This window comes from Microbulbifer mixtoriginis (SeqCode) (genome assembly GCF_052467945.1).
This window is the reverse complement of record NZ_CP174328.1, coordinates 2,782,501-2,897,843: the sequence shown is the minus strand read 5'-3', so window position 1 is coordinate 2,897,843 and position 115,343 is coordinate 2,782,501. Positions and strand designations below refer to the sequence as shown.

99 protein-coding genes and 1 pseudogene are annotated in these 115,343 nt (G+C 50.0%); 68 read left to right on the top strand and 32 right to left on the bottom strand.

Annotated features, from left to right (window positions below):
* Positions 1–48: 48 nt before the first annotated feature.
* The gene (locus ACJJIJ_RS12730) at positions 49–471 is read left to right on the top strand and encodes a pilin (RefSeq protein ID WP_286036973.1); all 423 of its coding nucleotides are present in this window, start codon (positions 49–51) and stop codon (positions 469–471) included.
* Positions 472–814: 343 nt separating this feature from the next.
* Here ACJJIJ_RS12730 and ACJJIJ_RS12725 read toward each other — a convergent pair whose 3' ends face one another.
* Positions 815–1,795: a Y-family DNA polymerase gene (locus ACJJIJ_RS12725; RefSeq protein WP_252082947.1), complete on the bottom strand. Its 981-nt coding sequence runs from the start codon at positions 1,793–1,795 to the stop codon at positions 815–817.
* Positions 1,796–1,816: 21 nt separating this feature from the next.
* Positions 1,817–2,524: a translesion DNA synthesis-associated protein ImuA gene (gene imuA / locus ACJJIJ_RS12720; protein WP_444937551.1), complete on the bottom strand. Its 708-nt coding sequence runs from the start codon at positions 2,522–2,524 to the stop codon at positions 1,817–1,819.
* 205 nt (positions 2,525–2,729) lie between these two features.
* On the opposite strand from imuA, the gene dcd reads away from it, so the two are divergent.
* The 3 genes from dcd to ACJJIJ_RS12705 are packed head-to-tail and all read left to right on the top strand — an operon-like array spanning position 2,730 to position 4,723.
* Positions 2,730–3,299: a dCTP deaminase gene (dcd, locus tag ACJJIJ_RS12715; RefSeq protein ID WP_252082945.1), complete on the top strand. Its 570-nt coding sequence runs from the start codon at positions 2,730–2,732 to the stop codon at positions 3,297–3,299.
* 28 nt (positions 3,300–3,327) lie between these two features.
* On the top strand, positions 3,328–4,536 hold the full coding sequence (locus ACJJIJ_RS12710; RefSeq protein WP_252082944.1) for a BaiN/RdsA family NAD(P)/FAD-dependent oxidoreductase: 1,209 nt from the start codon (positions 3,328–3,330) through the stop codon (positions 4,534–4,536).
* Between the two features lies 1 nt (position 4,537).
* Positions 4,538–4,723 carry a hypothetical protein gene (locus tag ACJJIJ_RS12705; protein WP_252082943.1) on the top strand — a complete coding sequence of 62 codons (186 nt, stop codon included), beginning with the start codon at positions 4,538–4,540 and terminating at the stop codon, positions 4,721–4,723.
* 143 nt (positions 4,724–4,866) lie between these two features.
* Here the strand turns inward: ACJJIJ_RS12705 and ACJJIJ_RS12700 are convergent, their stop codons facing one another.
* Positions 4,867–5,136, bottom strand: a complete 270-nt coding sequence (locus ACJJIJ_RS12700; protein WP_252082942.1) for a YMGG-like glycine zipper-containing protein — start codon at positions 5,134–5,136, stop codon at positions 4,867–4,869.
* 152 nt (positions 5,137–5,288) lie between these two features.
* Here ACJJIJ_RS12700 and ACJJIJ_RS12695 point away from each other — a divergent pair, with 152 nt between their 5' ends.
* Positions 5,289–5,498 (top strand): DUF3820 family protein, encoded by a 210-nt coding sequence (locus ACJJIJ_RS12695; protein ID WP_252082941.1) that lies wholly within the window; start codon positions 5,289–5,291, stop codon positions 5,496–5,498.
* Between the two features lie 589 nt (positions 5,499–6,087).
* Here ACJJIJ_RS12695 and ACJJIJ_RS12690 read toward each other — a convergent pair.
* From ACJJIJ_RS12690 to gltA, 5 genes are all read right to left on the bottom strand, one after another.
* Positions 6,088–6,636 carry a Tll0287-like domain-containing protein gene (locus ACJJIJ_RS12690; RefSeq protein WP_252082940.1) on the bottom strand — a complete coding sequence of 183 codons (549 nt, stop codon included), beginning with the start codon at positions 6,634–6,636 and terminating at the stop codon, positions 6,088–6,090.
* A 12-nt stretch (positions 6,637–6,648) separates the two neighbouring features.
* Positions 6,649–8,001, bottom strand: coding sequence for a cytochrome c3 family protein (locus ACJJIJ_RS12685; protein ID WP_252082939.1), 1,353 nt, complete (start codon positions 7,999–8,001; stop codon positions 6,649–6,651).
* Complete coding sequence (locus tag ACJJIJ_RS12680; protein WP_252082938.1) at positions 8,002–10,032, bottom strand: FAD-dependent oxidoreductase; 2,031 nt, start codon at positions 10,030–10,032, stop codon at positions 8,002–8,004. It lies immediately after the preceding gene.
* Between the two features lie 699 nt (positions 10,033–10,731).
* Positions 10,732–11,268: a hemerythrin domain-containing protein gene (locus ACJJIJ_RS12675; RefSeq protein WP_252082936.1), complete on the bottom strand. Its 537-nt coding sequence runs from the start codon at positions 11,266–11,268 to the stop codon at positions 10,732–10,734.
* Positions 11,269–11,586: 318 nt separating this feature from the next.
* Positions 11,587–12,876 carry a citrate synthase gene (gene gltA, locus ACJJIJ_RS12670; RefSeq protein WP_252082934.1) on the bottom strand — a complete coding sequence of 430 codons (1,290 nt, stop codon included), beginning with the start codon at positions 12,874–12,876 and terminating at the stop codon, positions 11,587–11,589.
* Positions 12,877–13,318: 442 nt separating this feature from the next.
* On the opposite strand from gltA, the gene sdhC reads away from it, so the two are divergent.
* The 10 genes from sdhC to ACJJIJ_RS12620 all read left to right on the top strand — a co-directional run bounded on the left by sdhC (position 13,319) and on the right by ACJJIJ_RS12620 (position 25,727).
* Positions 13,319–13,693: a succinate dehydrogenase, cytochrome b556 subunit gene (gene sdhC, locus ACJJIJ_RS12665; RefSeq protein WP_252082932.1), complete on the top strand. Its 375-nt coding sequence runs from the start codon at positions 13,319–13,321 to the stop codon at positions 13,691–13,693.
* Positions 13,687–14,055, top strand: coding sequence for a succinate dehydrogenase, hydrophobic membrane anchor protein (gene sdhD, locus ACJJIJ_RS12660; RefSeq protein ID WP_252082931.1), 369 nt, complete (start codon positions 13,687–13,689; stop codon positions 14,053–14,055). The genes sdhC and sdhD overlap by 7 nt, the downstream gene beginning before the upstream one ends.
* A gap of 3 nt (positions 14,056–14,058) precedes the next feature.
* Complete coding sequence (gene sdhA / locus ACJJIJ_RS12655; protein WP_252082930.1) at positions 14,059–15,831, top strand: succinate dehydrogenase flavoprotein subunit; 1,773 nt, start codon at positions 14,059–14,061, stop codon at positions 15,829–15,831.
* A 19-nt stretch (positions 15,832–15,850) separates the two neighbouring features.
* Entirely contained in the window at positions 15,851–16,555 is a 705-nt protein-coding gene (locus ACJJIJ_RS12650; protein WP_252082928.1) for a succinate dehydrogenase iron-sulfur subunit, read from the top strand.
* Between the two features lie 207 nt (positions 16,556–16,762).
* Positions 16,763–19,591 carry a 2-oxoglutarate dehydrogenase E1 component gene (locus ACJJIJ_RS12645; protein WP_252082927.1) on the top strand — a complete coding sequence of 943 codons (2,829 nt, stop codon included), beginning with the start codon at positions 16,763–16,765 and terminating at the stop codon, positions 19,589–19,591.
* Positions 19,592–19,637: 46 nt separating this feature from the next.
* On the top strand, positions 19,638–20,831 hold the full coding sequence (odhB, locus tag ACJJIJ_RS12640) for a 2-oxoglutarate dehydrogenase complex dihydrolipoyllysine-residue succinyltransferase (protein ID WP_444937550.1): 1,194 nt from the start codon (positions 19,638–19,640) through the stop codon (positions 20,829–20,831).
* Positions 20,832–20,895: 64 nt separating this feature from the next.
* Complete coding sequence (lpdA, locus tag ACJJIJ_RS12635; RefSeq protein WP_252082924.1) at positions 20,896–22,338, top strand: dihydrolipoyl dehydrogenase; 1,443 nt, start codon at positions 20,896–20,898, stop codon at positions 22,336–22,338.
* 162 nt (positions 22,339–22,500) lie between these two features.
* Positions 22,501–23,667, top strand: coding sequence for an ADP-forming succinate--CoA ligase subunit beta (sucC, locus tag ACJJIJ_RS12630; RefSeq protein WP_252082922.1), 1,167 nt, complete (start codon positions 22,501–22,503; stop codon positions 23,665–23,667).
* A gap of 2 nt (positions 23,668–23,669) precedes the next feature.
* On the top strand, positions 23,670–24,542 hold the full coding sequence (gene sucD, locus ACJJIJ_RS12625; RefSeq protein ID WP_020412684.1) for a succinate--CoA ligase subunit alpha: 873 nt from the start codon (positions 23,670–23,672) through the stop codon (positions 24,540–24,542).
* Positions 24,543–25,007: 465 nt separating this feature from the next.
* The gene (locus ACJJIJ_RS12620; RefSeq protein ID WP_444884077.1) at positions 25,008–25,727 is read left to right on the top strand and encodes a M12 family metallopeptidase; all 720 of its coding nucleotides are present in this window, start codon (positions 25,008–25,010) and stop codon (positions 25,725–25,727) included.
* 176 nt (positions 25,728–25,903) lie between these two features.
* Here the strand turns inward: ACJJIJ_RS12620 and ACJJIJ_RS12615 are convergent, their stop codons facing one another.
* Together ACJJIJ_RS12615 and ACJJIJ_RS12610 are read right to left on the bottom strand one after the other, a co-directional pair.
* On the bottom strand, positions 25,904–27,277 hold the full coding sequence (locus ACJJIJ_RS12615; RefSeq protein WP_444937549.1) for an MATE family efflux transporter: 1,374 nt from the start codon (positions 27,275–27,277) through the stop codon (positions 25,904–25,906).
* Positions 27,278–27,289: 12 nt separating this feature from the next.
* Complete coding sequence (locus tag ACJJIJ_RS12610) at positions 27,290–27,853, bottom strand: DUF2239 family protein (protein WP_444886924.1); 564 nt, start codon at positions 27,851–27,853, stop codon at positions 27,290–27,292.
* Between the two features lie 256 nt (positions 27,854–28,109).
* Here ACJJIJ_RS12610 and mtnP point away from each other — a divergent pair, with 256 nt between their 5' ends.
* The 6 genes from mtnP to ACJJIJ_RS12580 are packed head-to-tail and all read left to right on the top strand — an operon-like array spanning position 28,110 to position 33,516.
* Positions 28,110–29,009 (top strand): S-methyl-5'-thioadenosine phosphorylase, encoded by a 900-nt coding sequence (gene mtnP / locus ACJJIJ_RS12605; RefSeq protein WP_444937548.1) that lies wholly within the window; start codon positions 28,110–28,112, stop codon positions 29,007–29,009.
* A gap of 5 nt (positions 29,010–29,014) precedes the next feature.
* Positions 29,015–29,962, top strand: a complete 948-nt coding sequence (gene arsS, locus ACJJIJ_RS12600; protein ID WP_444937547.1) for an arsenosugar biosynthesis radical SAM (seleno)protein ArsS — start codon at positions 29,015–29,017, stop codon at positions 29,960–29,962.
* A 36-nt stretch (positions 29,963–29,998) separates the two neighbouring features.
* A complete protein-coding gene (locus ACJJIJ_RS12595; RefSeq protein WP_444937546.1) occupies positions 29,999–30,682 on the top strand; it encodes a TVP38/TMEM64 family protein in 684 nt (227 codons plus the stop codon).
* A gap of 7 nt (positions 30,683–30,689) precedes the next feature.
* Positions 30,690–32,165, top strand: coding sequence for a dihydrolipoyl dehydrogenase family protein (locus tag ACJJIJ_RS12590; RefSeq protein WP_444937545.1), 1,476 nt, complete (start codon positions 30,690–30,692; stop codon positions 32,163–32,165).
* Between the two features lie 42 nt (positions 32,166–32,207).
* Entirely contained in the window at positions 32,208–32,882 is a 675-nt protein-coding gene (locus ACJJIJ_RS12585; RefSeq protein ID WP_252082909.1) for a TIGR04283 family arsenosugar biosynthesis glycosyltransferase, read from the top strand.
* Positions 32,875–33,516, top strand: a complete 642-nt coding sequence (locus tag ACJJIJ_RS12580; RefSeq protein ID WP_444937544.1) for a TIGR04282 family arsenosugar biosynthesis glycosyltransferase — start codon at positions 32,875–32,877, stop codon at positions 33,514–33,516. Before ACJJIJ_RS12585 ends, ACJJIJ_RS12580 begins: the two co-directional genes overlap by 8 nt.
* Positions 33,517–33,609: 93 nt before the next feature.
* Here the strand turns inward: ACJJIJ_RS12580 and ACJJIJ_RS12575 are convergent, their stop codons facing one another.
* Positions 33,610–34,002: a hypothetical protein gene (locus ACJJIJ_RS12575; RefSeq protein WP_444937543.1), complete on the bottom strand. Its 393-nt coding sequence runs from the start codon at positions 34,000–34,002 to the stop codon at positions 33,610–33,612.
* Between the two features lie 18 nt (positions 34,003–34,020).
* Entirely contained in the window at positions 34,021–35,496 is a 1,476-nt protein-coding gene (mltF, locus tag ACJJIJ_RS12570) for a membrane-bound lytic murein transglycosylase MltF (protein ID WP_252082903.1), read from the bottom strand.
* Positions 35,497–35,909: 413 nt separating this feature from the next.
* Between mltF and purL the strand changes: the two genes are divergently transcribed.
* The 3 genes from purL to ACJJIJ_RS12555 all read left to right on the top strand — a co-directional run bounded on the left by purL (position 35,910) and on the right by ACJJIJ_RS12555 (position 41,746).
* The gene (purL, locus tag ACJJIJ_RS12565; RefSeq protein ID WP_444937542.1) at positions 35,910–39,776 is read left to right on the top strand and encodes a phosphoribosylformylglycinamidine synthase; all 3,867 of its coding nucleotides are present in this window, start codon (positions 35,910–35,912) and stop codon (positions 39,774–39,776) included.
* A gap of 464 nt (positions 39,777–40,240) precedes the next feature.
* Complete coding sequence (locus tag ACJJIJ_RS12560) at positions 40,241–40,564, top strand: TfoX/Sxy family protein (protein WP_252082900.1); 324 nt, start codon at positions 40,241–40,243, stop codon at positions 40,562–40,564.
* Between the two features lie 300 nt (positions 40,565–40,864).
* Positions 40,865–41,746 (top strand): aldo/keto reductase, encoded by an 882-nt coding sequence (locus tag ACJJIJ_RS12555; RefSeq protein ID WP_252082898.1) that lies wholly within the window; start codon positions 40,865–40,867, stop codon positions 41,744–41,746.
* A gap of 80 nt (positions 41,747–41,826) precedes the next feature.
* On the opposite strand, the gene ACJJIJ_RS12550 is transcribed toward ACJJIJ_RS12555, so the two are convergent.
* The 3 genes from ACJJIJ_RS12550 to ACJJIJ_RS12540 form a co-directional block, all read right to left on the bottom strand.
* The gene (locus ACJJIJ_RS12550; RefSeq protein WP_252082896.1) at positions 41,827–42,345 is read right to left on the bottom strand and encodes a TrmH family RNA methyltransferase; all 519 of its coding nucleotides are present in this window, start codon (positions 42,343–42,345) and stop codon (positions 41,827–41,829) included.
* Between the two features lie 24 nt (positions 42,346–42,369).
* Positions 42,370–42,969 carry an SLATT domain-containing protein gene (locus tag ACJJIJ_RS12545; RefSeq protein WP_252082895.1) on the bottom strand — a complete coding sequence of 200 codons (600 nt, stop codon included), beginning with the start codon at positions 42,967–42,969 and terminating at the stop codon, positions 42,370–42,372.
* Between the two features lie 209 nt (positions 42,970–43,178).
* A complete protein-coding gene (locus ACJJIJ_RS12540; protein WP_252082893.1) occupies positions 43,179–43,850 on the bottom strand; it encodes an outer membrane beta-barrel protein in 672 nt (223 codons plus the stop codon).
* 400 nt (positions 43,851–44,250) lie between these two features.
* Here ACJJIJ_RS12540 and ACJJIJ_RS12535 point away from each other — a divergent pair, with 400 nt between their 5' ends.
* The 3 genes from ACJJIJ_RS12535 (at position 44,251) to ACJJIJ_RS12525 (ending at position 46,953) form a co-directional block, all read left to right on the top strand.
* Positions 44,251–45,630: an SLC13 family permease gene (locus ACJJIJ_RS12535; protein WP_444902895.1), complete on the top strand. Its 1,380-nt coding sequence runs from the start codon at positions 44,251–44,253 to the stop codon at positions 45,628–45,630.
* A gap of 140 nt (positions 45,631–45,770) precedes the next feature.
* On the top strand, positions 45,771–46,046 hold the full coding sequence (locus ACJJIJ_RS12530) for a DUF1737 domain-containing protein (RefSeq protein WP_252082889.1): 276 nt from the start codon (positions 45,771–45,773) through the stop codon (positions 46,044–46,046).
* A 238-nt stretch (positions 46,047–46,284) separates the two neighbouring features.
* Entirely contained in the window at positions 46,285–46,953 is a 669-nt protein-coding gene (locus ACJJIJ_RS12525; RefSeq protein ID WP_252082888.1) for a DNA-3-methyladenine glycosylase I, read from the top strand.
* Positions 46,954–47,046: 93 nt separating this feature from the next.
* On the opposite strand, the gene ACJJIJ_RS12520 is transcribed toward ACJJIJ_RS12525, so the two are convergent.
* Positions 47,047–47,817, bottom strand: a complete 771-nt coding sequence (locus ACJJIJ_RS12520) for an SIMPL domain-containing protein (RefSeq protein ID WP_252082886.1) — start codon at positions 47,815–47,817, stop codon at positions 47,047–47,049.
* Positions 47,818–48,559: 742 nt separating this feature from the next.
* On the opposite strand from ACJJIJ_RS12520, the gene ACJJIJ_RS12515 reads away from it, so the two are divergent.
* The 4 genes from ACJJIJ_RS12515 to ACJJIJ_RS12500 all read left to right on the top strand — a co-directional run bounded on the left by ACJJIJ_RS12515 (position 48,560) and on the right by ACJJIJ_RS12500 (position 52,411).
* The gene (locus ACJJIJ_RS12515) at positions 48,560–48,817 is read left to right on the top strand and encodes a hypothetical protein (protein ID WP_252082884.1); all 258 of its coding nucleotides are present in this window, start codon (positions 48,560–48,562) and stop codon (positions 48,815–48,817) included.
* 5 nt (positions 48,818–48,822) lie between these two features.
* Positions 48,823–49,143, top strand: a complete 321-nt coding sequence (locus ACJJIJ_RS12510; RefSeq protein WP_252082882.1) for a hypothetical protein — start codon at positions 48,823–48,825, stop codon at positions 49,141–49,143.
* A 976-nt stretch (positions 49,144–50,119) separates the two neighbouring features.
* Complete coding sequence (locus tag ACJJIJ_RS12505; protein WP_252082881.1) at positions 50,120–51,337, top strand: hypothetical protein; 1,218 nt, start codon at positions 50,120–50,122, stop codon at positions 51,335–51,337.
* A gap of 543 nt (positions 51,338–51,880) precedes the next feature.
* Complete coding sequence (locus tag ACJJIJ_RS12500; protein ID WP_252082879.1) at positions 51,881–52,411, top strand: redoxin domain-containing protein; 531 nt, start codon at positions 51,881–51,883, stop codon at positions 52,409–52,411.
* Between the two features lie 159 nt (positions 52,412–52,570).
* On the opposite strand, the gene ACJJIJ_RS12495 is transcribed toward ACJJIJ_RS12500, so the two are convergent.
* Both ACJJIJ_RS12495 and ACJJIJ_RS12490 read right to left on the bottom strand, forming a co-directional pair.
* Positions 52,571–52,957, bottom strand: coding sequence for a DUF2750 domain-containing protein (locus ACJJIJ_RS12495; protein WP_252082877.1), 387 nt, complete (start codon positions 52,955–52,957; stop codon positions 52,571–52,573).
* Positions 52,958–53,829: 872 nt separating this feature from the next.
* The gene (locus ACJJIJ_RS12490) at positions 53,830–54,996 is read right to left on the bottom strand and encodes a hypothetical protein (RefSeq protein ID WP_252082875.1); all 1,167 of its coding nucleotides are present in this window, start codon (positions 54,994–54,996) and stop codon (positions 53,830–53,832) included.
* A gap of 3,546 nt (positions 54,997–58,542) precedes the next feature.
* Between ACJJIJ_RS12490 and ACJJIJ_RS12485 the strand changes: the two genes are divergently transcribed.
* The 3 genes from ACJJIJ_RS12485 (at position 58,543) to ACJJIJ_RS12475 (ending at position 69,903) form a co-directional block, all read left to right on the top strand.
* Positions 58,543–63,198: a fibronectin type III domain-containing protein gene (locus ACJJIJ_RS12485; RefSeq protein ID WP_444937541.1), complete on the top strand. Its 4,656-nt coding sequence runs from the start codon at positions 58,543–58,545 to the stop codon at positions 63,196–63,198.
* A gap of 185 nt (positions 63,199–63,383) precedes the next feature.
* Entirely contained in the window at positions 63,384–69,404 is a 6,021-nt protein-coding gene (locus tag ACJJIJ_RS12480) for a toxin TcdB middle/N-terminal domain-containing protein (RefSeq protein ID WP_444937540.1), read from the top strand.
* A 25-nt stretch (positions 69,405–69,429) separates the two neighbouring features.
* Positions 69,430–69,903, top strand: a complete 474-nt coding sequence (locus ACJJIJ_RS12475) for a hypothetical protein (RefSeq protein ID WP_252082870.1) — start codon at positions 69,430–69,432, stop codon at positions 69,901–69,903.
* A 1,151-nt stretch (positions 69,904–71,054) separates the two neighbouring features.
* Here ACJJIJ_RS12475 and ACJJIJ_RS12470 read toward each other — a convergent pair.
* The 3 genes from ACJJIJ_RS12470 to ACJJIJ_RS12460 form a co-directional block, all read right to left on the bottom strand.
* Positions 71,055–71,183, bottom strand: a complete 129-nt coding sequence (locus ACJJIJ_RS12470; RefSeq protein WP_286036972.1) for a hypothetical protein — start codon at positions 71,181–71,183, stop codon at positions 71,055–71,057.
* Between the two features lie 352 nt (positions 71,184–71,535).
* Positions 71,536–72,783, bottom strand: coding sequence for a ribonucleotide-diphosphate reductase subunit beta (locus tag ACJJIJ_RS12465; protein WP_252082869.1), 1,248 nt, complete (start codon positions 72,781–72,783; stop codon positions 71,536–71,538).
* A gap of 450 nt (positions 72,784–73,233) precedes the next feature.
* On the bottom strand, positions 73,234–76,173 hold the full coding sequence (locus ACJJIJ_RS12460) for a ribonucleoside-diphosphate reductase subunit alpha (protein ID WP_444937539.1): 2,940 nt from the start codon (positions 76,171–76,173) through the stop codon (positions 73,234–73,236).
* A 39-nt stretch (positions 76,174–76,212) separates the two neighbouring features.
* Between ACJJIJ_RS12460 and ACJJIJ_RS12455 the strand changes: the two genes are divergently transcribed.
* Entirely contained in the window at positions 76,213–76,467 is a 255-nt protein-coding gene (locus ACJJIJ_RS12455; protein WP_444884105.1) for a hypothetical protein, read from the top strand.
* Between the two features lie 527 nt (positions 76,468–76,994).
* Here the strand turns inward: ACJJIJ_RS12455 and argF are convergent.
* The gene (argF, locus tag ACJJIJ_RS12450) at positions 76,995–77,909 is read right to left on the bottom strand and encodes an ornithine carbamoyltransferase (protein WP_444937538.1); all 915 of its coding nucleotides are present in this window, start codon (positions 77,907–77,909) and stop codon (positions 76,995–76,997) included.
* Between the two features lie 22 nt (positions 77,910–77,931).
* Positions 77,932–79,116, bottom strand: coding sequence for an acetylornithine transaminase (locus tag ACJJIJ_RS12445; RefSeq protein ID WP_444937537.1), 1,185 nt, complete (start codon positions 79,114–79,116; stop codon positions 77,932–77,934).
* Positions 79,117–79,438: 322 nt separating this feature from the next.
* Here ACJJIJ_RS12445 and grxD point away from each other — a divergent pair, with 322 nt between their 5' ends.
* Complete coding sequence (gene grxD, locus ACJJIJ_RS12440) at positions 79,439–79,771, top strand: Grx4 family monothiol glutaredoxin (RefSeq protein ID WP_444937536.1); 333 nt, start codon at positions 79,439–79,441, stop codon at positions 79,769–79,771.
* A gap of 112 nt (positions 79,772–79,883) precedes the next feature.
* Here grxD and bfr read toward each other — a convergent pair whose 3' ends face one another.
* The 4 genes from bfr to ACJJIJ_RS12420 all read right to left on the bottom strand — a co-directional run bounded on the left by bfr (position 79,884) and on the right by ACJJIJ_RS12420 (position 82,395).
* A complete protein-coding gene (gene bfr / locus ACJJIJ_RS12435; protein ID WP_252082861.1) occupies positions 79,884–80,375 on the bottom strand; it encodes a bacterioferritin in 492 nt (163 codons plus the stop codon).
* Between the two features lie 299 nt (positions 80,376–80,674).
* Complete coding sequence (locus ACJJIJ_RS12430; protein ID WP_444937535.1) at positions 80,675–80,860, bottom strand: hypothetical protein; 186 nt, start codon at positions 80,858–80,860, stop codon at positions 80,675–80,677.
* Between the two features lie 24 nt (positions 80,861–80,884).
* Complete coding sequence (locus ACJJIJ_RS12425) at positions 80,885–82,003, bottom strand: DUF2254 domain-containing protein (RefSeq protein WP_444937534.1); 1,119 nt, start codon at positions 82,001–82,003, stop codon at positions 80,885–80,887.
* A 149-nt stretch (positions 82,004–82,152) separates the two neighbouring features.
* The gene (locus ACJJIJ_RS12420; protein ID WP_435583619.1) at positions 82,153–82,395 is read right to left on the bottom strand and encodes a bacterioferritin-associated ferredoxin; all 243 of its coding nucleotides are present in this window, start codon (positions 82,393–82,395) and stop codon (positions 82,153–82,155) included.
* 305 nt (positions 82,396–82,700) lie between these two features.
* On the opposite strand from ACJJIJ_RS12420, the gene ACJJIJ_RS12415 reads away from it, so the two are divergent.
* The 7 genes from ACJJIJ_RS12415 to ACJJIJ_RS12385 all read left to right on the top strand — a co-directional run bounded on the left by ACJJIJ_RS12415 (position 82,701) and on the right by ACJJIJ_RS12385 (position 90,232).
* Complete coding sequence (locus ACJJIJ_RS12415) at positions 82,701–83,303, top strand: peroxiredoxin (RefSeq protein WP_252082857.1); 603 nt, start codon at positions 82,701–82,703, stop codon at positions 83,301–83,303.
* Positions 83,304–83,549: 246 nt separating this feature from the next.
* Entirely contained in the window at positions 83,550–84,761 is a 1,212-nt protein-coding gene (locus tag ACJJIJ_RS12410) for a serine hydrolase domain-containing protein (protein WP_252082855.1), read from the top strand.
* Positions 84,762–85,022: 261 nt separating this feature from the next.
* Complete coding sequence (gene htpG / locus ACJJIJ_RS12405) at positions 85,023–86,939, top strand: molecular chaperone HtpG (RefSeq protein WP_252082854.1); 1,917 nt, start codon at positions 85,023–85,025, stop codon at positions 86,937–86,939.
* 252 nt (positions 86,940–87,191) lie between these two features.
* Entirely contained in the window at positions 87,192–88,223 is a 1,032-nt protein-coding gene (locus ACJJIJ_RS12400; RefSeq protein WP_444937533.1) for an NAD(P)H-dependent glycerol-3-phosphate dehydrogenase, read from the top strand.
* Between the two features lie 12 nt (positions 88,224–88,235).
* Positions 88,236–88,754 (top strand): DUF4389 domain-containing protein, encoded by a 519-nt coding sequence (locus tag ACJJIJ_RS12395; RefSeq protein WP_444937532.1) that lies wholly within the window; start codon positions 88,236–88,238, stop codon positions 88,752–88,754.
* A 19-nt stretch (positions 88,755–88,773) separates the two neighbouring features.
* On the top strand, positions 88,774–89,232 hold the full coding sequence (sixA, locus tag ACJJIJ_RS12390; protein ID WP_252082850.1) for a phosphohistidine phosphatase SixA: 459 nt from the start codon (positions 88,774–88,776) through the stop codon (positions 89,230–89,232).
* Positions 89,233–89,365: 133 nt separating this feature from the next.
* On the top strand, positions 89,366–90,232 hold the full coding sequence (locus ACJJIJ_RS12385; protein ID WP_252082848.1) for an alpha/beta fold hydrolase: 867 nt from the start codon (positions 89,366–89,368) through the stop codon (positions 90,230–90,232).
* Here the strand turns inward: ACJJIJ_RS12385 and ACJJIJ_RS12380 are convergent.
* The gene (locus ACJJIJ_RS12380) at positions 90,229–90,573 is read right to left on the bottom strand and encodes a 5-carboxymethyl-2-hydroxymuconate Delta-isomerase (protein ID WP_252082845.1); all 345 of its coding nucleotides are present in this window, start codon (positions 90,571–90,573) and stop codon (positions 90,229–90,231) included. The two genes, ACJJIJ_RS12385 and ACJJIJ_RS12380, sit on opposite strands and share 4 nt — an antisense overlap.
* Before the next feature lie 59 nt (positions 90,574–90,632).
* Positions 90,633–91,178: a GTP cyclohydrolase I FolE gene (gene folE, locus ACJJIJ_RS12375; RefSeq protein WP_252082843.1), complete on the bottom strand. Its 546-nt coding sequence runs from the start codon at positions 91,176–91,178 to the stop codon at positions 90,633–90,635.
* Positions 91,179–91,552: 374 nt separating this feature from the next.
* Between folE and prmB the strand changes: the two genes are divergently transcribed.
* Both prmB and aroC read left to right on the top strand, forming a co-directional pair.
* Positions 91,553–92,476: a 50S ribosomal protein L3 N(5)-glutamine methyltransferase gene (prmB, locus tag ACJJIJ_RS12370; RefSeq protein ID WP_444884114.1), complete on the top strand. Its 924-nt coding sequence runs from the start codon at positions 91,553–91,555 to the stop codon at positions 92,474–92,476.
* A 177-nt stretch (positions 92,477–92,653) separates the two neighbouring features.
* Positions 92,654–93,730: a chorismate synthase gene (aroC, locus tag ACJJIJ_RS12365; protein ID WP_444937531.1), complete on the top strand. Its 1,077-nt coding sequence runs from the start codon at positions 92,654–92,656 to the stop codon at positions 93,728–93,730.
* A 167-nt stretch (positions 93,731–93,897) separates the two neighbouring features.
* Here aroC and ACJJIJ_RS12360 read toward each other — a convergent pair.
* Positions 93,898–94,824, bottom strand: a pseudogene (locus ACJJIJ_RS12360) (integron integrase); the annotation flags it as partial.
* Positions 94,825–95,645: 821 nt separating this feature from the next.
* On the opposite strand from ACJJIJ_RS12360, the gene ACJJIJ_RS12355 reads away from it, so the two are divergent.
* The 13 genes from ACJJIJ_RS12355 to ACJJIJ_RS12295 all read left to right on the top strand — a co-directional run bounded on the left by ACJJIJ_RS12355 (position 95,646) and on the right by ACJJIJ_RS12295 (position 102,022).
* Positions 95,646–95,999 carry a hypothetical protein gene (locus ACJJIJ_RS12355; protein WP_252082818.1) on the top strand — a complete coding sequence of 118 codons (354 nt, stop codon included), beginning with the start codon at positions 95,646–95,648 and terminating at the stop codon, positions 95,997–95,999.
* Positions 96,000–96,202: 203 nt separating this feature from the next.
* On the top strand, positions 96,203–96,382 hold the full coding sequence (locus tag ACJJIJ_RS12350; protein WP_252082802.1) for a hypothetical protein: 180 nt from the start codon (positions 96,203–96,205) through the stop codon (positions 96,380–96,382).
* 4 nt (positions 96,383–96,386) lie between these two features.
* Positions 96,387–96,677 (top strand): hypothetical protein, encoded by a 291-nt coding sequence (locus ACJJIJ_RS12345; RefSeq protein ID WP_252082800.1) that lies wholly within the window; start codon positions 96,387–96,389, stop codon positions 96,675–96,677.
* Positions 96,678–96,830: 153 nt separating this feature from the next.
* A complete protein-coding gene (locus ACJJIJ_RS12340) occupies positions 96,831–97,004 on the top strand; it encodes a hypothetical protein (RefSeq protein ID WP_252082798.1) in 174 nt (57 codons plus the stop codon).
* A gap of 249 nt (positions 97,005–97,253) precedes the next feature.
* Positions 97,254–97,964, top strand: coding sequence for an FRG domain-containing protein (locus ACJJIJ_RS12335; RefSeq protein ID WP_444937530.1), 711 nt, complete (start codon positions 97,254–97,256; stop codon positions 97,962–97,964).
* 85 nt (positions 97,965–98,049) lie between these two features.
* Complete coding sequence (locus ACJJIJ_RS12330; RefSeq protein WP_252082790.1) at positions 98,050–98,400, top strand: hypothetical protein; 351 nt, start codon at positions 98,050–98,052, stop codon at positions 98,398–98,400.
* Between the two features lie 142 nt (positions 98,401–98,542).
* Complete coding sequence (locus tag ACJJIJ_RS12325) at positions 98,543–98,947, top strand: hypothetical protein (RefSeq protein ID WP_444886469.1); 405 nt, start codon at positions 98,543–98,545, stop codon at positions 98,945–98,947.
* A 133-nt stretch (positions 98,948–99,080) separates the two neighbouring features.
* Positions 99,081–99,380 (top strand): hypothetical protein, encoded by a 300-nt coding sequence (locus ACJJIJ_RS12320; protein WP_252082788.1) that lies wholly within the window; start codon positions 99,081–99,083, stop codon positions 99,378–99,380.
* Positions 99,381–99,563: 183 nt separating this feature from the next.
* Positions 99,564–99,971 carry a VOC family protein gene (locus ACJJIJ_RS12315; RefSeq protein ID WP_444937529.1) on the top strand — a complete coding sequence of 136 codons (408 nt, stop codon included), beginning with the start codon at positions 99,564–99,566 and terminating at the stop codon, positions 99,969–99,971.
* Between the two features lie 68 nt (positions 99,972–100,039).
* Positions 100,040–100,276 (top strand): hypothetical protein, encoded by a 237-nt coding sequence (locus ACJJIJ_RS12310; RefSeq protein ID WP_444937528.1) that lies wholly within the window; start codon positions 100,040–100,042, stop codon positions 100,274–100,276.
* A 193-nt stretch (positions 100,277–100,469) separates the two neighbouring features.
* Positions 100,470–100,769, top strand: coding sequence for a hypothetical protein (locus ACJJIJ_RS12305; protein ID WP_444937527.1), 300 nt, complete (start codon positions 100,470–100,472; stop codon positions 100,767–100,769).
* Between the two features lie 132 nt (positions 100,770–100,901).
* Positions 100,902–101,078: a hypothetical protein gene (locus tag ACJJIJ_RS12300; RefSeq protein WP_444937526.1), complete on the top strand. Its 177-nt coding sequence runs from the start codon at positions 100,902–100,904 to the stop codon at positions 101,076–101,078.
* Between the two features lie 137 nt (positions 101,079–101,215).
* Positions 101,216–102,022, top strand: coding sequence for an amidohydrolase family protein (locus tag ACJJIJ_RS12295; protein WP_444937525.1), 807 nt, complete (start codon positions 101,216–101,218; stop codon positions 102,020–102,022).
* Positions 102,023–102,183: 161 nt separating this feature from the next.
* Here ACJJIJ_RS12295 and ACJJIJ_RS12290 read toward each other — a convergent pair whose 3' ends face one another.
* Positions 102,184–102,792 (bottom strand): tRNA-uridine aminocarboxypropyltransferase, encoded by a 609-nt coding sequence (locus ACJJIJ_RS12290; protein ID WP_444937524.1) that lies wholly within the window; start codon positions 102,790–102,792, stop codon positions 102,184–102,186.
* Positions 102,793–102,820: 28 nt separating this feature from the next.
* Between ACJJIJ_RS12290 and ACJJIJ_RS12285 the strand changes: the two genes are divergently transcribed.
* Positions 102,821–103,255 (top strand): GNAT family N-acetyltransferase, encoded by a 435-nt coding sequence (locus ACJJIJ_RS12285; RefSeq protein WP_444937523.1) that lies wholly within the window; start codon positions 102,821–102,823, stop codon positions 103,253–103,255.
* A gap of 302 nt (positions 103,256–103,557) precedes the next feature.
* On the opposite strand, the gene ACJJIJ_RS12280 is transcribed toward ACJJIJ_RS12285, so the two are convergent.
* The gene (locus ACJJIJ_RS12280) at positions 103,558–105,624 is read right to left on the bottom strand and encodes a glycoside hydrolase family 16 protein (RefSeq protein ID WP_444937522.1); all 2,067 of its coding nucleotides are present in this window, start codon (positions 105,622–105,624) and stop codon (positions 103,558–103,560) included.
* 511 nt (positions 105,625–106,135) lie between these two features.
* Between ACJJIJ_RS12280 and ACJJIJ_RS12275 the strand changes: the two genes are divergently transcribed.
* The 9 genes from ACJJIJ_RS12275 to alaS all read left to right on the top strand — a co-directional run bounded on the left by ACJJIJ_RS12275 (position 106,136) and on the right by alaS (position 115,232).
* Positions 106,136–106,651, top strand: coding sequence for a CinA family protein (locus ACJJIJ_RS12275; RefSeq protein WP_444923127.1), 516 nt, complete (start codon positions 106,136–106,138; stop codon positions 106,649–106,651).
* 174 nt (positions 106,652–106,825) lie between these two features.
* Positions 106,826–107,860 (top strand): recombinase RecA, encoded by a 1,035-nt coding sequence (gene recA / locus ACJJIJ_RS12270; RefSeq protein ID WP_252082775.1) that lies wholly within the window; start codon positions 106,826–106,828, stop codon positions 107,858–107,860.
* Entirely contained in the window at positions 107,861–108,349 is a 489-nt protein-coding gene (locus ACJJIJ_RS12265; protein ID WP_252082773.1) for a regulatory protein RecX, read from the top strand.
* 97 nt (positions 108,350–108,446) lie between these two features.
* Positions 108,447–109,925, top strand: a complete 1,479-nt coding sequence (glpK, locus tag ACJJIJ_RS12260) for a glycerol kinase GlpK (protein ID WP_444889700.1) — start codon at positions 108,447–108,449, stop codon at positions 109,923–109,925.
* Positions 109,926–109,972: 47 nt separating this feature from the next.
* Positions 109,973–110,992 carry a class I fructose-bisphosphate aldolase gene (locus ACJJIJ_RS12255; RefSeq protein WP_444937521.1) on the top strand — a complete coding sequence of 340 codons (1,020 nt, stop codon included), beginning with the start codon at positions 109,973–109,975 and terminating at the stop codon, positions 110,990–110,992.
* Positions 110,993–111,038: 46 nt separating this feature from the next.
* The gene (locus ACJJIJ_RS12250) at positions 111,039–111,875 is read left to right on the top strand and encodes an alpha/beta hydrolase (protein ID WP_252082767.1); all 837 of its coding nucleotides are present in this window, start codon (positions 111,039–111,041) and stop codon (positions 111,873–111,875) included.
* 135 nt (positions 111,876–112,010) lie between these two features.
* Complete coding sequence (locus tag ACJJIJ_RS12245; protein ID WP_152452364.1) at positions 112,011–112,196, top strand: Trm112 family protein; 186 nt, start codon at positions 112,011–112,013, stop codon at positions 112,194–112,196.
* 4 nt (positions 112,197–112,200) lie between these two features.
* Entirely contained in the window at positions 112,201–112,548 is a 348-nt protein-coding gene (locus ACJJIJ_RS12240; protein WP_252082765.1) for a histidine triad nucleotide-binding protein, read from the top strand.
* 71 nt (positions 112,549–112,619) lie between these two features.
* Positions 112,620–115,232, top strand: a complete 2,613-nt coding sequence (gene alaS / locus ACJJIJ_RS12235) for an alanine--tRNA ligase (RefSeq protein ID WP_444937520.1) — start codon at positions 112,620–112,622, stop codon at positions 115,230–115,232.
* Positions 115,233–115,343: the final 111 nt, after the last annotated feature.

Genomic DNA, 115,343 nt, shown 5'->3' with positions numbered 1-115,343 from the left:
TTCCTCACGGGATTCACTTTTTTAAAAGTCTGTATGGAGACGGTTACAATGAAAAAGCAACAGGGTTTTACTCTTATCGAACTGATGATCGTAGTTGCGATTATCGGCATTCTGGCTGCGGTAGCAATTCCCGCTTATCGTGAATATCTGACCAGTGCACACGGCAGTGCTGCGATGAAATCTGTTCAGGGTCATATCACCAACGGTGTTTTGTGTGTTCAAACCGGAGGTGATGTTTGTGCTCGCTTAAAAACCGAAGCAACATCCGCTAAGCTGGTTTTGGACCCTGCAGATCCGGCAATTGGCACAGCGCTGAAGATCACCGGTGCGGGCGACACTTGTAAAGTGCATGCTAATATCGACGCTAACGGACTCTTGACTTATACCGCGGAGAAGGTAGCAACCGCAAATAGTAGTGTAACTAATGCGAAATGTGCCTCAGCAGCAGGTCCAAATGTAACTGCTTTGTAAGTTAGGCTACGGTCTGAAGATTGCTAAAAGAATCTCTGCGTTAGCAGAGATTCTTTTAATTAGGATTGGATTCTTGTCTACACACTTCCAAAAGTGTTTTTAGTTGGCTTCAAATGGTAGTAGTGATAATTTGATCTGGGGATTGTTCCCTTTTTTAGAGTATTCTGGAAAATTTCACTTTTGCTGCTCTCCTCTCAATCCGTAATTTTAACGGACGCCATTTTTTAACAGATTTGCGCACGCAGCTTTCATTGGGTGGATGCCATATATAGGGTTCCTGCTTTGGAATAGATTTGTTGTCCTGAAGAGAGCTGTGCCACAAAATTTGATTTTATTGTGTGATTTATTTCATGGTAATGCCTGAGAGGGCTTGCTGACCAAGTCGTGTATTTAATTTATTTATAAGTTTCTGGCTTTTTGTGTCATTTCTTTTTCGGTTGAGAGCTATTTTTTTTTGCGCTTGCTCTTCCAGTTGTGACAAAAAGATATCCACGCTAAAAGATGCTGTTTTTTTCTCCGCACCCCCTGTCTGCCAATATGATTTTTTAGCATTTAGTTTGCGGCACTGAATTTGCTTACCGTGCTCCTGAAATAGATTGCAGGTGGTGGTTTTCTGTTGGCTGCTATTGAGCCGAGCTAGGTAATCGATAAAAGAGCGGCCAAAGTGGCTTTCAATCTCCGATAAGGGGGCGGATAGTAATTGGCTTATCCGCTTAAACCCATGGGAATTTAGTTTTTCTAAGGTTTTATTATCGCACTCTAGTAGTTTGCTGGGAGCGTGACTGATCCATTGTTTCCACTGCTGTGTTGTCGGTGGGGTGTGGGTTTGCTGTAACCAACGGCGATGCTCCGGTAATTGGCTAAGCAGCAGCGCTGCACTGGGGCTATGGCTAAGCCCCATACGGTGGCTAATACCTATTTGTGTAAGTTCTTGCTGTATTTTATGCAGTAATGCTCGAAATCCGCCATCTGTTTTAAAGCGGTTGCCCAACTCAAGGTAAAGCTGTGGATGACGATAGCTTTCTTCATGTTTTGCAGTTTTTATACAAATCATCGCTGACAAGCTCAATCCCCAATGTGCAAGCTCCTCCAGCTGCAGCTCTCTTTCTCTATTGCGGCGTAATATCTGCAAGCCTGGGCATAGTTGACGGGCACGGGCAATACTCAAGCCCGCGATGACTCCATACTCGAAGGCGGTTTTATTTACCTCCACTATGATTTGCTTTTCCACTATCGCCAATGGTTGGCTTCTCTCCTCTGGCGTCTGGGCGCGGGTGAGCGCCTCCAGGGGAAGTTTGGGAAATTGGATGCAAAGCCAGAGCATGGAGAGTTCCTTAGATGCCGCTTAGTGCAGGGCTAGATGATGCCGTTTTGATGTGCTGTGTTGCAGGAGGTTTAGCTGAAGGTGTTGACCACTAAGGCCACCCACTTGTTTTAGCAGTCTGAGGGTAAGTTGCTCTGGCTTGCTATGCAGCTGTAGTCGTAATGTGGCAGGCGAGGGCCGGGGGTCTTCTGACTGGGGGCGGAAGTGGAAGTGCAGGCAGCCGCTTGCTTCGGCGGATTGCTGCAGGCGCTGCAGCTCTCGATAACTTATCGCCTGCTCGCCCTGCCAGCTCAAAACTGCGGAACAGCCTCCGGATTGTAGGGACTGCTCTATGGCCCAGAGGCAGTCTCGTTTGTCGCGGGGGTAGACTAATAATAGCTGTTCCAGTTGGATACCATGCTGGGCAAGTTCTGATGCACAGGGAGTAAATGGGGGTTTGATGAGAATCACCATCTCTCCTTTTTGGGTCAGTTCAGCGAGCATAGGGAGTAGGAGGCTCAATGTGTTGGAGCTTGCCTGGGGTACAAGCAGCTCAGTAGTGCTACCGTGCGGCCAGCCGTGGTCTTTGAGAAGGACATCCAGGCTGGTGAAACCGGTAGTGGCCCCTGCGTTTTGGGGTTCATTGGCTGCTTGGCAGGCCTTCTTGCCTCTAAAGTGTCGCAGTCTGATTGAGGGGTCGGCTTGGTTTTCCAAGTGATTGTTTTGTATGAAGTTTTTGGCTTTGTTCACATTGCCACCCTGCATTCTTGTCTCGGTCTTCAATCGGATCTAACCAGGTGACTGTATATATATACAGTTTATTGTGGATTTATACAGTAGTTAGTGGTTGGCGACAAGGACGAAAGGCGTCGATTGGCACTTTTTTGCACAGTCTAAACCGGCTATGATTCCGCCTCTTTTGTTGAGCACTGATTATTCTTTTTAGGGGGACGGAGTGAGTATCAAGTCCGATAAGTGGATTCGCCGCATGGCTGAGCAGCACGGCATGATTGAGCCATTTGAGCCGGGCCAGGTGCGCCATGGCAATGATGGCGAGCGACTCATCTCCTACGGTACGTCTAGTTACGGTTACGATGTGCGCTGTGCCGGTGAGTTTAAGATCTTTACCAACGTGCATTCGGCTACCGTGGACCCCAAGACCTTCGATGAGAACAGCTTTGTCGATGTGGAAGGGGAGTACTGTATCATCCCGCCGAACTCCTTTGCCCTGGCGCGCACAGTGGAGTATTTCCGCATTCCGCGCTCAGTGCTGACCATCTGTCTGGGCAAATCCACCTATGCGCGTTGCGGTATTATCGTCAATGTAACGCCGCTGGAGCCGGAGTGGGAAGGGCATGTGACCCTTGAGTTTTCAAATACCACCAATCTGCCGGCGAAGATCTACGCCAATGAAGGTATCGCGCAGATGCTGTTCTTCGAGTCTGATGAGATCTGCGATGTGTCCTATGCGGATCGCGGTGGTAAGTACCAGGGGCAGCGCGGCGTGACCCTGCCTCGTACCTGATACTTGGGTGATTGCGCAGCCCTAATTCATGAGTGATGTATCCCATAGCCAGCTGCCCAAAAGTGTCGATGTACTGATTATCGGCGCTGGGGCAGCGGGTTTAATGTGCGCCGCCTCTGCCGGCCAGCGCGGCCGCAGTGTGCTGGTATTGGATCATGCCAATAAAGTTGGTAAGAAGATCCTGATGTCCGGCGGCGGCCGCTGTAATTTCACCAATCTCTACACCAGTGCGGAAAATTTCTACAGCCGCAATCCCCATTTTTGTAAGTCTGCCCTGGCGCGCTATAGCCAGTGGGACTTTATTGCATTGGTGGAAAAGCATGGGGTTTCCTACCATGAGAAAACACTGGGCCAGTTGTTTTGCGACAACAAGTCCAAGGATATTCTCGACCTGTTATTGGCGGAGTGCCGTGCAGCCAAAGCTCAGGTTCGCACCCGTTGTGCCATATCCTCAATAGAGTCGGGGCAGGGTGGTTATCGTGTTGAAAGCAGTCTGGGGACAGTTCACTGTGAGTCCCTAGTCGTGGCTACTGGTGGATTGTCGATACCCACCATGGGGGCTACGGGCTTTGGCTATGATATCGCTCGGCAGTTTGGGCTCAATATCATCCCCACTCGTGCGGCCTTGGTACCCTTTACCCAGCACAAGCGCCAGTTGGAGCGGCAGGATAGCCTACCGGGCAGCTCGCTTAGTGTGACGGCTTCCTGTGGTGAGGGCAGCTTTCACGAGCAGATGCTATTTACTCACCGAGGTTTGAGTGGACCGGCGGTATTACAAATATCCAGTCATTGGCGCGAAGGTGAAAAGGTGACTTTCGATCTGGCCCCCGATCGCGATCTGGCCGATTGGCTGCAACAGCGCCGCCGGGAGAGCCCGGAGATTCACTTGCACAGTGTTTTGTCTGAGCTTTGGACTAAGAAGCTTGTACAGTTTTTCCTACAACGGCAGCATATCGACAGCCGCCCCCTCAAGCAGTTTACTGAAATTGAGTTGCGGGAACTCGGAGCCAAGTTGCAAGTCTGGACGCTGGTTCCCGATGGCACCGAAGGCTATCGCACTGCAGAAGTTACCCTCGGCGGCGTGGATACAGATCAGATTTCTTCGCGTACTATGGAGTGCAAAACCCAGCCAGGGCTTTATTTTGTGGGTGAAGTACTCGATGTGACTGGCTGGCTGGGGGGCTTTAATTTTCAGTGGGCCTGGGCTTCTGGGCACGCGGCGGGGGAGGTCGCCTAATATGGGAGATGTGATTCCTTTTAAAAGAAAAACCACCTGGCAGAAACACAAAGGCAGCACTCTTTGCCGGGAAGGTTTTCACAAGTGGAAAGTGGTTACCGAGCGCAAGTTTGATGTTAAGCAGGGCAAGCTCGTCACAGAGTATTGCTGTGAGCGCTGTGGAAAAACCAAGACCAAGTTGCTTTAAAGTGGCTCGCTAGAGAAAACACAGCTTCCTGAATGTTGCTCATTGTCCCGGGTGGCTCTTATCCCAGATAACCCCTGGTGCGTTAGGCGCACCAGGGGGTGCGCCATGCATTAACTCTGAGCCTGACGATTCTCCATTAAACACTAATAACGATAGTAGCCTCCGCGATAGCGATAGTAGTCTCTGCGTTTTCTTTCTCTGTCGTAGAGATAGCCTGCCCCTGCGCCAATCACGGCGCCTGCTGCGGTGCCACCGGGCCGACCACCACTGATTAGGGCACCGGTTACGGCACCGACGCCGATGCCGGTTCCGATGCGACGATCGGTATCGCTCATATTGGCACAGCCTTGCCCGCCGAGGCCTAGGGCCAATACTGCGGTTAAGCTGAGGTATTTAATCGCTTTGATACGCATAGTCACCCCTTTCAGTGATGCTTGAGGGATAGAGATTCGGTAAGACAGACCGAATAATTTCGCAGCCAGTGTAGGGTGGAGATAAGTCAGCAACAAATATCTAAGCTGTGGGCTGCGTATAGCACAAAATAAGAGATTTGAAGGATTTTGCGATGTTTGAAAAGCAGCAGTTGATTGATATTGCCCAAACTCCAATGCCATTCGGTAAGTATGCGGGTAGGGTACTTATCGATCTTCCTGAGGAGTACCTGCTTTGGTTTGCCAAAGAGGGTTTTCCTACTGGGAAGTTGGGGCAGTTGATGGCTCTGACGTTGGAGATCAAAATTGAAGGGCTGGAAGGGCTGATTGCGCCGTTAAAATAATCTGAAGGTTTTCATCTTTGTTCTCTTGGTAAAAATCAAAAAAATCTAAGCAAGAGGCCACTCTATAAACTTCTAGGCTGCTCTTTGCTTTATTTGGTTTTTCATGATTTCTTGTGGAAAAAATGCCTACTAGCTCGGTTTAGAGCATGTTATACCAGTACCTTGATTTTGATTTTCTAGGTTGCGAGTCTAGTATTTAAGTGCCTAGGTGAGCTTTGCGGAGCGAAGCGTTAACAACAAGCGGTCCGTAATGGAGACTGGACTAACCCGGAAATAGGCCCACAGCGGGTGACCACTGGTCTGAATGATTTCAGCGAGGTTAAAGCGGGAGTAGAGCCAGTCATATTAAAGAGGGAGCGGTCGAAATGAATTCGGCCGCTAATTATTTTATCCACAAAATATATTTTTTAATCTTCTTCTTATTTTTTGCTGATTTATATCGGCAAATGATGGAATTATGAGGAATTTTACAATTAGCTCTTTGGGATAAAAGAAAATCGCTGATTGCTAAATGTAGAGAGCGTCGGGGAAAGCCCCCGGCAGTGGATTTGCCGGGGGCTGGATCAGCTAAGGAAGTTCAAGCGATAGATTAGAGTGGTATACGAACAACTACACCACCCATAGTTTCGCCAAGCTCAAAATTATCGCGTGGACTATCCGCGTGATCATTGTGGCAGCTGACACAGGCTGGGGATACACCCACATCGGCATAAACCGCGGTAAAGTATTCGGTATCACCGAGTGTCTCACGGCCATAGAAATTTTTACCTGGGTTGTCGATGACAAACTGCAAGCCTTGCTTTTCCATTTCGGTGCGCGGCTTGTTCTGTTTGTTTACCGGCCATAGGGACAGCAGGGCGTAGCTGAAGCCAGATTCTTTTTCCGCGACTCGCTCAGCACCCATTCGCATCATTTGTGCGGGCAACGGCAGTAATTTTTTATCCTGCCAGTGCTCGTCGGCATCCAGAACTTTTTCCTCATTTTGCAAACGGTTAACTACCTTGTTGGTGTAATTGGCTCTGTCTGCCTCAATCACGGCAAAGATAGCATCCGCCATTCGCTCCGGTGCCACGCCCTGGTTTTTTTCACAGCCAGTGAGTAGGGCCAGTCCGGCGATAAAACAAGCGGCAATACGCATAGTGTTCCCCTCCTATTGGGATTGTGTTTGCTTATTTTTGCTTTTGGAAATTCTTGCAATGCGGTCGCGGATTAAGTCAAACGTTTCATGCTTATCCGCAGGCTTATGCTTGAAATTCTGAGAGATCAGTTTTTCGTCCGCCATGGCTGCCAGGGAAAACTCCGCTCCATGGCAGTTCAGGCAGACAGGCAACATTTTTTCATTGGGGCGGAGATTGTGGTTCTGGTTATGATTGACCACAACCTGTTCTCCGTGGGTTTCCCGCGGCAAGTGACAGCTGGCACAGCTAACGCCGTTTTCTGGATCTGCTTGCCAGGTATTGAAGTGCGGCGATTCCTTGTAGGCCAAGCTGTGCTCATCGCTGTGGCAGCTGAGGCAGGATTCCACAGCAGCGAACTGCAAGTCGACATCGTGGGGGCCGTGACAACTGGTGCAACTGAGTTCCCCGGAAGCGTCAGACTGCATGGGAATCCAGGCCTGGTGTGGCGTCATGGCACCAACCTGTTGAACAAATTCCTGTGGCAACTTGGATGAGAGGCGCATTCCGTGTTTACCTTGGGTAAAAGATTCCCGTTGCTCGCTGTGGCAGCTTGCACACTGTTCCACAACCTCAGCACTAGTAAATTGCATTTGTCCATTGGCGTGGCAACTGCTGCAGTTCACGTCCACTTGAGCATGGGGGCTTTGCGCCCAAGCCGCAGCGATTTCTGCAGCTGCAGTTTCTTCCTGTATATCCGCCTGCTGCACCTGTAGGGGGTGGGTATCGGGATGTTCCTGTAACCAGGATTGCATGGCGGTACGGGTCGGAAGCTTTGCCTCCTCGAGCAGATCGGGTTGTCCGACATGAGCGATTAAGAAATCTTCATAAAGGGTGCCGTTATCGTGGTAGTTGTGGCAGCCGGCGCTGGCACAGGTCTCGAAGCCCATACCTTCATGGCTACTGCGCTCTTCGGCAATTTCGCTGTGGCAATGAAAGCAGAAATCCCCGGCCAGGCTGACACCCATTTCTCGAGTAATTTGCTGTTTGTGTTCTGTGTGGCAGCTGATGCATTGACGCGCATCCAGGGTTTCCAGTAATTGGGCGTTACGGGGGTCGAGAAATTTTTTACGCGGATGGGAGTCATCGGCCAGCTCTAATTCTTCTGCGTGACAGCTTAGGCAAGATTGCTGAATAGATTCCTCCCCTGAAAACCCATCGGTATGACAAGAAGTGCAAGCGAGTTCTATCTGATGATGGCCATGTGTGGGCTCGCCAGTTATAAATAAAGACTTGTCATCTGCCGTTAGGTTATAGGAAGCGTAGGCACCTACAACCAGGGTCAATAGCAGTCCGTAATGCCAAAATTTAAATTGATAAGATTTCATTTAGAAGTAATAAACCGCAAGAATGTGATAGGCGAGGAGTACCGGCAGTGCCCAAAGTAAGGCGTAGTGAACGCGTGACCACCACTTGCGATGTTCGCGTAGTCTGAGATCGGTCCAGTGATGGTTGCGGGCCATAAAAACACCAACAAGGGAGCCTGTAGCAGTAACCCCAAGGAAGACCAGCATGAGTGCGAGGTTGAGGTTTTGCCCCATACGGAAGCCTGTGTGCACAGCAAGTGCGACCACGGCAACTACCCCAGTAAGGCTGTGGGCATAGCGCCAGTGATCCACATGGCCGAAAGATAGTTTTTTCCAGCGCTTTCGCACACTGAGCGCAGCGGTAAAAAAACACAGCGCGAGAATCGTGTAGCCGGTTACCTGTTTCCAGAAGTTGTCATACCAGAGTTTTTCCCAGAATTGGCCGGCCTGTACCGAGTCGGATATTGGCGGGGGCGGCATCAGGAATGACAGAGTAATTAAAAGTAACGATATGATCGAAGTGATTAATATACCCTTGGCGTGGCGCATAACCAGATTAGGCGCAGGGGTATCGAGTAGCTCGGCCATTAAGGGGCGGCAGCTGCCGCAGACAGATCCGGCGGTGGTTGCCTGCTGTAGTTCGTTTAAAGTGCGCTTGCCTTCGGAAATAGCCTTGCATAATTCCCCTTTGCTGACGGAATTACACTGGCACACCAGGTAGCTGTCGGGAAAACTCTTGATACTGTTTGAGGTCTGTAGGTCAAATAGACGGCCCTCGTCTGCAAACTGCTTAAGCGCTTGTGCGCTGACTTTTTCCTCCTGAGCTACCGCTTGGCGCAAGCTGTTGGCCTCATCCCAGCTGCCAATATAAATAGCACCGAGAATGCGCCCATTTTGAACAAATAGCCGGCGATAAATACCCTTGAACCGATTACGGAAAACGTGGCTCTGTAAATTTTCCTGCTGGTGAAGGTTATCGGAGGCAACATCTCCCATAATAGCGCAAGGAATATGGGCGATTTTGAGTTGGATATCTGTGTAACTGCCGGAGTAGGAGCGCTCTAAAATCTCCCCTCCATGTTCGCGGCGAATATGTGAACAACAGCTTTCCGCCTGTTCATAGCCGGGGCGAACCAGCTGATAAACCTTTTGATCAAACTCGGCACATTCACCAATTGCGTAAACATCTGGGTCGGAAGTTTGCATCCATTCGTTGACTACAACCCCTCTATCGATTTTTAGTCCGGCTTTTTTGGCAAGGGAGACTTCTGGCTGAATGCCAGTGCAAAGAACAATGGCATCGACGCAGAGATTTTCGCCATCCTCAAAGTGTAAATGGGATTTTTCCCCCTGCTGCTCAATAGACTTAAGAATTGAGCCTGTTTTCAACTGCACACCAAGGGCGGCAAGAGAGGATTTTAAAAACTCCTCGCCTTCCTCGCCTAAGAGGCCACTTAGTAATTTTCCGCGGGATTGAAGTGTGACAGTATTTTTCGGTGTTTTTAGAGCCGTTGCCGCTTCCAGCCCCAAGGCGCCGGCACCGATCACACAAATATCGGCGTGCCGCTCCCGCAGGGCGATTAGATCATTGGTATTGCGCAGGCTGCGAAAGGGGTAAACGCTGGGTAAGCCTGCACCGGGGATTGTGGGAATTTTGGGGTTGGAGCCGGTGGCTAGAATCAGCTTGGTGTAGGGCTGAATATTACCGGCAGCATCTGTTACCGTTTTTTTGACACGGTCTATAGAGACGATTTTACGGTCGATATATTCTGCGAGTCGGTGGTCAGTTTTACCTAGGATGGGATTATCCAGTTCCTCCCGTTCCACATGGCGAGAGAGGTACTGAGATAATTTTACACGATTGTAAGGTGATTCTGTTTCCGCTCCATAGATAACAATTTGCGCTTCGTCACAGAATTCAAGCAGTTTTTGTGCACAGCGAACCCCGACCGGTCCAGTGCCTACAATTACATAAATCGGATAGCTGCTGTCGCTGGTGCGGGCGCCATCTGGTAAATATTGACGAGCAGCTGAACTTTCTAGTTCAGTCATATTTCCCCCGAATCCCCCGGCTTTTACTACTGGCCTTTTGTCCTTTTTGTTTTAAGCCACAAAGCTCTCAGAACTTCCTAGACCAATATTCCACCGTTATGAGTTTTTTTAAATTCTAATTTCTATATGTTTAAACAAAATTAAATAAACGTCTAGTGTTGAATAGAAATCGCGAGAGAGAATAGGAAGGTATGGGAGGTCAGGCTGGAAAGTTTTTTTAAGTTGTTGTTATTGTTCGCTTTTTTTGATGCTAGCTTCAGCAAAAAAAGTGGCTGGCCTGATTGTGGTTGCCACTTTTTATTTGTTGAGGAAAAATTTTTAATCAGGCCTTCGCTGTCAATACCTATTAGGTGGGTAAGTTTGATTAGCCTTGGGGTGTAGCTTTAAATAAGCTAAAAAATATGTACTCCACTCTTATGGGCTAGATGCGCTTATCCGAAATAATTCCAAAATAATTTTCACTTACCTGTCGGGTATGCGTCTAACGCTTTTGGGTTGGTAAGCGGTTTTTAGAAAAATGTTTTGAGTCAGCGAGGGTCTGGAGCCAGGCTTCTAAAGGGAAAAGGTTTGCGCCCCGTCCTTGTGGGTCGCAGACATCCATTCAAAATATTTTTTAATAAGTTGTTACTCACTCATTGGCTCACGCCTAATTCCTGTAGATGTTGAGTAACGAACTGGACCTCTCTAGTCCGAAAATACTTAGGAGGGCTGATAGAGAACGTAAAGTTCTTTTTCTTCCAGTGCGGTGCGGCGAGTGAGTGCTTCACCTATCTTTTGGTAATCCATTTTAAAGTCGCGAACCATTTCCGGGGTGAAGGCTTCATGATTGTAGCGTTTGCAGAATTGCACCACGGCATTGGCGATTTCATTCATATCAGTGCGGAAATCTTTTACAACCTGCAGTGTGTGCGCATCGCCGGCGAGGGCCTGCTCTAGATAGACGTAGAAGCGAACATTTTCCTTTATCAGATGTGCCTGGAAGCCGGACTTAAATTGAGTGAGTAGTTGTGACAGTTGGCGATAGTTTTGCTTTTCAAAGCCTTCGGACCACATACGCTGGAAAATGCCAATTAAGTGGCGGTGATCGTCCTCCAGGGCTTTGATCAGAGTTGGGTCGTAAGAAATTGTGCGGCTGCCTTTAGCGCTGGCATAGTTGCTGCGGGTATATTTTTCTTCCAGGTCGACGCTGTCGGAGGACTTGCTACCTCTGAACATGCCGGAGATAAAGCTAAGCATATGCTGTGCCCTTAATAGGTTTAATTTTGGGTGTTGTATGGGTAAGGGAAACCGCGGGCGGGTAGTTGCTGAGGTGCGGTAACTACGCAGCAAATTCACCCGGTCCGAGAGGCGCGGATTTTACATTGCATGACAGGTGTTTTTCTGTGTGGCGGGAGTTACATCAGGATGAGAATTTTAATATTGAGAACCTTGTCACAATTAATAGAGGTCTGGGTTGTTGTATTATTTGAATTTTGTTGAATATTTTTAAATTCCAGGTGGTTATTTCAGGAAATAAAAAACCCGGCATTGCCGGGTTTTTTATTTTGAACTTTATTAGCGTTGTTCCAGTGGAACATAATCGCGCTGGGCATAGCCGGTATAAAGCTGGCGAGGGCGACCAATTTTGTACGGGTTGGAAATCATTTCATTCCAGTGTGCGATCCAGCCTGAAGTGCGGCCGGTGGCAAAAATTACGGTGAACATATCGGTGGGGATGCCGATAGCCTTCATAATAATACCGGAGTAGAAGTCGACATTCGGGTAGAGTTTTTTCTCGACGAAGTAATCGTCCTCAAGGGCGATTTTTTCCAGCTTCTTAGCGATCTTCAGCAGAGGATCGTTTTCTGCGCCCATGGCTCCCAGAACTTCATCGCAGATGCCCTGCATTACGCGGGAGCGTGGGTCGAAGTTCTTGTAAACGCGGTGACCGAAGCCCATCAGGCGGAAGGGGTCATTCTTGTCTTTGGCACGCTTCACGAACTCGTCGATACGGCTCTCATCGCCAATTTCCTGCAGCATGTTCAGTACTGCCTCGTTGGCGCCGCCGTGAGCGGGTCCCCATAAGGTGGCGATACCGGAGGAGATGCAGGCGAAGGGATTGGCGCCAGAGGAGCCAGCCAGGCGCACGGTCGAGGTGGAGGCGTTTTGCTCGTGGTCAGCGTGTAACAGGAAGATGATGTCCATTGCCTTGGCGACAACCGGATCGATCTTGCTGGGCTCGCAGGGATTGCCAAACATCATGTGCAGGAAGTTCTCGGAATAGCTGCGGCTATTGTCCGGGTACATGAAGGGCATGCCTTGGGAGTGCTTGTAGCACATGGCTGCCAAGGTTGGCATCTTGGCAATCAGGCGGTGCGCGGAAATCTCGCGGTGCTCCGGATTGGTGATATCCAGGGAGTCGTGATAGAAGGAGGCGAGGGCACCCACTACGCCACACATCATTGCCATCGGGTGGGCATCGTAACGGAAGCCTTTAAAGAAACTCACCAGGGATTCGTGAACCATGGTGTGAGACATAATAGTGTCTACATACTTCTTCTTTTCTTCTGCATTGGGCAGCTCGCCATTCATCAGCAGGTAGCAGGTTTCCAGATAGTCGGATTTTTCTGCTAATTGCTCGATGGGGTAGCCCCGGTGCAATAATTGGCCTTTGCCACCATCAATAAAAGTGATCTTGGAATCACATGAGGCGGTGGATACGAAGCCCGGGTCGTAGGTGAAAAAGCCTTTGCTGGTCAGGCCGCCGACATCGATCACATCGGGGCCGAGGGTGCCGGAGCGAACGGGCATCTCAAGAGCGCCGTCGATACCATCGACTGTGAGGTGCGCTTTTTTATCGGACATTGCGGACTCCTAAAAACTGTTCTTATGGCGGCCTTTTCCTAGTGTTTTCGGGTGCTGGCGGCCTTTTGAGCGGGGCCAAACTTAAGTGCCGCGCCGCAAATTGTCAAACCCAAAGGGGTGGACGGCCAGTCGGCCGGCAACAGGATATTCGGCGACAGCGTGGGCTGGTAGAGCTTTTGCCTGGTCGTGGGCGCAAAAATCTGCGGAAATCCCGTTGAGCTAAATCCTGTGCCTGCGGGGTGTGCTGAGGTGGCGTATTCCTAGGCGTTCGTTGTGTTTTGACTATCGAATGCCTATAATCCGCGCGGCTTGCGCCATGGTACGGCTACTTTGTACAAGGCTTCATCAGGTCGAGTGCAAAGTGATCAGCAAGCAGCTCGTCCCTCCCAATTTGAAAAGCTAACGGGCGCCCGGTCGTTCAGGGCAACAAGGTGTTTTTCCTGTGAACAAAAACAGACCTGTCAATTTAGACATTTCCACTATAAAGCTTCCCGCTGCCGCTTTGGTTTCCATTTTGCACCGTGTATCCGGTGTGGTGCTCTTCGCCGTTGTGGCGTTGCTGCTCTGCATGCTCGATGCCAGCCTGGAATCCGAACAGGGCTTCGCCGATATGGCGGCAGCATTTAACAGTATTCCAGCCAAGCTCATCCTGTGGGCCTCCCTGGCAGCTCTTATTTACCATTTGCTGGCCGGTGTGCGTCACCTGTTTATGGATATGGGTATGGGTGAGAGCCTCGAAGGTGGTCGCCGCAGCGCAATTGCCGTGCTGGTGGTGAGTGTAATCCTTATTCTTTTAGTGGGAGTATGGTTGTGGTAAGAACAGTAACTAGCTTCGGCCGTAGCGGCACATTCGACTGGCTCTACCAGCGCGTTACCGCAGTAATACTGCTCGCTTATGTCCTCTTTATAGTGGGCTTTATCTTTTTCACCAAAGACTTCGGATACCAGGCCTGGTCTGAATTGTTCGCCCAGCGCTGGATGCGTGTATTCAGCTTGGTTGCCTTGCTGTCCACCGTGATTCACGCCTGGATCGGCCTCTGGTCTGTGGTTACCGACTACATCACCAACCGGGTGATGGGCGGTAAGGCCACTGTTCTGCGCCTGTTCGTAGAAGTGATCCTGGCTGCGGTTGCCGTGCTTTACACGGTGTGGGGCATTGAAATTCTTTGGGGTGTATAAGCAATGGCGAACATGCGAACTATTTCTTTTGACGGGATTGTGATTGGTGGCGGCGGTGCGGGTATGCGCGCGGCTCTGCAGATGGCCCAGTCCGGCTATAAAACTGCGGTAATTACCAAGGTATTCCCAACCCGTTCTCACACGGTATCCGCCCAGGGTGGTATTACCTGTGCGATTGCCAGCTCTGACCCCAATGATGATTGGCGCTGGCACATGTATGACACCGTTAAAGGCTCCGACTATATCGGTGACCAGGAAGCGATTGAATACATGTGTTCTGTAGGCCCCGAAGCGGTATTTGAGCTGGAGCACATGGGCCTGCCTTTCTCCCGAACTGAGGAAGGCCGTATTTATCAGCGCCCCTTCGGCGGTCAGTCCAAAGATTTCGGCCGCGGTGGCCAGGCAGCCCGTACCTGTGCTGCCGCCGACCGTACTGGCCACGCACTCCTGCACACGCTGTACCAGAATAATGTTAAGCACCAAACCGAGTTTCTGAACGAGTGGTTTGCGATTGACCTGGTGAAGAACCAGGACGGTGCCGTGGTGGGTGTGATCGCCATGTGCATCGAAGATGGCGAAGTGGTGTTTATTAAGTCCAAGGCGACCGTATTCGCTACCGGTGGTGCCGGCCGTATCTTCGCCTCCACCACTAACGCACACATCAACACCGGCGACGGTGTCGGTATGGCCCTGCGCGCAGGTATGCCTGTACAGGACATCGAGATGTGGCAGTTCCACCCGACTGGCATTTACGGTGCCGGTGTACTCGTGACTGAAGGTTGTCGCGGTGAGGGTGGCTACCTGATCAACAAAGACGGCGAGCGTTTTATGGAGCGTTACGCGCCCAACGCTAAGGACCTCGCTTCTCGCGATGTTGTAGCCCGCTCCATGGTACTTGAGATTCTTGATGGCCGCGGCTGTGGCCCCGAGGGTGATCACGTGTTCCTGAAGCTTGATCACTTGGGCGAAGACTTGCTCAACAGCCGTCTGCCCGGTATTTGTGAGTTGTCCAAGACCTTTGCCCATGTCGACCCAGTTAAGGCGCCGATTCCGGTTGTTCCCACCTGTCACTACATGATGGGCGGTATTCCCACCAACGTTCACGGCCAGGCCTTGACCCAGGACGCTGCGGGCAACGACCAGATCATCGACGGCTTCTACGCCTGTGGTGAGGTTGCCTGTGTATCGGTACACGGCGCTAACCGCCTGGGTGGTAACTCGCTGCTGGACCTGGTGGTATTCGGCCGCGCATCCGGCCTGTTTATCGAGAAGGCACTGCGTGAAGGTATTGAGCACCGCGAAGCGTCCGAGTCCGATCTGGAAGCGGCGATGGCGCGTCTGAACCGACTGGAAACCAACGAAACCGGTGAGAAAGCTGCGGACCTGCGCAAAGAGTTGCAAGGTGTAATGCAGAATCACTTCGGCGTATTCCGCCGCGGCGACTACATGGCGGAAGGCGTGAAGAAGCTGGCTGACCTGCGTGAGCGTATTGAGAATGTACGCCTGGACGACAGAAGCCGTGCCTTTAACACCGCCCGTGTCGAAGCGCTGGAACTGCAGAACCTGCTGGAAGTTGCCGAGGCCACTGCGATTGCCGCGGAGACCCGCACTGAGAGCCGCGGTGCCCATGCCCGCGAAGACTTCCAGGAGCGCGATGATGAAAACTGGCTGTGTCATTCCATGTACTTCCCAACTGAGAAGCGTGTGGGCAAGCGTGCGGTAAACTTCGCACCGACCACCATGGAAGCCTTTGAACCGAAAGCTCGGACCTACTGATTCGGGAGCGGAATAGAGTATGTTGAAAGTAAGCATTTACCGTTACAACCCGGAAACTGATAAAGCGCCTTACATGCAGGACTACCAGCTCGACACCCAGGGCAAGGACCTGATGGTGTTGGACGTGTTGGAGTTGCTCAAGGCTCAGGATCCGACCCTGTCCTTCCGCCGCTCCTGCCGCGAAGGTGTGTGTGGTTCCGACGGTATGAATATTTCCGGCCGCAATGGCCTGGCGTGCACTACGCCACTGTCTGAAGCTGCCCCCAAGGGTAAACTGATTCTGCGTCCGCTGCCGGGCCTGCCTGTGATTCGCGACCTGGTTGTGGATATGGAACAGTTCTACGAGCAGTACAAAAAGATTGAGCCGTATTTGCAGAATGACACTCCGGCACCGGCGATTGAGCGCCTGCAGTCCCCAGAGGATCGCGAAAAACTCGACGGTCTGTACGAGTGTATCCTGTGTGCCTGCTGCTCCACCGCCTGTCCGTCCTTCTGGTGGAACCCGGACAAGTTTATCGGTCCGGCCGGCCTGCTACAGGCTTACCGCTTCCTAGCGGATAGTCGCGACCTGGCCACTGACGAGCGTCTATCCAACCTGGACGACCCCTTCAGTGTGTTCCGTTGTCACGGTATTCAAAACTGTGTCAACGTATGTCCTAAGGGTTTGAATCCGACTCGCGCCATTGGCCATATTCGCAATATGCTGCTGACGCGTGCTGTATAGGGATTAATGAAGGCTGCAAAGCAGTCTTCAGGGCTCACCTTTGGTGGGCCCGGTGCCAGGTAGGGCGCTTATCTAATACAAAAGCCGGCTCCGGTCGGTATTAAATTAAAAAGGGGAGGTGGCTTTGTGCGCCTCCCCTTTTGTGAGTGAAGGAAAGCGCAGTGGCTGTAGCGATGAGAGTCCACTGCAATCGAGGTAGGCATCAAAATGCACGAAAGTACCATGGAGCAGCTGTGGCGTAGCTCCCATATCTCCGGGGGCAATGCTGCCTATGTGGAGGAGCTTTACGAGACCTATCTGCACGACCCCAACGGTGTACCGGAGGAGTGGCGCAATTACTTCGACAGCCTCCCCCGTGTTGAGGGCAGCAGCGATGTCTCTCACGCCGCAGTGCGCCAGCACTTCGAGCTGCTCAGCAAACACCGCGCGCGCCCAGTAGCGGCGCCCGGTTCCGGCTCCGTCAATATCGAACATGAGCGCAAGCAGATTAAAGTTCTGCAGCTGATCGATTCCTATCGCCATCGCGGCCATAAGAAAGCGACCCTAGACCCGCTCGGCCTGATGGCCCGCGAGCAGGTGCCCGATTTACAGTTGAGCTACCACGGCCTGACTGAGGGTGATTTCGATACCACCTTCAATACCGGTAGCCTGTTCCTTGGCAAAGAAGAGGCGACCCTGCGTGAGATCGTAGAAGGGTTGGAGCGCACCTACTGTGGCAATCTGGGTGCAGAGATCATGCATCTCTCCAATTTGGAAGAGCAGCAGTGGTTTCAGCAGCGCCTGGAGCGCAGCCAGTCCAAGGCCAATTTCGGCACCGATATCCAGATTGAAATCCTGCAGCGCTTGTCTGCAGCAGAGGGCCTGGAGCGCCATCTGGATTCCAAATACCCGGGTACCAAGCGCTTTGGTGTCGAGGGTGGTGAGAGTCTGATCCCGATGATGGACGCCCTGATCCGCCGCTCCGGTACCTACGGGGTGAAGGAAATCGTGATCGGCATGGCCCACCGCGGCCGTCTGAATACCCTGGTGAATATCCTCGGTAAAAACCCATCGGACCTGTTCGAAGAGTTCGAGGGCAAGAAGACCCTTGATACTTCCGGTGACGTGAAATATCACCAGGGCTTCTCCTCCAACGTAATGACTCCCGGTGGTGAAGTACACCTGGCGCTGGCCTTTAACCCGTCGCACCTGGAAATCAGTGCGCCTGTTGTGGTTGGTTCTGTACGTGCTCGCCAGGACCGTCGTAAAGACGGGACTGGTGAAAAAGTAATGCCGATTAACATCCACGGCGACGCGGCTTTTGCCGGTCAGGGTGTGGTGCAGGAAACCCTGCAGATGTCTCAGACCCGCGGTTACTACACCGGTGGTACTGTGCACATCGTACTGAACAACCAGGTGGGCTTTACCACCAGCAAGCGCGAAGACGCTCGCTCCACCGAGTACTCTACCGATCCCGCCAAGATGATCGATGCGCCGGTGCTGCACGTAAACGGCGACGACCCGGAAATGGTCGTATTGGCCGCGCTGCTGGCGGTGGACTACCGCTACGAATTTAAGAAAGACATCGTTATTGATTTGGTTTGCTACCGTCGTCGCGGCCATAACGAGACCGATGACCCCTCTGGTACCCAGCCGCTGATGTACCAGACTATCCGCAAGCATAAAACTACCCGTACCCTCTACTCCGAGAAGCTGGTGGGTGAGGGCATTCTCGATAAGGCTGCTGCGGATAAACTGGCCAACGACTACCGCGATAAACTCGATGCGGGTGAGGACGTGGCCACCGGCTTGGTGAAGCAGCCGGACTCCTCCATGTTTGTAGATTGGAGCCCCTACCTGGGCCACGACTGGCAAGTAGCTGCAGATACTGGCTATGCGCTGCCGAAGTTGCAGGATGTGGCCAACCGTATGACCGCTGTGCCCGATGGCATTGTGATGCAGCGCCAGGTCTCCAAGATTTACGATGACCGCCGCAAGATGGCCGGTGGCGCACTGCCCTTGAACTGGGGCATGGCGGAAACCCTGGCTTATGGCACTTTGCTGGAAGAGGGCTTTATGGTCCGCTTTACCGGTGAAGACGTGGGTCGCGGAACCTTCTCCCACCGTCATGCGGTGATTCACAGCCAGAAAGATGGCCAGAGCTATGTGCCTTTGCAGCATATGTTCGAAGACCAGCCGCCTTTCTACATCTACGACTCGCTGCTGTCTGAAGAGGCGGTGTTGGCGTTTGAATACGGCTACGCCACCACTACACCAAAGTCCCTGGTGGTTTGGGAGGCTCAGTTCGGTGATTTCGCCAACGGTGCCCAGGTAGTAATCGACCAGTTCATCACTTCCGGTGAGCACAAGTGGGGCCGTATGTGCGGCCTGGTAATGCTGCTGCCGCACGGCTACGAAGGCCAGGGTCCGGAGCATTCCTCCGCACGTTTAGAGCGCTTTATGCAGCTGTGTGCCGAGCACAATATCCAGGTGTGTAATGCCACTACTCCGGCACAGATCTTCCACCTGCTGCGTCGTCAGGCGGTACGCCCGATGCGTCGTCCGCTGGTGATTATGAGCCCGAAATGGATTTTGCGTCACAAGCTGGCCACCTCCAGCCTGGAAGAGCTGGCCGAAGGCCGCTTCCATAACGTGATCCAGGACCAGGGCGTAGACCCAGAAAAAGTGAAACGCTTGGTGCTGTGCTCCGGCAAGGTTTACTACCACCTGCTGGAAGCCCGAATGGAGCGTGAGCAGGAAGATGTTGCGTTCGTACGAATCGAACAGCTGTACCCATTCCCAGACGAAGAGTTTGTGGAAGCGGTATCCGCATTCAAGAAGATCAAGAGTGTTGCTTGGTGTCAGGAAGAGCCCATGAACCAGGGCGCCTGGTACTCCAGCCAGCACCACTTGCGTCGTCTACTGTCGGAAACCCATCCGAAGCTGGATCTGGAATACGTGGGCCGCGCCCCATCCGCAGCACCTGCGGCAGGCTATATGTCCACGCACCTTGAAGAACAGAATAAGTTCATCAACGAGGCGCTGACCGTCAAGTAACCGGCGGCAGTAATAAGTGAAGAGTCAATCTCAGGAAACAGAAAAAATGACGATCGAGATTAAAGCGCCAACTTTCCCTGAATCTGTTCAGGACGGAACTGTCGCCACCTGGCATAAACAACCCGGTGAAGCTGTGTCCCGCGATGAACTGATCGTGGACATCGAGACCGATAAAGTTGTGCTGGAAGTTGTTGCACCTGCCGATGGTGCCCTGACTGAAATCATCAAGGGTGAGGGTGATACCGTCCTCTCCAATGAAGTGATTGCCAAGTTTGAAGCGGGCGCTGGCGCGGCCGCTGCCCCGGCGGCAGAAAAAGCAGAAGCTCCGGCTGCCGAACCGGCTGCCCCCGCTGCTGGCGACAAAATTGCCATGCCATCCGCCAAGAAAATGGCTGCTGAGAAGGGTGTCGATCTGGCGGGTGTTGAAGGCACTGGCAAGGGTGGCCGTGTTCTCAAAGAAGACGTAATGAAAGCTGGCACTGCGCCTGCCGCTGCTGCGCCCGCCGCTGCTGCTGAAGTGGCTGTTGCTCCGGGCGAGCGCGTGGAGAAGCGTGTTCCTATGACCCGCATGCGCAAGCGTATTGCTGAACGCCTGCTGGATGCCTCCCAGTCCACCGCCATGCTCACCACCTTTAACGAGGTGAACATGAAGCCGGTCATGGACTTGCGCAAGAACTACAAAGACCTGTTCGAAAAAACCCACAACGGCACTCGCCTGGGCTTTATGGGTTTCTTCGTGAAAGCTGCGGTAGAAGCGTTGAAGCGCTACACCGCGGTGAACGCGTCTATCGATGGTAACGATATCGTTTACCACGGTTACCAGGATATCGGTGTAGCGGTTTCCTCTCCGAAAGGCCTGGTTGTACCGATTCTGCGCAATGCGGAAAACATGGGCCTGGCGGATATGGAAAACAATATCCGCGATCTGGGTGTTCGCGCCCGCGATGGTAAATTGTCTATCGAAGAGATGACTGGCGGTACCTTCACCATTACCAACGGTGGTGTATTCGGCTCCCTGCTGTCCACTCCGATCCTGAACCCGCCGCAAACCGCAATTCTGGGTATGCACAAAATCCAGGAGCGCCCGATGGCGGTAAATGGCAAGGTGGAAATCCTGCCGATGATGTACCTGGCGCTGTCCTATGACCACCGTCTGATCGACGGTAAAGAAGCGGTTGGCTTCCTGGTAGCGATCAAGGAAATGATCGAAGATCCAGCGCGTATCTTGCTCGAAGTTTAAAAAATAAGTTCTGGGGCCTGCGGGCCCCTCGATCACACTGCATTAGAAATATCTGGAACTGATCATGTCGGAAAAATTTGACGTAATCGTAATCGGCTCTGGTCCTGGTGGTTATGTCGCTGCCATCCGTGCCGCTCAGCTGGGCCTGAAGACTGCTTGTATTGAAAAGTGGAAAAACAAGGAAGGTAAATACGTTAACGGCGGTACCTGCCTGAACGTAGGTTGTATTCCCTCCAAGGCACTGCTGGACAGCTCCTGGAAGTACCACGAGGCCAAAGACGCTCTCGACGTGCACGGCATTGAAGTCGGCAAGGTCAAGATGGATGTGAGCAAGATGATCGAGCGCAAGGGCGAGATCGTTAAGAAGCTGACCGGCGGCGTAGCTGGCCTGTTCACCGCCAATAAAGTGACCTCCATTTTCGGTACCGGTAAACTGCTGGCCAACAAGAAAGTGGAAGTCACTGACGACGAAGGCAACAGCACTGTCTACGAAGCCGAAAATGTCATTCTGGCTTCCGGTTCTGTACCGGTAAATATTCCACCTGCTCCGGTAGACAACAAAATTATTGTCGATTCCACCGGTGCTCTGGAGTTCTCTGAAACGCCCAAACGTTTGGGCGTTATCGGTGCCGGCGTTATCGGCTTGGAGCTCGGTTCAGTATGGAACCGCCTGGGCTCTGAAGTGGTTGTTCTGGAAGCGATGGATAAGTTCCTGGCGATCATGGACCAACAGGTTGCCAAAGAATCCCAGAAGATCTTCAAGAAGCAGGGCCTGGATATCCGCCTCGCTTGCCGCGTAACCGGCTCTGAAGTGAAGGGCGAGGAAGTGGTTGTTACTTACCAGGACAAAGATGGTAAAGAGCACCAGGAAACTTTCGACAAGCTGATCGTCTGCGTTGGCCGTCGTCCTTACACTGAAGGCCTGTTGTCTGAAGATGCCGGCGTGAAGATGGACGAGCGTGGATTTATCTACGTTAACGACCTGTGCATGACTTCTGCACCGGGCGTATGGGCGATCGGTGACGTGGTACGCGGTCCGATGCTGGCGCACAAGGCTTCTGAAGAAGGTGTTGTAGTCGCTGAGCGCATCGCCGGCCAGAAGCCAATGATGAACTACGACGTGATCCCCAACGTTATTTACACTCACCCGGAAATCGCTGCGGTTGGTCGCACCGAAGAGCAGGTGAAGGCCGATGGCGAGCCTTACAACGTAGGTAGCTTCCCGTTTGCGATCAACGGTCGCGCTATGGCTGCCAACGATACCCAGGGCTTTGTGAAAATCATCGCTCACGCGGAAACTGACCGTGTACTGGGTGCCCACATCGTTGGCCCGTCTGCTGCCGATCTGGTTCAGCAAGTGGCGATCGCGATGGAATTCGGCTCCAGCGCCGAAGATATCGGTATGACCGTATTCGCACACCCGACTCTGTCTGAGACCGTGAAAGAAGCGGCATTGGGCGTGAACGGTCATGCGATTCACACCGTAAATCGCAAGAAGCGCAAGTAAGAAGTTTTTTCGATATCGGGGCACTAATTATTGATTAATTAGCGCCCCGGTTTCATTTGCGGAATTCAAAATTTGCAACGACGGAAATTTTGAGTTTTGTCTTTCAGGTGCAGAGAGATCTGCAATTAATAAACACATTTCACATGTGAATTGGTATTGACTATGAACTTGCATGAGTATCAGGGCAAACAACTGTTTGCGGCATACGGATTGCCGGTTTCCAAAGGCATTGCAGCGGAAACCCCGGCAGCGGCAGTAGCAGCGGCTGACGAAATTGGCGGTGATAAGTGGGTAGTAAAGGCCCAGGTACACGCTGGTGGCCGCGGTAAGGCTGGCGGAGTAAAGCTGGTAGATTCCAAGGCAGAAATTGAAGAGTTTGCCAAGAAGTGGCTGGGCGAGCGCCTGGTAACTTACCAAACAGACGAAAATGGCCAGCCTGTTTCCCGTATCCTGGTTGAAAGCTGCACCGACATTGACCAAGAACTGTACCTTGGCGCCGTTGTTGACCGCTCCACCCGTCGTATCGTTTTCATGGCTTCCACCGAAGGCGGCGTTGAGATCGAGAAAGTAGCGGAAGAGACTCCGGAAAAAATCCTGAAAGCCACCATCGACCCGCTGGTAGGCGCTCAGCCTTACCAGGCGCGCGAGCTGGCTTTCAAACTGGGCCTGAACCCGACTCAGGTGAAGCAGTTCACCAAGATCTTCCTCGGCCTGGCGAAAATGTTCGAAGAAAAAGATCTGGCCCTGCTTGAGATCAACCCACTGGTAATTACTACCGAAGGCAACCTGCACTGCCTGGACGCCAAAGTGGTAATCGACAGCAACGCGCTGTACCGCCACGCGGACCTGCGCGAAATGCACGATCCTTCCCAGGAAGATTCCCGTGAAGCGCACGCTGCCAAGTTCGACCTGAACTACGTAGCTCTCGATGGCAACATCGGTTGCATGGTAAACGGTGCTGGTCTGGCCATGGGTACCATGGACATCGTAAACCTGCACGGCGGCAAGCCAGCTAACTTCCTGGACGTTGGCGGCGGCGCGACCAAAGAGCGCGTTGTTGAAGCGTTCAAGATCATCTTGTCTGACGAGAACGTAAAAGCCGTACTGATCAACATCTTCGGTGGTATCGTTCGCTGTGACATGATCGCCGAAGGCGTTGTGGGCGCAGTAAAAGAAGTTGGCGTTAAAGTACCGGTTGTTGTACGCCTGGAAGGTAACAACGCAGACCTGGGCGCCAAGGTTCTGAGCGACAGTGGCCTGAACATTATCGCGGCGACCAGCCTGACCGATGCGGCTCAGCAAGTGGTTAAAGCTGCGGAGGGTAAATAATCATGTCAGTATTGATTAACAAAGACACTAAAGTAATCTGCCAGGGCTTCACCGGCTCCCAGGGTACTTTCCACTCCGAGCAAGCGATTGCTTACGGCACCAAGATGGTTGGTGGTGTAACTCCGGGTAAAGGCGGCCAGACTCACCTGGGCCTGCCAGTATTCGATACCGTTAAAGAAGCGGTAGAGAAGACCGGCGCTGAAGCTTCCGTAATTTACGTACCTGCGCCTTTCTGTAAGGACTCCATTCTGGAAGCGGCCAACGCTGGTATCAAGCTGATTGTTTGTATCACCGAAGGTATCCCGACTCTGGATATGCTCGACGCTAAAGTGAAGTGCGACGAGTTGGGCGTGCGCCTGATCGGCCCGAACTGCCCGGGTGTTATCACTCCGGGTGAGTGCAAGATCGGTATTATGCCGGGTCACATCCACAAGCCGGGTAAAGTGGGCATCGTTTCCCGTTCCGGCACTCTGACCTATGAAGCGGTTAAGCAAACTACCGACTACGGCTTTGGCCAGTCCACTTGTGTGGGCATCGGTGGCGACCCCATCCCGGGCTCCAACTTCATCGATATCCTGGAAATGTTCCAGAACGATCCGCAGACCGAAGCGATTGTTATGATCGGTGAGATCGGTGGTACTGCTGAAGAAGAAGCCGCTGCTTACATCAAGGAAAATGTTACTAAGCCTGTAGTTTCCTACATCGCTGGTGTAACTGCTCCTCCCGGCAAGCGTATGGGTCACGCGGGCGCGATCATCTCCGGTGGTAAAGGCACCGCTGACGAGAAGTTCGCTGCTCTGGAAGACGCTGGTGTTAAAACCGTGCGCTCCCTGGCTCAGATCGGCGACGCTCTGAAGGAAGTTACTGGCTGGTAAGTAATTACTAGCTGGCTAGCACAAAAAAAGGCCACCCTTTGGGTGGCCTTTTTTGTTTATTAAACTCAACCGTCATCCTAATTCCGTGCCAATCTTTCCCTTGGCTTCTTTTGTTGCCAGATTAATTTCGCTGCGCAGCCATTTTAATTTTCACGCTACTCACTATTTCTGTGCATTTTGCCGATATTTTTCTTCTGCCTTGTGGTTTTTTCATATTTTTTCTTTTTTATGTAATTAAATATTGAATGATATTTATTGTTGTTTGAGAAAGTATCTTATTTTTTATTTTTTCTTGGAGTGTTTTAGGAGTTATTTAATTTTTTCTAGGTGTTGTGAATTTGTTGGGGTATAAATTCCTTGTTGGGATTAAATGCGGAGGTTGGCTTTTAAGAGTCCGGTTGTAAGTTAGATAAAGGATTTATTAACCCTCAAAATAATGACCAAATAATTGTGGAGGTTCACAGCATGGGGCTATCAATAGATAAAAATATTCGAAATATTTCATATAAGCTGGTCTTTAGTGGTTTTTCTTTGGATAGAAATGAGGATGTTGGCGGAGTCTGGCCCAATGGGATCGTTAAATATTACGTACCGAATAATCTTGATGCTGGCTATGTGACGGCGGTTAAGAAAGCCATGTCCCGCTGGGAGTTGTGTATTTATCGGGCGTTTCAGTTTGCGGCGATTAAATTTTTGCAGGTGGGAGCGGCCGGGCAGGGTGTGATTACTATCCGGGATAATGATAGTAGTGCCACCGTAGGTTATACCAATACAACAAATCAGTATTGCGGTGTTAATTGGAGAGGGAATCGGGCTGCGATTGCCTCGCTTCCACATGAAATTGGTCATACCCTGGGATTGGCCCACGAGCATATGCGTTCAGATGCTCCCATGGCAGTGCAGAGCACACTGGACTCTTTACAAGTGCAAACCCGCACCCAGACAATGGCACGCTTTATGACTCATGGCTCGTCATTCGATGGTCAGTCTATCATGATGTACGATGCTCAAGCTCAGGCGCTGGGGGTCAGGGAAAATACCAGGACAGGCGGTTGTAAAATTACCCCCAACCAGGTAAATAATTCAAGTTGGAATCCCAGCGCGGGTGATTTGAATATGCTTTCCTATTTGTATGATGGTAGGCGTCTGACCTTACCAAGATCTTTTGCGATGCCAATGGTGTAGATCAGTTCGTTGCTGCAAAGGTGGCTTAAAAAAGGGAGTCAGTATCTCCCTTTTTTACTTTTTTATTTTCTTCTCTAACCGTACCCTCTAAATTTCTAGCTCTTTAGGCTTAAGCGCAAAATTTACTAAAAGATAAATTGCATTTTCTATCTGTGCCGCTGAAGTATTCGGTGCTGCTAGGTGCTATACAGACCGTATTTGTGACCGTGTGTGCGGCTGCGCTGGTAAAGAATAAAAGCCGTCAGGCTAAGTAGTAATAACTCAGCAATGGGCCCTGCATACCAGATTCCAACTTCACCAACGGCCAGAGGTAGTAGCACTATTAAAGGCAGTAAAAATATATAAGTTTTTGCCAGTCCGAGAATGGCTGCTCGTTTGGCGTCACCAATCGCCTGGAAGAAGGTATTAACCATCATGAGGGGGCCAGCCAAGAAATAAACCAGAGTCATCATTGGCAGGATACGCGCAACTTCTTCAATGATCAGAGGATCGTTAACAAATAACCCACCTAAAGTGTCTTTAAAAATAATGACGGCAAGCTGAAGTAGCAGGCAGTAGCCGAATGCCGCAGTTAGGGCGATATTGATGCTACTATCCATTCGCGACCAGATCTTTGCGCCAGCATTATTACCTGCCACCGTTTGAAAAGCCTGGCTTAAGCCGAGTAGGGGTAGAAAAATAAAAGTCATAATCCGAGTGGTAATACCGTAGGCACTAACGGTAGCGTCATAGTTTTCCGCTCCCCATGCCTGTAGGCTGAATATAACTGCCATAGAGGTGAGGGAAACGCCGATATAGCTCAAACTAGCCGGTAAGCCCAAGGACAGAAACTCTCTCCAATATTGTTTCTCATAGGAGAGGCGGATGACCTGTGTATCAATGACTGTTTTTCCGTAATGACGATAGCCGGCCACTATCATCAGGGCGATTGATTGAGCCAATGCTGTTCCATAAGCGGAGCCCGCTACTCCCATTTGAAACTGGGCAATAAAAATATAGTTAAAAACGATATTAAGAAGTATGGAGCTTAAAGAAACTATCGCCATCAGCGATAGTTTCCCCTCACAGCGTAATGTGTCGGAGTTTACGGAACCAATAAATAGGGCGGGAGACAGGAAAACAAGAATTGTTAAATAGGTGTAGCCCATATCCGCCAACGGCTGGGAGCCATTGGCTACCAACATCGTCAATTGTTTACCCCCAAGAGTAAACAGCACCATAAGAAGGCCGCAAACTAACAGTGCCAAGGTGATTGCCTGAGAGAAAGCCTGTTTTGCCTTATCTGTTTTTCCCGCGCCCAAGAGTCTGGCCTGAACGCTGGAGTAGCCAGCCGATATTAAGGAGGATAGTGCCACTAACAACATAAACATTGGAAATGTCAGGGTGACAGCTGCCAGTGCGTCAGGGCCTACATACTCCCCCAGGAAATAAGCATCCAGCAGGGTAAAAGAGCCGTTTACCAACATTATAAAAATGATCGGTGCCGCTGTTTTGAAGAAAACCGGTAAAAGTGCATCCTTGAGGAAAATGTTGTCTTGTTGTTCGCTCATATACGATCCCTATTACTTATTTCCACTATGTATCTCTGCAATATCATTAAATTTGGCCAAAACAAAGTGTTTGATTTCTTCTGGCCAGGCTCGGATGGCTTTTTCAAAGCTTACTTTGCTATTTCGATAGAGGGAGCGGCTGGCATCTTCGAAGCCTGGGGCGTCACCAACAACCTGCAGCATAAATCTATCGAGTTGATGCTGGCTTGTGGTGATACGCTCTTCGAGTGAAATATTTTTCTGGGCCTGCTCCACCAGCTTGCGCAGGGTAACGGAGGCTCCGCCTGGTTGCTGTCTCAGCCACTCCCAGTGACGGGGTAACAATGTGACTTCCTTGGAAATGACTCCCAGCTTTGGGCGCCCTCGCTTTGCACTGGTAGGTGTTGTGCTGGGCTTCAATCTGGTTAGTACCGTCTCAATATCGCCTTGCCAATCGATCTCGATTCTTTGGCAGTTATCGGTTGAAAAAACCATGGGTTCAAGTGGTGTTTCACGGGATTTTACCTGGCGAACGATCGACTCCAGTGTGCCCCGTGCAATCAGTTGTTGTCGCTCAATGGCTATGTACTCTGGCACAACAAAAGTCTCCTATTAATTTATCCGGGCAAAATAATATTACCAGGGTAAATATAGGCGATCAATTTGTCTATGTACAGCAAAGGTCTCTCGCCAGATCTACTGGTATGTGCTGAAGGACTACTATCGGTGGGATTACTGTGAGTATTTCTGGCTCTAGGTGCGTTCTTAGGGAGTATTTTGCACCCCATCTGCCGATATACAGGGTCATTGCTCAATTCTATACTGCGGAAAAACTAACTACTTAGGAGTGAACATGGCTAGAGCACTGGTTGGTGTGATTGGGGGGAGTGGTCTCTATGAAATGCCGGGGCTGACTGATGTGCAAGAGGTTCAAGTGGAGACCCCATTTGGCCCGACATCGGATCCGATTCTGTGTGGCAAGCTGCAGGGTATCCCGATTGCTTTTCTCTCCCGCCATGGACGCGGTCACAGGCTGATCCCCTCTGAGGTGCCCTACAGGGCAAATATCCATGGGTTGCGCCAGTTGGGTGTGCGCTATCTGCTCTCTCTCTCGGCGGTTGGCTCTCTGCAGGAGAAGGTCAGGCCACTGGATATGTTGATTCCCGATCAGTTTATCGACATGACGCGCAAGCGTGAGAGCACTTTTTTTGGTGGCGGCGCAGTGGCACATGTCTCTATGGCAGACCCCGTATGTTCCGCAGTGGCGGATTGTCTGGCGCGGGCCTTTTCTTCTACCCAGGCAGAGCAGCCGGTGCAGTTACATCGGGGTGGTAGTTACTTGTGCATTGAGGGGCCACAGTTCTCAACGCGAGCGGAATCCCACTGGTATCGCAGCATGGGGGCGTCGGTTATTGGTATGACCAATATGCCAGAGGCGAAATTGGCGCGAGAGGCACAGATTGCCTACGCCACACTCGCAATGGCCACCGATTACGACTGTTGGCACCCTCGTGAGCAAGCGGTTACCGCAGAAGTGGCAATCGCCAATCTGCAGCAAAATGCTGCGCGTGCCCAGTTGATAGCAGCAGAGGCCATTCGATTATTGGGTATGGAGAAACCTGACTCCATTGCCCATACGGCATTGACCAGTGGATTGGTCACACCTGTGGAAACAATGTCGCAGGGCCAGCTTGCTGTAATAAAACCACTGCTTGAACCGACACAATCAGTGTTGGAAGAAGTGGAGCACTGAGACATATGCATGAAACACTGCCATTACTTGAAATATCCGATTTCCCGGCAATACGCCGCAGTACTATCGAAACCCTGCAGCTCAACATTGGTTATCGCTGTAATCAGTCTTGTGTGCACTGCCATGTAAACGCGGGCCCCAATCGCACGGAAATGATGTCGGATGCAAACTTGGCACTGCTGTTGGAGGTCATTGAGAAGCGCCGTATTCGGAGACTGGATATTACTGGTGGCGCACCGGAATTACATTGGGGGTTTCGCGGCTTGGTCAGTGCTGCACGGGCATTGGGAGTGCAGGTTATTGATCGGTGTAATCTCACAGTTTTGTTCGAGCCAGGCCAGGAAGATACTGCGGAGTTTCTCGCCCGAAATCATGTGGAAGTGGTCGCTTCTCTTCCTTGTTATTCCATGGGTAACGTCGATAAACAGCGCGGCAAAGGGGTCTTTGACAAGAGTATTGCCGGTCTGCAAAAGCTCAATGAACTGGGTTATGGCAAGCCAGAAAGTGGTTTGCAGTTAAATTTGGTATACAACCCTCAAGGCCCCTTCTTACCCCCAGAGCAGAGTGTCCTGGAGGCGGACTATCGCAGAGAATTGAGAAGGCAATTTAATATTGAGTTCAATCAATTGTTTGCGCTCGCCAATATGCCCATCAAGCGCTTTGGTTCCATGTTGATTTCCAAGGGGCAGTTTAAAGATTATATGACTTTATTACGTGACAGTTATAGCGCTGAAAATCTCGATGGCGTTATGTGTCGCAGCCTGGTGAGTGTTGACTGGCAGGGGAATCTATTCGATTGCGATTTTAATCAGCAGCTAGATATTCCTGTGCCAGGTAGGCCGCACCTGCATGATTTACTCGATGAGAATCTGCAGGGGAGCGCGATTGCAGTGGCAGATCACTGCTATGGCTGTACTGCGGGGCAGGGTAGTAGCTGTGGCGGAGCACTGTAAGAGGAAAGGGTTTTATAGCCATAGGGCAGGAATAATATGAGTAAAAAAATACTGCTGTTGGTGGTTATCGCGGTATTGGTGATTGCTTTTTACGCACTTGATTTACATCTCTGGTTGAGTCTAGACAAGTTGCAGGAAGGCGGGGAGCAATTCCAGCAATGGAAAGCGGCCTCACCATTTTTAGTGAGTTTCCTGTTTTTAGTTTTTTATATTTTGGTGACCGGCTTGTCCTTGCCTGGCGCGGCTATTCTCACCATAGCCGCTGGTGCGATTTTTGGTTTGTTGTGGGGCACCGTTATTGTGTCTTTTGCTTCCAGTATCGGTGCCACTCTGGCTTTTCTTATGGCCCGCTACTTATTTCGCGATTATATTCAGGAAAGGTTTGCGGTACGCCTCCAAGTTGTGAATAAAGGTATTGAGCGGGAGGGCGCATTTTATCTTTTTGCCCTGCGCCTTGTACCTATTTTCCCGTTTTTTCTGATTAATATCTTGATGGGGTTAACCCACCTGCGAGTCTGGACATTTTATTGGGTGAGCCAGTTAGGCATGCTTGCGGCCACAATTGTCTACGTGAATGCGGGAACGCAACTCGCCCGAATAGAAAGCCTTAAAGATATCGCTTCCCCTCAATTGCTTTTGTCCTTTGCGCTGCTGGGTATTTTCCCTCTATTGGCAAAATACTTCCTCAACTGGCTTAAACGTCGCCGCGAGGCCAAGTGAGACTCCAATGAAAAAACCTAAAAAGTTTGACCGTAATATTATTGTTATCGGAGCAGGTGCTGCAGGGTTGGTCAGTGCTTATATTTCTGCGGCAGTAAAAGCGAAGGTGACATTAATTGAGTCTGGGGACATGGGGGGGGATTGCCTGAATACCGGCTGTGTGCCCAGTAAGGCATTGATCAAGTGTGCTCGTGTAGCGCACTCCGCACGTACTGCGGGTAATTTTGGTGTGCGCCTGCCGGAACCGGAGATTGATTTTCCTGGGGTGATGCGGCATGTGCGTGAATCTATCCAGCAGATAGAGCCTCATGACAGCGTGGAGCGTTATTCAGAGCTCGGTGTGGAAGTGATAAAAGGCTATGCACGTTTGGTTGATCCCTGGACAGTTGATATCACTTTGAAAAGTGGCGGTGAAAGATCTTTGCGTGGGCGTGCCATTATCCTGGCTACTGGTGCCGAGCCTATAGTGCCGCCATTCCCCGGCCTTGATACAGTTAATTATCTGACGAGTGAAACACTCTGGGATAGGTTTGCTCAACTGGATAAGGTTCCGCAAAGATTGGTATTACTGGGAGGCGGTGCCATTGGTTGTGAGCTGGCCCAGGCGTTTACCCGTTTGGGGTCTCGGGTGACCTTGATTGAGCGGGATGAACGTCTACTCCCCCAGGAAGATCACGAAGTATCGGAGGCTGTTGCCAAGGCATTGAAATCTGAAGGGGTATGTCTTCTCACTGGGCATGAGGCAGTTTCTTTTAGTGGCAATAAAGGTCGCCAGGAGAGCACATTACATTTACGTAATGCCGAGGGTGAAACACAGGTGACATTTGATGAGGTTATCCTGGCACTTGGCAGGCGCGCTCGCACCAAGGGCTTCGGGCTGGAAAAATTGGATTTATTGCAGGATGGTAAACTATCAACCGATACTTTCCTGCGCACTCGCCACCCCCATATTCTCGCGGCTGGGGATCTTGCCGGTCCCTATCAGTTTACCCATATGGCTTCGCACCAGGCCTGGTATGCTGCAGTGAATGGCCTTTTTGGTGATATCAAGAAATTTGCCGTAGATTACTCGCTGGTACCTCGGGCAGTTTTTACCGATCCTGAGTTGGCCAGTGTTGGGTTCAGTGAGCTCGAGGCCAAGCGACATGATATTGCTTATGAGGTAACTCGTTATAATCTTGATGATCTGGATCGGGCTATTGTAGATGGGGCGGCACAGGGTTTTATTAAAGTAATAACAGTACCAGGTAAAGATAAAATATTAGGCGTTTCAATTGTTGGTGAAAATGCGGCAGAGCTTATCGCCGAGTTTGTGTTTGCTATGAAGCAGGGGCTGGGGCTGAATAAAATCCTATCCACCATTCATATCTATCCGACAATGACCGAAGGCAATAAATTTGTTGCAGGAAACTGGAAGCGGGCCAATGCACCCAAACGCTTGCTGCGCTGGTTGGAAAAATTTCACCAGTGGAGACTGGGGTAAGGCCTAAGTAAAAAAGGGATGAGGCGGAGTTGAGGCAAGATAGTGCAATACAGTGTTATTGTGCCCCTGTTAAATGAGCGGGAGCAGTTACCCAAGCTTGTAGCGCAACTGAGGGAGCTGGTCGCATACAGCAGTTGTGAAATAATCCTGGTTGATGGTGGCAGTAGTGATGGTAGTGCAGAGATAGCCGCTGCAGCCGGGTTGCGGGTAATTCAATCCCAACGTGGACGCGCGCTTCAAATGAATGCGGGTGCTTCGGTTGCCTGTGGCAGTTGGTTGTTATTCCTACATGCAGATACTCGCCTACCGCAAGGTGCTCTGAGTGCCATTGCCTCTGCCTCGGTTAGGGGGGCACAATGGGGACGTTTTAATATTCGTATCAGTGGAGACAGCCTGTGGTTTCCCCTGATTTCTACCATGATTAATTGGCGCTCTCGTTTGAGTGGGATCGCCACAGGTGATCAGGCGATTTTTGTTCGCCGCTCTCTCTTCAATGAGGTGGGAGGTTATGCCCGGCAACCACTGATGGAAGATATTGAGTTGAGCCGGCAACTGTTAGAAATAGCGCGGCCCCATTGTCTGCGTCAGAGAGTCACTACCTCTGGGCGCCGCTGGCAAAAGTTCGGAATTTGGCGCACAGTCTTGTTAATGTGGCGTTTGCGTTTCGATTACTGGCGCGGCGTTCCGGCGGAGTGTCTGGCAAAACGCTATGAGTAACTCTTCTCTGCCCTCTCTGCGTTTGGTGGTAATGGCTAAGGCGCCCCTTCCCGGCTATGCAAAAACCCGTTTGATTCCAGCTCTTGGGGAGCAGGGTGCCGCCTCTTTGGCTGAGCGTTTGTTGCAGCAGACATTAATGGAAGCAGTAAAAGCCGACCTCGGCCCAGTAGAGTTGCATGTTACACCGGACTCCTTGCATCCCTTCTGGCAAACACTAGCCCTACCCAGGGGGGTAACTCTGCATAATCAGACGCAAGGCGACCTAGGCCAGCGTTTGTGGCAAGCGGCCAATACTTATCAGGTGGCGGGCCAGGGACTTTTATTACTGGGCACAGATTGCCCTGCATTAACGGCCGCGCGTCTGCGTAAGGCGGCCGTTGCGCTAAAGAATGCCGATGCAGTTATGTACCCGGCAAAAGATGGTGGATACACCCTGTTGGGGCTCAAGCGGGTGCACTGGAGATTGTTTGAGGACATTTCCTGGAGCACGGAGGTGGTTGCCCAGCAAACCCTGGAGCGCCTACAGGAATGTGCAATGCTCTGCCGGTGTTTGGAAGTGCTACCAGATATTGATGAGCCAGAGGACTTGCAGTTTTTGCCTTGTGCCTGGGGAGTGTCTCAAGCGGAAAGCTAGCTGGTTTCTACTAGTCAGGTGGGGATTCAACAAATTATCCGTTGTACAGTGTGCCTTTTATAGGGGGCGGCCAGTGTAATTGCTATGAAGGAATTAGCTGGGGTAGGGAGGCTCCAGAAAGATGATTTCCCGAATGACTTGCCAGCGCCCATCCTCATAAACTAGGTCGATGCCCAGCCTTAATTTTCTTTCCTGGCCGGCTAAGTTATTTTTTCGGGAAAATATTACCAGCGCAGAGCTGTTGTTCGCTGCCACATGGTGAATTTTTGTCCAGCTGTTCAGTGGCAATTCACCGGCATCGCGCTTGCGTTTGAATAAATCGATAAATGCGCTCTTATCGGCCAGGGTCAACTGGTCAGAATCATCGAGCATGTAGACCTGCATATTCCTGTGGTAGGCGCTTTCCAACTCATCTACTCGGCAGTGGACTCCAGCCTGTACAAGATAATCGATAAACTCCTCGATCTCTTTAACAGTGTCTTCCATCTCTTTGGCGCCTGTAATTCATAGCGCGGGTGCGGCACTACCTTCCGTTTCCACTGCGCTGTTCTCTGCAAGAATCCCACCGTTTTCATCATTGGCTGCCAGGCGTTGTTCTTCGATACGGCTGGTCCAGCTCAGCAGAGCCTGGTAGTGGCGGATATTTTGCACATAGGTGACCGGCTCCCAGCCGCGTGCGTAGCCGTGCTTGGTAGATTTGTAATACTGGCGCTTGGCCAGTAGTGGTAGATGGTCGCGTACATCCGGCCACAGATCCGGGTTTCCGCCCATACGCTGGGTGAGTACGCGGGCGTCTTCCAGATGACCGTAGCCCACGTTGTAGGCGGCCAGAGCCATCCAGGTTCTGTCGGGCTCGCGGATGCGTTCCGGTAGCTTGTTGCGGATATGTACGATATAGCGAGCGCCGCCCTCAATACTCTCTTCCGGGTTGAGGCGGTTGACCCCCAGCTCTTTGGCGGTATTCAAAGTAAGCATCATCAGGCCACGAACCCCAGTGCGTGAGCGAGCGCGGGGATTCCAGTGGGATTCCTGGTAGCTGAGTGCAGCCAACAGATGCCAATCCAACTCGTATTGATCGGCCACTTTTTGCATAACTCCGCGCCATTTGGGCAGTCGCTCGCGGCTACGCCTGGCGAATGCCTGGGCACCACCGGGATTCAGTTCGCTGACGTGACCAAAAAATTCCTCGCGCAGCTGTGCGATCATGCCGTTAGTATTGGCACGCAACATAAACAGTCGCGCTCGCTGGTAGAGGCTGTCGTCGTCACTCTTGGGAAAAGCCCAGGAAACCGGTTGGAACTGGCTGAGATTAAAAGCCACTCCAGTTTTGGGGTAGAGCCCGCGGTGCACAGCGTAGGCGTTGGAATCCACCACCGCATAGCTGTATTGGCCCTGGTGTACCATCTCTACCAGCTCCATAGCGTCGACATCAGAAACTTCTTCCCAGCGCAAATTGGGGTAACGCTGTGAGAGTTTTTGTAATTCTTCGGCATGGGCGCTGCCAGCGATAACCGCAATGGTCTTACCTTCAAGGTCACTGGTTCTGCGCGGACGTTTTTCTCCGAGGCGGTAGATAATCTGTTGGCGAACTTCGAAATAAGAAGGGGAGAAACGCACTTGTTCACGGCGCTCCGGGGTCACTGTCAGCCCGGCGGCGGCAAAATGAGCACCCTCTTCGGGATCGCGCAGGCGAGCGAACATATCATCCAGGCTGTGCACATCGCGAATTACCAGCTTGACTCCCAGCTCTTCGGCAAAAGCGTGCAGCATGCCGTACTCAAAACCGGTGGGATTGCCAGAGGCGTCTTCGTAATAGGTGGTAGGGCCGTTTTGCGAGAGGACAACAAGTTCACCGGAAGCTTTAATTCGCTCCAGGGTATTCGGTGCTTTACTGGCAACTAATAGGGAGGCACAGCAGGACAGCGCGATACCTTTGCACACGCGGCGGACATAGCGCAGCGCTCGGCTTCTCATCATCATAGGCTGTCCCCTCTAGCTCGTCCGTTGGTTTTATCGCTGTTATGCCTAAGGCCTGCTGCGGGTATTTCCGCCAGGGCTTTCCTCGCCAATGATGGCACAGTCTGCCAATTTTACATTATTTGACGACAATCTGCCCAATTTGGCTTTAGGACACTGTGACATGGGCGCTTGAAATGCCATTAAGACTTTTGTAGGGAGTTTTAACCCCCTAGTAAAATCGGTGAATTTACAACTGGTTTTGTTCGCCTTTTGATCACATTGATTGCTATTTAGTTCATGTGTACTCAAGTGACGGGCGGGTGTGTTGGAGTTGCGGCGCTTCGGGTACAATTGCGCCTCTCAAATTTCCGGGGCCTTGTGCGATTCTTCTTTCGCGCAATCTTTCTCATTTAGACAAGAGGCTATCTCCCGCAATGTTAGTTCTGCGTGGTGCTCCCGCACTGTCGAAATTCCGCCATAAAAAACTACTCAACCAACTGCGCGCGCTGCTACCGACCATCGACGATCTTTACGCCGAGTTCGTACACTTCGCCGATAGCGACGCACTGGATAACAAGGAGATGGCGCTGCTTGAGCGGCTACTCCAGTACGGCCCCAGCGAAGAGAAGCACCAGCCGAAAGGCGAGCTGATCCTAGTGGTGCCGCGCCCGGGCACTATTTCTCCCTGGTCTTCCAAGGCCACTGATATTGCCCACAATGCTGGTCTCACCCAAATTCATCGGCTTGAGCGTGGTGTTGCTTACTATCTGAGTGGGATTGAGCTTAGCGAGGCCGAGCGGCAGGCGCTGGCCTCACAACTACACGATCGTATGGTCGAGGTGGTCTTTACCGAGCTCGAGCAGGCTGAGCAGCTGTTTGTTGAAGAAGAGCCCCGCCCGCTGCGTGGTGTGGATATTCTCGAAGGTGGTCGCGAGGCATTGGAAGTTGCCAATGTGACACTGGGACTGGCCCTGGCCGAAGACGAAATTGATTACCTGCTCACCAGCTTCCAGGAATTGGATCGCAATCCCACCGATGTGGAGCTGATGATGTTCGCCCAGGCGAACTCCGAGCACTGCCGCCATAAAATCTTTAATGCCTCTTGGACAATCGACGGCGAAGAAATGCCGCATTCTCTATTTGGCATGATTAAGAATACCTACCAAAAAGGCGGCGACAACGTGTTGTCTGCCTATGCGGATAATGCCGCAGTTGTGGTGGGTAACGTGGCCGGACGTTTCTACCCAGACCCGGAAAGCAAGGAATACGGTTTCAGTCATGAAGCCATTCATCTGCTGATGAAGGTGGAGACGCACAATCACCCCACCGCAATTGCTCCTTTCCCCGGCGCTGGTACCGGTGCCGGTGGTGAAATTCGCGATGAGGGCGCGGTGGGCCGCGGCTCCAAGCCGAAAGTGGGCCTGACCGGCTTTACCGTTTCCAACTTGCAGATCCCCGGTTGGGAACAGCCCTGGGAGTCCAATTACGGCAAGCCCGAGCGTATCGTTACCGCTCTGGACATTATGATCGAAGGCCCCATCGGTGGCGCAGCATTCAATAACGAATTTGGCCGTCCGAATATCTGCGGTTACTTCCGTACCTTTGAAGAGAATTTCGATGGCGAGCGTCGCGGCTATCACAAGCCGATCATGTTGGCTGGTGGTTACGGCAATATCCGCGAAGAGCATGTAGAAAAGCCTGAATTTTCCCCCGGCGCCAAGCTGGTAGTCCTGGGTGGCCCGGCCATGTTGATTGGCCTCGGTGGTGGTGCAGCCTCCAGTATGGCCAGCGGCTCCAGCTCTGAAGACCTGGATTTCGCTTCAGTACAACGCCAAAACCCGGAAATCGAGCGTCGCTGCCAAGAGGTGATCGACCAGTGCTGGCAGCTGGGTGAGAACAACCCGATTGCCTTTATCCACGATGTGGGTGCAGGTGGTTTGTCCAATGCTTTCCCCGAGTTGGTGAAAGATGGCGGTACCGGCGGTAATTTCGAACTGCGCAATGTGCCCTGTGATGAGCCGGGTATGAGCCCGCTGGAAATCTGGTGTAACGAATCCCAGGAGCGCTATGTACTGGCGGTTATGCCGGAAGACCTGAAGCGTTTCGAGCAAATCTGTGAGCGTGAGCGTACGCCTTACGCTGTTGTTGGTGAGGCTATCGAAGACAAGCACCTGTTGCTGAATGACAAGAAGTTCGATTCCAAGCCTGTGGATCTGCCGATGTCGGTACTGTTCGGTAAGCCGCCGCGCATGCACCGCGAAGCAGAGACTCGCCAGGTTGAATCCAAGGCTTTCTCCACCGCGGATATCGACCTGAACGAAGCGGCTGAGCGCGTGCTGCGCCTGCCTACGGTGGCCAGCAAGAGCTTCCTGATTACCATTGGTGACCGCACTGTAACCGGCCAGGTATCCCGCGATCAGATGGTCGGTCCCTGGCAGGTGCCGGTGGCCGATTGTGCGGTGACTACTGTTGCCTATGACAGCTACGCCGGTGAAGCCATGTCTATGGGTGAGCGCACCCCGGTGGCACTGTTGGATGCGCCGGCCTCAGGCCGCCTGGCTGTGGGTGAGGCAATTACCAATATCGCCTGTACCCCAGTGAAGCAACTGTCCGATATCAAACTCTCCGCCAACTGGATGTGCGCTGCGGGCCACCCGGGTGAAGAGGAAAAACTCTATCGCACCGTAGAAGCGGTGGGTATGGAGCTGTGTCCCGAGCTGGGTATTACCATCCCGGTGGGCAAGGACTCTATGTCTATGCGCACTGCCTGGGAGGAAGAGGGCGAGCAGAAGGCAGTCACCGCACCGCTGTCTCTGGTAATTTCTGCCTTTACCCCGGTTACCGATGTACGTAAAACAGTGACCCCGCAGCTGCGCACCAATAAAGGTGAGAGTGAGCTGCTGTTGGTTGATCTGGGTGCTGGCAAAAATCGTCTGGGTGCTTCCTGCCTGGCACAGGTCTACAACGAGTTGGGCGACAAGCCTGCAGACCTGGATGATGCCAAGAAGCTGAAAAGTTTCTTCGAAGTAGTGCAGCAGGCTCTGAACGAAGACCTGATCATGGCCTACCACGACCGCGCCGACGGCGGTCTATTCACAACCCTGGCGGAAATGGGCTTTGCCGGCCGCGTGGGTATGGATGTGGAAATCTATGAATTGGGTGAAGACCCGATTGCCGCGCTGTTCAGTGAAGAGTTGGGTGCAGTATTACAGGTTCCCGCTTGTGAAGCGGATATGCTGGTACAGCGCTTTGCCGCTGTGGGTGTACCTACCCACAAGATCGGTTACCTGAACAATAACGAACACCTGTGCATCACCAATAACGGTGTTGAAATCTTTAAACGCTCCCGTGCTGAATTGCAGCAGATCTGGTCGGAAACCAGCTTCCGCATCCAATCCCTGCGCGATAACGCCGAGTGTGCCGAGCAGGAATTTGCTGCAATCGCCCAGGAAGATCCGGGCCTGACAGTAAATCTTACTTTCGATATCAACGACGATATCAGCGCACCTTATATCGCTAAAGGTGTTCGCCCGAAAGTTGCGGTACTGCGAGAACAGGGTGTGAACAGTCAGGTGGAAATGGCGCACTCCTTCCACCGCGCGGGCTTTAACGCTGTCGACGTACATATGAGTGACATCCTGACTGGCCGTGTCGCTTTGGACGAGTTCAAAGGTTTGGTGGGCTGTGGCGGCTTCTCTTACGGTGACGTTCTGGGTGCCGGTGAGGGGTGGGCTAAAACCATCCTGTTTAACGATCGTGCCCGCGATCAGTTTGAGGGCTTCTTCAATCGCAACGATACCTTCGGCTTGGGGGTGTGTAACGGTTGCCAGATGTTCTCAGTGATCAAAGAGCTGATTCCAGGTGCGGATCACTGGCCGCGCTTTGTGCGCAACCTCTCTGAGCAGTATGAAGCGCGCTTCGCATTGGTAGGCATTGAAGACTCACCTTCCGTGTTGTTTAAAGGTATGGCGGGTACTTACATGCCGGTTGCCGTTGCTCACGGTGAGGGGCGCGTGGAGTTTGCCGATCAGCAGGCGCTGGAGAAGTGTGAAGCTTCTGGCACTATCGCGATGCGCTACCTGAATAACAAAGGGGAAATCAGCCAAACTTATCCGGCCAACCCCAACGGCTCGGTCAATGGTATTACCTCCCTAAGTTCTGAAGATGGCCGCGTGACTATTATGATGCCGCACCCCGAGCGTGTTGCCCGAGCTGTCAGCAACAGCTGGCATCCAGATGAGTGGAAAGAAGATTCCGGCTGGATGCGCTTGTTCCGCAATGCGCGGGTATTTGTCGACTAAGCCGATTCTCTTCTGCACCCCACAATTCTGTCGGGGTGCAAATTATTTTCTAGGCAGGCAAATGGATTTTTGTGGCATAAGGATATGCCGCCTGTATCAGCTGTTAAATCGCCCTTCAAAATCGATAGTGATTTTTCGAATTCAGTGTCGAGTGTATTTTTACTATTAATTGATTTTTTATGGTTTTGTCAGTGTTTGCATCTGGCACGATTTACTTTTTGGGGCGCTTTGGATATTTCCTGCTACACTTAAAGGATTATTCGAAATAACTTTTCTCGCTATGGTGCAGTTATCTGTATCGATTCACAATTTTTTAATTGGCTTCTATGCAGAAATTCGGCATGGGGCGCTACTCATAAATTCCCTTCGACTGATCTTTCGCTTGTCGCGTTTTTATTGGCGCAGATCCCAGCAGTACCAAAAATTCTTTTTCCTACCTAGCAACAGTGACTAAGGAGATTGTCATGGCGTACAACGAAACACTAGCAGAAAAAGTGCGCAATTTATTACAGGGAAGTCAGGGGCTCTCTGAAAAGCAGATGTTTGGTGGCCTCGCATTTATGTTAAATGGCAATATGGCTTGTGGTGTGGTTGGTGAAGAGTTGATGGTGCGGGTGGGGCCGGATAATTATCAGGATGCTTTGGCTGAGCGTTATACTCGCCCTATGGATTATACCGGTCGCCCCCTAAAGGGTATGGTCTATGTGGAGGAAGATGCAGTGGAGCAGGACCTCGATGAGTGGGTAAATCGGGGGGTGGAATTCGCGGGGTCTCTACCGCCTAAATAACATAAAGCAAAGAATAGAGATGCAATGGTAGTCAAGATTTCCTGGCTTTTGCACTTGGATTTTTATATCGACTCGCAAAAAAGAGTGCACTATTCTCGAAATATTTCGACAAATGACATTGGGATCGTTTATGCAATCGAGAGTGGTGTATTTCTTTTTTTCTTTTTAATTAAATGTCTATTTATTTGAAAACTTCGTCGCGAACAACTTGTATCACCTATATTCAGCGCCGGACGTTATTAGAACAAGGGTGGCTGTTTGTTGTGGGTAGAGACTGCAGCATTTGGCAAGGGATCGAGTATGTATTTCATCGAATTAAATAATGGCGTGGAGATTCCCCAAATTGGAATGGGGATGGCTGCGATAGGTAGTTGGCAGCAAGATGACGGTTTTGTCACCGAGGTAATCCTAAAGGCCATGGCAATTGGCTATAGGCATTTCGATACGGCATCTTTATATGGCAATGAACGCGCCTTGGGCCGAGCTATCAAGGAGTCGGGTATCCCCAGGAGTGAACTGTTTATTACCAGTAAGGTCTGGGATACCGAGCAGGGAGGAAAGAAGACTCACGATGCTTTTGCACGAAGCTTGGAGCGTTTGAAACTGGAGTACCTGGATCTTTATTTAATCCAGTGGCCCGTTCCCGCTTATACAAGGGAAACCTGGGAGGCGATGGAGGGGCTATACCAACAGAAAAAAGTTCGAGCTTTAGGGGTATCAAATTTCCGCAAATCAGATATTGAGCAAATAGCATCTTTTGCCGAAGTTCGCCCGGTTATTAACCAAATAGAGTTGCATCCATATTTCACCCAGCAACCACTAGTTGACTATTGTCAATTTCATAAAATTGCAATTAGTTGTTGGTCCCCACTGGGTACCGGGGGCTGGGCAGAGGTGCCTTTGGCTGAGAAGCCGATAATGGACCCGGTGATCGCTGAAATTGCTGAAAAGCATTCAGCTACGCCGGCACAAGTCATCTTAAAGTGGAATATTCAGCAGCATCGTATTGTTATACCTAAATCGGAATCTTTAGAGCATATAGGAACTAACTTCTTACTAAGCGATTTTAATCTGAGTAACTCCGATATCCAGTCGATTAACAACTTGAATTGTAACAAGCGGCTTGGCGGTGATCCGGATTATGTACACAAGAAAAATATAACTTTAAAAGTACCGGATTGAGGGCAGAACTTAAATAACGGAAGGAGATAAATTATTTATCCTGCCGTTGTGTCTATAACTCTGTAAAGAAGTTTGTTGTTTTAAGCGGACTGCGAGGAAGTCATCTTTCTTAATAGCTCATAACTTGCGATAGCACAGGCCGAAGTGACATTCATTGAGGAATTAACCCCATGCATAGGGATGTGCACCGTTGCATCGGCTATTTCCAGTATTTCGGAGGCAATTCCATCTTTTTCAGCCCCCAAAACCAAGCAGACCTTATCTCCCTCAACGACAGGGGCTTGACCCAGTTCAACGCTTCTGGATGTGATCTCTAAACAGATTATCCGGTATCCCTCTTCCCGTAGTGCTAAGGCGGCTTTTAGGGCATCTTCCTCGTGTTGATAGGGAATGTGCTGCTCAGTTGAGCGGGATACCTTACGGATCTTGGAGTTTGGTGGTAGCAGACTATCTCCAGCCAGGTAAATTTTCTCTACGCCCAGGGCATCGGCAATGCGAAAGAGTCCACCGATATTGCTGGGTGTGCGAATATCAGTGGCCAAATAGCAAAGGGGAAAATTGTGTTTGCTGGGTGAATGATCGCTGTGCTCTTTCTGCATAGTTACCGCTGCTGAAAATGACTATTAACTGTTGAGAGGTTCTTGGGAACTCTCTACCTGTGAGCCTATTTTAGCTTCTTCGAAAGAAGTATTCCTCATGCGCTCCACTAAAGAAGGCTCCTTGCTGGCCTTTTGGCTTTGTATCTGCATCGCTTGGCGATAAACCTTGTCGGAGACAATAAATTCTTCGGCTCGTTGATTAATTTCACTGTAGCGGGTATTGAGTTCGGAAATTTTATTGGAGAGGTGCTCCAGGTCGAGAATGCGATCAAAGTAGAGGGCAATTAACCGTTCACATTCTCTGGCAATGGCTAGGTATTCATTACCCACCTGGCGGTGTCCCTCATAGTTTTTCTTGAAGTTGAAGAAAGTCTGTACTCCCCCCAGTAAAGCAGCCAGCAAGGCTAAAGCGGCGCCACTCCACTTGGTCCAGTCAGGAAGTTCCGCATTGATTAGGGAAAAGAATAGAGAGCCGAGGAATAAGTTGACCACCACTATGGGGACTCCGCAGAGCACATGCAGATTGCGCCCCTTCATAGAGGCGCGGAAGTGGCTGTGCTTACACAGATGGGCATTCCAGCGCAGTTTGTCCAGTACTGCCACGGTATTCGGTATCGTGCTCATGAATCCCTTCTGCCCCTTTAGTGTTATTTTTGGAGGGCGATAGTTTGCCGGATAAAAATGAGATGTACAGGGTGGAGCAGGGAAGATTGGGATTGAGGTGTTTAATTTACACACTGAGGGTTTAGTGGGCCTTGTGCTGGCGGTTAGTGAGCACCCGCCTTACAAGGCCTCAATTTGAGGGCTTCAAATAGGAGCTGGCAGTGAATTGCCTAGAAGCTATACGTTACGCCGACAGAAGACAGGTTGGCCTTCTCTTTTTTAATCTCGTAGATGGTGTGTTCCAGGTTGATGCCCCAGTCACCGTTCTTCCACTTAACTTCAGCACCGTAGTATGGGTTGCTGCCGCTGTCCTTCTCATTACTCCAGCTATAAGACCTATCGTAGGACTCTGCATACAAGAGCTCGCGATCTAGGCTGTATACGCTGAGGTTGCCGGAGTCTTCAGTCTGGCCGCTGTTATTTTCATTCCACTGGTGTACACCAAAGCGAACTCCGGCATTTAAGTTTTGTTGAATTTGCGTCGAAAGGGTTAATCCTAAGCTATAAGAATTGTATTTGGATTCCTGCTGACTTCTGAAATCGTAGTTTTCTATTAATATTTTATCTTCATTGTGCCACTCGAGGCCGTGAGCGCTCTGTTCATAGTCTCTGTGGATATTGCCGAGATTCGCTATACCGCCTTCGAAGGCAATATAGTTATTTACCTGATAGCCAACAGTCAATGCGTAGCCGGTTGAGTGGAGGTCCTCTCTTATCGCAGTGGAGTCTTCGCTATCAAATTGCATATTACCCAATGAGGCTTTTAGATAAAAAGGTTTCTCCTCTGCGTAAACGCCGCTACTTACTAATGCGATTAGGGCGGTGAGAGCGATATGATTCAAGGGGTACCTCAATTCAGTCAGTCGACAGGCGCTTGGGTGTTAGCAAGCGGCAAAGATCGTAAAGTCATGATTGGCGCGCATTGTACATCTGTACAAATTAAGCGTTAAGCAGAAAGGGTCATTCATTACTGGATTGAAGCGGAAATTCTCATTGCTATGACACTGGGCTTGTCTTTTGGTGACGGCGGTTGAGCCCTTCCTTCATGACTACTAGGTCTGCTTATTTAAATATGCCCCCTTCCCTGAGTATTTTCTTCAGGTCAAGGCTGCGAAAGCCGCTCGATTTCTTGTATTTTGTGCAGCTCCAGATGAGAGGGGTAGCACTGCTCACCAAATTCACCTGGGGAATAAATCAATAAGAAAGTTAACCCTTCTGGCTAGGGGGGAATTGGGAGCTGGTATGTCGATTGCGCGGCAACAATTTATCGTCTTGGGGCCGTTACTGGCTGTAGCGTTTTACATTTTTTTGACTCTACTGGGGATGCAGTATCTTCCCGCAGTGACGGCAGCGATCACCCTGCTTACAGTGACTTGGTGGGTAACAGAGGCACTTCCTATTCCCGCCACTTCTCTGGTGCCATTTGTGCTTTTACCCCTATTTGGGGTGACGGATCATAAGACTGTTGCGGCATCCCTCGGTAGCCATGTAATTCTGCTTTTGATGGGCGCTTTTATTCTGTCGAAAGCCCTTGAAAAGAGTGGTGCCCACGAACGGTTGGCTCTATATATGTTGCGTATCTTTGGGGTATCTAGCGGTAGGCGCTTGGTGCTCGGTTTTATGCTGGCCGCTGGTTTCCTCAGCATGTGGATTTCCAATACCGCCACAACCCTGATGATGTTACCCATTGCCCTGGCAATTCTCTCTCGTATTGATAATCAGCGCCTCACTGTTGCCCTGGTTCTGGGGATTGCCTATGGAGCAAGCCTTGGAGGCGTGGGGACGCCTCTGGGGACACCGCCCAATGTCATTTTCATGGGAATATATGAAGAGGTCACCGGTCGGGAGTTTAGCTTTCTTGGCTGGATGAAGATCGGGGTACCGGTTGCCCTAGTAACTTTACCGATAATGGCCCTCTGGCTTACCCGCAATGTTCACTTGAAGAATAAAATTGAGCCGCCCCAAGTCGGTGAGTGGCGGGCTGAGGAGAAACGCACTCTGCTAGTGTTCGCCATCGCTATTTTCTTCTGGGTAACCCGCAATGCACCGTTTGGTGGCTGGAGCGATTGGCTGGGGATAGGAGCGGCGGGAGACAGTACCGTAGCTCTCGCTGCAGTGGTGGCAATGTTCCTGGTACCCAATGGCAAAGGGGGGCGCTTGCTGGACTGGCAGACAGCGGAAACCATTCCCTGGGGCATGTTGTTATTGTTTGCAGGTGGTATAGCCCTGGCCAAAGGATTTTCAACATCTGGCTTGAGCGACATGCTCGGTAATGGATTGTCCTTTCTTACTGCCATGCCACTATGGCTGATGTTGGTGATTCTATGTTTGGGAGTTACCTTTCTTACAGAGATCACCAGTAATACAGCCACTGCGACTCTACTCATGCCCATTCTCGCTGTGGCGGCGACCTCTGCGGGCTTTGAACCTATGGTATTGATGATCCCCGCTGCCATGAGCGCGAGCTGTGCCTTCATGTTGCCTGTTGCCACGGCCCCGAATGCCATTGCTTACGGGACTGGTAAAGTGCGTATACAGGATATGGTTCGCGAGGGGGCGGTACTCAGTGTGACCGCATCGTTGATTATTGCTGGGATGAGTTGGTTGATTTTACCGGGTTGAGTTCACAGGTTTCTCTAGGGCTGGTATTAGAGTGGGTGGTAAGTGTTTTAAACTCCGCCCCTTTGAGCCTAATAAGGTTATGTACCGGTTACAGAGTGTGAATGGCGTAATCAGAAAAACATGCGGTACAGGAGGTAGATGTGAAGAAAGCTGAGTATAAAATTGCCGTCGGGAAGTCTGGTTTTTCCAGTTTGGAAGAGGAAGTTACCCAGCTGCTGAATGAGGGCTGGAAGCCGATTGGTGGCTTGGCGTTTAATGCGGGCTACCCCTACCAAGCGATGGCGCGAGTGGTGAATGTTACCAAGCCTTCTGGCCATTCACAAAGCCAGGCCCAAGCGTCATCTGAAGCTGAACCTACCAGAAGGCAATCCTATGGTGCTCAGGATGCGATGCGTATGATTGATGAGCTCACCTGAGATTATTGATTCGTAGATTGTTATGCGCTGATGCATGGAGGCAACTTTACATCCCTGCGGTGATCAAGCCAATTGTAAGAGCTCCCTTACTGATTAACGGCCTTCTAAAGAAGATGGGAGAAGAGGTTATGATAGGCTGACTCCTAGCCTGGACACACTGTGGTCCTGTCAAATGTGCTCACCGCTAACTTCATCACTCGTACGACATGCTTTAGCTATTAAAGGATATTAAGCATAAATGCGAAATTTTCTCGATATTGAAGCCCCCGTCATTGACCGTTTCGGCGGAAAGAAAGGCCTTACGGCCAGACTCACAAAGCCTAAACCCGCTAAAGAAATCTCAGCAATACCCAACAGCCAATGGTTGTCTGCGGCTTCTCGGGCTGTATTTCAGGCGGGGTTTAGTTGGAAAGTCGTGGAGAAAAAATGGCCGGGGATAGAGCATATTTTTTATGGCTTTGATTTGTCCTTTTGCCGATATCTCTCTGAGGAAGCGCTGGATGACTTAATGCGCCAGGAGGGCATGATAAAGCATTGGACCAAAACCCGCTCAATCTCCCGGAATGCAGACTTCTTCTGGCATTTATCCAATGAGAATGGGAGTCTGGGGGAGTATTTTGCTAGCTGGAATACGAAAAACTATGTAGAGAATCTCCAGAGTTTACGCAAAGGTGGAGACCGACTGGGAGGCAAAACCGCCCAGGTTTTTTTGCGTCGTATGGGGGTGGATACATTGGTCTTTGCCAGCGACACTATTCGTGCTCTGGTGAGAGAGGGGGTAGTAGATAAATCTCCCTCTTCAAAAAAAGACTGGGCCGCACTACAAGCAGCTATTGAAACTTGGCAGGCGCAGTCGAACCGCAGCTTAAATGAGATCAGCCAGATATTATCCTTATCTGTTGGGTAGTTGGTTAAGCCTGGTAGATGGAGCCCACTGCTTAAGCAGTTTAAAGAGTGGGCTCAGATCATCAGAATTGTAATAACACTAGAACTGGTTTAACTATGGCTGAGGACGAACACGAAAGTCTACAGAGAGCTCCGCCTCATAAATAACCTCATCAAATGATTTATCCTGGCCAGAATCAAAAAAATTGCTCTCAAAGTTACTGCTGGAGTCACGGGAAGCGGTAACAACAACCTCTTCTATAGCCATGGCGCCTTCAGTGGCTCGGTAGTGTATGTTATCACCGCGAATGCCTATCGGTGTCAGCTGGACACCAAGCGCCTTTTCATAATCTGCTTTCTGTTCCAGAATATCTTGCAGAGCCTTGGATTTAACTTTTTTGTTAAAAAAATGCTTTTCTGAATGCTCAAATGTGGTGTTTGCTATTTCAACTTCTCTATTTTGATCTGTGAGCTGCGCAATACTGTGGAGTTGGCTTTCCTCGTTGATTGAAATAGTTACGCGGTTAACAACCTTATAGCTTTTGGGCTTCTTTCCCATCCAGCCATATTGGGGTGAGGAGGAAAATTTTGAGCTTTTAATATTTGCTCCCTTGATCCCGGCCTCTGTCAGGCTCTGATGCAATTTGGAACGGAGCCTGTGATTGGCGTCAATTGCATTTGATAGTAGCTCCTCTTCCGTTGTGACAATCAAACTGACAATGGCCTTATCGGAGTAGGCGGTTTCTTCCGCGCTGCCACGGATGGTAACAATACTCTCCGCCGGGTGGAGGAGTCCACGTAGGTCCTGGGGTGTACCTCTAATTTCTGGAGCTGCCAGGCAAGCACTAGATAAGAGCAAGCTGATAATTAGTAGTGGTAGTTTCATTTCACTATATCCTTGTTAGGTTTTTACAGGTGTACTACTTATGTGGTGGAATATCGATTTATTTCATGGGTGTATATTGTTGCCAGGCCCTAATAGCTTGAAGAATGATTATTTTTGTTAAAAGCTGTATAACCTAGCAGCTTTCTATCTCAATCAAAGTATATAGATTGCTTACTGAACATTAATAAAAAATACCTTGATTATTTGTTTGCCTTCACTTTTATTGAATTGTATCTATGATTTTTTAATAAGTTATCTTTTGGTGACTGCTCGCATCAATGTTCAATACTTTGCATTGTATTTTTGCTCTCATGTTGCTTTATCAAGACCTTTTGTCTTTTGCGGCTTGATCTATGTCACGGTTTTTGTGGTGAGTGTATCACGGAAAGTCGATTGCATAGCTAATAAGGTCGCGTTGGCTTACATGTATTTCAAACCAAATAATAACTATATTTGTAGCGACTTACGGGGTGAAGAAAAAACATGGGAATTCATTTTTTAAAAAATTTATTGGTCCTGGCTCTCACTATTCTGCGGGCTTAACAATCATTAATAGAAATGATTGGTCTTTGAAAATGATTGGTCTTTGAAAATGAGTGGTTCAGATAACTGGGGCTGGGGCAATGGTCATGTGGTCAGCTGGGTACAATTGCGATAAAAATGGAGTGATTCATTCGAAGGCTATTTTAATCATTTTGTACCTTCTACTTCAGCGATGTTATCCAATGGAGGAGGCCACACGGTGGTACCTCTAGATGCGGAGACCAACCTATCAATTATTGTTTCTCCTAAATACATAGAATATTCAGATATGGAGCGCTACCTTCGTGATGAGGTTGGTGCTGATCTTAATGATGTAAATGCTTTTGATGAGGGATGTAGTTCAAATTGGGAGGTTAATTGTTTTCACTCTTATATAGCCCATAAGAGTGAATGTGATAATGATGATTGTCCCATTATAGAGCGCCAGGCTCTTTATTCCGGTAACGGACTGGATTAACTCGTATGGGAATTGCCAAGGTTAATGGTAGTGGCAGCATTGATGGTGAGGGCTTTAAATGGTTGGTTGAGGATAATAATTGCCAAATTAGTGATCCTCAGTTGATTGGCTTAAGAAATGGTCGTTATTTACTTGGTTATGCTAAATTTCAATGTATTTCGGATAATCTGAAATTTGATCGAATTAATAGCCCTAACTCTCTGCGGTTATTAGTCCCAAAAGCATATTATGTTTTGGAGATCGATTCGGATTTGAATATTCTTGAGGGCTCAGTTCAACTTCCTGCCATGGTTGGGGACCGATGTATTCAGGTGATGGTAAGGTAGCTTGGAGCTACATCAAGAACCCGAAAATTGAAAGTTATGGTGATGGCCAGCAGAATGTGTGGCAGGCGATAATTAATCATTCCAAGAGTACCAATTAAGCCCCTCCGTCAAAAAGAATAGTAAGTTTGTGCTCAGTATTGTTGCTGGGCCATTTTCTATAAATGGTGGAATAAGTTTCATGTTTCTGTTTGAACTCTGCAAAATTTATTTTTTTGTTTAATAGGTAAGCAAAGTTTCAAGGTATATTTTCTAAATTAGACCGGCCTTCCTTTGCCAAAGCGGTGCTTGCTGAATATCTAATGTGTTAACCTGTGAAGCTAAAATCCTTTCCTTTCTGGAGCTGTTCGTATCATTAAGTTAAAGCGGCAGGCGGGTAGTACCTCCTGGAACAAAATAGACTCCAGCTATGGAATCGAATACTTCGATTTTGCACAGATATCAGCGATGTAATTCATCTCATATTTTGGGTTTATATCCATATAGAGCGTTTGCCTAACACCCCATACCTTTACCCCGTCTTGAATATCTTCCTCAGGGGAATGCATAGTTGCCCTAATCTCTATATTGTTTTTTTGAGAACTCTAAGGTTGTGAATGACTTGATGATACCTCGTAATCTTTACTAAATGGGCCTGGTGGAGGGTGAGCCTCAATAGGCTTGGCAAGTTTTTTTCTTGATAGAGGGAGGGGGGTTAATAGAGGAGGATAGTAACTTCAATATTCTTTGCATTGGGCTCATGGATCAGTACGGATCAAGGCAGTTTTGATTTGAGTTAATTCGATTAGCAGCTGGTAGTCAAATATGTGACTGATTGGTCCGCAAGCCTGTCGCCCCCGGTTCTCGTTTGGCGCCCTAAGTCCTATATCCGTTGAGCATCCCCGGATAACTTTCCCTGTCCAAAAATGACTCCGGCCAATAAAAATAATTTTTTGGGAAGTGTGATCTAGAGCCGGGAAATAAATATAAGGAAACAACAATGACTCTTTGTAAACGACTAGGTGCGAGTCTCTCACTTGCACTAGCTGGCCTATTTGCTTCCGTATCTGCTGCGGCAGATAACTGCTATATCCTGGTTCACGGACATGGTACCGAAGGGCATATAAAACAGCGCACCAACTCCCAGGGTAAGTTAGAGCAACCAGCCCTAGATTATTGGAGTGAAGCTTTCTTTGATAAATATAACGGCAGTAATTTTATTGAGCAGCTGCGAATCAATGGCGGCAACTATGGAGTTGTAGGTTATAACTCCACCGATGAAGGTGAAATGCCTTACTGGCATGATGGCACAGCTGGCGAAATTGCCAGACAGATTATCGATATTCGCAGCGGTAAGGGAGATGGCTATCAACATGAGAATCAATGTAAAGCCGATGATACTTTTTGGGTGATTGCCCATAGCCAGGGCGCTGCACAAATGATGTACTTATCTGGTAACGCAGTGCCTGGGTCTCCTTATTACAATCGTGCTTATAATCAGTTTGATAGTAATACTATTACTGAGAGTAATAAGGTTTGTACTGGCCGCTGGTTTTGGAAGAGATGTAAAACGGAAACTAAAACCAGAAATGTTGCCGGTTTAGATGATCGCTATGCCGTAGAGGTTGACTTCGACAAAGCTATGAATGGTATTGCTGCGATCTTTACCACTGGGGGAGCTATTACAGGCACCGAGTTCGTAGATCGCCTGTGTAATGGTAGCTGGATCGAAAGCGTGGTTAACGATCTATTTATCGGTCGTGAATGCTCAGCGGTACGTTATCTGCAAACTAATGATGTTTACTCCGTGCGCAACTATGTGGGCACTAACTTGGCATCGCCCGTATATACCATTGGTGGTTATGCTGGTTTCCCTGGTGTTGCAACCGCAAGTTCTATACTGCTTGCTGGTGAGGACGATGGTTATATTAATCTCGCATCCCAGATGAACTGCTCCGGTTCTGCCAAGCGTAATCTCTATTCAGACCTGAAGGAATATAAAACCTTCCTGGGCATTGCCTATGGCAGCGCTATCTTCTCCTGTGACAACGATCACAAGGGCACAGCGCGTTCATATAACCTGGCAAGCCTCTATACTGACCACGATGCACAGCGTAATGGTGGCATTATGTCCCCAGATTATACCGGCATTCCTAATGGTCTGAACTGCGGTATTGGTAAGAACAGCGCTGGTCGTATTGCTGCCTGTACTCAGTAATTTTTAGATTTACTTTTGTGCCTTTTTTGGCACATTAGGGGGCTTAATCGCTTCCTGCTTCCTCACAGGATAAAGCCCGCTTATTTATAGCGGGCTTTTTTTAGGGGAAGTTCAAGGTGGGTGGTATCAACTGCTGTTACTTATCAGTGCCATTCAGTCATCTTTTCCTCGGAAATGCTGCGTATTCCAAAACATTAGCTATCTATATTGTTTATTGTATGGGGCTTACCGGAATAGTTCGAAGAACTCATTCCAGGGAAATATATATCTGGCAGTGCCTGTCAGTAATGTCTGTAGATAGTCTCGCTCAGTGAAAATATATCCTTTAAAGAGTATCAAATAGAATAAAACTGATAAGAGTTACTTCATATGTTCACCTGTATTTAATATTTGATTTTATTGTCCGATTAGTCATAACTATAGCTTCTATCATTGGAGAGTGGGCGATGTAGTCCTCTTTACATTTGGCTTCTCAAGTCAGTCGTGTTCTAAAAGGCTAGTCTTGATGGAGTGTCTTTGGCAGTAGTCTTATGGAGCGGCTTTATGGGCAATCTTAAGTTGGCAGCGGGTGTTGAAATCCCTGCTATTGAAGTGGCCAAGCTGGGTGGTGGAAAAATTCAGCTGGGTAAAACGGAAGGGAGTTTCCCCTGGCAAATGGTAGTGGTTTATCGAGGTAAGCACTGTCCGCTCTGTACCAAGTATTTACGGGAATTGAATGTGCTGCTGCCGAGATATCATGAAGAGGGCGTTTATGTGACAGCTGTGTCAGCGGATAGCGCTGAGAAAGCGTCTGAACAAATGAAGGAGGTCAAACCAGATTTTCCGATAGGTTACAATTTATCCATCCCTCAGATGCAGCAACTGGGAGTCTATATCTCCAATCCCAGGTCTCCAGAGGAAACTGATAAGCCTTTTGCCGAACCCGGGATTTTTGTGATTAATGAGGCTGGTAAGCTGCAAATCGTTGATATTTCTAATGCACCCTTCGCCAGACCAGACTTGCAGACCTTGTTGATGGGGATCGAGTTTATTCGAAATCCGGAGAATAACTATCCAATTCGGGGAGCCTACTAAAGCTACTCATCTGAGGGTTAGCCTCCTAAAAACGCAATAAAAACCCCATTGGAATGTGAGATTTTTATTGCGAGTTAACGGTTAACTTTGTAGCTATTTATTAGTTCTTTTTATAGTGTTAGAGGTTTGCCATAGAACCTCAGTTTGAGGCTAGTGACATTAGAAATTATTCAACTCTTCACGTAGGTCGTGTTCCAGCTCCTCAGTGCCAGTAATCCATACGCTTTTATCTGGTGCGGGGAATACACCAACTTCAATATTATCTTTTCTCAAGCCGGGGAGCCATTTCTTCAGAAACTGTGGCAGGGGAATACTTTTAGGCGTGAGTTCGGTTTCATCTTTAGCATAAGCGCTAGCAAATTCTGACGTAGGCCATACGGGTAAATATTCAAAACCTCCGTCCTCATCGGTATGTATTTTGAGGAAGCAGTTTTGGTTATCGACTAATATCCAAATTTCCCGCTCTTCACCGATTGCACTCAGGAAATATTCGTATCGGTCTTCACAACTCTGGTTAATTACTTCATTTAGATTGGGAGTACTCATATATAAATTCGCAATGGCTGATTGGTAGCAGGCTGATATTTACAGGCCTGCTCGAATAAGTGTGTAACAGTAACACAGTCAATGCGTGGCATTATGCGCGAATACAAGATACTGTCCAGATGGTTTGATGTGTTGCCCGGTAGTAGATAGGAGCGGGAGAGATTCTATAGAACATAGGTCTATGAATGGTTTGGAGAGTAAATCGAAGTACTCTCAATAAAAATCGGCTTGAAGGCTTGTTTTCAGTACCTCTCTCTATGAGCGACAACTTTTCTTTTTGTGGTAATTCATTGGCCCGAAACCTGTTGCGAACTCTACCATATAATACAGTATAAAACCTCAATAAAATCAACTGGTTACGGGTTGATTTTTATAGTAGATAACGCTCAGATTTACTCTATCTAACGACGTTTATATTAGATAGGTACATTATCTGTTGGCTTAGCCTATTTTTGGCCTGGAGTCTCTAGTTGCTATTAGAGAAGCTCTGTCAATATTGGAGCTTGTTTATACAAGCTAGGGGCAGTTTATCATTGTGCAATTTAAGTAATGAGTCGATAAAGCTTCAGTTTCCACTGTTACTGCTCTTGTCACAAAGCTGTGATCAAGAAAGGTATCGAAAAGGGCTTTTGCCTGTGACTCTGAAATTCGGGGCAGCCAGCAGAGCATCGAGACCAGTGCCGAGTATTTCCCCGGTAAAGTTCTTGTGATGGCCGGGTAACCGCGAAAGCGGTTACCGAAAAGATCGCGCCTACCGGCGATCGTTTGGCCATGTTATGTGGCTACTCCTGGTTTCATTAAAGACATGGCGTGCCAGTTTCGCTTGCTGGAGTTTGGCAAAGTTGAATTACTATCGAGGAATTGCAGTTCCTTTAAGCAAGCCGCTCAAACTCTTTCTTCGACATGTACTTCGCAGTAGGGTAGTAGGGCCCCATGACCAGGCTGTCCATAGGCGCGGGATTTTCTTCAGTAGGTATCGGAATATTGAGGGGTGAGTTTGGCCAGTCGTAGTTGCTCAGTGACGCCTGGTAGCGTATGTAGACGCAGTTGACCCAGCTGCGAGCGCCGATGTAATGTCCCTCGCCAGCCCCGAACTCAATCCATTTGACGCCGTGCTCGCGGTCTGCATTTTTGGGCCGATCGATCGCCCGGCTCATGACGATAGTGAACTTACGATCCTCAACCAGTGGTATCTCTTCATCGAAGATTGTCGACCACCCCAGACCCGACGGCGCCGTGCCCCCAGTGGTAAGAGACCAGTAGCGTACCTGGGTTTGCTCTTCGGGCCAGCTCACCTGACCATGCTTGGTTTTAGGAAAAGTCGGCATCTTACCTTCGATCACCACGACCTCGCCAAAAGCTAGCGAGAACAGTCCAACCATGTATACAGTGTCGGGGTTGTTCAGCCATGCACCGTCATTGCTTGCAGGGCAACGGATAACCCGCTTGATCGGATCGGGGATGAAGGCGCCTTTGACACTGTAATCCATATTCCAGAATCGCTGGAACATGGGGGCGGGCATGGCAGGTGCATTGACCCGGTCCCAGGAATCCTCGATCAATTGAAGCCACTCTTTAGTCGGGAATTCCTGCTTCTGCCCCTCCTTAGAAGCCAATAATGTACGGCACATTCTCTCGCCTGTTAGCACCGTATCGTCGCTGTTGTACAAGCCCTCTTCGCTCTGGATCGGGGCTTCCGGAAGATGCAGCGTGACTGTTGGTAGGCCCAGCTCAACTGGCAGCCCGCGCTCCTCAAGAGGCGGCATACGTACGTTGCCTGTGCCATCATAGCCGTTGTCGGGCATATAGTTACGAAACGCGAGGTGGATGCTGGCTCGCTCAGAGTTGGTACCGGTATAAAGTGTATTGGGGCGCGGCTTGCGAGGAGCTTGCCCCGAGCGGATATATACCGTGTAGCGTCGGCGTTCTGTCTGCACATCGCGTCTATTGGGCGACATAAAAGGGTTGATTGAGCCCTCATCGGGCACGATTTGGTCGTCACGCAAGTAAGTGCCATTCCCCTGTACTCCGCCCGGCAAATTGTTTGCGATGGTGAGTGAGAAATAACGCAGGTGACCGTAATGTCCTCGCAGCTTCAGATAAGCGCCTTTTGGCAACTTGAACTGACCGACGAAATAGGTGGAATTTTGATCCGGGTAGGCATTCGCGACTTGAATATCCTGATGCCCGCGCAATAAACCGTAATCGAGCCCCTTCGGCCCACCCCAGAAGCAGCTTAAGCGCTGGTAACGCCAATTAGTGACCTCGACAACAGTCATGGGTACCGGCGTGAGTGCAGTCGTGTCGCCAGGCAAGGTAGTCGGCTCAACCTCTTCCGTGCGTTCAGGTGTCACTTCATCGTTCTTCATGGGGAGTCTCCAAGTGATGCTGTGCCTCGGCCAGTAGCCTAGGGCCCCTGGGCAGAGCGTTTGCGTGTGAGTTTTATTCGTGTCATTTTGTTATCTGGGGGGACATCAAGTGAATTGGGCTCACTTACAGAGTGAGAACCTATAGCATAGAAATTTAGATTTATGCTTGCTTTACGCGACATTTTTCATGCGATGACGTGGCAGGATTAAGCACACCTTTTCGTCGCCATTTTATTTGCACGAAACTATGAGATTTTGTCGAAAGCTAGCCTCCTCTATGAGTACGCTGGCTTCCAGCAAGATAGAGTCGTACAAGTCATTGCTACTCCCTCAGTTCAACTAGCTTTATGAAGAGCGCTTCCTGAGGCTTGACCACTAAAACGAAAGCGAATTTAGCCGATTTCGTACTCAACGATATTGGACTTCTGTCTAAGGCTGTTGAGTCGCTCGATATCTTGTGTATTTGGTAAATTAAAAATGCAGATCTTCGATAGCTGTTTCATCAGCCCAAACTATGCGGTAATAGATTTTTAGGGGATAGGCTAGGTTGGCTGAGGGGATTGTGTCCAAGCGCTCTAGAAAATAACGTTTGTATTTTTATATTGTACGCTTCGCGCCGCCCATGCCGAGCAGGTACTGTTATAGCTGCTTACCGGGGATCGGCCCCATAGAAAATTCCCCGAGGCCTTACAATCGCCTCCTCCTCTTCGATCGATACTCCAGTGGACCAAGGCTTTATCAATGTCGGTTAGGGTGCTTTGCGTGAGTGGCTAGCTGTTATTGGGGACGCCCACATGGATCCGGCCAAAACGTTAGTTTCCTGTATCTAATTCTATACCCCAAGGCCAGCATCTAATCTGATTTACTAACTGCTGATGCTCTTTCATCCTCAATTTGTAGAACTACTCACCTTCGTTGGGTTTATGCCTGGGCGCCGTATCAGGATTCTCTAGTCTGGCAATTACAATGGCTTTATGATTGCCTAAAATATTGAAGTAGGTTTTGTGATCAATAAGCGTGAGTAAAGACTCGCTGCTAGGGCTTCTATCGTTCATATCTCCAAGGCAAAACAGACGGTTACAGGATGGATCAAAAGCAACCTCTTGCGGTTGTTTATCTAATTGGTACAAGTGGCCATGTATATCTCGGACAATAAAATCTAGACCAAAGTTTTTTCTGTCAATCTTCAGACAGGTACTCATAGTATTAAGAGTGAGTTACTTAACTTTACAATGCTGTGCTTTGACAATTATGAATTGCTTCGCATCGATAGATTATGTGAATTCTGTTTTACTTCCTGTCTCTTTGCAGATTTCATTACAAGTTGCATTAGGTCCAAAAAATATATGACCATTTAGACACATGAACTCTTTGTGAACCTGTTTGTGCATGGTCAGTATGGCCTTCTCTTTTTTATAAGCTGTCCTCCAATGACGCTGTGCATATGATCTGCTGATTATACGAAGTTTGCTAACGCTGAGAGTAGCAGGCTATCCTACATGCTAATTAACCAGATGCCTCTCTGGCCGATGCAGCGGATGCATAGTACAGCTTACAGGTGTGCCAGATACTTATAGTTTATGCTGATCCCACTAGTAAAATATTAAAGTATAGGGGTTTGAAAACGTGCTGCTCTAGATTGTGACCATTAAGTTGATGACCCGCTTTCAGCCTCTGATTAACGTTAGTATTGAGCTGATAATGTAGTGACTCCTCAAATGGTAGCTTGCTTCGGCTACGGATAATGGCAGCCTGGAAGGCCCACCTTGTGCCATCATTTCGCCATTCCCGTAGTGATACTCTGGATAATGATAGTGAAACTGCACTATATAAATTCATAATCTTCTACTTCTATTGGGAAGCTGGGATTTTTATTCGCCGATGAGTTGCGAAGAAACAAAGCCCATTTTCTTGAGACGCTTGTCACTCTAAGTTATGTGTGGGCTTCGTTTTGTCGGATAATCCAGGTGGTTGAGCGTATTGTATAGTCGGAATGATTGTGCTGATTAGGTGATGTAGTGAAAATGAGGGGGATAAAATAAAAGGACTGATTATGATAACAAAGATAGGTAAGTGGTTCAGTGGAGTACTATTTCTGGGGGTTGTGGCAGTTTCAATCTTCGCTGTCAACGCCATTTATTTTAAACCTTGGTCTATCAATATTTTTTTGAAAGGGCATTTTTTAAGATCTAAGGAGTCAGTCCAGGAAATCTCACTATGTACGGTATTCTTGAGAAATTTGGGTTAGATGAGCGCAATGCACATCTCGATGATGTGTCTGATAAAGAGCAGCAACGTAAATTACTGAAAGCATAAAAATGCGACCTGGGTAATTACAAGTCTCGCTACTTCCCTGTAATACGTGCACTTATAAACAAAGGTAATTTTACCATTTCTGAGGTGGTAGCAAGCACAAATATATCTCAGCTGGCAGTAATTCAAGTTATGAAGAGTGTGATTAAGTAAAGATTGGTACGAGTGTCATTAGGTGAAGATGCGAGAGAGTGAAAAATTCGGTTGATTCGCAAAGGTAGCCCTTTATTACCTGGGTTTAAGGCCGTAATGGATGGCCACATTGGAAACTGAGAAACCCCTTAATGCCGCGCTTTCGGTGTCCCTTCCTGAGTTGCTTGGCAATGCAATTAGAGTATTGGAAAAGTGCTCTTATCTGGCCCGGATGCAGCAAGGCATTTTGATGAAAGATGGGGATGATTGATCAATGTGAAAATAAAATTCACTCGCCAAGCATCTGCAATAATTATATAGAGTGACTTTTTGTGACACTTAAGGTGGCATTAAAGAATAGATTGTAGTTCTACCACTAAAGTTTCAAAATTTCTGAAGGTTAATCTGCCTGGGGGTGAGATTAACCTTGTTGCTATTTATAAGTTTTCCTTCAGTTGCACTTTTTTGGAATGTTCTTTGTCAACGGAATGGTAGTTGGAAACTAGTACTGTATTTAAGAAATGTAATTTTCTGTAAGAATGAATTTGGCGACTTGGTCGTAAAAGTTGCTTATATTCTTGTGTGCCTCTAATTCTTGTGGTTTCTCTCTGTGAGTATTCAAGGTTTTGTGGTTTTGAAGTTAAATATGTTTTCAGTGGGAGGTGTTTGGAGGGTATTTATTATTTTACAGATGTTTTTGAAAAGTTTGGATTAGATTCTGATGTTTGTCAGTGTTTTATCTAGATAAATTATAATAACTTGGTTTGATAAATGTTTACTTATATTCGTAATTTATTTGTACTGCAGCTAGTTTTTGCTAGTGCAGTTGCATATGGAGATTACCTGGATGGTCCTAGTGTGGATACTGACGGGAACTTTTCTTTGGAGTATATGCCGGTAGATGCTTCATTTTCCTTGAGTCGAACATATTTGAAAGAGTATAAAAACGGTAACTATGTACGAACTCTCTCCCTGAATTCATGGGGAACGTCAAATAAATTTGTTTCGATATCTGGGCTTTCTGCTGGTACCTATCATTATGAATACTGGCATGAGTTTGAGGAGTGTATCCCAGACGACGATTTTAACCGGAATGCTTTGAGAGCTCCCGAGCTATGTAGGGGGGATACTATAGAGTATGAAACTGTCATCGCCACACATACTGTTAATGTGGTAACTCAGTTGCCAGTGCCTTCCAGTATTAGTTATACCTCTTTCGATAGTGATGGAACCTACCCGATTAGCTGGTCCTCAGTTACTCACGCAAGTAAGTATGAGCTTTACCGCAGCCTGAATGGTGGTTCTTGGAATAGAGTTTATAGCTCATCAGGGACTAGCTTCCCTGAAAGCAGCCGTTCCAATGGCAACTACCAGTATCGTGTACGCGCTTGTGTTTCTAACATATGTAGTGGTTACAAGACCGGCGGAACTATGAAGGTAGAGCATACTCCATCGGTTCCATCTTCCATCAGTGTACCCAGCTATACACCCTCTAGCAGTGCAAATCTAAGCTGGTCTGCCAGTAGCGGGGCCACTCGTTATGAATTACAGCAACGCAAGGATAATGGAAGCTGGTCGGGTAATATTTATTCTGGTTCCGCTACCAGCAGAACTGTTTCTTCATTGAGTCATGGAAGCAACTATCGATATAGAGTGCGTGCTTGTAATACTACCTGCTCTGGTTATCGTGAAGGAGGGGATTTGATTGTCTCTTATCGCCCTGGAGTACCTACTCCTAGCCTATCAACGAAGAACAGCCCAGATGGTAAATACACACTTAGCTGGAATGCCATGCAATTTGCCGCTATCTATCAGGTTTTGGATGCTAACGGTTCATCTATTTATAGTGGCTCGGGCCTGAGTAAGAGTTTTACTGATATTAATAACGGTACATACAGCTATAAGGTACGCGCTTGTAACGAAAATAAATATGCCTGTTCCGATTATTCCTCACTGGTAACAGTTAAGGTCGATCGCGACGTAGGTGTGCCGGTATTGTCAATAGATTCAGCGGAGAGTTGGAAAGGAAAGCTTACCCTAAATTGGGGAAAAGTGGATAAAGGCGGCCTCGAAGTTAAATATGAGGTGTTGGATAATACTGGCAAGCAAATTTATCTTGGTACTGATCTAAAATTCACTATCACAAACTTGAGTAATGGACAGTACTGCTACAAGGTTCGAGCACTGACCTCTAGCGATCAGTCCAGTTATTCTCCGCAAGATTGTTCTACTGTTGCCATACTGCAACCACCAGTAGTACCAGACTATATCACTTTGCCTTCTTCTACTGGTGAGGGTTATACAGTGAACTGGCCATCGGTCGATAACGCCGATAGCTACCTCTTGCAGCAACGTATTAATGGTAACAGTGAGTCGGCTTGGCAAACTGTATACTCGGGCTCTGGTAATGTTTATGACTACAATGCCTCTCCATTCGTATACGGTACCCACGATTATCGTGTCCAAGCTGCTAACAAGGCAGGTTCATCCGACTTCAGTGACACTTTTACAGTTACTGTTGAAGTTGATCCAACGGTACAGATCCGTAAGCAACTCTATTACAATGAAGCCGATCAAGTACCGGCAGCTCAACATAATCCGGCTCAAGGTATTTTCTCCCGTGATAAAGCGGCCTTCCGCTACCTGGACCTGATGTATATCGTTGATACCGACACCAATACGGTCATCAACCCTTATGCCAGTGGTGAAGCCACGGTTGAATTTTCCAGCCTGTATGACACTGTTGAGCGTAACCTCGCCACTGATGTGGAAGCGTTTATTTTTGAGCAGCTGACCCATCATCCCGACAATGAAAACCTGCAGCGTTTCACGCTGGATGTTTACTACGATCGCGCGGTAGCGGAAATGATCCTGGCCAATGAAGCCCTGGATAATGCTCGTATCAGCCGCCTGCGTAACGAAGCGGTGGAGGTTGAAGTTGGTCATATAGAAACCGCACACCAGTTGTTGAAAGACGCCCTGGAGCAATACAACTCCCTGCTGACTTATGCACCGGAGTTTTTAGCGCAGTGGGGCCCTACCCGTGGCCAAATCAGCCCCCGTTACTACGACCCCAACGACCTGGCACAAAAAGATGTAACCCCGGCAGAATTACTGTTCACCGGTTACAAAGATGTCACCATGCTCTATCAGCTAATGAGCAAGTTGGTTTCTACTAAAGTGCAGCAAGCGCGTTTGGCCGTCGTAGCCGGACAGACCAATACCACCTTGTTGGCGCAAATGGTTGATGAGATGGACACGCTGCGCAGTGAGCTGATTGCCAAAGAGGCATCGTTGCGTGCGATCTTTCCGAATGTCGACTTTACCCAGGTGCAAGGTTTCTCCGGCCTGCCTGAAGCTGTATCCGAATGGAATACCCATATCAGCGATTTGGAAAACTCAGTGAGCTGGCTCACTGGAGAAACCAATATTCTGGGTCTGCCCCAGGATGCTGTGTTGCTGGTACAGGGCTACGGTATTGATGGCAACACCGTGTTTGACTCCTTCGATGCACTGAGTGACTTTCTGGGCAACGAAAGCAGTGGCCCTATTGCCACAGCGCAAAACAGTTTGGTAGCAGCAAAAACCAGCTATGAGAACTATCGCCACAGCGCCGATAAGCTCGCTACGGAATATACCGATCGTCACCAGCAACTGGGCAACTGGTTGTACAGCTTGCTGGGCCTGGAATTCCCGAGTAATTGTTTTAACCAAGACTGCATCATTATTGAAGAGTCTGCGCAGCAAGGTAGTGAAATTGCGCTACAGGCGAAAAACATCGAGCTCGCGGAAATTGCGCTGAGTAATAATTTGCAGCGTATGGAAAATCTGCTGGATACGATTCAAATTGAAATTGAGCGACGCGCGGAAGAAGAGGGTATCGTCGACGGCATGTCGAAGATCATCCTGGATTATGGCTCCAAGCAGGAATCCATTTCGAAGCAGATCACCAATATTCGTGAAGAAGCGGAGAAATCCAGAAAGCGGGGTGGCTTCCTGAAAGTGGTGGGTGGCGCGATCAAAGCGTATTTCACCGGGGATACAAGCACTATGAAGCAGGGTATTGGTCAGGTAGTTTCCAGCCATAAGAATCTCAAGAGTATTAAAGAGATTGGTAAACTGGAGGCGCTGAGCATTCGCCTGGGCGCAGAGGAGCGAGCGAAGCTGAATGACAGCACGAATAAACTGCTTGATGTGGAAAGCCGTGCACGTGTGCGCACCATGTGGCTGGAAGCGAATACCATCGCTCTGGATATTGCCCAGGCAGAAGCGACCGTAGAGCAGGAAGTTGAGCGCCTGATCGGTATGCTTAATCAGGCACAGCGGGTTATGAGCCAGATGTTCACCACCAACGCTAACCTGGCAGAGCGTTATTTTGCTGACCCGATTCACGCCAGTCGCCTGACTACAGAAATGCTGCGTGCGGAACGTCACTTTGAAGAAGCGCAGAAATGGTTGTTCTACACGGTTAGTGCACTAGAGTACAAGTGGCAGGAGCCTTTTGTTGGTCCCAGTAGTGGATATAGGAAAGAGGCTATTTATGGCTTGCGTAATGCTGAGGAGCTGAGGGATTTCCACAGTGAGATGTTGTCTTTCGATCAGTTGCGTGACCTGAATGGCACTCAGCAGGCAACGGATAAATTCTCGCTTAAGGACGATGTGTTCGGTTATGTGGATCTTATCAGTGGTATCACGCAAAGCTATCCACACCCTGATCCTGAGCAGCAGAATGGCTCTTTGTTAAGCTCTGAGAAAGCTTTTCAGGAAAAACTGCGTTTGTTATCGCGTTCTATCCGTGAAGACATTTGGGTAACTGTGGAATTTAGTACTGCGAAGGAGTTACCACGCAGTACTTTCTTCAAGGGGCCTGTAATTGCGGACGATGATGATCTGACTTGCTTGGCAGCCGGAGGTACATACCTGGATAAAATTGAGACTATTGGACTCAATATTCCAGTCAAGTATAGCCTTATTAATGAAACTGAAGTGCCAGCGTTCTTAACCTACGGAGGTACCAGCTTCCTACGTAGTAAAACGCCAGGTACTTTGGTGGACAACGAAGGTGATGTGGGCATTCAAGGTGAGTTAATTACCCATAGTCCTCGTTTCTGGGATACCGGGGAAGGTAGCAATTTAGCCTTCCGTGATAGTTATCGCGTATTTATGTCTGCAAATCTGGATACGTTTAACACCGGTTCTGGCTCCAATTCCACGATTACTAGCGTCTTCAAGGAGCGCAGTGTCGCCGCAACAGGTTGGCGCTTATCGATTCAATTGAAAGATCGGTTTGGTCAGCTTGTAGATATTGATGCGATTAAGGATATTGAACTGATCTTCAATCATCGCTATAAATCAAGAAATTTTGATACCTGTGGTGATGATGATATTGGTCCGCTATTATTGCTGAAGCAGCCAGTAATTCACTAATCCAATCAGTCTAACTTCTAAAAAATAGAGAACCTTCTTGGCAATCCAGTGGCATTGATACCCCTGGATTGCTCCTCTATTTACAGGAGAAGTTACTAAATATCATCAATATTTATTTATAAATAAAAAAGAATTAATTTTTAAGATGCTTTTTATAAAGCGCTTTTTGTTAAACAAGGATGCTTATGCTGCGCAAATTATTGCTGTCTTGCTGCATGGTTGTGTCATCTACGGCTGCTGTTGCTGCCAATGAACACACCGCTTTGCAAGCGCCCGTTCTCAATCTGCCGACAGGTCCGGGCAGTATCTCCGGGCTCGGTGAGGCTTTCACCCCTAATTTAAATACCGGCACCAGTTCACGTCTAGTGAACTTGGCTGTGCCCCCTGGGCGCAATGGACTGGCTCCGGATGTATCACTGGAATACAACAGCGGGTTTGGTAACGGGCTATTGGGACTGGGGCATAAACTGGTTATTCCCTATATCCAGCGTCAAACCGACAAGGGCCTGCCTAATTATTCAGAGTGGGGTCAGACTGATCGGCAGGATAACGACCGCGATGGTCGCACCGATGAGTTTGATGAGTTTGATACGTTTATCAATCACCTGGGCGAAGAATTAGTTCTGGTGGAAGACGGTGTTTATCGCACCAAAAATGCCAGCGATTTTGCTCGCTACGAGCGTCTGTCGAAGGGTTGGCTGGTGACTCAATCCAACGGCCTGCGTTGGTATTTGGGGCAAGACTCTAATAGCCGAGTCAGTGGCAACAACGGCACATCGGTATTCTCCTGGTATCTAGAGGCGGTAGAAGATACCCATGGCAATCGTATCGACTATCAATATCGCAAGTTGGATGATGGTGTTCAGATTTATCTGGACAGGATTCAATATAATACGAATGGCGATATGGCGGTGCAGTTTCACTATGAAGACCGCCCTGACATCCTAACAAATTATAAAGCGGGTTTTGAGATTAAAACCGCTTATCGCTTGCAGCGCGTGGAAACACAATTTGCCGGGCGCCACTTACGTAAATACGAATTTTCCTATCAGCCGCTAACGGAATGGCAAAGCCTCTCTTTGTTACAGGAAGTCCATTCCAGTGCAGGCGAGGGCGAATCTACGGTAACCCTGCCACCAGTACGCTATGGCTACACCCACTATCAGCAGGATCAGGTGTTTATGTCACCGATGCCGGCTGCGAGTCAGGTACCACTGAATAACCCCGACGTTGCCTTCTTGGATATTAACCGCGATGGACTGCCGGATATTATTAACACCGCACCGAATAAAGACAGCTACTGGCTCAACCTAGGTCCAGGGGACGATGGCCTGCCGCAATGGCAGAACTATCGCGAAATGAGTACTTTTTCCTATAGCCGAATTTCTAATCCCGCCGTTACCTGGGCTGATATCGATGGTGACGGGCTGGTTAATATGCTGCAGTACAATTCCGGCAGTATTGATTACTTCCACTTGGATGAAACGCATAATTGGCAGTATAGCGGGGCACTCAATCGCCTGTATATTCCCCTGGACAGTCCAAACGTTGAAATGGTGGATATCAATAACGATAAGCGCATTGACGTTTTTACAACCTCTGCTAGCACTAATGGGAAGGTTACATCTCATATAGTGCAGTTGAACCACCCCGATGGCTGGTCGCAGCCCATCGAATTACCGATACCTGCAGATAGCCAGAGAGTGCGTTTGGGTGATCCCAATGTCTTTCTTCGGGATATGAACGGAGATGGTCTGCCTGATCTGGTTTGGGTTAGCAATGGCTACGCGGCTTACTACGCTAACCGTGGCCTGCAGGGTTTTGCTCCCGCAGTAGTGTTTGCCAATAGTCCCGATACGTTACACAACCTCAAGAATGTTCGTGTTACTGATATCAATGCCGACGGCCGCGCTGACCTGGTGTATCTGAATGGAACCCATGTATCCATCTGGCTTAACCAGGGCCTGAACAGCAACCAACATCAATTAGCCCAATTTAGCCAGCCACAACTGATCCAGGCCCAAGGCAATGTTGCTCCCGAAGAGGTGCGCCTGGTCGATATTAATGGTAACGGCTCTACGGATATTGTTTGGTACAGCCCCGGTCGCGGTGCTAATACTTTTTATTTCGCAGAGCTATTCCCCAATGAGCAACCGAATCAGCTAAAAACGATCGACAATGGCCTGGGTGCATTGACGACCCTGGAGTACGGCTCTGTTGTCGAGGAGATGGTGAGAGACCGCGAGGGTAACAGCCCCTGGTCGCAGGGTATCCCTGTGGCAATGCAGGTACTTAAGCGCGTTGTTGTGGATGATGGCCGCGGTGGTGAACAGCAAACCACCGAGATGGATTACTGGGACGGCTTTTACGATGCTGCCGATAAAGAATTCCAGGGCTTTGCACACAGTGAAGAGCGTCGCGTGGGCGATGCCAGTACCCCGACACTGGCAACCCGCTACGAATTCCACCTGGGCCAAAAAGCCGATGGCACCGAACAGGAAGCCCTACAGGGCAAGATCAAACAAATAGAAACCCGCGATGCCTTCGGCGGAATTTTCTGGCGAGAGGAAAATCAGTGGGAGTTGCGCCAACTGCTGTCCGGTTATGCCGAGGAAAGCCGCAAAGTCGAGTTTGCGGCTATGACCGAACGCCAGCAGCATATGCTGGAGCGAGGCAGCGGTACCCCAGTGACCCTTGCCTGGGAGTATGACTACGATAATTACGGCAATACCACTTATATCAAAGAGCTGGGCCGTACCGATGGCAACTGGCAGGACGAGCGTATTACCCAATTGCGCTTCAGTGCGGAATCCGCCTCTGCACAGGGCCACTGGTTCCTGCACCTACCGCTAGAGCGCAAGGTTACCGACCTATCGGGCCGCGCTGTGGCCAAAGAGCAGTGGTTCTACGATGATGAAAGTTTCTCCGCTGGTAATTTAGGCGCGGTCTCCAAGGGCAACCTGACCCTGCGTCGACTCTGGCACGATGCTGAGAGTGCAGATGCCTATGTTGCCGCAGAGCGCCACCGCTACGATGCCTTCGGCAACCGCATTCAAAGTTATGACCCCTTGTGGGACGCCAACACAGGCCACCAAACCAAAGTCACTTACGACTCGCAATATCATACCTTCCCAACAGAAGTGGGTTTGCATACCGGCAGCCGCTGGCTCACCGCTCGTGCGGGTTACGACAAAGGTCTGGGTGTACTTACCGACTACACCGACTTTAACGGACAGCAGACCCAATATGGTTACGACAGCCACGGGCGCCTCACTGCCATGGCCAAGCCAGGGGACAGCCTGCAACTCCCCACGGTTGAGTACGATTACCAACTGGCGCAGATGGTGGATGGTCACCGTATCAGCTGGGTAGAGACTCGCCAGCGCGAGCGGAGTGGTGCTAGCGGTACCATCGACAGCCGCCGTTTTTACGACGGTCTGGGCCGCACCCTGATGGTGCGCAGTGAAGCCGAGCAACCGGGACAGGTTGTGGTCAGCGATCACAGTAACTTTAATGCGCGCGGCCAAGTAGTGCAGACCGCACTGCCTTACTTTGCCCAGGGGCTCGCCTATCGCGCTAATGATAAAGGCCAGCACCACCGACAATATCTTTACGACGCCCAAGGGCGTACCCAGGAGGTTTATCAGCCCTATACCGCGCAAAGTGGGGAAAGTGTCTTCAATCGCATCACCTATTTGCCCATGGCACAGGTGCTGGAAGATGAAGAGCAAACTCGTGCGAACAGTGTTCACCATGGCGCCGCCAAAAAACTGGTGTTTGATGGCCTGCAAACGGCGCAGGGTGAGTACCGCCTGAGGCAAGTGGATGAAATTGTTGGAGCCAATACCCAGGGCGGCATCGGTGGTGCCACCTGGTCCACCTATTACGACTACGACCTCAATGGTAATTTTATCCGCCTGCAGGATGCGCAAAATAATGTGCGCACCATGCACTACGACGACCTGGGGCGTATGCGCTTCTTGGACGACCCCAACCGCGGACAGCGCTGGCAGTACTTTGACGATGCCGGCAACCTACTGGCCACCCGCGATGCCCTGGGGCAGGAGCGGCACTATCGCTACGACGGCGCCAACCGTCTCTTTGCCGAGTATCAATTATCGCCGCGAGGAGAAGCTCCCAGCGGCGCAAATTGGCAACCGGGCTTGCAGCTGGGCTCCACCTCACCGGTAGTCAGCTACCAGTACGACCAGCGCGGCGAAGAGGGCGGTGCCTTCCTGCTTGGGCGCCTGGCCAAAGTGACCGACCAAGCTGGCTTCGAGCAATGGGGATATGACGCACGCGGCCGAGTGGTACAGCGCCAGCGCAAGATTACCGGCCCACAAATTGACAGCCCCCTCTACACCACGCGCTTCGCCTATGACAGTGCTGGGCGTATGACACAGCAGTTCTACCCCGACAATAGCCGGGTGAACTTCGAATACAACACCCGCGGCCTGCTCGAGCGCATCCCGGGAGTGGTGGAACGCCTGGACTATACCGCCAATGGGGTTTTGCAGCACCAAGGGCTGGCCAATGGTGTTGAAACTGATTGGGGTTTTGACGAGCGCCAGCGACTGGCTGGCTTGCGCACCCAGCGCAGCGGGGACGCCCTGCCACTGCAACAGTGGGATTACCGTTTTGATGCCGTCTCCAATGTACTCGGTATCGACGATCAACGCCCCAGTGACGCTCTCGCCGCAATGGCTGCCGAACTCGGCGCAACCAGTGCTCAGGCAGCCTCCCTGGCAAAAAATATTGTCTACAGCTACGACGATGTCTATCGCCTGACCGGCGTTGCCGACGATATCGAGCAGGTTTATTACAGCTACGACAAAATCGGCAACCTGCTGCAAGTGGGTCGCGCGAGTGTCGACCTGGCAGATATGGCCACCGCTGGAAATACCCAGATCACAGATCTGCGTTACGGCGGCAGCCATGACAATGGCAACACTGGCGCCTCCAACCGCAGCAGCCGTGGCAGCCTGCCCGGACCCCAAGCGTTGAGCTGGGCTGAAGGCCTGATTGAATACGATGACAACGGTAATCGTACGCAAGCCGGCGACCAGACCTACCACTGGGACCACGACCAGCGCCTGACTTATGCCGGTAATAAGCAAGCTGCTGACCAGTACGGTTATGACTTTAAACACCAGCGCCGCTTTAAAATCACCGAACGTACAGGCGGAGCTCGCAGCGTCACTCTGTATATCGACGGAGATAGTGAAGTACGTGATGGCAAATTACTGAAGTACATCAGTGTTGGCCAGAAACGTATTGCCCGCAGTGACCAGAGTGGAGAAGTGTTCACGCCGACTGAGTATTACCTGCACACGCACGTAGGTTCTACCGACCTGACTCTGGATAAGGCTGGCAAGATCATTAATGTCTTTACCTATAAGTCTTACGGCGAGCTGGAAAATGTCTTCGGTGATAGTACCGCAGCACCTTACCGCTATGCGGGTAAAGAGCTGGATGAATCTACGGGGTTAGGTTACTTCGAGCGTCGCTACCTGCAGTCTGACTTTGGTACCTTTATCAGCCCGGATCCGGTGCTAAATCACTCGGGACGTTTTACGGATCCACAGCGTTGGACGCCTTATCGCTATGCGCGGAATAATCCGATTAACTTTATAGATCCGATGGGAGAGTCGGTTGTAGAAGCTGGTTCTGGTTCTGATTGTTGTGGTGGTGAACCTTCCAAGCCAAAGGAGGTAAAAATAACTGTAAGTGGAACACCAAATGGAAACTATGCGTCGAGTTGGGCTTATCCTGACGGTGACCCTAATAAAGTTTACCAAGCCCCACTGTATGATTTAACTGTTACTACGGGAGATAAATCAAAAACTTTTGAGGTGATAAGATTTGGGCCGAGAAATAAGGATGGAAAAATGTCAGTTGCAGGCTTGGCGGATAAGCAAACTCATACGATTGATTGGTATCCAGAATATGAGATACATAGTGCCAATACTGACGAAAATGGTGCTTGGATAGTTTATGATAACTTTCTAATTCATGATGGACCAGATAATGAAAGGGAAACGTTTGGGACAGCTGGTTGCTTGGAGATATGTGGTCCAAAAGGGTTTTCAACGTTCAATAAGACTTTGTTAGAATTTTCTGAAGCAAAGAGTTTAGATGATGTAAAGGCAAAAATTACGTATGAGTCTGCTGACAGGCCAAAACTTTCAGATTTTAAGCTAAGGTGAAGTCGATCATTATTTGGAGGGGTTAATGAAGCTTCAAGCTATATTTATTTTGATTTTACTTTTACTTCCTGTGGTTGGAAGCTCTAAGTCAATAAGGAGTGATAATTCTGCTTCTATGCTTGATATTTATAACCTGGGTATCTCTCAATTTGAAAATAATTTAGGTTTTAAGGGGCTTAAGGTTGATAAAGTTGATATGGCCGATATAGCCCCAAGTAAGGTGGAGGATTTTCTTGGTCAAGAATTTGGAGTTAATGCATTTGATGGCAGTAATGAGTATAGGGGGAGGGTGATATCTCTAAATTATGAAAATGGTTTTTTTACTGAGTTTGGGGCCTATGAAGTTGAGTTTCAAAATTCTAAAAAGCTAAAAAAAGCTATAGAGTATATGGATTCTATAGGTAGGGATTATTTTAGAAGTAAAAAGAAAGCTACAATGTTCTCCTGGTTTTATGGTGAGAATTCTATTTTGATTGTTTTTGGAGATTATAATAATTGAAAGGTGGGAGTATTTGGTAAAGTTAGTCGAAAAAATGGTGAAGTAATTTTATGAATTAATCTTTTACCTTTAAGTGATGGTTGGAGTAAGCTGCCCCAATTTCTTTGGGGCTTGCTTGATGGTTTTTGTTGCGATTGGTGTGATCGTTTTGGATTTTTCTAGTTTTTTTAATAGTTTTTCTCACGATTGTTTTGTATAGGTGGGTGTTCGGAAAAATCTGTATGCAATATTTGATGGTCAATGTTTTTATAATGACTGGGCTGGATTGATTCAGATCAAACCGAGCACATCCACTATAAAAAAATAGGAGGTTACGGGTTTTGATGAGGGAGCCTAAACCGAAAAGAAAAACCAAGGATAAATCCCTTGATCCATACTAAGGATCGCATCATCAAACACAAGAATGGAATGCTCAAGCTGGCAGAAGATCTCGGCAAAATCACCAAAACTTGTAAGATGTGTGATGTATCGAGACACCTTCTATCGGTACAAAGAAGCTGTTTTAAGCGGCGGCGAGGGTGTTTTTTTTGAGAAAGATTGGCGGGTACCTAACCACAAATCGAGTTGATACTGCCATCGAAGATGGTCCTATTGACCTATACCCTGCAAGAGCCTGCCCGTGGAAAAGTTTGGGGATCTAATGAACTACGTAAATGTGGTGTATTTGTATCTCCCAATGGTGTTCTAAGCATCTGTTAATGGCATATCCTGGTCAACTTTAAATTGTGATTAAAAGCGCTTAAGGCCAAGTTGGCTAAAGAGGGGATGATACTCACCGAGTTACAAGTTCAGGCTTTAGAGTGAAAGTGGCATGATGAAGTCTGGAGGGTGTTTAAAACTCTGTGTCAGCCAGGAAGCTATAAGTTACCTCGTCCCTAGGAGTTTACATAGATATTTCAATGTACCTCCTATTTTGTATTGAAGCGGGCATTATGCCCGCTTCAATACATCACTTCCTGTGAACGACTATTTTTTAGTAACTCCATTTCTACAGCCTGTTGGGGGAGGTTCCACATGAGCGAAACCTCATTATTGGTATCTATAATCTTCTCTATATGTATTTCGTTACGCCCAGCTCAGTAAATAAGAAACATTCTCAAAGTCACCGGATACTGTAATTGGAGTCAGTTAATGCTGTGACTCGCAGCGGCTTACCACCACAATGCACCGTCGGTCTGATATTCGATAATGCGGGTTTCAAAAAAGTTTTTCTCTTTGCGCAGATCCATAATCTCAGGCAGGTCCATAATCTCAGAAATCCACTGGAACGGGTTTAACACGTTAGGGAATTGTTCTTTGGGGCCTTGCTGGCTGGGTGACGGTTAGCAAGGCGCTGGAAGAAGCTGCTTGATGAGAGCGGGAGTGGGGCCTCGCTCTGCAAAAAAGTTTATGAGTTATTTGTTGCGGGGACTTGGCAGGTTCCACTTGAAATAGACTCCGAGGGGGCAAGGTGTATTGCAATAAATGTTAAGTCAGGGGGTGGAGAGGTAAGAAAAGCCTTTTTATGCTTTTGTTTTAAACTATTCAGGATTTAGATAAAAAAAAACGGGCTGAAAGCCCGTTTTCAATACTTCTCTTCCTGTGAGCGACTACTTTTTCCTTTTGTAGTAATTCACTGGCCGGAAGCCTCTCTTACCACTGCAGCGCGCCGCCGGTCTGATATTCGATAACGCGGGTTTCAAAGAAGTTTTTCTCTTTGCGCAGGTCCATAATCTCAGACATCCACGGGAATGGGTTCTGTGCGCCTGGGAACTGCTCTTTCAGGCCCAGCTGGCTGAGGCGGCGGTTGGCGATAAACTGGAGGTATTCCTCCATCATATTTGCATTCATGCCGAGTACGCCGCGGGGCATGGTGTCGCGGGCGTAGGCCACTTCGAGTTCCATACCTTCGAGAATCATCTGGGTCACTTCCTGCTGGAATTCCGCCGTCCACAGGTGTGGGTTTTCCAGCTTGATCTGGTTGATCACGTCGATGCCGAAGTTCAGGTGCATAGACTCGTCGCGCAGGATGTACTGGAACTGCTCGGCAACACCGGTCATTTTGTTGCGGCGACCCATAGACAGAATCTGGCTGAAACCACAGTAGAAGAAGATACCTTCGGTGACGGCATAGAAGGCGATCAGGTTGCGCAGCAGCTCCTGGTCGGATTCAACGGTGCCGGTTTTGAAGTTGGGATCACCGATGGCCTGGGTGTGGGACAGGCTCCAAGCCGCCTTTTTGGCAACGGCGGGCACTTCGCGGTACATATTGAAGACTTCGCCTTCGTCCATGCCCAGGGATTCTACACAGTACTGGTAGGCGTGGGTGTGGATCGCTTCTTCGAAAGACTGGCGCAGCAGGTACTGGCGGCACTCTGGGTTGGTGATATGACGGTAGATAGCCAGTACCAGATTATTAGCAACCAGGGAGTCCGCAGTGGAGAAATAACCCAGGGAGTATTCCACGATACGACGCTCGTCCTCGGTCAGACCGTTGGGGTCTTTCCACATGGACACGTCTTTGTTCATGTTGATTTCCTGGGGCATCCAGTGGTTGGCGCAGCCGTCCAGGTATTTTTGCCAGGCCCAGTCGTATTTAAAGGGGACCAGCTGGTTGAGGTCGGCACGGCAATTGATAATACGCTTTTCATCCACCTGGATACGGGCCGCACCCATTTCCAGTTCTTCCAGGCCGGGCGCCGGGTCCAGGCTGGCAACGGCTGCACGTGCAGCCTCAACAGCGGCGGAGCCATTTTTTGTGGTGGAGCTCGCTGGAGTTTCCGCAGAGTAAGAAGCGCTGGGCTCTTGTACGGATTTCGCCTGGGGCTCCGCTGCGGTCTGCGCCTTAACGGCTTTTTCGGGTTGTTGGGGCTTTGTCTCGAAATCGTCCCAGCTCAGCATAGTCGGCCCTTTTAATCGGTCTCGTTATCGAAAATTCGATATTAATTTCTGTGTTCTTCCTGGCGCTACATTCGCAGAGCGAGGCCAGGGGTGCTATTCCGGAATTTTCCGGCAGTGGTCAATCGCTGCAGGTATTTTTACCCCAGCGGGGCACAAAATTTTTGTGCCAGATCAATTATCACTTTGCTTTTAGCCAAAAATTATTTTTGGGTTTTTGCCGCACGGCTGTGAGGTTTGTGGCAAAGTTTTTTCGTGGTTTTCATACGCCGCACCTTTGTGCGGGTTACTGAAAACGCAGTTGGGAAAAAACGCAGACGATCCCCGGCCCGAAAATTCTTCCCGGTTTTTGCAGCCGGGTGGGCCGGGGTCGTTGCGCATGGTCATGCCCGCACTTGCGGTTACGACGCTCTCCCCCGAGAGTGAGTACAGGCCCCAGTAGGGGCCAAATTTTTACTGACAGGCTTCGCAGTCTGGATCGTCCAGAGAGCAAGCCTGCGGCACTGCCGCCGGTGCGGGTGCAGCCTGTTCTACAGGCGCTGCTGCGGCGGCACCATTGCTGCTGCCGTGTGCGCTTACCGCGTTCAGGGTGCCGCTGTTTACAGTGGATTTCTCTGTGGTAGTGGCAGCCAGGGCACGCAGGTAGTAAGTGGTTTTCAAGCCGCGGAACCAAGCCATGCGATAGGTCAGGTCCAGCTTCTTGCCATCAGCGCCGGCAATATACAGATTCAGGGACTGAGCCTGGTCGATCCACTTCTGGCGACGGCTGGCGGCGTCCACAATCCAACGCGGTTCCACTTCAAACGCGGTGCGGTATTTCGCTTTCAGGTCTTCTGGTACGCGATCGATTTTCTGCACGGAACCCTCGTAGTATTTCAGGTCGTTAACCATGACCTGATCCCACAGGCCGCGATCTTTCAGATCGTGTACCAGGTAGGGGTTTACTACGGTGAATTCGCCGGACAGGTTCGATTTCACATACAGGTTTTGATAAGTCGGTTCGATCGACTGGGAAACCCCGGTGATATTGGCAATGGTCGCGGTAGGGGCGATCGCCATCACGTTGGAGTTACGCATACCTTGGGCTTTTACTTTTTCGCGCAGGCCGTCCCAGTCCAGAGTGGAGCTGGTGTCCTGATCGATAAATTGCTGGCCGCGCTGCTCAGCCAGGATCTGGATGGAATCCAGTGGCAGAACACCCTTGCTCCACAGGGAGCCTTCGTAGGTCTGGTACTTGCCGCGCTCAGCAGCCAGGTCGCTGGAAGCGGAGATGGCTTCGAAGCTAATCGCTTCCATGGTGTTGTCGGCGAAGGCTACGGCTTCATCGCTGGCGTAGGCGATGCCGGCTTTGTACAGCGCGTCCTGGAAGCCCATCAGGCCCATGCCCACAGGGCGGTGACGCATGTTGGACTGACGTGCACTTTCAACCGCGTAGTAGTTAATGTCGATCACGTTATCGAGCATACGTACCGCGGTTTTTACGGTATTGGCCAGCTTGGTGCGGTCGAGTTCACCGTTGTCACCAATATGTTGAGCCAGGTTGACGGAGCCCAGGTTACATACGGCGATTTCGTCGTCGGCCTTGGTGTTGAGCGTGATCTCGGTGCACAGGTTGGAGCTGTGTACCACACCGGCGTGCTGTTGCGGGCTGCGCAGGTTGCAGCTGTCTTTAAAGGTGATCCAGGGGTGGCCGGTTTCGAACAGCATGCCCAGCATCTTGCGCCACAGGTCGAGCGCGCGGATTTTCTTGAACAGACGCAGCTTGCCTTCGGCAGCCAGTTGCTCGTAGTGGTTGTAGCGCTCTTCAAAGGCGGTGCCGAACAGGTCGTGCAGGTCCGGGCAATCGGCCGGGGAGAAGAGGGTCCACTCTTTGTCTTCGAACACGCGCTTCATAAACAGGTCGGGGACCCAGTTTGCGGTGTTCATATCGTGGGTGCGGCGGCGGTCGTCACCGGTATTCTTGCGCAGTTCGAGGAATTCCTCGATATCCAGGTGCCAGGTTTCCAGGTAGGCACAAACAGCGCCCTTGCGCTTACCGCCCTGGTTGACGGCTACTGCGGTGTCGTTGGCCACTTTCAGGAAGGGCACAACACCTTGTGACTTGCCGTTGGTGCCTTTGATATAGGAACCCAGGGAGCGCACTGGCGTCCAGTCGTTGCCGAGACCGCCGGCCCACTTGGACAGCATGGCGTTGTCGCGGATAGCACCGTAAATGCCGTGCAGGTCGTCCGGTACCGTGGTCAGGTAGCAGGAGGACAGCTGCGGGCGCAGGGTGCCGGCGTTGAACAGGGTCGGGGTGGAGCTCATGTAGTCGAAAGAGCTCAACAGGTTGTAGAACTCTACCGCGCGCTCGTTCTTGTTTTCTTCGTTAATGCTGAGGCCCATGGCGACGCGCATAAAGAAAATCTGCGGCAGCTCGAAACGAATATCGTCACTGTGCAGGAAGTAGCGGTCGTACAGGGTCTGCAGGCCCAGGTAGGTAAACTGGTGATCGCGCTCGCCTTTTAAAGCTCCGCCGAGTTTTTCCAGGTCGAAGGTGGCCAGGGCGGGGTCCAGCAGGTCCAGCTCGATACCCTTCTTCACGTAAGCGGGCAGAGTGGAAGCGTAGAGTTTTTCCATCTCATGCTGGGTGGCGCGCTCGGCGATATCGAGGAAGCGCAGGGCTTCGGAGCGCAGCTTGTCCAGTAGCAGGCTGGCTGTGGCGTAAGTGTAATTTGGCTCTTTTTCAACCAGAGTACGCGCAGTAATTACCAGGGCGGTATTGATATCGTTTTCGGAGACGCCGTCGTAAAGGTTCTTCAGAGCCTCGCTGAGGATGGCCTCGGCGTTAACGTCTTTCAGACCTTCACAGGCTTCGCTGACAACAGTGCGCAGGCGCTCCATATCCAGGGGAACGAGGCTGTCGTCGTCGAGTTTAACGCGGATGCTGGGGTGCGCATCGACGGCCTGCTCGGTTTCACTGGCACTTTTTTCTTTTTCTGCACGCAGGCGTGCGTGCTCTTCGCGGTAGAGTACGTAGTCGCGGGCAACCTTGTGTTCACCGGCGCGCATCAGGGCCAGTTCCACCTGGTCCTGAATTTCCTCGATATGGATAGTGCCGCCAGAGGGCATGCGACGCTTAAAGGTGGCGCTGATCTGGCCAACCAGCTCCTCGACTTGCTCGTGTACACGGCTGGACGCAGCGGCGGTGCCGCCTTCAACAGCGAGAAAGGCCTTGGTAACGGCAACGGAAATTTTGCCATCGTCGTAGGGGACAACGGTACCATTGCGCTTGATGACGCGGATCTGGCCCGGTGCGGTGGCGGCCAGAGTGGTGCCGTCAGTAGCCTGGTCGCTGGTTGTGCCTGATTTTGCCGCAGGCACGGTTTGAGAGCGCCCTGTCTCTGTGTGCATGTAAATCTCCGAAAGGTTTGTATTGTTGTCTGTCCGCGTGTGTTCACCAGAACAGCGCCACTGGACTGCGTGGCATGTGCGGAGCGAGTCCATCGCTTGGCCAGTGATTCCTCCCACACCGTGAAGGCACTGGAAACAGGCGGCTCGGTGGCCGGCATTCAGTTAAGCTTTGCCGGCTGCTGCCTGTGGCGGATCATTCCTTTCCGCCCGCTTACCTCTGATTCTGCTTTGAAAAAAGCAGCGTCTGGCACCGGCCGCCAAAAAGTGTGGCGGAGTGCCGGGATTCGCCCCTAGATTTGGGGATGCTCAAGGTCCCTTACCCCAATATATAGGGGGTATGCCTCGAGCGCGCTACAAGATAATGCGGTAGGCGGGTCAGTTCAAGCCGAATAACTTTGTGGTTGTTTGTGGATAAATTGTGGGTAGGCGTGTTGAGTCAGTAGCCACTTCCGCGGCAGGTCCCGCCACAGCTGGGCTGCATGGCATTTGTCAGTGAAGGGAGAAGGGTAATACAAGCTCTTACAATTTTTTTTAATAGCCGGGGCGTTCTAAATTAACAACGGCAATAACCATTTGCGAATGTGCGCAATTTGAGCAAGTTGGTACTAAGATGATCAGTTTTATGGCGTGATTTTTTTGTTGCAACATGCCTGGTTATTATTTGTTCATACGTATTGTTTCGTCTGAACCTGTATTTTGATGCCACGAAAAAGTGCGTGGTCGTTTTTTATACGGATGTCAGTTGGTGGAGGGGTGGTAGGGCGGAGGATGGGCCAGTCGACAGGTTGTAAATAACGCCATCGACCGACGCATAAAAAACCTTACTGGCTGTGCTCCTGTAAAAACTCCATGAGTGCTTTCTGTGCATGTAGGCGATTTTCCGCCTCGTCCCATACCTTGGAAATACGCTCGTCCTCCAGTAATTCGGCGCTGACTTCCTCACCGCGGTGCGCTGGCAGACAATGCATGAAAATTGCGTCTTCGTTGGCGTGGCTCATCAGCTCGTGATTCACTTGGTAGCTGTCGAAGGCTTCGCTGCGGGCTTGTTGTTCTGTCTCCTGGCCCATGGAAGCCCAAACATCGGTACTGACCCAGTCGGCATCGCGCACGGCCTCCACAGGGTTATGCACAACATTTACCCGATCGCCGGCGGCAGCGACAATATCGGCATCTGGAGCATATCCTTGGGGGCAAGAGATACGTAGTTCAAAGTCGCAAAGCCGCGCCGCATTGATATAGGAGTGGCACATATTGTTGCCGTCGCCCACCCAGGCCACCACTTTGCCCGCGGGGCTGCCGCGGTGTTCGACGAAAGTCTGGATATCGGCGAGTAACTGGCAGGGGTGGTAACTGTCAGATAAAGCATTGATTACGGGCACCCGTGAGTGGGCTGCGAAGCGCTCCACATTTTGATGGCCGAAGGTGCGGATCATTACTATGTCGACCATGCGTGAGATCACCCGAGCGCTGTCTTCGATAGGCTCGCCGCGCCCCAGCTGAGTGTCGCGCGGTGACAGAAACAGGGCGCTGCCACCCATCTGCGCCATGCCAGCTTCAAAAGAGACGCGGGTGCGGGTGGAAGACTTTTCAAAAATCATTCCCAGCACTTTGCCGCGAAAGAGGTCGGTAGTAATGCCCTGGTTGCGCAGGGTTTTTAATTCGATAGCGCGTTCGATAATTTGTTTTAGCTCCTCTGCGGAGAGATCCATTAAGGTGAGGAAATGCCTGGCCGCCATAAATTGTTCTCCTTTGAGTGCTTCAGACTGCCTGAGGGATAAATTGTTGAATCAGAGTGCTGACATCGACGGCCAGTTGCTGGCACTCCTCGTCAGTAAGGATGAGTGGAGGCAGTAGCCGCACCACATTGCCGGCGGTGACGTTGATCAGTAACGCCTGCTCCCTAGCCCGTTCGACCAGCTCAGCGCAAGAGTGGTTGAGTTCAATACCGATCATCAGACCCTGTCCGCGAATATCCACTACCCCTGGGCAATCGCCCAGTCGCATGCGTAGGGAGTGTAGTAATTGTTCGCCCAGTTTATCTGCGCGCTCAATTAACCACTCGCCCTGAAGAGTCTCCAGCACGGCAAGACCGGCACGGCAAGCGAGAGGGTTGCCGCCGAAGGTCGAACCGTGGCTGCCAGCGGTGAAAAGGCCGGCAGCCTTGCCGCGGGCGAGACAGGCGCCGATAGGGACACCATTGCCGAGCCCTTTGGCGGTGGTTAATACATCCGGCACTATGTCTGTGTGCTGGTAGGCAAACATTCTGCCGCTGCGACCGTTGCCGGTCTGGATCTCATCCAACATTAACAGCCAGTCGTGCCGATCGCAGAGTGTACGAAGTTGTTTTAGGTAGTCGGTATCTGGTACGCGGACACCGCCTTCCCCTTGTATTGGTTCCACCAGTATGGCGACGATATCGCTGTGCTGTTCTGCCAGGTTTTCAATGGCTTGCACATCGTTGAAAGGCACCCGCAAAAAACCCTCGGGTAAGGGGGCGAAGCCCTGTTGTGCCTTTTCATTGCCTGTTGCCGTAAGCGTGGCGAGTGTTCGCCCATGGAAAGCGCCCTCCATAACCACAATTTGCGGTGTCACCAGCCCGCGCTCATTACCGAGTTTACGCGCTAGCTTGATAGCGGCCTCATTGGCCTCAGCACCGGAGTTGGAGAAAAATACATTATCCATACCCGATAGGAATACGAGCCGGTCGGCCAACTGCTGTTGGGGAGGAATGTTGTACAGGTTGGATACATGCAGCAGGGTGTTGGCCTGCTCCTGTAGGGCTTCGGTGACTTTGGGATGGCAGTGGCCAAGACCGCAGACGGCGATACCGGAAATAGCGTCCAGGTAGCGGTGGCCGCGATCATCCCACACGTAGTTTCCCTCGCCGCGGACCAGGGTCAGGGTCCTTTCGCCATAGTTGTGCATCAGTGTGTGGGGGGGCACTGAGACGCCTCCTTATTTAATCGTTGGGCTTGTTTAATAGAAACCATTTCCGCAGATAATTCTGTTTGGTGTATTTTAATCTGCAAATTATATCGTTCAGCTAATGCTAACACAGCCTTTACGGCGTGTGGGCCATCTATTTGATTTCTCTTTGTAAAGGATGGGGCCATTGGGGAGTGGTGCGCATTTTTTGGCTATGCACTGCTGCGGGTACTTATTCCCCCCTGCGCTGAGGTACAATGGCCGACCGTGCGCAATGGCTGGGTGCCGATGCGATACACGTTAATAAATTTGCTTCCACCACCTGAGGTTTCTCACGCTTATGGATACACTGGAGAACATCAAACAGCAGATTGCTGACAACGACATTCTGCTCTACATGAAAGGTAGCCCCAACGCGCCCCAGTGCGGCTTTTCCATGCGCGCCTCCCAGGCGATGATGGCCTGCGGTAAGCGCTTTGCTTATGTGGATATCCTGGCTAATCCAGATATTCGCACTGAATTGCCCAAGTACGCCAATTGGCCGACTTTCCCTCAGCTTTGGGTGAAGGGTGAGTTGGTCGGCGGTTGCGACATCATTATGGAAATGTATGAAAATGGTGAGCTGAAAACCCTGATCGATGAGGCATCGGCGGAGAGTGAAGGCGAAGGTTAATTTTCGTTTTTGCTTCGATGTATCTGCCTGGTGAAAGCGGCAGTACATGGTTGAGAATAAAAAAACCGCAGTTGAAACTGCGGTTTTTTTATACCTGTTAAGGTTGTTCTAATTATTTGCCAGAGTGGCCGGCTGCAGTTTCCATTTGAGTTTGCAGGTAGTTTTGAATGCCCACTTTGTCAATCAGTTCGAGCTGTGTCTCCAGCCAGTCGACATGCTCTTCTTCGGAGTCGAGAATTTTTTCCAGTAATTCACGGCTGCCGTAATCGCGTACCGATTCACAGTAGGCGATAGCTTCGCGCAGATCGGGAATTGCTTTGGATTCAATCTTCAAGTCGCACTTGAGCATTTCCTCGGTATTCTCACCGATCATCAATTTGCCCAGGTGCTGCAGATTGGGGATACCCTCAAGGAACAGGATACGCTCGATCAGCCAATCGGCGTGTTTCATTTCATCGATGGATTCGTGGTATTCCTGTTTGCCCAGCTCTTTTAAACCCCAGTTGTCGTACATGCGCGCATGCAGAAAATACTGGTTGATAGCTACCAGCTCATTGCCCAGTACTTTATTTAAATGTTCGATAACCTTGGGATCGCCTTTCATAGCTTTTGCTCCTGTGGCCCTGCGAGCTAGATAACACCCTCAGAGAATTCCTATTTGTTGGTTACTTGAAATAAGTAGCAATAAAAAGTCACTAAATTGTGTTAGTCACTTATGTCTGCAGCTGACCGATTTCCCACAATTTATTTTAGGGTGATAGCTGCAATCCGGGCCGAGTTTGCGTTGCGATTTGCGGCAAGTCAAGAAGAAGTTGTTAGCTGCGGAATGCAGAAAAAACACGGTTTTTAACACGAATTTGGCCGAAAATAGCAACGAAAATGATTCTTGTTTAGGTTGCAGTGTCAGCTGGCGAGCTTTTTTTGAATAGCAGATGTTATTTGCTGAATTTCAGTGGAATCGGTTTCACTCCTAATAAAGTTTTTATTGTCGTTGGCCAGACGTTGCAGATAATTAAATAGTGCAGTCTTGTCTTTTTCCCTTTGGCAAACTTCGGCGAGATGTTCCAATGCGTTGAGTAAGTGGCGCATAAAAACGCCATTGGCGCGGCCGTGTTAGACGATTTCATCCAGTGAAGCATCAAGCAGCTGAGCAAATTCCAATTTGCAGCTGATTAGGCGTAAAGCTCCGCTGGAGTCAGTAAAACAATTCGCAGGTTCCGGTCTTTGCAGCACAGTACCCAGCCCCTCAATGAGGCGGTCAACACAGGAATAGGCTGTGAAAGGATCATTAATACCGGGGGATAGTGCACGTACTGCAATCTGTGATAACTGGCGCACTGAAAAAACAATGTCCTGCTCGGCAGTGGGCAATGCGCCAATTTGTAGGGCGGACTGCAGTGGTGGAATTATCTTTTCAGGGTTGTCGCCCTGATAAATTCTGCCGATGTGTCCCCAGTGATGCACATAGGAGCCTGGGTGACAATGGACCTGCACACAGCAATTAAATTTTTCCGCAATGGCAATCATTTTTTCCCGGTCGATGATCTGTATATAGCCCCCGCGGGGAGTGGGTAAGGGGATCCACCCAGGCCCCAATGCCAGGCGCTCAGTATCGAAGTGCTCGCCGCTTTTGGGCTCTGTTGAGCTTGGGTATTCACGGTTTATTGCCTGGTGGAATTCCAGGTTGATCTGGTGGGCGATGTTATCCACTTGGATGGATTGCGCCACATTGTGGATGAAATAAACGAGGTAGCCGACGCTGATTAGAGTGAGCAGTAATGCAACTTGGATAGCAAAGCCATAGGTAGTGATTTCCCCAGTGCTACCCTCAATACCGCGCATTGTGACCAGTGCATAGACATAAGTTGAGAGAAAGATCCCGAGGGACCCCTGGGTACTGCGATCGCGGATAAAATTTCTTACCAGGTGAGGGCCAAATTGGTTGGAGGCAAGGGTTAGGGCCACCACAGTAATTGAGAATACAGTACCGGCAACTGTAATAGTTGAACCGGCAATTACCGAGAGCAAGGCGCGTGCGCTGTTAACGTCGGTCATATGCAGCCAGTCGAGAGTGGCGATATGGCCTGTTTCAAATACAGGCAGTGCGCTTAAAAGGGCGTCCAGCTGACGCATCAGGTAGGCGAGCAGCAACGCCGACAGAATCATCACGAGTGGCACACTCCAAAAGCTGGAGCGAAGCCGTTCATAGAAGTGTAAGAGGTGCTTCTTCATGGGCAAAGCTGAGCACATTGATGTGCACCCAGCTTAGCGCACCGAGTGTGATTGCCAGAAGTCTAGGGAAAGCTGCAGGGGTAGGGCTTTAAGTATAACTGGCCGCCATTCATGGCAATCTATTCGTGCGCGGCGGCCAAAATGAGAGCTTAGCTGGCGGAGTAAAACAGTCCGCTGGTGGCCGAGGAAATCATTCCGGTACCCAGGGTTTCACTGATAATTTCCTTGGTCTGCTCGGCACAGCGACCGCACTGGGAAGAAACCCCGAGCTGGCGTCTTAGGGCCTTCACAGAAGTGGAGCCATCGTAGACAGCCTCTTTGATTTGGCGGTCGGTGATACCTTTACAGATACATACATACATCGTCGTGGGCTCTGCTCGATTTCTGTTCAATACTAGACTGATGTGAATCCTATTGCAATTGAGAATGAGTGTCAATAAGATTCCAGAAAGATTAAAAAGCGACCTCTATGTTCCTTTTTTGTGCGAATTATCGGTTGTTTTTTCCTAATTTGAGGCCTGGTTCACGCATAGCTTTTCCGCTATCAGGCTCATTAAAAAAATTTATGGGCCTGCAATAAGTGGATGTGTATCATAGCGGCCCACTATCAATTCCTATTCAATTTATAGCTGTTGCGTATAAATTGAACACTTCACTCTCTTTATCAACAACCCATCATTGGATTGAGGAGGTTTTCATGGCAGTACTGGTAGGCAAGCCGGCTCCGGACTTCACCGCTGCAGCGGTATTGGGTAATGGCGAAATCGTCGATACCTTTAACCTGAAAGAAGCGATTAAAGGTAAGAAAGCAGTAGTTTTCTTCTATCCGCTGGACTTCACCTTCGTATGTCCCTCTGAGCTGATCGCTTTCGACCACCGCTTTGCCGAGTTCGAAAAGCGTGGTGTTGAGGTAATCGGTGTTTCCATCGACTCTCAGTTCTCTCACAACGCATGGCGTAACACCCCGGTCAACGACGGTGGTATCGGTCCAGTAAAATACACTCTGGTTGCCGATGTTAAGCACGAAATCTGCCAGGCGTACGACGTAGAAGCTGACGCTGGCGTCGCTTTCCGTGGCTCTTTCCTGATCGATGAGGAAGGTTTGGTTCGTCACCAGGTTGTGAACGATCTGCCGTTGGGCCGCAACGTTGACGAAATGCTGCGTATGGTTGATGCTCTGGCGTTCCACCAGGAGCATGGCGAAGTTTGCCCGGCCGGTTGGCAGGAAGGCGACAAAGGTATGAACGCTTCTCCGGAAGGCGTAGCGGCTTACCTGAGCGAGAACGCTGAGAAGCTGTAAGCTCAAGTTCGCTGGGCTAGCTCGAAGCTAGCCCCGATGCAGAAAAAACCGCCGCAAGGCGGTTTTTTCGTTTTAATGAGTGCCAATACGCAGATCTATGCGGGTGGCATGGGGATTCACACAGGACTAATGGCAAGCGACTAGAATTCAGCAGTCAGTCCTGCGTGGCGCCTAAATAGAGTTTTTGCCCGTTGGCTGCTAGTCTTATCTGCATGTACCGGATTGCTTTGGCGGCTCGATTTGCTTATGAGACCTGCAATTCTTTCAAATATCGTCTACCACCTACGCGCCTGGAAGGCGTGTACTATTCTTTCACTACTGCTCCTATGCGCTGTGGCGCTACCTGTGCGGGCGATGGATATAGACGCCAGGGCCAAGGAGTTCGATCGATACTTCCGCAAGATGATGGCTGGTAAGTCGATTCCCGGTGGTGCCTATGTCATTGTTGATGGCAACCGGGTGGTGGCCATGGACACTTACGGTGTGCGCACACGCGGAAAGAAAGGTAAGGTGGATTCGGATACCGTTTTTCGCCTGGCCTCGGTCTCAAAGACCTTTGCCGCCAGTATGGCCACTCTGTTGGAGCATGAGGAGCGCTTTAATTGGGATGACAAGGTCGTCAATTATGTGCCGGATCTCAGCTTCAAGACGCCGTCCCTGTCTCGCCAGCTGCAGGTAGAGCATTTACTCAGTCACTCCTCCGGCTTAACGCCCAATGCCTACGATGATTATCTGGAGGACAATAAACCGCTCAGCAAAATATTGCCGAAATTCGCCAATATTGACCCACGCTGTACTCCGGGAAAATGCTATGGCTACCAGAATGTGCTGTTCAGCCTGATTGAAGATGTGATTCTTGAGGCGACAGGTACCACCTTTGCCAAACAACTCAAGACGCGAATCTTTGTACCGCTGAAAATGCAGAATGCCTCGGTGGGTTGGGAAAGCTTTATGGCCTCGGACAACCGCGCCGCGCCGCATGTGCAAACAGGCAGTGGCTGGCGTCCGGTGAAAGTGGAAAAAGAGTACTATTTCGCCGCCCCAGCAGCGGGTGTCAACGCCAGTATTTCAGATATGGCCCAGTGGTTGAAAGCACAAATGGGTTACTACCCCAAGGTACTTTCTCCCGCAATGATCGAGGATATGACCACCGAGCGAGTGTCCACTCAGCGCCATATGCGCCACCGTATCTGGCGGGATTACCTATCTCATGCCGGTTATGGCCTCGGCTGGCGTCTCTACACCATCGGGGATGACCGCATTATCTATCACGGTGGCTGGGTGGCAGGTTTCCGTGCGGCAGTTGCTTACTCGGAGAAGCTGAAAATCGGTATCGCCATCTTGCTGAATGCCGAATCCCGGGTGATCTCCGATATGACCGCTAACTTTGTGATCGACGTGACCGGCAGCAAGGGCAAAGCCGCTACGCTCAAGGCTAAGGCCAGTCGCAAACGTTAGTTGACTGTGTAATAGTCAATAATGCACTCCCCTTAAAGCCCCAGTTGGTGGGGCTTTAAGGGGAAGTTCCAACCCTAAAATGTCTTCTTGAAACCCCACCGTTTCCCGTAAAGTCTTAGCTGAATAGCGAATTACTGTCAGCGCCGTTTGCGTTACGGCATCATGCAGATATCCTCTATTTCCAGCTTTGCCCTTGAAACCTGTCAGCAGGTCCCAATATTTGCTCCCTGTTCCGATTGACGTGTATGGGGAGACCTACAGATGACCGTTGAGGCCCACAAAGAGAGCCACGGGTTCCAGACAGAAGCCAAGCAACTGCTGCACCTGATGATCCACTCGCTCTACTCCAATAAGGAGATTTTCCTGCGCGAGCTGGTATCCAATGCCTCTGATGCCGCTGACAAGCTGCGCTTTGAGGCACTGTCCAAGCCAGAATTATTTGCCGATGATACGGACCTGCGTATTCGTATCGAGTTCGATAAAGATGCGGGCACCCTGACCATTACCGATAACGGTATTGGTATGAGCCGTGACGAAGTGATCGAAAACCTCGGTACCATCGCTCGCTCCGGTACCTCCGCCTTTATGCAGCAACTCACCGGTGACCAGAAAAAAGATGCGCACCTGATCGGTCAGTTTGGTGTTGGTTTTTACTCAGCATTTATTGTCGCCGATAAAGTGGATGTGTTTACTCGTCGCGCAGGTGCAGAAGCCGATCAGGGTGTGCACTGGGAGTGTCACGGCGAAGCGGAATATTCCGTAGAAAATGCAGAGTTGCCCCAGCGCGGTACCCGTGTCGTTCTGCATCTGAAAGAAGATGCCAAAGAGTTTGCCGATGGTTGGCGCCTGCGCTCCATTATTAAAAAGTACTCCGATCACATCGCTATTCCGGTAGAGATGCTGAAAGAGGAAATGCCGGCGGCAGAGGGCGAGGAAGAAAAAGAAGAGAAGGCGCCCGAGTTTGAAGCGGTCAATGCGGCCCAGGCGTTGTGGACCCGCCCACGCTCCGAAGTGAAAGCCGAGGAGTACAAAGAATTTTATAAGCATATTTCCCACGATTTTGATGATCCACTCAGCTGGAGCCACAATCGTGTTGAGGGCAAGCAGGATTACACCAGCCTGCTGTATATTCCGGCGCGTGCACCCTTTGACCTGTATCAGCGCGATGCCGCCCGCGGCCTCAAGCTTTATGTACAGCGCACTTTTATCATGGACGACGCCGAGCAGTTCCTGCCGCTGTACCTGCGTTTCGTGAAGGGTGTACTGGACTCCAACGATCTGCCGCTAAACGTTTCCCGTGAAATCCTGCAAAAAGACCGCAATACCGATGCGATCAAAAGCGCACTGACTAAGCGTGTGCTGGATATGCTGGATAAGCTGGCGAAGAAGGACGGTGACGAGTACCAGAAATTCTGGGACCTGTTTGGCAATGTGCTGAAAGAGGGGCCGGCCGAGGATTTCTCCAATAAAGAGAAAGTGGCCAAGCTGCTGCGCTTCGCCACCACGCATACCGATACCGACAAACAAGATCAGTCCCTGGAAGACTACGTCAGCCGTATGAAAGATGGCCAAAAGGCGATCTACTACGTGTGCGCAGACAATTTCGCGACAGCGAAATCCAGCCCCTACCTGGAAGTATTCCGCAAGAAGGGTATCGAGGTGCTGCTGCTCACCGATCAGGTGGACGAGTGGTTCGTGGGCCATATGAACGAGTTTGATGGCAAGCCGTTCCAGGACGTGGCCAAAGGCGCGCTGGATTTGGGTGAAGCCGAGAGCGAAGAGGATAAAGCCGAACGCGAGAAAGTTGAGAATGAGTCCGGTGCGCTGGTTGAGCGCGTTCAGTCTGTTCTGGATAGCCGTGTGGAATCTGTTCGCGCTACCACTCGCCTGGTGGACTCGCCGGCGTGTCTGGTGGTGAGTGAGCAGGATATGGGTCCGCAGATGCGCCGCATCCTCGAACAGGCCGGACAGGCGGTACCTGAAGCCAAGCCGATTTTTGAAATCAACCCATCGCACCCGCTGGTACAGCGCCTGGATCAGGAGCAGGATGAGGATCGTTTTGCCGATCTCACCAATATTCTGATGGATCAGGCCAATTTGGCGGCGGGCAACCAGCTAACAGATCCGGCCGACTACGTGCGTCGCCTGAATACACTGCTGCTGGAAATGCACGACTAAATTTTAATCAGTTGTTATTGGCTTTCAGGAGCCTGGCGCGGTGATTTCTTCGGAAGTTCTTGCGCCTTATTTCTGCGGCCTCAGCGGAACAGCCCGGTTGTGCAACCGGTAGCTTGTCCCGCTGGGGCCGTTTTCCGTTTTTGGCGTGTTAATTTGTAACTTTACGCGCAAGATCCTGATAGTTGAACCCTTTGGGATGAGCGGGTCATACCTCTATAATCCCTGCCCTCGAGAAGCTTTATCGGTATCAATATGCAAAAGGAAACTTCCAACCCTCTCTCCATCGCTGTATTGGGCGGCGGTAGTTTCGGTACGGCCATTGCTAATATTATTGCGGGTAATGGTCACGATACCCGCCAGTGGATGCGGGATTCGGAGAGCGCGGAAGCCTGTCGGGAAACCCGTGAGAACAGCAAGTATTTGCCCGGAGTGGCCCTGCACCCAGAGCTTTATATCAGCAGCGACCTGCAGGAAGTGGTGCGGAACTGCAATATTGTATTTGTCGCTATCCCCAGTAAATCTTTCCGTGAAGTGATCCGCCGGGTGGCCCCGCTGCTAAAACCGGGCACCATGTTGATTTCCACCACTAAGGGAATAGAGCACGACAGTTTTCATTTGATGAGCGATATCCTGCGCGAGGAGACCCAGGGTATGCGCGTGGGGGTGCTGAGCGGGCCCAACTTCGCCAAGGAAATTGTCGCAGGTCACTACACAGCAACCGTGGTTGCCAGCGAAGATGAAGCGCTGTGCAAGGATATCCAATCCGCACTGCATTCCGAGACTTTCCGCGTTTACTCCAGTAACGATGTGTTTGGTGTGGAACTGGCGGGGGCGCTGAAAAATATCTATGCCATTGTCACCGGTATGGCGGCGGCCTTGGACCGGGGGCAAAATACCATCAGTCTGCTGATTACCCGTTCGCTCGCAGAGATGATGCGCTTTGCCGAGGCTATGGGTGCAGATCCTATGACTTTTATCGGCCTCGCCGGCGTTGGCGATTTAATCCTGACCTGTTCCTCCGACCTCAGCCGTAACTACCGGGTAGGTTATTTGGTGGGCAAGGGCAAGCCTTTGGATCGTGCTGTCGCGGAAATCGGTCAGGTTGCCGAAGGAGTGAATACGGTTCGTCTGATTAAAAAGAAAGCCGATGAAATGGGCGTCTACATGCCCTTGGTTTCCGCAATTCACGCCATATTATTTGAAGAGCGACCGATTCCTGAGGTAATTCGCAATTTAATGTCGGGCGCGCAAACTTTTGATGTGGCCTACTCGGCCAAGCCTTGATGGAAGCCTCTTATGAAAAATGATGATTTAAAGCGCAACCTGACTTCCGGGAACCAGTGGGTGCGGCTGATCTATATGGTGCTGTTTGCGATCTGCCTGCAGATTGCCAGCTGGGTGCTGCTCGCGGTGGTTGTGCTGCAGTTCCTGTTCTCGATTATTGGTGGCAGTGCCAATGATAATTTGCGCCGTTTTGGCGACCAGCTCGCCTCCTATATTTATCAGACGATACAGTTTTTAATTTACAACTCTGAGGAAAAGCCTTTTCCTTTTGCAGAGTGGCCGGAATCTGAAGTGGACGATCTCTCCGGTTACGAGGGCGCGCAAGAGGTTAATGCAGAAGTTATGGCTTCCGATGATGAAGCCGAATCCGAGAAAAAAACTGAGTCCAAAAAGGAAGAAGAAGCCGAGGAGGCCATTATCCTCGGTAGTGATGACGGTAAGCCCGAGCTGGTAGAGGAGAGTGCAGAGGAGTCCTCAACGCCCTTCAGTGAGCAGAAGGGTGAGTCTGACAAGCGCGGTGACACACACTAAACCGATTGAGGCGAAGTCAATGCAGCTGTTTATCCTGCGTCATGGTAAGGCCGAACCCATGTACGGTAACGATGCCGGCCGCGCGCTTACGGAGCGCGGTCGTAAGCAGGTGGCGCAGGTATGCAAAGAGCGTGCTGGGGAGTTGTCCTCCGTGCGCGCTATTTGGGCGAGCCCCTTTGTGCGCACTCAGCAGACAGCTGATATTGTCTCCGCCCACTTGGGGTTGCCTGTTGTTACCGAGTCATTGCTGATTGGCGATACCGATCCACAGCAGCTACTCGACAAGTTACAGGAACAGCAAGCCGATCATTTCCCTCTTCTCCTGGTGAGCCATCAACCATTGGTGGGTAGCCTGTTGAACGGTCTCTGCGGTAGTGGCAATCAACACCCGATGGGGACTTCCAGTCTCGCCTGTGTCAGCTCGGAGGTCTGGGCCAATGGTTGTGCTGAGTTGCAGTGGTTACAGCACGCCGGCTAGCCATTTTTCCCTCCGGTTTTTACCCTTTGCCTTCAAATCCCTAGGTTGCTGGCGCTAACTGTCATTGCCTGCGGGCCTTTGGACCTGCACCATCTGGCTCTTTAATATTCACTTTCTTCTGGAATCTGCGCGCATGAAGCAAGCCGCCCCCCGTGAGATCAGCCTGGAATTCGACAGCAAGACCATTGCCGCAAAGCAGTGGGGGGATGGCACAGGGGAGCCGGTATTGGCATTGCACGGATGGCTGGATAATTGCGCCAGCTTTGATCGTCTGGCCCCACTCTTGAAAGGCGTTAATTTGGTCGCCGTGGATATGGCAGGCCATGGGCGCAGCTACCATCGGTCTCCCCATGCTAATTACAATATTTGGGAAGAAGCTGAGGATATTATTGGTGCCTCCGAAGCACTGGGCTGGCGCAGTTTTTCTTTACTGGCCCATTCCCGCGGCGCTATTGCCAGTGTGATAACGGCAGGCACCTTTCCCAAACGCATCAAACGCCTGGCCCTGATTGATGGCCTGGTACCTCCTGCAACCAAGGATAGCGAGGCGCCGGAAATTCTCGCTAAGGCTATCGCCCAGCGTGCCCGTTACAGCCAGCGCAGGGCAAAGATTTACCCCACTTTTGAGGGGGCGGTAGAAGCGCGTATGAACGGCATGTTCCCGCTGACAGAATGGGCGGCGCGCGCGCTGGCCGAGCGGGGGACCCTGCCACTAGAAGGTGGCTTCACCTGGAGTAATGATCCGCGCCTGATGGCGGCGTCCTCCGCCAAGCTTAACGAGGCACAGGTGCGCGCTTTTCTATCCCGCCTGAGCATGCCGGTGCGCCTGGTGCTGGCGAAGGAGGGGATTGCGAATATGATCGAGCGGCTGCGCCCGGTGTTGGAGAGCTATAAAACGATCGAGGTTAGGGAAATACCCGGCAGCCATCACCTGCATATGGAAGAGGGCGCCGAGGGCATTGCCGAGTGGTTTGGTCCCTTCCTGCGTGGAGAAGCTTAGAAGGGCACCCGCTTTGAGTAACTGCCGGGGTCCATTTCACGCACTTCTACCGAGACCGCTGGTACCCCATCGGCAAATTGGCACAGGCAGTTAAAAACCGCTGAACTCAACGCTTCCCGCTCGCGGTTGTTGCGGCCTGCCAGTAGGCGGATTTCCGCGTGAATAAAGCTATCGCCGTGCTCACCGGCAATAAATTGGTCGTAGGGCTTGGCGCGGGTCTTGATGGTATGGGAGGCGAATAAGCCGGAGCTATGCATTGCCTCTTGAGCCGAGCTGACCAGGGCGGCGACAGAAATACGTTCTTCCAGATTCTTGGCGTACTCAATAACCAGATGGGGCATGGTGGCTCACTCCGTGATTGCGGGCGGCCCAGGGGACCGCACGTTGCTAGCTCACAGCCTTAAGGGCGGCTGATCAGGGAAAGAAACTCGTTGCGTGTGGCTTGGTTCTCGCGGAAGGTGCCCAGCATTGCCGAACTCTTCATCACGGAGTTCTGCTTCTCCACGCCGCGCATCATCATGCACATATGCTTTGCTTCAATAATAACGCCAACACCGGCGGCATTAGTGACAGATTGCAGGGTTTTGGCGATCTGTGTGGTCAGCTGCTCCTGGATTTGCAGGCGGCGTGCGTACATATCGACAATACGCGCTACCTTGGATAGGCCCAGCACCTTGCCTTGGGGGATATAGGCCACGTGGGCGCGACCGATAAATGGCAGCATATGGTGTTCGCACAGGGAGTAGAGCTCGATATCCTTGACCAATACCATGTCGGTGCAGTCACTGGGGAAGAGTGCGTCGCTGACAACCTCTTGAACGGTCTGCTGATAGCCGCGGGTCAGGTATTCCATGGCCTTGGCCGCGCGCTTCGGAGTATCTTTGAGTCCGGGGCGCTGCAGGTCTTCGCCGATTGCTTCAATAATTCGTGCGTAGTGTTCGTTCATGCTGCTCTTTCCAACATCTCAGCCCGAGGGGGCGGGTGCGCTACCCTAAGCGTTTGTAACCCGAGAGTAAAGATCCGCGCGGACCTAGGGGCCTATTGGTATCAATTTGATCGCTACTGTCGGGGCCATTGTGAGCTCGGGGAGGCAAAAGGAGTGAATCCACATAAACGACCGATAATGCAGTTGGGTGAAAAATAGCCTAGGCCCTTCGGGTTACAGCTGTTAAACCGTCACTCAGCGTTACTCGTCGCTTATTTGGAACAACCAAACTACACTCCTCGTGCCTTGATTGGCGCTTCTATAGCCACAGCAGAGGCTAGTTAATGAGTGGCAATAGGCCTTGATGAGATACATAGCACTTAAGGATAGATTCAATGATAGAAAGGCGTGAATCCAGCCTGCACGAGCTGACCACGGTTTTGGACTATATCCGCTGGGGAGCCAGCCGTTTTAGCGAAGCGGGCCTTTGGTATGGTCACGGCACGGACAATGCCTGGGACGAGGCGGTACTGCTGGTAACCCACGCACTGCACCTGCCGCCCTACAGTAAGCAGGAAATCCTGCATGCACGTTTGACCATGGAGGAGAGGCGGGATGTGCTTACTCTCCTAGAGCGGCGCTTTATCGAGCGTTTGCCAGCGGCTTATCTGACCAATGAAGCGCATTTTTGCGATATGACTTTTTATGTGGATGAGCGGGTGTTGGTGCCGCGTTCCCCTATAGGTGAAATGATCCGCCACAATTTTGAGCCTTGGCTCAATGTAGAACCGTTGGCAATCCTCGACCTCTGTTGTGGCAGTGGCTGTATCGGCCTCGCCTGTGCAGAGGCCTTCCCTGAAGCGAGAGTCGACCTGAGTGATATTTCTGAAGGCGCTATTGAAGTGGCACAGCTGAATATCAATCGCCACCAGCTCAACGAGCGTGTTCGCGCAGTACAGTCGGATCTTTTCAGTGGTTTGCAAGGCATGAGTTACGAGTTGATAGTGTGTAACCCTCCCTATGTGGATGCACGCGATCTGGCAGAGATGCCGCAAGAATACCTGGCCGAGCCGGAGATTGCCTTGGGTTCCGGTGACGATGGTCTTGATTTTACCCGCCGTTTGCTGCGTGAGGCCGCCAATCACCTGCAGCCAGAAGGCTTACTGGTCTGTGAGGTGGGCAACAGCTGGGAAGCTCTGGAACAGGCTTTCCCGGAAGTGCCATTTATGTGGCCCGAATTTGAGGATGGTGGCCACGGTGTGTTTGTGATTAGTCGCGAAGAGCTGCTCGCCTACCAAAGCCACTTTGAAAAAGAGTAATTCTTTTTCTGAACCCGGCAAAAGCTATTGCCGGGTTCTCTGATAAAGCCACATAGCTGCAGCAATTGTGCTTTTTACCTTGAACGCCGCGCGCGGCGGCTAGATCCTTTATAATGCACGGCTCTGCATAAAGCCAACCGCTGTTAATTTATCAACTGTTATCTGGAAAAGTCGCATATGTCGGGCAATACCTTTGGCAAGCTGTTTTGCGTCACCACCTTTGGCGAGAGCCATGGTCCAGCCTTGGGCTGTATCGTCGATGGCTGCCCCCCGGGGTTGGAGATCAGTGAAGAGGAGATCCAGCTGGAGCTGGACCGCCGAAAGCCGGGTACTTCTCGCTATACCACACAGCGCCGTGAGCCGGATCAAGTGAAAATTCTATCCGGTGTGTTTGAAGGAAAAACTACCGGTACTCCCATTGGCCTGTTGGTTGAAAATACGGATCAGCGTTCTAAAGACTATGGCAATATCGCTGAGCAGGTACGCCCGGCGCACGCCGATTACACCTACTGGCAAAAATACGGTATTCGTGACTACCGCGGTGGAGGTCGCTCTTCTGCAAGGGAGACCGCCATGCGTGTTGCGGCCGGGGCTATCGCCAAGAAATGGCTTAAGCAGAAGTATGGTATTGAAGTACGCGGTTACCTGTCCCAGTTGGGACCAATTAAAGTGCAAAAATTGGATTGGGAGCAGGTCGAGCAGAATCCATTCTTTTGCCCAGATGCCGAACGAGTACCCGAGATGGAAGCTTATATGCAAGCCTTGATCAAAGAGGGTAACTCCATCGGTGCAAGGATCTCAGTACACGCCAGCGGCGTCCCTTCAGGGCTGGGCGAGCCGATTTTTGATCGCCTGGATGCAGATCTGGCCCACGGCCTTATGAGTATCAACGCGGTGAAAGGGGTGGAGATTGGAGCCGGCTTTGATTGTGTGGAGCAAAAGGGCACCGAGCATCGCGATGAAATTACTCCCGAGGAGGGTTTCCTCTCCAATAATGCCGGTGGCATTCTCGGTGGTATTTCCAGTGGCCAGGATATTGTTGCCCATATCGCCCTGAAACCCACTTCCAGCTTACGCATCCCCGGCCGAAGTATCGATCGCTCAGGCAATGCTATTGAGGTGGTTACCAAAGGTCGCCACGATCCCTGCGTAGGTATCCGAGCAACGCCAATTGCTGAAGCAATGATGGCTCTTGTTTTGATCGACCATGCTCTGCGCCACCGAGCACAGAATGGTGACGTAACACCGGGATAATTTGATCGGCCTTCTTCTATTGCGATACCGGCGAAAGCCGGTATTCGGTATCCTCGCTGCTGAGATGCAGCCAATAAGTTAAGCCCCTGTACTTCCCCTATTTTACTCCCAACAAAATAGTTAGCTCCAGCCTCCTCAATTTTATTAATGTTGCGCAGTCGATCTGAGGGGCTTAAAACGCCTTTATTTCCCCGATTTACGACATGGGTATAAATTTCAGTAGTACTAACATCCGAATGCCCTAGCAGTTCCTGAATCGTACGCAAGTCATAACCCGCTTCGAGCAAGTGAGTCGCAAAACTATGGCGAAATGCATGGCAACGAGCCGGTTTGTTGACTCCCGTTAGCTTGACAGCTATACGAACCTGGCGCGCTAAAGTTGTTGCGTGCATATGGTGCCTTCTGTTTTCATCGGAGCGAGGACATTGGCCGATGGTGCTGGAAGGGAAAAGGTATTGCCAAGCGAGTTGTCGGCTTGCACTTGGATGCTTTCTTTCCAAAGCGTTAGGTAAATAAACCGAACCAAAACCAGCCAAAAGATCTTGTTGGTGCAATAGGGAAATAGTCTCTATTTGCCTATGTAACTGCACAATTAGCCCGTTAGGTAATATTGTAGTGCGATCCTTATTCCCCTTGCCACCTCGAACAAAAATATTATTGCTGTCGAAGTCTATATCCTTTACGCGTAAAGAAAGCAGTTCGGCACTGCGAAGGCCGCTACCGTACATTAGCTCAACTTGTAATCTGTAAGTGCCTTCAAGATGATCCAAAATTGCTGATATTTCTCTACGGCTATAAACCACAGGCAAGTACTTTTGTTGTTTTGCCAGTTTAAAGTCCAATGCTTGAATATCCCTACCTAAGAATCTCTTGTACAGATATATCAAAGCGTTCAGAGCTATTCGTTGTGTATTTGCGGAGCAGAGACCTTGAACTGCAAGGTGAGAGAGAAACGTCTCAATCTCAACAGCTCCCATATCAGCAGGGTGCTTCTTTTTATTGAAATGAATGAAGCGTTTAACCCAATGCGTGTAAGTTTGTTCTGTTCGATACGACAGTCCTTGTTTTCGAATATGAAATCGCAGATTGTCCATAAAGCGTTCAGGCTTACTTGGAATTTTATGGCGAATGTCATCCATGATATTGGCCTTTATCTGTTTTTATATACAGTATTTACTATTTTGTTCTGCTGTCAATATCAGAATTCAAGAAAAGCTCCTCCTATTTCTGGGGATGACGATCTATATCTTTGATTTTTATGGAGAAGGTAATGTTATAAAGAGCAGAAAAAGCAGATAGATATATAGCGTCTGCTATATATCTATCTGTTGAAAATTATGCCAAAGATCTTAACTTTTTGATATTATTAGGTTTTTGAGATTATCTTGAAAGAAATGAGTAGAATTATATAGAAGGGTGATATAAAGACGCTTCTTTTTAATTAACTGTTATAAGTCATGATGAGAAAATGCCCAAAATGTAAAGAGAAAACTGTAAAGGTAAAGATGTTATCTTTCTCAAGTAGAATGTATTGTGAGAAATGCTTTTTCCAGTATGAATATGCAGCCTTATCTAAGAGGGTGATAGCGTTCGGATGGGCGTTTATACCTATTCTTGCTATTTACCTGGGATTGAGGTTTCAAAGTTTACTGGTTTTTGGCTCCTTACTACTAGCGGGTCCGTTTTTAGCTGAGTTTGTTTTTGCAAAATACTGCCCACTAAAGCCAGTTAGTGCTAGGGCGTTACGGAAGAAACATCGTGGCAAAAACTTATAACAAACTGCGGCACAATCGCCCGCAAAAAGCGCGGGATGGACTCGCTACACTACGTTTCGCTCGCCTGTGCGCAGAGCGTTAAATGTCATATGAATATGATCGGCAAATACACAGTACTAGTAGTCACTATGGTGAGTGTAATGTTGTGCTCGTCACTTTACTTTCGCCCGTCAGGCCTGTTCGATTTGCCGCGCTATTTGGACATCTTCCTAAATATTAAGAGTTATTTTGCTCAAGGACTACTTTCAGGGATGGTGGGTTTGGTTCTTGCTAAGAAGTTAGGGATTTCTAAGTACGCTGTCTTTACTTTAGGTCTCGCTATTTCTGTTGTGCTTTTGGCCTTAAATAGTCTAAGAATTCAATCTATGGATTTTTATCATGCGCAATTTGTAGCATTGCCACTGATTGGTGGTATTGCAGGCGGAATTACAATAGCCGAATATGTGCAACATTTAACAAGTTTAGGCACCCGACGCCTGCGGCGCTGGTGCTAAAAGCGTTATTGTGGCGGTCAATTTTTAGATAGTTTGTAGTTGCTGCAAGTAACAATCTCTACCTGAACACTCTCCTCCAGAGAGTTTACCTGCAAGCTGGCACCGTAGTTTCGTTCAAGTGCCTTCGTTTTAAGCCAGTAAACCCTGCAAGTCAGTTGCACCATTGTGGAGCGCCAATCAGCTAGTTAACTGGTGGGGAAAGTATGGTATTTTTCCCTGTAAATTTATCGGGCAGTGGCCAGCCAAAGTTGGCTGGCAAAGAGCAAGTAGGTCGTTCAGTGCGCGCCAGCTATAACCAGGCCAGGCAAGATCGCCCAGCCGGTGGCTGGGCTGGACAGCCTACGCTCCGCTTCGGCTGCCCTTGCTGGCAACGTTATAAGTAAGAGTATGGGCAAGAAATTACCTCCAGAAGAACTAGAGCTCTACAAAGCCATAGATGAAATTTTATGGCGTGACTGGGACCCTATTGGTGTAAATGAGATGCCAGAAGCTCGCGACGAGTATCAGAGTTATCTGCCACATATTTTTCGTCTTGCGGTCGAGGGCAAAGATGCCAAGCATATATCCTCGTCACTAGTAGCAACAATAGAGGGCAATATTGGTTTGGGTGCTAGCAAAGAGCATTGCCATAGAGTTGCAAGCAAAATTGTCAGTGCTAAAAATGAAATCATTGGGTAGTGTCACTTATAACAAGGCCAAGCCGCAACGCGTACTACGTGCGCTGGACAGCTTTTTCGCGGCTTCGCCGCTCCAAACCTGCCGCTGTTGGTAGCGTTAGCACACACTCGGGTCCTGTAATTTTCAAGGGAATAGAAATTTTAGGAAGAACGCATGATTAAGATTAAGCCCTTTCTGGTCGCTGTCATTAGCACGCTGTTATTGATTTTAATTTATATTGTTTCTGCATATTCCGCCGAATCAAAGGTGAAGGATATCGGTAGAAATATGGGGCTTGTGCCGTTGGCGTTGGAAAGAGTGGAAATGTCAGTATCGCGTGGTTTTTGAGCGAAGATAAAGGCGAGGTCTTCGTATGCCATTGGGTACCAACACAGCCCAAGCCCCTCTGTGTTAAAAACAACATTGCACATGTTTGCGAAAAATCAGGCGAAAAGTGCTAACAAGGCCAAGCAGTTCGCTACGGGACTTCGCCCCTCCGCGGGGCAGCCAACGCTGCGTACATACTGTGCTGGTCGCTGCGCTTCCTTTTTAGCACAATATGTACGCAACGTCGGCTGCCCCTGTTGGCGGCGTTAGATGAATACAATGAACGAAATACGAATCAATAATTTTCAAGAACTTCATGAAGCCTTAGAGCGATATCGAAAAGATAATCGATGGATGTTTCGTGGGCATGGCAATGCAGACTGGAAGCTTCTTCCAAAAGCCGGACGTGCGCCCTTTGATAAAACTGACGATGAAAGAATGTTTCGTGCATGGCAAAGAAGATCTGTAGAATTCTTATCGCCACGCCCAGGCAATGAATGGGAATGGCTTGCTATCGCTCAACATCATGGTCTAGCAACGCGGTTGCTGGATTGGACATATCAACCCTTAGTTGCTGCATTTTTCGCAACAACGAGTCAAGACAATTGCGATGCTCACATTTATTGTTTTAAAGCTGACCAAATCTATGAAAAGACTGATGGCTCACCATTTGAAGCTGATACTTTAGCTAAATATAAGCCACATACCGTAGCTTCAAGAATAGTTCGCCAAGGCGGCTTATTTACACTTCACCCTGATCCTGCGACGCCACTAGATAAATCAAAAAGCAAAAAAGACACTCTTGAATTGATTGTCATAGATCAGGAGTATCGCAAGCTATTACCATTTGAACTATCTCACTACGGAATAAATCACTCGTCCATTTTTCCTGACCTTGATGGACTGTCAAATCATATCAATTGGTTTACATCGAATAATGAATATTGGATTACAAAGGAGCCGGGCAGTGATGGCATCTAACAAGCGGCAGCAACATCGCCCACTTTGTGGGCTGGACCTCCGCACTGCGTGCTCCGGCCGTTGTGTCGGGCGTTAAGTTCCGGATATGAAAAAGCAATTAATTACATTTCTGGCAATGCTTTGTTGTTCGTTGTCCGCAAGTGGAGTAGAAAAATTGGATTGGCCATTTGATCAAGCAAAGAATGTTGCCGCGATAACGACCAAGCAGGTCGTTAAGGATTCACTTCCAGTATTAATGGTAGTGCACTACGCGGATGATGATTCATGGGCGTTTACATGCGGTACCACTAATAAATCAGAAGACTTAATGATTGTGGGTATGGGCGAGATCACATCGCTTGATCCTACTTTGTATTCAATCGCAGATTTACCTCCTGGCTGGAGCGCCACAAGAACGTCAATGAAGTCTCAGTGGGTTCGTACTAGAGAGGAGTGAACTTAACAAGCGCAAGCAGTTTGCTGCGGCCCTTCGGGCCTCCGCGGGACGCCCAACGCTATGCACATTTTGTGCGGGTCGCTGTGCTCCCAGTATCGCACAAAATGTGTATAGCATTGGTCGCCCCTGTTGCGGGCGTTAGTTGCTCAAGGAGATTACAACCATCATCTTATCAGACAACGAAAAGTGGCTATTGGTTGAATTGACTGATTTCGGTAAAACTCTACCAGAATTAATATCAGAGATTCATTCTGATGCTACGGAAGGTAGCCTCATTGAAAAATATGAGCTGGCAATTGGCCTTGTAAAATCATTGGTGTCAAAGGGCCTGATTTCACTCTGTCAGATTGATAGAGCTTCCAAAGAGCCATACTCTGTTGAGTCTGTAAAGACATTAACCAATGATGATTTGGAAAGCTTCATTAATGATCCATGGAACTGGAGTAGCTCATTTTCAAGAGACAATAAATGGCAGTATGAGCTGGCTCCAACTAACCGAGGGGAGGCCGTGCTAGATGAGATTTTCGGAGTCCAAAAAAGCAACTAACGAGGTGCTGCAGCTGACGGCTTACTTTATACGCGTTTTGCGCGGTCGCTACGCTCCCATTTTCGCGCAAAACGCGTATAAAGTAAGCCGCCGCTGAGCACGGCGTTAATGGGCGCGGGTACAATTGAAAACAATGAATAACAAACTAAATATAAATACGTTGGTAATGCTTCTTGTGAGCTTGGCATTCAATTATTTTACTGCCAGCCTAATTGCAACTAACGAAGGACCTTCAGCATATGACATAGGATTTGTTTTTGGCCGTGCCATAACCAATGTTCTAATTGCTTTTGCAATAGTAGGTATACCTCTTGCCATTTTTCGCCGCGGGAAAAAGAAATTTACTAGAGGGGCTTACATAGTCTGGTGGGTTATCTTTGTTTTGCTAAGTTTAATGGCTTTGTTTGGTAATATGTTGCCGCCGGAGGGTTAAGCCACTAACAAGTTACTCAAGTTCACTCCGGGCCTTCGGCCCTCCGCGGGACAGCTTACCTTGTGCAAGTTTTGCACAGGTCGCTGCGCTCCCATTGTCGCGCAAAATGTGTACAAGGTAAGCTGCCCCTGCCGGCGGCGTTAGCTGCTCCGAATCATTTACACTCAATATCAAGGGACGATGATGAAAGATATAACCAGAATTAATCATGTAGGATTGAGGGTTAGAGATTTGGATGTCTCTCGTGAATTCTATGGCAAGCTAGGTTTTGAGTTTATAGTTGGCCCAGTTGGCCCAGTTGGCCCTGAGCCAGTAGCTATAGTTGAGCATCCATCAGGAGTTAACATCAACTTGATCCTTAATGCTTCAAAGGGTGCACCAAGGAAAAATGTGCTAATGGAAGGTGATATGAAATATCCAGGCTATACGCACATCGCTTTAGAAATAACAGACTATGATTCAGCCAAAAGTAACGTCGAAGCTCTGGGTTTTCCTTTAACAGGTGAAGCCGAATACAACGGTGCTCAGTTTTTCTTTATAAGAGATCCAGATGGCAATGTTATAGAGTTCCATCAACCAGCACGCAGCTAACAAAGCATTCAAGGTGACGCCTACGGCGTACCTGAATGCGGCGTTAAGTGAAAACGTAGTTCCAGAGTATGAGCAAAGAATTCCCCAAAATTGAAAAGTACATAATAGCTAGTGATGTCGGTGGTGATAGGGATGGCATCGGTGTAGAGGTATACACCGGAAAGGATATGGTGTTGGAGGTTTTTCGTGATGACTCCAAAAAAACTAGAGAAGTTACTCTTTACAAAAAGGATCTCGATTTAGAGCTAGTAGAGCAAACTATTGCTCTATTTAAAAAGGAAATTTCATGGGATTTTCAAGATTAGCCTTAATTTCACATAACAAGGCGGTGTTGTCGCCTTCGGCTGGGACTGCCATTCCGCTGGCGCTCCATGTCAGCCCCAAACCACAGCTTATGAATTCATGAGAAATACTAAATCAATACTACTTCTAGTTCTCTTGGGGCTGACCGCTTGTAGTAATAAGCCGTCCGGCGGGTTCATGCGAGGAGATGTGCCTATGGTTGTCGGTATGTTTGAAAGTTACTATGGCAATCATGTTCAAGTTGTCGGTTATATGTACAAACCATCCAGAGGCAATGTTTTAGTATTAATTCCATCAAAAGATCATGTTAATTTACAGACACGGCCTCCAGCTAGCGTATTGAGTTTACTGTTATTCTCCGACACAGCAATTAGAAATGGCAGGGTTCACTCCGAGATGGAAGGGTGTATTGGTAAGACTACCTATGTGTCTGGGCTAGTCGGCATTTTTTCTGGGTTACCTGCAATTGAAGAGATTCGTGAAGTGGCGTGCTAAATTCATACCAAACGCAAGCAGGATGCTCCGCCCCTTCGGGCCTCCGCGGGACGCCCAACGCTGTTTCGGGCGTTATGTTTTTATTGATTCTTAGCTTCAATTTTAAATTTGTGATGGCTAAAGGGATTTAGTGTGAAAGAAGATATAGCCGAGTTAAAAAGTGAATTTAAGGCTAAGTTATTATTCTGGAATAACATCAAAAGTAAAAAACTTAAAGTAGCCTTAATAGTTCTGTTTGTTGGCCTTGTAGGTTTGAAAGTTTTTACAAGCGTTTTGACGTTCGACTGGCTAGTAAGTTTTTTCAATTGATAAAACAGTGTAGTAAAACATAACAAAGCACTCAAGAACGGACAAAAAACAGCTGGCTGTTGTTCACTACGTTCACTATTTTAGTCAACAATGTTTTGCCGCTTAGTGCGGCGTTATGCAGCAAAGGAGAAATGTAGATGATTGTTGATGCTTGGGCACAGCACCCAACATTACGGCACTCGCAAGATCCAGTCTTCAAGTCGCTACGCAGGTGGACGAAGATGCCTATGCCGACAACAGAAATCCCGATAGAGATGACTCTCGGAATGATGGATCAAGGTGGTGTGGATCGCAGCCTGATATCGGCTTGGGTTGCTCCCCGAAATGTCATGATCTCCAATGATGAAGTCGCAGGTTTCGTGGCTAAGGCACCTGACAGGTTGGTTGGCGTGGGGTCAGTGGACATCTCGAAGCCGATGGAGGCTGTTCGAGAGATCCGACGTTGCGTAAACGAGCTAGGTTTCAAAGCGATTCGGGTTTTGCCCTGGATTTGGGAGGTGCCGCCGATTGATCGTCGGTTTTATCCCGTGTACACAGCATGCTGTGATCTTGGTGTTCCGTTCTGCACCCAGATTGGTCACACCGGGCCGCTCATGCCGTCGGAGGTTGGTCGACCTATCTACCTAGATCAGGTGGCCCTGGATTTTCCCGAGCTAAAAATCGTCGGTGGTCACATTGGCTACCCTTGGACAGATGAGGCTATTGCGGTGGCTACAAAGCACGAAAACGTATACATCGACACGTCAGCTTACACCGCTAAGAGATACCCACAGCCTCTAGTCGAGTTTATGCGAGGACATGGCCACAACAAAGTTCTCTTCGGCACAAATTACCCAATGATCATGCCCGCCAAAGCGCTCGAGAATCTTCCAGAGCTGGCGTTGGGAGAAGATGTGGAGGAGCTTTTCTTGAGTGGTAACGCATGCCGAGTATTCAATTTATAGTCAGAGCGGTGTGGCCTAACAGGCACTGCCAGGGACAAACCTACGCTGTGCTTCGGTTTGCCCCAGAGCGCGGCGTAAGGTGTAAGACTTACCCACGTTTAGTAGACACCCTGTATAGTTAGGTTTAGGCCTAATACGAAATTTAACATGGGTTTGGTTATTCACGCGGGTTCAAATGTAAAGCTCTTCTGTTGCAGCTCAACCATTTTTTCAAATGGCGCTAACAATTTTAAAAAATTGTTATTCCCCTCTAGCAATTGCATTGCCATGGCGATACTTTCAATTGTCGATAGCCCGTCCGCTACAGAAGTTTTTCGAATTGTATAATTTGATTTTAGGCCCCCACCAAGATTGATCCGTGGAAGACGTTGCAATTGAGGATTGAGGTGGAGAATTTTTTTGGATTTCTTCCAGGTTGCATCTAGCACGATCAGCTGCTTAACAGGTGCTTGTTTACTTGAAGTTTTATCAGATTGGTGATTATTAGAGTTCAGCTCGCCACTGTCAGGTAACCATTCCAGGGATGGGTAGAGTAGGGCGGAGGGCGTGCAAAGCAAAGTATTTAGCTGATGGGTCGATAGGCTCTCGGCTATCATCATTTCGCTGTTACTCAGGCATAGGTGTGCCATACGTCCTGTATTGAATGGGTGCTTCTCCTCCTGCGGGTGCTGTATGATCACCACTTTTATGGTGCTTGTTAGGCTAACCAATGCGCTGCAATAGCAAACATTGGGTGGGCGCAGGCAAGTATTGCAGGTTTCTCTGGGCATTTTTCGACTACTGAGTACAGGCAGATTTATGGGAGTTACGCAGCCTTCTTATAAGGTTCAATGGCTGGCAGATATTGAGATTCCGCTAGCCAACAAATTCTATCGCATACATGGATTTCGTGGCAAAGCCAAGCGACATGAAGATTGTGCAGTCGTGCGTAACGAGCGGGGTGAGGTGATCGGCTGTGGCTACCTACGTAGATATGAATCTTTTAAATTACTCGCAGGGGTTGCGGTGGCCCCTGAGTACCAGGGGCGAGGGGTCGCGCGTTTATTGCTAACACTCCTGGCTAAGAGGTTTGACAGGAATACCTATACCTTTCCCTATATCCACTTAGAGTCTTTTTATTTGTCGCTGGGCTTCGAGGTAGTAGAAGCCGAATTGCTGCCAGCCCCTGTAGCTGAACTGTATAGTATCTACCTGAATCAAGGGCGCTCCATATCGGCAATGGGTTATCGATAGCTGTTTTTTTGGTTTATATTTTTCTAAACGGTTGAATGCAGAGTATATATGCCCTTTTGTGCGAATTAATTGAAATTTTAGAATTTTCCTCACAATCAGATAATAAACTGGGCATCATCATTAAGATGCTGCCCAGGCCGTCCAGAAGGCGTTGATTTCTCAAATAGGTAATCTGTACGCTGTGCTCCGTTTGGTACAATTAATTTTTAGGTAGGGTAGTTGCAGTTTACACTGATTGAGTGTTGACTTTCGCGGGTACTTAATCCGTACAGGGACTGGATATTGTCCAGTGGCAGTCATCGTTATTCTCCAGCAGAGTCTAGACAGCGGTGTTGGTGACCTTCTAGTCGATAGTTACAGAGCTGATCATTGCTGAAGTCACTTAGGGGGCTGCAGGGCTTGCACTTTCTTTTAGGGTGCTCCTGTCGCCCGTGATGTGGATGGCACTTGTGGGGTGGGTGCTGACAGTGAGATCCAGAGGCTTCACTGGAAAAATAGATGTTATCGATCTCAATATTAGTGATATCTCCTTCTACACCTAATATTTCAAATAACTGAATCACGTTGGACATATCCACTTCATCGCTGAAGTCGCTGACTGGAATGGATATTTGATGCCATTGGCCGTCACGGACAAATTCATAGGGATTAGGGTTTTTGTTAAATTCGATCCACTTTTGTTCAACATTATTGATGCTGCCACTCTTCATGCCGACTTTAAAAGGGGTGTCACTGCTGGTTTTAAGGAAAAAATTTAGTGTGGCTCTATCGTTATCGTAAGCGGATAGGTCGTGGTAGCTGTTGGCGGTAAACGCCATGCCAAACCAGCCGGCTCCAGAGGATTGGTAGGAGAGGGACTTTTCGCCTTCGAATGGTGATTGAGAGACTTCCAGCAGGGTGTTTTCCCACACGAATAAATTGCCATCGCTACCCAGCTTAAAAGTCGAATCGGCTTCGAGCGTTTCACTGTATACGGAAAAAATGCCAGCGGGGATAGTCTTTGCCTCTCCCTCACTGAAGTAAATGTCATCAATGGCCAAGGTGAACCCCTCTGCAGGTGCGTCACCACGAACCATTATGGCCTGGCTAATGGTGTGGAAGTCCACAGTATATTTGCTTAGCGGAATACTGACCAAGTGCCATTGTCCATCGCGTTTTAACCCATAGTCTTCACCGCCATCGACTAAATCAACCCAACTATCGCTACCACTGCCAGTGCTGGCGATACCAATACCAATCGTTTCAGTGCTGCTGGTCTTGATACGTAAGTTTAAGTGACCATTTTGATAGTGCATCATATTTAGGTCGTAGTGCATCCAAAAACCCATGCCAAACCAATCGCCAGCGTCAATATTAAATTCCAAGGCCTCATTGTCATCAACACTTGCGGTGGATTCCATATTGTTCCAGATATAGAGTTCGGTATCGGTGTCAAGCTGCAAAGACTCAGAGATATCTTCACCGTCACCGTAGATGCTTAGGTTGCCGAATTTTGCCTTGTCTTCGGCCAGGGTGATTTCTGTGTTGTAGTTATTATCGTCGTTATCATAGATACGGATATAATCCACATACATTTTGGCGGGCATCGGTGCAGTGATTTCTTCATTGCTAAAAATCTGTGGGAAAATACCGCCCACAGCGAGGTTGAGTATCAGGAAGTGCTCTTGACGAAACTCATCAAACGCCGGGTCTTCACTGCCAATGCTGATAATTTCGTTGGCTTCATCGTCCACCCACATCGTAATACGGTCGGGTGTCCAAGTCATACCAAAGATATGGTAATCCTCGGTTAAATCCCTACTGTAGCCAAAATCTTTGATGAGGTTTTTATTTTGACCGTAATCCGCTTGTCCTGTGTATTCATCGGACTCGTGATGCCAGTGGAAGGCACTGGAAATCGTTGAATTGACACTGCCGCTTTCGAGCGCCTCGGCCATGCCGGCTTCGAGAATATCCAGTTCACCGCATGCGGGCCAGCCGACCTGCCCATAGTTATTACCGAGCTGCCAAAAAGCCGGCCAGAGACCGGCGTTAAGGTCAGGTAGCTTGATGCGGGCTTCAATCGTACCGTATCGATAAGAGAATCGGCCAATCGTTTTCAGGCGGGCAGATGTAAAACTGCCATCAGTATTGCGTTGTGCCTGAATAACCAGATTACCCTCTTCAATATAGGCGTTATTACTATTGTCCGTGTAATCTTGTAGTTCGTTATTGCCCCAGCCCCAGCTGCCTACATCGTAAGTCCAGACGGATTTATTAATACTGTTTCCATCAAAATTATCTTCCCAGATTAAAGTTTTTGCGTTGATTAATGGAGAAGCGCAGCTTCCCAGGATAGTCATAACCATCACTGATTGTTTTATTAGCATAGCTTTTTATTCTTTTTTGGCTATCAAAGGGGTATCGTTGATTTTTTTATCGACGAATAAAGCCTAACAAATAGCGGGTTATTCTTGGGTGAGTGCTTTCCCCCTTTATCGCGTGCTCAGTCCTGCTTATCGCACGAGGTTAGTACCATGCATTTTTCTTTGTCCTGTAGCTATATTTTCCGCACTTTTATAACCTATGAGGATGTTTATGTGTTGGGCGTGCCGGACTAGAAGAGCTACATCTTTTTTGTGGGTAGTTATGTCTTGATTAAAGGGAGGTAGTTTTTTGCATCTACAGAGGCTGTAGTACCGCTTCAGTAATTTTAAGGCTGGCAGGGTAATGTTATTTTCGTTTGCTGCTTGTAGGTCTATGGATGGCTATACGTCATTGCTTGGTGCAGCGGATGGCGGTCTTGTTAGTGGAGGTTGCGTTCAGTTGGCATAATATTAGGTGATGTGCGGGTTGCTCCTGGCGAGTGAGTACCTTGAGAAATGATACGTGGGTAGAAAAATGGCTGATCATGGCGAGATATTAAGTTTGGCACAGCAGCTTGGTGAGGAATTGATAACGCGCTGTTGGTTTGTAACCTCTGCGGAGTCCTGCACTGGTGGTGCGATTGCCGCGGCGATCACTTCTATTCCCAATGCGTCCAATTGGTTTGATGGTTCAGTCGTTAGTTATGCCAATCGCATCAAGCACAGTGTGTTAGGGGTGGATGCGAAGGACCTAAAACAGTTTGGTGCGGTCAGCGAGCCAGTTGCCCGGCAAATGGCTTGTGGAGTGCTGGCTATGATGGATGCCAACCTGTCCGTGGCGGTAAGCGGTATTGCTGGTCCCAGTGGCGGTACCGAAGAGAAACCAGTCGGTACTGTGTGGATTGCCTGGGCTCATGCGGAAGGGCAGGAACCGGTTCAGATTGATGCTCGGTGTTTCCACTTTAAAGGGGATCGGGCCACAGTTCAGGCACAAACGGTGCTGGAGGCTCTCAAAGGGATGCTGAAGATCTTGGAGGAACACCCTGTTTAAAGGTGATCTACCTGGTCAGTTTACTGGTGTGATAGCGGGGTTGTGCAGAATTGAGAGCGGTGTAACCGTGTTGGGAAGATTGGTACTGATTGCGCTGGAATTACTGGTTGCCTATACAGTAATCCTTCGATAAGCTTGCCCCACTCAACACAGCTCAGATATACGGGAACGGTCATGGATTCCAATAAAGACAAGGCATTGAAAGCGGCGCTGTCGCAGATCGAACGCCAGTTTGGCAAGGGCACAGTGATGCGTATGGGGGATAAGGAGCGCGAGCGTATCCCCGCAATCTCCACTGGCTCTCTCGGCCTGGATGTGGCGCTGGGGATAGGCGGCCTGCCCCGCGGCCGTATCGTTGAGATCTATGGCCCGGAATCCTCTGGTAAAACCACTCTGACCCTGCAAGTGATCGCCGAGGCCCAGCGCAAAGGCGGTACCTGTGCTTTCGTGGATGCAGAACACGCCCTAGATCCCATTTATGCCGAGAAGCTCGGTGTAAATGTTGATGAGTTGATCGTCTCCCAGCCAGATACCGGCGAGCAGGCCTTGGAAGTGGCAGATATGCTGGTGCGTTCCGGTGCTGTGGATGTATTGGTTGTGGACTCCGTTGCAGCCTTGACACCGCGCGCTGAAATTGAAGGAGAGATGGGAGATTCCCACGTAGGTTTGCAGGCTCGTCTGATGTCCCAGGCACTGCGTAAGTTGACCGGCAATATCAAGAACACCAATACCTTAGCGATCTTTATCAACCAGATTCGTATGAAGATCGGTGTAATGTTCGGCTCCCCGGAAACCACTACCGGTGGTAATGCTCTTAAGTTCTACTCCTCCGTGCGTTTGGATATCCGTCGCATCGGCTCGGTAAAAGATGGCGATGAAGTAGTGGGTAACGAGACCCGCGTGAAAGTGGTGAAGAACAAGGTGGCTCCGCCCTTTAAACAGACTGAATTTCAGATCATGTACGGCGAAGGCATCAATATGATTGGTGAGGTTGTCGACTACGGTGTGAAGCTGGGCTTGGTTGATAAGGCGGGCGCTTGGTATAGCTACAAGGGTGATAAGATTGGTCAGGGTAAGGCCAATGCTACCAAGTTCCTGCGTGATAACCCCGATATCCGCAATGAAATTGAGGCTCAGCTGCGCGCACAGCTGTTAGGCGATCTGGTTCCGGCCAGCCCTGAAGAGGCTGCCGAACTGCCCCAAGAGTAAGTGTCTTTTTCCTCTAAGGCGGCTTTCACCGCCGACCCCGCTCAAGCGCTTTTCGGCGCGGCGCTTGAGCTGCTTACCCGCCGCGAGCACTCCCGTTTGGAATTGAGGCGGAAGCTGGTGGGTAAGTTCCCCGATGCCGACTTCGATGCGCTATTCGCGCGCTTGCAAGAGCTCAACTACCAGTCTGATCAGCGCTTTGCCGAAGTTTTTGCCCGTTCTCGTGTTCAGCGTGGTCAGGGGCCCTTGCGTATCCGCCTGGAATTACAACAGCGCGGCATTTCCGCAGAGCTTTTATCCCAGGTCTTAGAGCAGTTAGAGGTGGACTGGTTTTCCCTGGCCCATGAGCAGCTACAGCGCAAATATCGCTCGTCAATTGATTTGGCGTTGCCGCGGGAACAGCAACTGAAGGAGCGCGCACGTCGCCAACGCTACCTGTCTTACCGCGGTTTCTCTTCAGATGCTATTAGCTGGGCGCTGGACGAAGAGTAATCACGCTTATACTCTCATGCTTGCTTGAGGCGCAAAGGTAATGCTTTCCCTCAGGCTTAGGGTAATGAGAGAAAGAATAATAAGCGCGAGAGACTTTATGATCCTGTCTATTGATCAGGGCACTACAGGCACCACGGCTTTCGTTTTTGATAGTAGCGGTACCCTGGTGGGGCGCAGTTACTCAGAGATCCCCAATTATTATCCAGAGCCTGGATGGGTCGAGCAGGATGCTGAGGAAATCTGGCAAGTCACCCAACGTGTCTGCACGGCTGCCCTGCAGCGTGCTGATGTTTATGCATCCGAAATCAAATCGGTTGGTATCACTAACCAAAGAGAGACAACGATCCTGTGGGATCGCCACACAGGCGAGCCAGTGCATAGGGCAATTGTCTGGCAGTGTCGGCGCTCAGCAAATATTTGTGCGCAGTTTGCCACAGAAGGAAAGTCCGAATGGCTGCGCGCACGCAGCGGACTACTATTGGACGCGTACTTTTCTGCCAGTAAGCTGCTGTGGCTATTTCGAGAGCAGCCGGATCTACAGGCCCGTGCTCGCAAGGGGGAGCTGTGTTTTGGCACGGTAGACAGCTGGTTGATCTGGAAGATGAGCGGTGCCCGCGCGCACATGACTGATCATACTAACGCCAGTCGCACCCTACTTTATAACTTGGAGGAGAAAAGCTGGGATCCAGAGTTGCTGGCTCTTTTTGAGTGCCCTGAGTCGATTCTGCCAGAAATCAGGTCGTCTGCCGGATATTTTGTCGATACGGATCCAGCAGCTTTTGCTGGCGTCAGTGCACCTATTTGTGGGGTGGCTGGAGATCAGCAGGCGGCGCTGTTTGGGCAAGGCTGTACGAACCCAGGAGATCTCAAAAATACCTATGGCACTGGCTGCTTTATGCTGGCCTATGCCGGCGAAAAACGCCCTGAACCGCCTCGCGGCCTGCTGGCCACAATCGCTTGTGACCCCCATGGATTACCAGGCTATGCGGTTGAGGGCTCAGTATTTACCGCGGGTTCAGCAATACAGTGGCTGCGTGATGAAATGGGATTGATTCAGCGGGCTGTCGATAGCGAGATTATTGCGCAGAGCATTCCCAATACCCGCGGAGTGTATTTAGTGCCGGCGTTTAGCGGCCTGGGTGCACCACACTGGGATTCATCGGCGCGGGGAACTTTGTGTGGCTTGAGCCGGGGTGCGGGGCGGGCTGAAGTGGTTCGCGCCACTCTTGAGTCCATCGCCTACCAGAGTGATGAGTTGGCGCGGCTTATGGAAGAGGCTCTAAAGGTTGATATCAGCCATATGCGTGTCGATGGCGGGGCAAGCGCGAACAATTTCTTGATGCAGTTTCAGGCCGACATTTCCGATCTGCGTGTAGAGCGCCCCAGACAGATTGAGTCCACGGCAATCGGCGCGGCGCTATTGGCGGGGATCGGCAGTGGTCTCTGGCATTTTCACCAGCTACCGGAGCGTCTGCTGGAGATTGAGCGCGATTTTCTGCCGGGAATGCCAGCAGAAAAAAGGGATTCCCTACTGACGGGTTGGAAGCGAGCAGTTGCAGCCTGCAAAGCATTCTAATTTAAGCGTCTATCCTTGACTGGGTTTTGGCACATGGAGGTGTTTTTATGACAGTTCACGATGAGTTAAAAGCAACGATAGATTCTCTGGTCGATGGTCGTCGGGGAATCCTGGCTGCAGATGAGAGCAGCGGAACTATCGCCAAGCGCTTTTCTGCTGTAGGGGTGGAATCAACCGAAACAAACCGCCGAGATTACCGTGCGGCCCTGCTGTCGAGTGAGGGGCTTGGGGACTTTATTTGTGGTGTCATTCTGTTTGAGGAAACGCTCGGTCAGAGTGATAGAGGTGGTACGCCTTTGCCTGAGGTGGCGGCGGCACAGGGGATTCTACCGGGTATTAAAGTTGATAAAGGCAAGGGGCCTCTTCCCGGCGCGGAGGGGGACATGATCACCTATGGGCTCGATGGCCTTATCGAACGCTTGCGGGAATATAAGGCGCAGGGAGCGCGATTTGCCAAGTGGCGGGAAGTGTATCCCGTGAGTGCTCACAACCCCACTGAGTTGGGGCTTACTGCTAACGCGGAAATGTTGGCTCGGTATGCCGCCGTTTGCCAGTCTGAGGGGGTGGTGCCCATTGTTGAGCCGGAAGTGCTAATGGACGGCAATCACAGTCTCGAACGCTCCGCGACTGTTAACGAGCGGGTTTGGCATAGCGTTTTCCATGCGCTGCATCACCATGGCGTCATTTTGGAATTAATGTTGCTCAAGCCGAGCATGGTCACTCCTGGAGCAGAGTTGCCTAGTGCGGAGCCGCAAGAAGTGGCTGAGTACACTTTGCGCAGCCTGCGTCGCAGTGTGCCTGCCGCAGTGCCCAGTATCAATTTTCTTTCTGGTGGACAGGGCCCGGAAGAGGCTACAGAAAACCTTAATGCCCTTAACCAGCTTAACAATGCTCCATGGCAGTTGAGTTTCTCCTATGGGAGGGCATTGCAACAGCCGGCGTTAGCGACTTGGCATGGCAAGCTGGAAAATATTGAAATGGCGCAGAGAGCCTTGGTTAAGCGAGCATGTATGAATCATCTGGCTATGTTGGGTAAGTATCGCGATAGCCTTGAGGGGGAGGGTTAGGGGTGACCAAAGCGCGACAAAACAATAAGGAAAGTGGGCTGCGACAATGGAATTTTTAACAAGAAACATCAGTTTGCATTACCGCCGCTGGTGGGTTGAAGGCGCGCGGGGAACTGTGGTGATTTCCCATGGGCTGGGTGAGCACAGCGGCCGTTACGTTAATTTAGCGGCACATCTTAATCGGGCAGGTTTCAGTGTGTATGCGCCGGACCATTATGGTCATGGTTTGTCCCAGGGGAAGAGGGGGCACATAGAGGATTTCTCGCTCTATAGCGAGGACCTCTATGAATTTATCTGCCTGGTCAAAAGTGGTAACCCCGGCACACGGCTGCATCTGTTAGGGCATAGTATGGGGGCAGTGGTCGCTTGTGGCAGTGCCGTTCGCTACGGGGCAGTAGATAGCCTCATCCTATCAGCACCGGGTTTCCGCGGGGCTAAGGAGCCTTCGGGACTCGAGTTGAGGCTGGTGCTGATACTGGCAAAGATGTTCCCAGGGCTAGTGCTTTCCAGCAGGATAGATAGCCAGTGGTTGAGTCGGGATTCTGCGGTAATTGAAGCTTACCGTGAGGATGAGCTAACGCATCGAGGGGTTTCACTGCGCTGGTTTGAGACATTTCTGCGCGAGCGGGAGTTTCTCTCCACTAATCTGGAGCGATTACTGGTGCCTTGCCTGATGTTACTGCCGGAATCCGATCGGCTGGTGGATGTTGGAGTGAGTCGTGAGTGGTTTGGGCGGATGGGCTCGGCCGGCAAAATGCTGCACTGCTTTCCCAAGGCTTATCACGAGCTTTTTAATGAGGTCGAAGAGGGGCGTTTAGCACGTGATCTGCTGCTTGGTCATTTAAAATCCTACGAACCGCAGGCGGGGTCTGTCGTCTCTTGATAAAAACAAGGGGCAGACAACCATGCTGGTTGTAACCCTTGGCGAATGCCGTGAAAAACCCTATGAAGCATTGTATGATACGCGGTCATTTTTGCCCCCTGCTTGTTACGCCAGGGGGAAATAGTGGGGTGGAACATGGATAAGAAGTTACTGAGCCTGTTAGTGTGTCCGGTAAGCAAGGCGCCGCTTGAGTACCGTGAGGAGACCCAGGAGCTGGTGTGTAAAGCTAGCGGTCTGGCCTATCCAATAAAAGACGGCATCCCGGTGATGCTGGAATCCGAGGCGCGTCAGCTGACTGCTGAGGAAAAGCTGGAAAAATAAACCAATGGGTGAACCCAGCGTTTTCAGTCGAATTATCTCGGGCGAAATAGCGAACGAGAAAATCTACGAGGACGATCTTTGTATCGTTATTGAGGATCGGGCGCCACAAGCCCCGACCCATCTCCTCATTATCCCGCGTAAACCCCTGGTTAACTTGTTTGACGCCAATAGCGATGACAAGGCTCTGCTCGGCCATTTGATGTGGGTGGCCGCTGAACTTGGCAGAAAGCTGGGATTAGAGGGATTTCGACTTGTCGTCAACAATGGTCGAAGCGCGGGGCAGACCGTATTTCACCTGCATGTCCATCTACTGGCTCAACAAACCATGCCCGAGCAGGGGCTTGCACAGTAGCGGGACAGACGAGACACCGCGTCACCGGTGTCATTCAATAACTCTCAACTAACGAAGTGGAATTACGCCGGATGAAAAGCGCACAGATTCGCGACGCCTTTCTGAATTACTTTGCCGAACAGGGCCACACTGTGGTGCCGTCAAGCTCCTTGATTCCGGGCAATGACCCGACCCTGCTATTCACCAACGCCGGCATGGTGCAGTTTAAGGACACCTTCCTCGGTCAGGAAAAGCGTCCCTACAACCGGGCCACTAGTTCGCAGCGCTGCGTGCGTGCTGGGGGTAAGCATAATGACCTGGAAAATGTAGGTTATACCGCGCGCCACCACACATTCTTCGAGATGCTGGGTAATTTCAGCTTCGGTGATTACTTTAAGCGCGATGCCATCCGTTTTGCCTGGGACTTCCTCACCAAGGTGCTGAACTTGCCAGAAGAGCGCCTGTGGGTAACCGTGCATATCAGCGATGATGAAGCAGCCGATATTTGGCAAAAGGAAGTTGGGGTGAGCCCTGAGCGCTTCTCCCGTCTTGATGAGGATAATTTCTGGCAAATGGGTGATACCGGCCCCTGTGGTCCCAGTTCAGAAATTTTCTTTGACCACGGCGAAGATGTACCCGGTGGCCCTCCTGGTTCCGACAACGACGATCTCGATCGCTATATCGAGATTTGGAACCTGGTATTTATGCAGTACGAGCGCACGGCGGACGGCGAGCTGCACCCGCTGCCTAAACCCTCTGTCGATACCGGGATGGGGCTGGAGCGTATCGCCGCTGTTATGCAGGGCGTGCACTCAAATTATGAAATTGACCTGTTCCAGGCGTTGTTACGAGCAGCCAGTAGCATTGTTGGTTGCGATAACCTAGAGGAAAAGTCTCTGCGTGTGATCGCTGATCATATTCGCTCTTGCTCCTTCTTGATTGCCGATGGTGTTATGCCTTCCAATGAAGGTCGTGGTTTTGTACTGCGTCGTATTATTCGCCGGGCAGTGCGTCATGGGCACAAGTTGGGCCACAAAGAAGTCTTCTTCTTTAAGTTAGTGAGCGCTCTAGTAGAGCAGATGGGAGAGGCCTATCCAGAATTGCGTGAGAAGCAGTCGCTGATTGAGCAGGCACTGCGCAAAGAGGAGGAGCAATTCGCCAAGACCTTGGATAAAGGTATGGCTTTGCTTGAGAGTGCATTGAGCACTCTCGAGGGGAGTGAGGTGCCGGGTGAGTTGGTATTCACCTTACACGATACCTACGGTTTTCCTACAGATCTAACCCAGGACATCGCCCGCGAGCGCGGCCTATCTCTGGATATGGCGGGTTATGAAGCCGCCATGGAAGCTCAACGTGAGCGGGCCCGTGCCGCCGGTAAATTTAAGCAGGATTATACCGAAGCTTTGGATCTGCAAGGTGCCACGGAGTTCCTTGGATACGAAACCACCGAAGCAGAAGGCACAGTAACCGCGATTCTCAAAGACGGAGATCAGGTTGAGCGTCTGGAGAATGGGGAAGAAGGCGTGGTAATCCTCGATCGTACGCCATTTTACGCTGAGTCAGGTGGTCAGGTTGGCGATAGCGGTTATCTAAAGGCCGCATCGGGCCGTTTTGAGGTGCGTGATTGCACCAAGCAGGGCAGTCATCATTTACATACCGGCAAGCTGCTGCAGGGAACAGTAGTTGTTGGTGAGCGGCTCACTGCTGAGGTGTCAGCGGATGTGCGCCAGGCAACGGCATTGAATCACTCTGCGACTCACTTGCTACACGCCGCTCTGCGCAAAGTGCTTGGCGAGCACGTAACCCAGAAGGGCTCATTGGTGGATTCCGAGCGTTTGCGTTTTGACTTCTCCCACCCGGAAGCGGTCACCGCCAAGCAATTGCACGCGATCGAATCCCTGGTGAACACGCAGATTCGCGCGAACACACCGGTTGATACCTGCGAGACAGACATTGAGTCAGCCAAAGAAATGGGTGCCATGGCACTGTTCGGTGAAAAGTATGGCGATACAGTGCGCGTTCTCTCTATGGGCGCTGTAGAGGGCAGGACTTTTTCTGTAGAGCTGTGTGGTGGCACTCACGTGAAACGCACGGGGGATATTGGTCTTTTGCGTATTGTCAGCGAGAGTGGCATCGCCTCCGGCCAGCGACGTATTGAGGCGGTCACCGGTGCGCATGCGCTGTCACAATTTGACCGCGCTGAGCAGCGGCTGGAGCATGTTGCGGCTCTCCTCAAGGCGCGCCCGGACACTCTTGCAGATAAGGTAGAGCAGTTACTGCTCAATAACCGCAAGTTGGAAAAGGAAGTTGCGCAACTCAAGACTAAGCTGGCTAGTGGTGCTGGTGGAGACCTCAGTGCCCAGGCAATAGAGATTGCGGGCTTTAAACTGTTGGCCACATCAATCGACGGCGCCGACCCTAAATCTTTGCGTGACCTGGCTGACCAAATGAAGAGCAAATTAGGCAGCGGAGTTGTATTGCTGGCGGCGCCGGGAGAGGAAAAGGTTGCCCTGGTTGCGGCAGTGACTAAAGACCTCACCGACCGCTTATCGGCGGGAGACTTGATGCGTTTTGCTGCTGGCAAGATTGGCGGCAAGGGCGGTGGTCGCAGCGATATGGCGCAGGGGGGGGGCACCGACGCTTCGGCTCTGCCAGGTATGCTGCAAGAAGTGCCTGTATGGGTAGAGAACGCCCTAAAAAGCTGATTTCGGTCAATTTGGCGCCATAAATAGCGTGTGAAGTTGATTTCGCCGAAGTTTGGTGATTAAGTGCGCGCCTGCACGATTTCGGGTGGTGCGCGGACTTGGCCTGGAGCT

Bases quoted from the DNA above. Each gene is read 5' to 3' on its own strand.
- ACJJIJ_RS12730 (WP_286036973.1), top strand. From the start codon at position 49: ATGAAAAAGCAACAGGGTTTTACTCTTATCGAACTGATGATCGTAGTT.
- ACJJIJ_RS12725 (WP_252082947.1), bottom strand. From the start codon at position 1,795: ATGCTCTGGCTTTGCATCCAATTTCCCAAACTTCCCCTGGAGGCGCTC.
- ACJJIJ_RS12710 (WP_252082944.1), top strand. From the start codon at position 3,328: ATGAGTGATGTATCCCATAGCCAGCTGCCCAAAAGTGTCGATGTACTG.
- ACJJIJ_RS12705 (WP_252082943.1), top strand. From the start codon at position 4,538: ATGGGAGATGTGATTCCTTTTAAAAGAAAAACCACCTGGCAGAAACAC.
- ACJJIJ_RS12700 (WP_252082942.1), bottom strand. From the start codon at position 5,136: ATGCGTATCAAAGCGATTAAATACCTCAGCTTAACCGCAGTATTGGCC.
- ACJJIJ_RS12695 (WP_252082941.1), top strand. From the start codon at position 5,289: ATGTTTGAAAAGCAGCAGTTGATTGATATTGCCCAAACTCCAATGCCA.
- ACJJIJ_RS12690 (WP_252082940.1), bottom strand. From the start codon at position 6,636: ATGCGTATTGCCGCTTGTTTTATCGCCGGACTGGCCCTACTCACTGGC.
- ACJJIJ_RS12685 (WP_252082939.1), bottom strand. From the start codon at position 8,001: ATGAAATCTTATCAATTTAAATTTTGGCATTACGGACTGCTATTGACC.
- ACJJIJ_RS12680 (WP_252082938.1), bottom strand. From the start codon at position 10,032: ATGACTGAACTAGAAAGTTCAGCTGCTCGTCAATATTTACCAGATGGC.
- ACJJIJ_RS12675 (WP_252082936.1), bottom strand. From the start codon at position 11,268: ATGCTTAGCTTTATCTCCGGCATGTTCAGAGGTAGCAAGTCCTCCGAC.
- gltA (WP_252082934.1), bottom strand. From the start codon at position 12,876: ATGTCCGATAAAAAAGCGCACCTCACAGTCGATGGTATCGACGGCGCT.
- sdhA (WP_252082930.1), top strand. From the start codon at position 14,059: ATGGCGAACATGCGAACTATTTCTTTTGACGGGATTGTGATTGGTGGC.
- ACJJIJ_RS12650 (WP_252082928.1), top strand. From the start codon at position 15,851: ATGTTGAAAGTAAGCATTTACCGTTACAACCCGGAAACTGATAAAGCG.
- ACJJIJ_RS12645 (WP_252082927.1), top strand. From the start codon at position 16,763: ATGCACGAAAGTACCATGGAGCAGCTGTGGCGTAGCTCCCATATCTCC.
- odhB (WP_444937550.1), top strand. From the start codon at position 19,638: ATGACGATCGAGATTAAAGCGCCAACTTTCCCTGAATCTGTTCAGGAC.
- lpdA (WP_252082924.1), top strand. From the start codon at position 20,896: ATGTCGGAAAAATTTGACGTAATCGTAATCGGCTCTGGTCCTGGTGGT.
- sucC (WP_252082922.1), top strand. From the start codon at position 22,501: ATGAACTTGCATGAGTATCAGGGCAAACAACTGTTTGCGGCATACGGA.
- sucD (WP_020412684.1), top strand. From the start codon at position 23,670: ATGTCAGTATTGATTAACAAAGACACTAAAGTAATCTGCCAGGGCTTC.
- ACJJIJ_RS12620 (WP_444884077.1), top strand. From the start codon at position 25,008: ATGGGGCTATCAATAGATAAAAATATTCGAAATATTTCATATAAGCTG.
- ACJJIJ_RS12615 (WP_444937549.1), bottom strand. From the start codon at position 27,277: ATGAGCGAACAACAAGACAACATTTTCCTCAAGGATGCACTTTTACCG.
- mtnP (WP_444937548.1), top strand. From the start codon at position 28,110: ATGGCTAGAGCACTGGTTGGTGTGATTGGGGGGAGTGGTCTCTATGAA.
- arsS (WP_444937547.1), top strand. From the start codon at position 29,015: ATGCATGAAACACTGCCATTACTTGAAATATCCGATTTCCCGGCAATA.
- ACJJIJ_RS12595 (WP_444937546.1), top strand. From the start codon at position 29,999: ATGAGTAAAAAAATACTGCTGTTGGTGGTTATCGCGGTATTGGTGATT.
- ACJJIJ_RS12590 (WP_444937545.1), top strand. From the start codon at position 30,690: ATGAAAAAACCTAAAAAGTTTGACCGTAATATTATTGTTATCGGAGCA.
- ACJJIJ_RS12580 (WP_444937544.1), top strand. From the start codon at position 32,875: ATGAGTAACTCTTCTCTGCCCTCTCTGCGTTTGGTGGTAATGGCTAAG.
- ACJJIJ_RS12575 (WP_444937543.1), bottom strand. From the start codon at position 34,002: ATGGAAGACACTGTTAAAGAGATCGAGGAGTTTATCGATTATCTTGTA.
- mltF (WP_252082903.1), bottom strand. From the start codon at position 35,496: ATGATGATGAGAAGCCGAGCGCTGCGCTATGTCCGCCGCGTGTGCAAA.
- purL (WP_444937542.1), top strand. From the start codon at position 35,910: ATGTTAGTTCTGCGTGGTGCTCCCGCACTGTCGAAATTCCGCCATAAA.
- ACJJIJ_RS12560 (WP_252082900.1), top strand. From the start codon at position 40,241: ATGGCGTACAACGAAACACTAGCAGAAAAAGTGCGCAATTTATTACAG.
- ACJJIJ_RS12555 (WP_252082898.1), top strand. From the start codon at position 40,865: ATGTATTTCATCGAATTAAATAATGGCGTGGAGATTCCCCAAATTGGA.
- ACJJIJ_RS12550 (WP_252082896.1), bottom strand. From the start codon at position 42,345: ATGCAGAAAGAGCACAGCGATCATTCACCCAGCAAACACAATTTTCCC.
- ACJJIJ_RS12545 (WP_252082895.1), bottom strand. From the start codon at position 42,969: ATGAGCACGATACCGAATACCGTGGCAGTACTGGACAAACTGCGCTGG.
- ACJJIJ_RS12535 (WP_444902895.1), top strand. From the start codon at position 44,251: ATGTCGATTGCGCGGCAACAATTTATCGTCTTGGGGCCGTTACTGGCT.
- ACJJIJ_RS12525 (WP_252082888.1), top strand. From the start codon at position 46,285: ATGCGAAATTTTCTCGATATTGAAGCCCCCGTCATTGACCGTTTCGGC.
- ACJJIJ_RS12520 (WP_252082886.1), bottom strand. From the start codon at position 47,817: ATGAAACTACCACTACTAATTATCAGCTTGCTCTTATCTAGTGCTTGC.
- ACJJIJ_RS12510 (WP_252082882.1), top strand. From the start codon at position 48,823: ATGGGAATTGCCAAGGTTAATGGTAGTGGCAGCATTGATGGTGAGGGC.
- ACJJIJ_RS12505 (WP_252082881.1), top strand. From the start codon at position 50,120: ATGACTCTTTGTAAACGACTAGGTGCGAGTCTCTCACTTGCACTAGCT.
- ACJJIJ_RS12500 (WP_252082879.1), top strand. From the start codon at position 51,881: ATGGGCAATCTTAAGTTGGCAGCGGGTGTTGAAATCCCTGCTATTGAA.
- ACJJIJ_RS12495 (WP_252082877.1), bottom strand. From the start codon at position 52,957: ATGAGTACTCCCAATCTAAATGAAGTAATTAACCAGAGTTGTGAAGAC.
- ACJJIJ_RS12485 (WP_444937541.1), top strand. From the start codon at position 58,543: ATGTTTACTTATATTCGTAATTTATTTGTACTGCAGCTAGTTTTTGCT.
- ACJJIJ_RS12480 (WP_444937540.1), top strand. From the start codon at position 63,384: ATGCTGCGCAAATTATTGCTGTCTTGCTGCATGGTTGTGTCATCTACG.
- ACJJIJ_RS12475 (WP_252082870.1), top strand. From the start codon at position 69,430: ATGAAGCTTCAAGCTATATTTATTTTGATTTTACTTTTACTTCCTGTG.
- ACJJIJ_RS12465 (WP_252082869.1), bottom strand. From the start codon at position 72,783: ATGCTGAGCTGGGACGATTTCGAGACAAAGCCCCAACAACCCGAAAAA.
- ACJJIJ_RS12460 (WP_444937539.1), bottom strand. From the start codon at position 76,173: ATGCACACAGAGACAGGGCGCTCTCAAACCGTGCCTGCGGCAAAATCA.
- argF (WP_444937538.1), bottom strand. From the start codon at position 77,909: ATGGCGGCCAGGCATTTCCTCACCTTAATGGATCTCTCCGCAGAGGAG.
- grxD (WP_444937536.1), top strand. From the start codon at position 79,439: ATGGATACACTGGAGAACATCAAACAGCAGATTGCTGACAACGACATT.
- bfr (WP_252082861.1), bottom strand. From the start codon at position 80,375: ATGAAAGGCGATCCCAAGGTTATCGAACATTTAAATAAAGTACTGGGC.
- ACJJIJ_RS12430 (WP_444937535.1), bottom strand. From the start codon at position 80,860: ATGCGCCACTTACTCAACGCATTGGAACATCTCGCCGAAGTTTGCCAA.
- ACJJIJ_RS12425 (WP_444937534.1), bottom strand. From the start codon at position 82,003: ATGAAGAAGCACCTCTTACACTTCTATGAACGGCTTCGCTCCAGCTTT.
- ACJJIJ_RS12415 (WP_252082857.1), top strand. From the start codon at position 82,701: ATGGCAGTACTGGTAGGCAAGCCGGCTCCGGACTTCACCGCTGCAGCG.
- ACJJIJ_RS12410 (WP_252082855.1), top strand. From the start codon at position 83,550: ATGAGACCTGCAATTCTTTCAAATATCGTCTACCACCTACGCGCCTGG.
- htpG (WP_252082854.1), top strand. From the start codon at position 85,023: ATGACCGTTGAGGCCCACAAAGAGAGCCACGGGTTCCAGACAGAAGCC.
- ACJJIJ_RS12400 (WP_444937533.1), top strand. From the start codon at position 87,192: ATGCAAAAGGAAACTTCCAACCCTCTCTCCATCGCTGTATTGGGCGGC.
- ACJJIJ_RS12395 (WP_444937532.1), top strand. From the start codon at position 88,236: ATGAAAAATGATGATTTAAAGCGCAACCTGACTTCCGGGAACCAGTGG.
- sixA (WP_252082850.1), top strand. From the start codon at position 88,774: ATGCAGCTGTTTATCCTGCGTCATGGTAAGGCCGAACCCATGTACGGT.
- ACJJIJ_RS12385 (WP_252082848.1), top strand. From the start codon at position 89,366: ATGAAGCAAGCCGCCCCCCGTGAGATCAGCCTGGAATTCGACAGCAAG.
- ACJJIJ_RS12380 (WP_252082845.1), bottom strand. From the start codon at position 90,573: ATGCCCCATCTGGTTATTGAGTACGCCAAGAATCTGGAAGAACGTATT.
- folE (WP_252082843.1), bottom strand. From the start codon at position 91,178: ATGAACGAACACTACGCACGAATTATTGAAGCAATCGGCGAAGACCTG.
- prmB (WP_444884114.1), top strand. From the start codon at position 91,553: ATGATAGAAAGGCGTGAATCCAGCCTGCACGAGCTGACCACGGTTTTG.
- aroC (WP_444937531.1), top strand. From the start codon at position 92,654: ATGTCGGGCAATACCTTTGGCAAGCTGTTTTGCGTCACCACCTTTGGC.
- ACJJIJ_RS12355 (WP_252082818.1), top strand. From the start codon at position 95,646: ATGTTGTGCTCGTCACTTTACTTTCGCCCGTCAGGCCTGTTCGATTTG.
- ACJJIJ_RS12350 (WP_252082802.1), top strand. From the start codon at position 96,203: ATGGTATTTTTCCCTGTAAATTTATCGGGCAGTGGCCAGCCAAAGTTG.
- ACJJIJ_RS12345 (WP_252082800.1), top strand. From the start codon at position 96,387: ATGGGCAAGAAATTACCTCCAGAAGAACTAGAGCTCTACAAAGCCATA.
- ACJJIJ_RS12340 (WP_252082798.1), top strand. From the start codon at position 96,831: ATGATTAAGATTAAGCCCTTTCTGGTCGCTGTCATTAGCACGCTGTTA.
- ACJJIJ_RS12335 (WP_444937530.1), top strand. From the start codon at position 97,254: ATGAATACAATGAACGAAATACGAATCAATAATTTTCAAGAACTTCAT.
- ACJJIJ_RS12330 (WP_252082790.1), top strand. From the start codon at position 98,050: ATGAAAAAGCAATTAATTACATTTCTGGCAATGCTTTGTTGTTCGTTG.
- ACJJIJ_RS12320 (WP_252082788.1), top strand. From the start codon at position 99,081: ATGAATAACAAACTAAATATAAATACGTTGGTAATGCTTCTTGTGAGC.
- ACJJIJ_RS12315 (WP_444937529.1), top strand. From the start codon at position 99,564: ATGAAAGATATAACCAGAATTAATCATGTAGGATTGAGGGTTAGAGAT.
- ACJJIJ_RS12310 (WP_444937528.1), top strand. From the start codon at position 100,040: ATGAGCAAAGAATTCCCCAAAATTGAAAAGTACATAATAGCTAGTGAT.
- ACJJIJ_RS12305 (WP_444937527.1), top strand. From the start codon at position 100,470: ATGGTTGTCGGTATGTTTGAAAGTTACTATGGCAATCATGTTCAAGTT.
- ACJJIJ_RS12295 (WP_444937525.1), top strand. From the start codon at position 101,216: ATGATTGTTGATGCTTGGGCACAGCACCCAACATTACGGCACTCGCAA.
- ACJJIJ_RS12290 (WP_444937524.1), bottom strand. From the start codon at position 102,792: ATGCCCAGAGAAACCTGCAATACTTGCCTGCGCCCACCCAATGTTTGC.
- ACJJIJ_RS12285 (WP_444937523.1), top strand. From the start codon at position 102,821: ATGGGAGTTACGCAGCCTTCTTATAAGGTTCAATGGCTGGCAGATATT.
- ACJJIJ_RS12280 (WP_444937522.1), bottom strand. From the start codon at position 105,624: ATGCTAATAAAACAATCAGTGATGGTTATGACTATCCTGGGAAGCTGC.
- ACJJIJ_RS12275 (WP_444923127.1), top strand. From the start codon at position 106,136: ATGGCTGATCATGGCGAGATATTAAGTTTGGCACAGCAGCTTGGTGAG.
- recA (WP_252082775.1), top strand. From the start codon at position 106,826: ATGGATTCCAATAAAGACAAGGCATTGAAAGCGGCGCTGTCGCAGATC.
- glpK (WP_444889700.1), top strand. From the start codon at position 108,447: ATGATCCTGTCTATTGATCAGGGCACTACAGGCACCACGGCTTTCGTT.
- ACJJIJ_RS12255 (WP_444937521.1), top strand. From the start codon at position 109,973: ATGACAGTTCACGATGAGTTAAAAGCAACGATAGATTCTCTGGTCGAT.
- ACJJIJ_RS12250 (WP_252082767.1), top strand. From the start codon at position 111,039: ATGGAATTTTTAACAAGAAACATCAGTTTGCATTACCGCCGCTGGTGG.
- ACJJIJ_RS12245 (WP_152452364.1), top strand. From the start codon at position 112,011: ATGGATAAGAAGTTACTGAGCCTGTTAGTGTGTCCGGTAAGCAAGGCG.
- ACJJIJ_RS12240 (WP_252082765.1), top strand. From the start codon at position 112,201: ATGGGTGAACCCAGCGTTTTCAGTCGAATTATCTCGGGCGAAATAGCG.
- alaS (WP_444937520.1), top strand. From the start codon at position 112,620: ATGAAAAGCGCACAGATTCGCGACGCCTTTCTGAATTACTTTGCCGAA.